The 115,343-nt window shown below is 31.8% G+C and carries 101 protein-coding genes, 1 tRNA gene, 12 pseudogenes and 2 riboswitches (1 of these 116 running past the window's edge); of the genes and pseudogenes, 41 read left to right on the top strand and 73 right to left on the bottom strand.

The annotated features are described in order from the left end of the window. Positions 1-1,517 carry the 3' portion of a BCCT family transporter gene (locus HMPREF2881_RS02440; RefSeq protein WP_002454696.1) on the top strand. 91 nt of this gene lie to the left of the window's left edge, so only the last 1,517 of its 1,608 coding nucleotides appear in the window; its start codon lies beyond the left edge, outside the window; the stop codon is at positions 1,515-1,517. A gap of 116 nt (positions 1,518-1,633) precedes the next feature. Here the strand turns inward: HMPREF2881_RS02440 and bioB are convergent, their stop codons facing one another. The 4 genes from bioB to HMPREF2881_RS02420 form a co-directional block, all read right to left on the bottom strand. Continuing rightward, entirely contained in the window at positions 1,634-2,599 is a 966-nt protein-coding gene (gene bioB / locus HMPREF2881_RS02435) for a biotin synthase BioB (RefSeq protein ID WP_002454695.1), read from the bottom strand. 249 nt (positions 2,600-2,848) lie between these two features. Beyond that, entirely contained in the window at positions 2,849-3,781 is a 933-nt protein-coding gene (gene arcC / locus HMPREF2881_RS02430) for a carbamate kinase (RefSeq protein WP_002454694.1), read from the bottom strand. A gap of 20 nt (positions 3,782-3,801) precedes the next feature. Beyond that, positions 3,802-4,800, bottom strand: coding sequence for an ornithine carbamoyltransferase (argF, locus tag HMPREF2881_RS02425; RefSeq protein WP_002454693.1), 999 nt, complete (start codon positions 4,798-4,800; stop codon positions 3,802-3,804). 178 nt (positions 4,801-4,978) lie between these two features. Beyond that, positions 4,979-5,980: a PTS sugar transporter subunit IIC gene (locus HMPREF2881_RS02420; protein ID WP_227945085.1), complete on the bottom strand. Its 1,002-nt coding sequence runs from the start codon at positions 5,978-5,980 to the stop codon at positions 4,979-4,981. Between HMPREF2881_RS02420 and HMPREF2881_RS12000 the strand changes: the two are divergent. Together HMPREF2881_RS12000 and HMPREF2881_RS02415 are read left to right on the top strand one after the other, a co-directional pair. Continuing rightward, positions 5,940-6,023 (top strand): annotated as a pseudogene (locus HMPREF2881_RS12000) (hypothetical protein); the annotation flags it as partial. The gene HMPREF2881_RS02420 and the pseudogene HMPREF2881_RS12000 overlap by 41 nt on opposite strands. Before the next feature lie 322 nt (positions 6,024-6,345). Then, positions 6,346-6,447, top strand: a riboswitch (TPP riboswitch). A gap of 60 nt (positions 6,448-6,507) precedes the next feature. After that, positions 6,508-7,419: an ABC transporter substrate-binding protein gene (locus HMPREF2881_RS02415; protein ID WP_002454691.1), complete on the top strand. Its 912-nt coding sequence runs from the start codon at positions 6,508-6,510 to the stop codon at positions 7,417-7,419. A gap of 227 nt (positions 7,420-7,646) precedes the next feature. Here the strand turns inward: HMPREF2881_RS02415 and HMPREF2881_RS02410 are convergent, their stop codons facing one another. Continuing rightward, the gene (locus tag HMPREF2881_RS02410; RefSeq protein WP_002449319.1) at positions 7,647-7,910 is read right to left on the bottom strand and encodes a hypothetical protein; all 264 of its coding nucleotides are present in this window, start codon (positions 7,908-7,910) and stop codon (positions 7,647-7,649) included. A gap of 380 nt (positions 7,911-8,290) precedes the next feature. Between HMPREF2881_RS02410 and HMPREF2881_RS02405 the strand changes: the two genes are divergently transcribed. Beyond that, the gene (locus HMPREF2881_RS02405) at positions 8,291-8,929 is read left to right on the top strand and encodes a DUF5079 family protein (protein ID WP_002454689.1); all 639 of its coding nucleotides are present in this window, start codon (positions 8,291-8,293) and stop codon (positions 8,927-8,929) included. A gap of 517 nt (positions 8,930-9,446) precedes the next feature. Here the strand turns inward: HMPREF2881_RS02405 and HMPREF2881_RS02400 are convergent. After that, entirely contained in the window at positions 9,447-9,719 is a 273-nt protein-coding gene (locus tag HMPREF2881_RS02400) for a hypothetical protein (RefSeq protein ID WP_002454688.1), read from the bottom strand. A 300-nt stretch (positions 9,720-10,019) separates the two neighbouring features. On the opposite strand from HMPREF2881_RS02400, the gene HMPREF2881_RS02395 reads away from it, so the two are divergent. Beyond that, the gene (locus HMPREF2881_RS02395; RefSeq protein WP_002454687.1) at positions 10,020-11,384 is read left to right on the top strand and encodes an FAD-dependent oxidoreductase; all 1,365 of its coding nucleotides are present in this window, start codon (positions 10,020-10,022) and stop codon (positions 11,382-11,384) included. Between the two features lie 1,316 nt (positions 11,385-12,700). On the opposite strand, the gene HMPREF2881_RS02390 is transcribed toward HMPREF2881_RS02395, so the two are convergent. Both HMPREF2881_RS02390 and HMPREF2881_RS02385 read right to left on the bottom strand, forming a co-directional pair. Then, positions 12,701-13,309 (bottom strand): NDxxF motif lipoprotein, encoded by a 609-nt coding sequence (locus HMPREF2881_RS02390; protein ID WP_002454685.1) that lies wholly within the window; start codon positions 13,307-13,309, stop codon positions 12,701-12,703. Between the two features lie 28 nt (positions 13,310-13,337). Next, entirely contained in the window at positions 13,338-13,556 is a 219-nt protein-coding gene (locus tag HMPREF2881_RS02385) for a hypothetical protein (protein WP_002454684.1), read from the bottom strand. A gap of 456 nt (positions 13,557-14,012) precedes the next feature. Here HMPREF2881_RS02385 and HMPREF2881_RS02380 point away from each other — a divergent pair, with 456 nt between their 5' ends. The 3 genes and pseudogenes from HMPREF2881_RS02380 to HMPREF2881_RS02370 all read left to right on the top strand — a co-directional run bounded on the left by HMPREF2881_RS02380 (position 14,013) and on the right by HMPREF2881_RS02370 (position 15,130). After that, positions 14,013-14,213, top strand: a complete 201-nt coding sequence (locus tag HMPREF2881_RS02380; protein ID WP_002454683.1) for a hypothetical protein — start codon at positions 14,013-14,015, stop codon at positions 14,211-14,213. Positions 14,214-14,221: 8 nt separating this feature from the next. Next, positions 14,222-14,485: a hypothetical protein gene (locus tag HMPREF2881_RS02375; RefSeq protein WP_002454682.1), complete on the top strand. Its 264-nt coding sequence runs from the start codon at positions 14,222-14,224 to the stop codon at positions 14,483-14,485. Positions 14,486-14,587: 102 nt separating this feature from the next. Continuing rightward, a pseudogene (locus HMPREF2881_RS02370) lies at positions 14,588-15,130 on the top strand (DsbA family protein). A 367-nt stretch (positions 15,131-15,497) separates the two neighbouring features. Here HMPREF2881_RS02370 and HMPREF2881_RS02365 read toward each other — a convergent pair. Together HMPREF2881_RS02365 and HMPREF2881_RS12155 are read right to left on the bottom strand one after the other, a co-directional pair. Continuing rightward, positions 15,498-15,689, bottom strand: coding sequence for a VraH family peptide resistance protein (locus HMPREF2881_RS02365; protein WP_002449597.1), 192 nt, complete (start codon positions 15,687-15,689; stop codon positions 15,498-15,500). Between the two features lie 588 nt (positions 15,690-16,277). Beyond that, positions 16,278-16,691 carry an NINE protein gene (locus HMPREF2881_RS12155; protein ID WP_002454680.1) on the bottom strand — a complete coding sequence of 138 codons (414 nt, stop codon included), beginning with the start codon at positions 16,689-16,691 and terminating at the stop codon, positions 16,278-16,280. Between the two features lie 627 nt (positions 16,692-17,318). Here HMPREF2881_RS12155 and HMPREF2881_RS02355 point away from each other — a divergent pair. Genes HMPREF2881_RS02355 through HMPREF2881_RS02345 form a run of 3 tightly spaced genes read left to right on the top strand, consistent with a single transcriptional unit; the run spans position 17,319 to position 18,722 of the window. Beyond that, on the top strand, positions 17,319-17,561 hold the full coding sequence (locus tag HMPREF2881_RS02355) for a PadR family transcriptional regulator (RefSeq protein WP_002454679.1): 243 nt from the start codon (positions 17,319-17,321) through the stop codon (positions 17,559-17,561). After that, positions 17,554-18,120 (top strand): HAAS signaling domain-containing protein, encoded by a 567-nt coding sequence (locus tag HMPREF2881_RS02350; RefSeq protein ID WP_002454678.1) that lies wholly within the window; start codon positions 17,554-17,556, stop codon positions 18,118-18,120. The genes HMPREF2881_RS02355 and HMPREF2881_RS02350 overlap by 8 nt, the downstream gene beginning before the upstream one ends. Continuing rightward, positions 18,120-18,722, top strand: a complete 603-nt coding sequence (locus HMPREF2881_RS02345; protein ID WP_002454677.1) for an NDxxF motif lipoprotein — start codon at positions 18,120-18,122, stop codon at positions 18,720-18,722. The genes HMPREF2881_RS02350 and HMPREF2881_RS02345 overlap by 1 nt, the downstream gene beginning before the upstream one ends. A gap of 164 nt (positions 18,723-18,886) precedes the next feature. Here the strand turns inward: HMPREF2881_RS02345 and HMPREF2881_RS02340 are convergent, their stop codons facing one another. Then, positions 18,887-19,495, bottom strand: a complete 609-nt coding sequence (locus HMPREF2881_RS02340; protein ID WP_002454676.1) for a recombinase family protein — start codon at positions 19,493-19,495, stop codon at positions 18,887-18,889. Between the two features lie 640 nt (positions 19,496-20,135). Here HMPREF2881_RS02340 and HMPREF2881_RS02335 point away from each other — a divergent pair. From HMPREF2881_RS02335 to HMPREF2881_RS02325, 3 genes are all read left to right on the top strand, one after another. Further along, positions 20,136-22,775 carry an MMPL family transporter gene (locus HMPREF2881_RS02335; protein ID WP_002449922.1) on the top strand — a complete coding sequence of 880 codons (2,640 nt, stop codon included), beginning with the start codon at positions 20,136-20,138 and terminating at the stop codon, positions 22,773-22,775. Between the two features lie 23 nt (positions 22,776-22,798). Beyond that, complete coding sequence (locus HMPREF2881_RS02330; protein ID WP_002454675.1) at positions 22,799-23,743, top strand: glycine betaine ABC transporter substrate-binding protein; 945 nt, start codon at positions 22,799-22,801, stop codon at positions 23,741-23,743. 348 nt (positions 23,744-24,091) lie between these two features. After that, entirely contained in the window at positions 24,092-24,661 is a 570-nt protein-coding gene (locus tag HMPREF2881_RS02325; protein ID WP_002488264.1) for a TetR/AcrR family transcriptional regulator, read from the top strand. A 278-nt stretch (positions 24,662-24,939) separates the two neighbouring features. On the opposite strand, the gene HMPREF2881_RS11620 is transcribed toward HMPREF2881_RS02325, so the two are convergent. Beyond that, a complete protein-coding gene (locus HMPREF2881_RS11620; protein WP_002497230.1) occupies positions 24,940-25,041 on the bottom strand; it encodes a type I toxin-antitoxin system Fst family toxin in 102 nt (33 codons plus the stop codon). 523 nt (positions 25,042-25,564) lie between these two features. Between HMPREF2881_RS11620 and HMPREF2881_RS02320 the strand changes: the two are divergent. Beyond that, a pseudogene (locus HMPREF2881_RS02320) lies at positions 25,565-25,714 on the top strand (alcohol dehydrogenase); the annotation flags it as partial. A gap of 57 nt (positions 25,715-25,771) precedes the next feature. Here the strand turns inward: HMPREF2881_RS02320 and HMPREF2881_RS02315 are convergent. Together HMPREF2881_RS02315 and HMPREF2881_RS02310 are read right to left on the bottom strand one after the other, a co-directional pair. Beyond that, positions 25,772-25,918, bottom strand: a pseudogene (locus tag HMPREF2881_RS02315) (winged helix-turn-helix transcriptional regulator); the annotation flags it as partial. A 68-nt stretch (positions 25,919-25,986) separates the two neighbouring features. Continuing rightward, positions 25,987-28,245, bottom strand: a complete 2,259-nt coding sequence (locus HMPREF2881_RS02310; protein ID WP_002454658.1) for an ATP-binding cassette domain-containing protein — start codon at positions 28,243-28,245, stop codon at positions 25,987-25,989. Positions 28,246-28,818: 573 nt separating this feature from the next. Here HMPREF2881_RS02310 and HMPREF2881_RS02305 point away from each other — a divergent pair. Further along, positions 28,819-29,427, top strand: a complete 609-nt coding sequence (locus tag HMPREF2881_RS02305) for a stage II sporulation protein M (RefSeq protein ID WP_002454657.1) — start codon at positions 28,819-28,821, stop codon at positions 29,425-29,427. A 654-nt stretch (positions 29,428-30,081) separates the two neighbouring features. Here HMPREF2881_RS02305 and HMPREF2881_RS11985 read toward each other — a convergent pair. After that, positions 30,082-30,263 (bottom strand): annotated as a pseudogene (locus tag HMPREF2881_RS11985) (hypothetical protein). Positions 30,264-30,521: 258 nt separating this feature from the next. Then, positions 30,522-30,710, bottom strand: a complete 189-nt coding sequence (locus HMPREF2881_RS11980) for a hypothetical protein (protein WP_002454655.1) — start codon at positions 30,708-30,710, stop codon at positions 30,522-30,524. 326 nt (positions 30,711-31,036) lie between these two features. On the opposite strand from HMPREF2881_RS11980, the gene HMPREF2881_RS11750 reads away from it, so the two are divergent. Next, positions 31,037-31,201: a hypothetical protein gene (locus HMPREF2881_RS11750; RefSeq protein ID WP_002449328.1), complete on the top strand. Its 165-nt coding sequence runs from the start codon at positions 31,037-31,039 to the stop codon at positions 31,199-31,201. Positions 31,202-31,249: 48 nt separating this feature from the next. On the opposite strand, the gene HMPREF2881_RS02295 is transcribed toward HMPREF2881_RS11750, so the two are convergent. Then, complete coding sequence (locus HMPREF2881_RS02295; protein WP_002454653.1) at positions 31,250-31,768, bottom strand: immunodominant staphylococcal antigen IsaB family protein; 519 nt, start codon at positions 31,766-31,768, stop codon at positions 31,250-31,252. Between the two features lie 754 nt (positions 31,769-32,522). On the opposite strand from HMPREF2881_RS02295, the gene HMPREF2881_RS11975 reads away from it, so the two are divergent. Further along, positions 32,523-32,657 (top strand): hypothetical protein, encoded by a 135-nt coding sequence (locus tag HMPREF2881_RS11975; protein WP_002488448.1) that lies wholly within the window; start codon positions 32,523-32,525, stop codon positions 32,655-32,657. Positions 32,658-32,728: 71 nt separating this feature from the next. Here HMPREF2881_RS11975 and rarD read toward each other — a convergent pair whose 3' ends face one another. The 10 genes and pseudogenes from rarD to lpdA form a co-directional block, all read right to left on the bottom strand. Further along, on the bottom strand, positions 32,729-33,634 hold the full coding sequence (gene rarD, locus HMPREF2881_RS02290; RefSeq protein ID WP_002454651.1) for an EamA family transporter RarD: 906 nt from the start codon (positions 33,632-33,634) through the stop codon (positions 32,729-32,731). A 152-nt stretch (positions 33,635-33,786) separates the two neighbouring features. Further along, entirely contained in the window at positions 33,787-35,529 is a 1,743-nt protein-coding gene (thiC, locus tag HMPREF2881_RS02285) for a phosphomethylpyrimidine synthase ThiC (RefSeq protein WP_002454650.1), read from the bottom strand. A gap of 203 nt (positions 35,530-35,732) precedes the next feature. Continuing rightward, a riboswitch (TPP riboswitch) is annotated at positions 35,733-35,837 on the bottom strand. Between the two features lie 188 nt (positions 35,838-36,025). Beyond that, positions 36,026-36,241 (bottom strand): zinc ribbon domain-containing protein, encoded by a 216-nt coding sequence (locus HMPREF2881_RS02280; RefSeq protein WP_002449335.1) that lies wholly within the window; start codon positions 36,239-36,241, stop codon positions 36,026-36,028. Between the two features lie 6 nt (positions 36,242-36,247). Next, positions 36,248-37,021: a hypothetical protein gene (locus HMPREF2881_RS02275; protein ID WP_002454649.1), complete on the bottom strand. Its 774-nt coding sequence runs from the start codon at positions 37,019-37,021 to the stop codon at positions 36,248-36,250. After that, positions 37,011-37,349, bottom strand: coding sequence for a PadR family transcriptional regulator (locus HMPREF2881_RS02270; protein WP_002449459.1), 339 nt, complete (start codon positions 37,347-37,349; stop codon positions 37,011-37,013). The genes HMPREF2881_RS02275 and HMPREF2881_RS02270 overlap by 11 nt, the downstream gene beginning before the upstream one ends. A gap of 153 nt (positions 37,350-37,502) precedes the next feature. Further along, positions 37,503-38,405: pseudogene (locus tag HMPREF2881_RS02265) on the bottom strand (dihydrolipoamide acetyltransferase family protein); the annotation flags it as partial. Between the two features lie 216 nt (positions 38,406-38,621). Then, positions 38,622-38,747, bottom strand: a pseudogene (locus tag HMPREF2881_RS12150) (biotin/lipoyl-containing protein); the annotation flags it as partial. 53 nt (positions 38,748-38,800) lie between these two features. Continuing rightward, complete coding sequence (locus HMPREF2881_RS02260; protein WP_002454647.1) at positions 38,801-39,841, bottom strand: alpha-ketoacid dehydrogenase subunit beta; 1,041 nt, start codon at positions 39,839-39,841, stop codon at positions 38,801-38,803. Between the two features lie 69 nt (positions 39,842-39,910). Then, positions 39,911-40,864 carry a thiamine pyrophosphate-dependent dehydrogenase E1 component subunit alpha gene (locus HMPREF2881_RS02255; protein WP_070653649.1) on the bottom strand — a complete coding sequence of 318 codons (954 nt, stop codon included), beginning with the start codon at positions 40,862-40,864 and terminating at the stop codon, positions 39,911-39,913. A 41-nt stretch (positions 40,865-40,905) separates the two neighbouring features. After that, a complete protein-coding gene (gene lpdA / locus HMPREF2881_RS02250) occupies positions 40,906-42,258 on the bottom strand; it encodes a dihydrolipoyl dehydrogenase (protein ID WP_002454645.1) in 1,353 nt (450 codons plus the stop codon). Positions 42,259-42,517: 259 nt separating this feature from the next. On the opposite strand from lpdA, the gene HMPREF2881_RS02245 reads away from it, so the two are divergent. Then, entirely contained in the window at positions 42,518-43,135 is a 618-nt protein-coding gene (locus tag HMPREF2881_RS02245; RefSeq protein ID WP_002454644.1) for a CadD family cadmium resistance transporter, read from the top strand. A 45-nt stretch (positions 43,136-43,180) separates the two neighbouring features. On the opposite strand, the gene HMPREF2881_RS02240 is transcribed toward HMPREF2881_RS02245, so the two are convergent. From HMPREF2881_RS02240 to HMPREF2881_RS02230, 3 genes are all read right to left on the bottom strand, one after another. Continuing rightward, positions 43,181-43,588 carry a carboxymuconolactone decarboxylase family protein gene (locus HMPREF2881_RS02240; protein WP_002454643.1) on the bottom strand — a complete coding sequence of 136 codons (408 nt, stop codon included), beginning with the start codon at positions 43,586-43,588 and terminating at the stop codon, positions 43,181-43,183. A gap of 16 nt (positions 43,589-43,604) precedes the next feature. Next, positions 43,605-44,801, bottom strand: a complete 1,197-nt coding sequence (locus HMPREF2881_RS02235) for a 3M3SH-releasing C-S lyase (RefSeq protein ID WP_002488459.1) — start codon at positions 44,799-44,801, stop codon at positions 43,605-43,607. Between the two features lie 177 nt (positions 44,802-44,978). After that, the gene (locus HMPREF2881_RS02230) at positions 44,979-45,491 is read right to left on the bottom strand and encodes a DUF308 domain-containing protein (protein ID WP_002449269.1); all 513 of its coding nucleotides are present in this window, start codon (positions 45,489-45,491) and stop codon (positions 44,979-44,981) included. Positions 45,492-45,725: 234 nt separating this feature from the next. On the opposite strand from HMPREF2881_RS02230, the gene HMPREF2881_RS02225 reads away from it, so the two are divergent. Both HMPREF2881_RS02225 and HMPREF2881_RS02220 read left to right on the top strand, forming a co-directional pair. Beyond that, complete coding sequence (locus tag HMPREF2881_RS02225) at positions 45,726-46,151, top strand: GNAT family N-acetyltransferase (RefSeq protein WP_002454640.1); 426 nt, start codon at positions 45,726-45,728, stop codon at positions 46,149-46,151. 83 nt (positions 46,152-46,234) lie between these two features. After that, entirely contained in the window at positions 46,235-46,921 is a 687-nt protein-coding gene (locus tag HMPREF2881_RS02220) for a type 1 glutamine amidotransferase domain-containing protein (RefSeq protein ID WP_002454639.1), read from the top strand. 70 nt (positions 46,922-46,991) lie between these two features. Here the strand turns inward: HMPREF2881_RS02220 and HMPREF2881_RS02215 are convergent, their stop codons facing one another. Continuing rightward, positions 46,992-47,813 (bottom strand): LysR family transcriptional regulator, encoded by an 822-nt coding sequence (locus HMPREF2881_RS02215; RefSeq protein ID WP_002454638.1) that lies wholly within the window; start codon positions 47,811-47,813, stop codon positions 46,992-46,994. A 113-nt stretch (positions 47,814-47,926) separates the two neighbouring features. Here HMPREF2881_RS02215 and HMPREF2881_RS02210 point away from each other — a divergent pair, with 113 nt between their 5' ends. Continuing rightward, positions 47,927-48,922, top strand: coding sequence for a YeiH family protein (locus tag HMPREF2881_RS02210; RefSeq protein WP_002454637.1), 996 nt, complete (start codon positions 47,927-47,929; stop codon positions 48,920-48,922). 75 nt (positions 48,923-48,997) lie between these two features. On the opposite strand, the gene HMPREF2881_RS02205 is transcribed toward HMPREF2881_RS02210, so the two are convergent. From HMPREF2881_RS02205 to HMPREF2881_RS02160, 10 genes and pseudogenes are all read right to left on the bottom strand, one after another. Further along, positions 48,998-49,855, bottom strand: a complete 858-nt coding sequence (locus HMPREF2881_RS02205) for an ABC transporter substrate-binding protein (protein ID WP_002454636.1) — start codon at positions 49,853-49,855, stop codon at positions 48,998-49,000. Between the two features lie 134 nt (positions 49,856-49,989). Continuing rightward, positions 49,990-51,333 carry a dihydrolipoyl dehydrogenase family protein gene (locus HMPREF2881_RS02200; RefSeq protein ID WP_002454635.1) on the bottom strand — a complete coding sequence of 448 codons (1,344 nt, stop codon included), beginning with the start codon at positions 51,331-51,333 and terminating at the stop codon, positions 49,990-49,992. A gap of 17 nt (positions 51,334-51,350) precedes the next feature. Next, positions 51,351-51,791: a MarR family winged helix-turn-helix transcriptional regulator gene (locus HMPREF2881_RS02195; protein WP_002454634.1), complete on the bottom strand. Its 441-nt coding sequence runs from the start codon at positions 51,789-51,791 to the stop codon at positions 51,351-51,353. A gap of 369 nt (positions 51,792-52,160) precedes the next feature. Next, positions 52,161-53,864, bottom strand: a complete 1,704-nt coding sequence (locus HMPREF2881_RS02190; protein WP_070653648.1) for an ABC-ATPase domain-containing protein — start codon at positions 53,862-53,864, stop codon at positions 52,161-52,163. A 100-nt stretch (positions 53,865-53,964) separates the two neighbouring features. Beyond that, positions 53,965-55,308, bottom strand: coding sequence for a glucose transporter GlcP (locus tag HMPREF2881_RS02185; RefSeq protein WP_002488477.1), 1,344 nt, complete (start codon positions 55,306-55,308; stop codon positions 53,965-53,967). Between the two features lie 152 nt (positions 55,309-55,460). Beyond that, positions 55,461-55,685, bottom strand: coding sequence for a hypothetical protein (locus tag HMPREF2881_RS02180; protein ID WP_002488495.1), 225 nt, complete (start codon positions 55,683-55,685; stop codon positions 55,461-55,463). 444 nt (positions 55,686-56,129) lie between these two features. Then, positions 56,130-56,909, bottom strand: a pseudogene (locus HMPREF2881_RS02175) ((S)-acetoin forming diacetyl reductase). A 301-nt stretch (positions 56,910-57,210) separates the two neighbouring features. Further along, on the bottom strand, positions 57,211-58,605 hold the full coding sequence (locus HMPREF2881_RS02170) for a YfcC family protein (protein ID WP_002454629.1): 1,395 nt from the start codon (positions 58,603-58,605) through the stop codon (positions 57,211-57,213). 304 nt (positions 58,606-58,909) lie between these two features. Next, positions 58,910-59,426: pseudogene (locus HMPREF2881_RS02165) on the bottom strand (ArsB/NhaD family transporter); the annotation flags it as partial. A 52-nt stretch (positions 59,427-59,478) separates the two neighbouring features. Then, positions 59,479-60,354, bottom strand: coding sequence for a hypothetical protein (locus HMPREF2881_RS02160; RefSeq protein ID WP_002454627.1), 876 nt, complete (start codon positions 60,352-60,354; stop codon positions 59,479-59,481). Positions 60,355-60,558: 204 nt separating this feature from the next. Here HMPREF2881_RS02160 and HMPREF2881_RS02155 point away from each other — a divergent pair, with 204 nt between their 5' ends. After that, positions 60,559-61,239: a M15 family metallopeptidase gene (locus tag HMPREF2881_RS02155; RefSeq protein WP_002454626.1), complete on the top strand. Its 681-nt coding sequence runs from the start codon at positions 60,559-60,561 to the stop codon at positions 61,237-61,239. Positions 61,240-61,289: 50 nt separating this feature from the next. On the opposite strand, the gene HMPREF2881_RS02150 is transcribed toward HMPREF2881_RS02155, so the two are convergent. The 4 genes from HMPREF2881_RS02150 to panB all read right to left on the bottom strand — a co-directional run bounded on the left by HMPREF2881_RS02150 (position 61,290) and on the right by panB (position 64,927). Then, a complete protein-coding gene (locus tag HMPREF2881_RS02150) occupies positions 61,290-62,741 on the bottom strand; it encodes a SulP family inorganic anion transporter (RefSeq protein ID WP_002454625.1) in 1,452 nt (483 codons plus the stop codon). 134 nt (positions 62,742-62,875) lie between these two features. Next, positions 62,876-63,259: an aspartate 1-decarboxylase gene (gene panD, locus HMPREF2881_RS02145; protein ID WP_002449536.1), complete on the bottom strand. Its 384-nt coding sequence runs from the start codon at positions 63,257-63,259 to the stop codon at positions 62,876-62,878. Positions 63,260-63,264: 5 nt separating this feature from the next. Further along, the gene (gene panC, locus HMPREF2881_RS02140; protein WP_002454624.1) at positions 63,265-64,116 is read right to left on the bottom strand and encodes a pantoate--beta-alanine ligase; all 852 of its coding nucleotides are present in this window, start codon (positions 64,114-64,116) and stop codon (positions 63,265-63,267) included. Continuing rightward, complete coding sequence (gene panB, locus HMPREF2881_RS02135; protein WP_002449348.1) at positions 64,100-64,927, bottom strand: 3-methyl-2-oxobutanoate hydroxymethyltransferase; 828 nt, start codon at positions 64,925-64,927, stop codon at positions 64,100-64,102. The genes panC and panB overlap by 17 nt, the downstream gene beginning before the upstream one ends. 82 nt (positions 64,928-65,009) lie before the next feature. Between panB and HMPREF2881_RS02130 the strand changes: the two genes are divergently transcribed. After that, positions 65,010-65,864, top strand: coding sequence for an oxidoreductase (locus tag HMPREF2881_RS02130; protein WP_002454623.1), 855 nt, complete (start codon positions 65,010-65,012; stop codon positions 65,862-65,864). Positions 65,865-65,982: 118 nt separating this feature from the next. Beyond that, a complete protein-coding gene (locus HMPREF2881_RS02125) occupies positions 65,983-66,858 on the top strand; it encodes a helix-turn-helix transcriptional regulator (RefSeq protein ID WP_002454622.1) in 876 nt (291 codons plus the stop codon). A gap of 26 nt (positions 66,859-66,884) precedes the next feature. Here HMPREF2881_RS02125 and HMPREF2881_RS02120 read toward each other — a convergent pair whose 3' ends face one another. Next, positions 66,885-67,808: a hypothetical protein gene (locus HMPREF2881_RS02120; protein WP_002454621.1), complete on the bottom strand. Its 924-nt coding sequence runs from the start codon at positions 67,806-67,808 to the stop codon at positions 66,885-66,887. A 121-nt stretch (positions 67,809-67,929) separates the two neighbouring features. Continuing rightward, positions 67,930-68,802 (bottom strand): trypsin-like serine peptidase, encoded by an 873-nt coding sequence (locus HMPREF2881_RS02115; protein ID WP_002449519.1) that lies wholly within the window; start codon positions 68,800-68,802, stop codon positions 67,930-67,932. 218 nt (positions 68,803-69,020) lie between these two features. Between HMPREF2881_RS02115 and HMPREF2881_RS02110 the strand changes: the two genes are divergently transcribed. The 3 genes from HMPREF2881_RS02110 to lip all read left to right on the top strand — a co-directional run bounded on the left by HMPREF2881_RS02110 (position 69,021) and on the right by lip (position 73,436). Next, positions 69,021-69,111, top strand: a tRNA-Lys gene (locus tag HMPREF2881_RS02110). A gap of 152 nt (positions 69,112-69,263) precedes the next feature. Further along, positions 69,264-70,775, top strand: coding sequence for an MFS transporter (locus HMPREF2881_RS02105; RefSeq protein ID WP_002488503.1), 1,512 nt, complete (start codon positions 69,264-69,266; stop codon positions 70,773-70,775). A gap of 393 nt (positions 70,776-71,168) precedes the next feature. Further along, positions 71,169-73,436 carry a YSIRK-targeted triacylglycerol lipase gene (gene lip, locus HMPREF2881_RS02100; RefSeq protein ID WP_002454619.1) on the top strand — a complete coding sequence of 756 codons (2,268 nt, stop codon included), beginning with the start codon at positions 71,169-71,171 and terminating at the stop codon, positions 73,434-73,436. A 216-nt stretch (positions 73,437-73,652) separates the two neighbouring features. On the opposite strand, the gene HMPREF2881_RS02095 is transcribed toward lip, so the two are convergent. From HMPREF2881_RS02095 to HMPREF2881_RS02080, 4 genes are all read right to left on the bottom strand, one after another. After that, entirely contained in the window at positions 73,653-73,946 is a 294-nt protein-coding gene (locus tag HMPREF2881_RS02095; RefSeq protein ID WP_002449192.1) for a hypothetical protein, read from the bottom strand. Between the two features lie 126 nt (positions 73,947-74,072). Beyond that, positions 74,073-74,606 carry a VOC family protein gene (locus HMPREF2881_RS02090; RefSeq protein WP_002454618.1) on the bottom strand — a complete coding sequence of 178 codons (534 nt, stop codon included), beginning with the start codon at positions 74,604-74,606 and terminating at the stop codon, positions 74,073-74,075. Positions 74,607-74,850: 244 nt separating this feature from the next. Beyond that, entirely contained in the window at positions 74,851-76,860 is a 2,010-nt protein-coding gene (locus HMPREF2881_RS02085; protein WP_002449504.1) for a catalase, read from the bottom strand. A 208-nt stretch (positions 76,861-77,068) separates the two neighbouring features. Then, positions 77,069-77,689 (bottom strand): nitroreductase family protein, encoded by a 621-nt coding sequence (locus HMPREF2881_RS02080; RefSeq protein ID WP_002449496.1) that lies wholly within the window; start codon positions 77,687-77,689, stop codon positions 77,069-77,071. 306 nt (positions 77,690-77,995) lie between these two features. Between HMPREF2881_RS02080 and HMPREF2881_RS02075 the strand changes: the two genes are divergently transcribed. Next, positions 77,996-79,372: an amino acid permease gene (locus tag HMPREF2881_RS02075; protein WP_002488489.1), complete on the top strand. Its 1,377-nt coding sequence runs from the start codon at positions 77,996-77,998 to the stop codon at positions 79,370-79,372. 78 nt (positions 79,373-79,450) lie between these two features. On the opposite strand, the gene HMPREF2881_RS02070 is transcribed toward HMPREF2881_RS02075, so the two are convergent. The 9 genes from HMPREF2881_RS02070 to HMPREF2881_RS02030 all read right to left on the bottom strand — a co-directional run bounded on the left by HMPREF2881_RS02070 (position 79,451) and on the right by HMPREF2881_RS02030 (position 91,140). Further along, a complete protein-coding gene (locus tag HMPREF2881_RS02070; protein WP_002488463.1) occupies positions 79,451-80,752 on the bottom strand; it encodes an NtaA/DmoA family FMN-dependent monooxygenase in 1,302 nt (433 codons plus the stop codon). Positions 80,753-80,847: 95 nt separating this feature from the next. Then, positions 80,848-81,882 carry a 5-methylcytosine-specific restriction endonuclease system specificity protein McrC gene (gene mcrC / locus HMPREF2881_RS02065; RefSeq protein WP_002454615.1) on the bottom strand — a complete coding sequence of 345 codons (1,035 nt, stop codon included), beginning with the start codon at positions 81,880-81,882 and terminating at the stop codon, positions 80,848-80,850. Then, positions 81,879-83,999: an AAA family ATPase gene (locus tag HMPREF2881_RS02060; protein ID WP_070653647.1), complete on the bottom strand. Its 2,121-nt coding sequence runs from the start codon at positions 83,997-83,999 to the stop codon at positions 81,879-81,881. The genes mcrC and HMPREF2881_RS02060 overlap by 4 nt, the downstream gene beginning before the upstream one ends. Before the next feature lie 137 nt (positions 84,000-84,136). Further along, complete coding sequence (gene brnQ, locus HMPREF2881_RS02055; protein ID WP_002454613.1) at positions 84,137-85,495, bottom strand: branched-chain amino acid transport system II carrier protein; 1,359 nt, start codon at positions 85,493-85,495, stop codon at positions 84,137-84,139. 215 nt (positions 85,496-85,710) lie between these two features. After that, positions 85,711-85,935 (bottom strand): hypothetical protein, encoded by a 225-nt coding sequence (locus HMPREF2881_RS02050; protein WP_002449204.1) that lies wholly within the window; start codon positions 85,933-85,935, stop codon positions 85,711-85,713. Positions 85,936-86,120: 185 nt separating this feature from the next. Further along, positions 86,121-87,113: a metal ABC transporter solute-binding protein, Zn/Mn family gene (locus HMPREF2881_RS02045; RefSeq protein ID WP_002454612.1), complete on the bottom strand. Its 993-nt coding sequence runs from the start codon at positions 87,111-87,113 to the stop codon at positions 86,121-86,123. Between the two features lie 306 nt (positions 87,114-87,419). Next, the gene (locus HMPREF2881_RS02040) at positions 87,420-88,487 is read right to left on the bottom strand and encodes an acyltransferase family protein (RefSeq protein ID WP_002449414.1); all 1,068 of its coding nucleotides are present in this window, start codon (positions 88,485-88,487) and stop codon (positions 87,420-87,422) included. Positions 88,488-88,807: 320 nt separating this feature from the next. Continuing rightward, positions 88,808-90,133: a zinc ribbon domain-containing protein gene (locus HMPREF2881_RS02035; RefSeq protein ID WP_002454611.1), complete on the bottom strand. Its 1,326-nt coding sequence runs from the start codon at positions 90,131-90,133 to the stop codon at positions 88,808-88,810. After that, positions 90,133-91,140 (bottom strand): zinc ribbon domain-containing protein, encoded by a 1,008-nt coding sequence (locus HMPREF2881_RS02030; protein ID WP_002449217.1) that lies wholly within the window; start codon positions 91,138-91,140, stop codon positions 90,133-90,135. Before HMPREF2881_RS02030 ends, HMPREF2881_RS02035 begins: the two co-directional genes overlap by 1 nt. A 255-nt stretch (positions 91,141-91,395) precedes the next feature. Between HMPREF2881_RS02030 and HMPREF2881_RS02025 the strand changes: the two genes are divergently transcribed. Together HMPREF2881_RS02025 and HMPREF2881_RS11405 are read left to right on the top strand one after the other, a co-directional pair. Then, positions 91,396-92,943, top strand: coding sequence for an SLC13 family permease (locus tag HMPREF2881_RS02025; RefSeq protein ID WP_002488466.1), 1,548 nt, complete (start codon positions 91,396-91,398; stop codon positions 92,941-92,943). A gap of 87 nt (positions 92,944-93,030) precedes the next feature. Beyond that, positions 93,031-93,377 (top strand): annotated as a pseudogene (locus tag HMPREF2881_RS11405) (arsenate reductase). A gap of 59 nt (positions 93,378-93,436) precedes the next feature. Here the strand turns inward: HMPREF2881_RS11405 and HMPREF2881_RS02015 are convergent. The 4 genes from HMPREF2881_RS02015 to HMPREF2881_RS02000 form a co-directional block, all read right to left on the bottom strand. Then, positions 93,437-93,637 carry a hypothetical protein gene (locus HMPREF2881_RS02015; RefSeq protein WP_002449526.1) on the bottom strand — a complete coding sequence of 67 codons (201 nt, stop codon included), beginning with the start codon at positions 93,635-93,637 and terminating at the stop codon, positions 93,437-93,439. 194 nt (positions 93,638-93,831) lie between these two features. Then, positions 93,832-94,710 (bottom strand): mechanosensitive ion channel family protein, encoded by an 879-nt coding sequence (locus HMPREF2881_RS02010; protein WP_002454608.1) that lies wholly within the window; start codon positions 94,708-94,710, stop codon positions 93,832-93,834. 180 nt (positions 94,711-94,890) lie between these two features. Beyond that, entirely contained in the window at positions 94,891-95,403 is a 513-nt protein-coding gene (locus tag HMPREF2881_RS02005) for a universal stress protein (RefSeq protein WP_002454607.1), read from the bottom strand. An 86-nt stretch (positions 95,404-95,489) separates the two neighbouring features. Further along, positions 95,490-95,954 carry a hypothetical protein gene (locus tag HMPREF2881_RS02000; RefSeq protein WP_002488450.1) on the bottom strand — a complete coding sequence of 155 codons (465 nt, stop codon included), beginning with the start codon at positions 95,952-95,954 and terminating at the stop codon, positions 95,490-95,492. 191 nt (positions 95,955-96,145) lie between these two features. On the opposite strand from HMPREF2881_RS02000, the gene HMPREF2881_RS01995 reads away from it, so the two are divergent. After that, positions 96,146-96,478: a hypothetical protein gene (locus tag HMPREF2881_RS01995; protein WP_002488480.1), complete on the top strand. Its 333-nt coding sequence runs from the start codon at positions 96,146-96,148 to the stop codon at positions 96,476-96,478. Positions 96,479-96,798: 320 nt separating this feature from the next. Here the strand turns inward: HMPREF2881_RS01995 and HMPREF2881_RS01990 are convergent, their stop codons facing one another. Next, on the bottom strand, positions 96,799-97,998 hold the full coding sequence (locus tag HMPREF2881_RS01990; protein WP_002488506.1) for a GTP-binding protein: 1,200 nt from the start codon (positions 97,996-97,998) through the stop codon (positions 96,799-96,801). Positions 97,999-98,288: 290 nt separating this feature from the next. Beyond that, complete coding sequence (locus HMPREF2881_RS01985; RefSeq protein ID WP_002454604.1) at positions 98,289-99,650, bottom strand: SLC45 family MFS transporter; 1,362 nt, start codon at positions 99,648-99,650, stop codon at positions 98,289-98,291. A gap of 417 nt (positions 99,651-100,067) precedes the next feature. On the opposite strand from HMPREF2881_RS01985, the gene HMPREF2881_RS01980 reads away from it, so the two are divergent. Then, on the top strand, positions 100,068-101,474 hold the full coding sequence (locus HMPREF2881_RS01980; RefSeq protein ID WP_002488490.1) for a glycosyltransferase family 2 protein: 1,407 nt from the start codon (positions 100,068-100,070) through the stop codon (positions 101,472-101,474). A gap of 303 nt (positions 101,475-101,777) precedes the next feature. Beyond that, the gene (locus HMPREF2881_RS01975; RefSeq protein WP_002488444.1) at positions 101,778-101,978 is read left to right on the top strand and encodes a cold-shock protein; all 201 of its coding nucleotides are present in this window, start codon (positions 101,778-101,780) and stop codon (positions 101,976-101,978) included. A 141-nt stretch (positions 101,979-102,119) separates the two neighbouring features. Here HMPREF2881_RS01975 and HMPREF2881_RS01970 read toward each other — a convergent pair whose 3' ends face one another. Beyond that, on the bottom strand, positions 102,120-102,611 hold the full coding sequence (locus HMPREF2881_RS01970; protein ID WP_002454602.1) for a TspO/MBR family protein: 492 nt from the start codon (positions 102,609-102,611) through the stop codon (positions 102,120-102,122). 260 nt (positions 102,612-102,871) lie between these two features. Further along, positions 102,872-103,513 carry an NAD(P)-dependent oxidoreductase gene (locus tag HMPREF2881_RS01965; protein WP_002488455.1) on the bottom strand — a complete coding sequence of 214 codons (642 nt, stop codon included), beginning with the start codon at positions 103,511-103,513 and terminating at the stop codon, positions 102,872-102,874. A gap of 283 nt (positions 103,514-103,796) precedes the next feature. Between HMPREF2881_RS01965 and HMPREF2881_RS01960 the strand changes: the two genes are divergently transcribed. From HMPREF2881_RS01960 to HMPREF2881_RS01945, 4 genes are all read left to right on the top strand, one after another. Beyond that, positions 103,797-104,840, top strand: coding sequence for an NAD(P)-dependent alcohol dehydrogenase (locus HMPREF2881_RS01960; RefSeq protein ID WP_002488507.1), 1,044 nt, complete (start codon positions 103,797-103,799; stop codon positions 104,838-104,840). Between the two features lie 320 nt (positions 104,841-105,160). Beyond that, a complete protein-coding gene (locus tag HMPREF2881_RS01955) occupies positions 105,161-105,700 on the top strand; it encodes a hypothetical protein (RefSeq protein ID WP_002488461.1) in 540 nt (179 codons plus the stop codon). A 696-nt stretch (positions 105,701-106,396) separates the two neighbouring features. Further along, the gene (locus HMPREF2881_RS01950; RefSeq protein WP_002449427.1) at positions 106,397-107,548 is read left to right on the top strand and encodes a zinc-dependent alcohol dehydrogenase; all 1,152 of its coding nucleotides are present in this window, start codon (positions 106,397-106,399) and stop codon (positions 107,546-107,548) included. A gap of 549 nt (positions 107,549-108,097) precedes the next feature. After that, positions 108,098-108,565 carry a DinB family protein gene (locus HMPREF2881_RS01945; RefSeq protein ID WP_002488454.1) on the top strand — a complete coding sequence of 156 codons (468 nt, stop codon included), beginning with the start codon at positions 108,098-108,100 and terminating at the stop codon, positions 108,563-108,565. A 261-nt stretch (positions 108,566-108,826) separates the two neighbouring features. On the opposite strand, the gene HMPREF2881_RS01940 is transcribed toward HMPREF2881_RS01945, so the two are convergent. The 4 genes and pseudogenes from HMPREF2881_RS01940 to cstR all read right to left on the bottom strand — a co-directional run bounded on the left by HMPREF2881_RS01940 (position 108,827) and on the right by cstR (position 110,784). Continuing rightward, positions 108,827-109,372 (bottom strand): YdhK family protein, encoded by a 546-nt coding sequence (locus HMPREF2881_RS01940; RefSeq protein WP_002488449.1) that lies wholly within the window; start codon positions 109,370-109,372, stop codon positions 108,827-108,829. Positions 109,373-109,389: 17 nt separating this feature from the next. Then, positions 109,390-109,599: pseudogene (locus tag HMPREF2881_RS11400) on the bottom strand (heavy metal translocating P-type ATPase); the annotation flags it as partial. A 169-nt stretch (positions 109,600-109,768) separates the two neighbouring features. Further along, positions 109,769-110,527, bottom strand: a complete 759-nt coding sequence (locus HMPREF2881_RS01935; RefSeq protein WP_002473148.1) for a sulfite exporter TauE/SafE family protein — start codon at positions 110,525-110,527, stop codon at positions 109,769-109,771. Next, a complete protein-coding gene (gene cstR / locus HMPREF2881_RS01930; protein WP_000456194.1) occupies positions 110,524-110,784 on the bottom strand; it encodes a persulfide-sensing transcriptional repressor CstR in 261 nt (86 codons plus the stop codon). Before cstR ends, HMPREF2881_RS01935 begins: the two co-directional genes overlap by 4 nt. Positions 110,785-110,922: 138 nt before the next feature. Between cstR and HMPREF2881_RS01925 the strand changes: the two genes are divergently transcribed. Beyond that, positions 110,923-111,990: a DsrE/DsrF/DrsH-like family protein gene (locus tag HMPREF2881_RS01925; protein ID WP_002454585.1), complete on the top strand. Its 1,068-nt coding sequence runs from the start codon at positions 110,923-110,925 to the stop codon at positions 111,988-111,990. 18 nt (positions 111,991-112,008) lie between these two features. Next, positions 112,009-113,337 (top strand): persulfide dioxygenase-sulfurtransferase CstB, encoded by a 1,329-nt coding sequence (gene cstB / locus HMPREF2881_RS01920; protein WP_002488497.1) that lies wholly within the window; start codon positions 112,009-112,011, stop codon positions 113,335-113,337. 265 nt (positions 113,338-113,602) lie between these two features. Here the strand turns inward: cstB and HMPREF2881_RS01915 are convergent, their stop codons facing one another. Continuing rightward, a complete protein-coding gene (locus HMPREF2881_RS01915) occupies positions 113,603-114,415 on the bottom strand; it encodes a Cof-type HAD-IIB family hydrolase (protein ID WP_002488469.1) in 813 nt (270 codons plus the stop codon). A 138-nt stretch (positions 114,416-114,553) separates the two neighbouring features. Here HMPREF2881_RS01915 and HMPREF2881_RS11395 point away from each other — a divergent pair. Beyond that, positions 114,554-115,256 (top strand): annotated as a pseudogene (locus HMPREF2881_RS11395) (IS3 family transposase); the annotation flags it as partial. Positions 115,257-115,343 lie beyond the last annotated feature (87 nt).

Genomic DNA, 115,343 nt, shown 5'->3' with positions numbered 1-115,343 from the left:
CTAAGACATTTGGTACACACGCTCAAACGATGTACGATTTTATTTCAAATACTTTTGGTTGGCTTTTCTTACTTATTATATTTATTTTAGATATTTTTCTAATTTCTTTAGCTACTTCTAGATATGGTCGGTTCAAATTAGGAGACGATAATGAAGAACCTGAATTTTCTTTCATGTCATGGATTGGCATGTTATTTTCTGCTGGCTTAGGTGTTGGTATTGTCTTTTGGGGAGTTGCAGAACCACTGACACACTATCTTCATTCTCCTTTCCCAGGAAAAGTGCCAGATCAATCACCAGAATCTGCACGTCTTGCTATGGGTTATACCTTTTTTCATTGGGGAATCTCACAATGGTCTATTTTTGCAATGGCTGGGCTTATCGTCGCATACTTTCAATTCCGTAAAAAACGAAATGGTTTAATTTCTACTGCTATGGAACCTGTCTTCGGTGAAGCCTATAAACGTCCTTTTCGAAATATCATTGATATCTTAGCAATTATTGCTACCGTAATGGGGATAGCAACATCAATTGGACTGGGTATTATGCAAATTAGTGGTGGGTTAAATCATGTCTTGCAGGTACCAAATAACAATATCACTAAAATTTCGATTACAGTATTAATGATGATTATTTTCATTGGATCTGGTATTACAGGTCTAGGACGAGGCGTAAAATGGCTGAGTAACCTTAATATTATATTAGGCGCTTTATTACTTGTTTTCATGCTTATCTTCGGGGATTTAAAATTTATCTTTGAATCTTACACACTTGCTATCGGAGACTACATAAGACACTTTGTCGAATATAGTTTACGTATTGATCCGTATACAAATAACAATGCTTGGATTCAACAATGGACTGTCTTCTATTGGGCATGGGTTATTTCTTGGTCACCATTTATTGGAGGTTTCGTTGCACGTGTATCACGCGGTCGCACCATTCGAGAATTTATTATGTGTGTGCTTATAGTACCTCCACTCATTTCATTCGTTTGGATTTGTGGCTTCGGTGGTATGGCTGTCAAATTTGCTATGGGTGGCGATAAAATTGCTAGTCTTGTAGATAAAGATTATACGGTTGCTTTATTTGAATTATTATCAAAATTTCCATTATCTGATATTACAAGCGGTCTTGCCATTTTGTTAATCTTTTTATTCATTGTCACAAGTGCTGACTCAACAACGCATATTGTTGCTGGAATGGCAACAGGAGGTAGTGAGAATCCAAAAATAAAACATAAAGTCATTTGGGGTTTATTAATTGGTGCGATTTCAGTCGCAATGACCATTGCAGGTGGACTCACAAGTCTACAAACAGCCTCTGTTGTAACTGGCTTACCATTTTCAATTATTTTACTTTTGATGACTATTTCAATTATGCGTGCCTTACGACGAGAACATACAAAACATTTCCAAATGTCATATGTTAAGGATGATAAAGATTACTCTATTCCACTCGAAAAACGCGAAAAGGATAGTAAAACTCTAAATAATGATCATTCGGAAAAATCATAAACATAAATTTATATGTATTTAATTGACTCATTACTATGTAGTATGAAACTCTAATAACAAAAATAAAAACGTTCTCCCTATTTTTTAGTGAGAACGTTTCTTTTATCTATATATCATTACCCATCTATTTCAAATCCCATATCTTCAATCATTTGGTAATCAAGTTCATTAGGCTGTCCGCCTGTCACTAAGTAATCGCCTACAAAGATAGAGTTAGCCGCTTGAAGTGCAGTTGCTTGAAGTGAACGTAAATTGACTTCACGACCACCCGCAATTCGAATTTCTTTTGTGGGATTAATCAGTCTAAACAGAGCTAAGATACGTAAACACTTTGTTGGAGATAATAAGTCTAACCCACCAAACTTGGTACCTTTAATCGGATGTAAGAAATTTACTGGAATACTGTCTGCATCAATCTCTTTCAACGCAAATGCCATATCGATAATATCTTCATCTGTTTCTCCCATTCCACAAATCACGCCAGAACAAGGTGAAATGTGATGTGCTTTCATCACTTCAACTGTATTCACACGGTCTTCATATGTATGTGTTGTCACAACTTCCTCGTGATAACGTTCACTTGTATTTAAATTATGATTATACCGATCGACACCAGCTTCTTTTAACTGTGTTGCTTGTTCATCATCAACCAAACCTAAACACGCACAAATTTTAAGTTGTGGATGAATAGCTTTAATATCTTCTACCGTATCACAAATATGATTTACTTCTTTATTCGAAGGACCACGTCCACTCATTACAATACAATACGTCCCAATTTTATGGTCTGTCGCGACTTGTGCCCCTGCTTTAATTTGTTCTTGATCTACCAAAGCATAACGCTGTTTTTCTTTCATTTTGACAGATTGCCCACAGTAACCACAATCTTCTGGACAAATGCCACTTTTCGCGTTGAGAATCATATTAAGTTTTACTTTTTTACCATAGTAATGCTTTCTTACTATATAGGCTTCATTTAATAATTCAAACGTATCAATCGTCTCGTCTTGAAATAGACTTAGACACTCTTCTTTAGTTAACGCTTCTCCATTCAATACACGTTCTGCTAGATTTAATGTCATGATGTTTGTCACTCCTATCTTTTAAAATACACTAATAAAACTCATAATTGTAAACTTTATATAATTATAAGTTTACATTATTCCTTGATTAAATCAAAGGATGTTTTAAAATGAAATGGTCTATGAATATAACCTCAGACAACCCGAAGTGTAACTTGTAACCATTAGATATTTGAATAACTCATAAAAAAACTTGAGCCTACATATGTAAAATACATATATTAGGCTCAAGCGATTTAATATAACTATTTATTTTGTAATACGTGTACCAATTTTACCTTCTAACGCATCATCTAAACCTGATAAAGAAGTAATCAACACACTACCTTTGGGATTCTTTTCAATAAATTGAAGAGCTGCTTCTACTTTTGGCAACATACTGCCTTTCGCAAATTGATTATCGGCAATATATCCTTTCATATCATCGACTGTGACGTCACCTAGTCCTTTTTGATTGTCTTTTCCGTAATTAATATAAACATAATCAACGGCTGTTAAAATAATTAATTGATCCGATTGTAAATGCGCTGCAAGTAATGCACTTGTCTTATCTTTATCAATGACTGCATCGACCCCTTGATAACGACCACTTTGTTCCTTAACAACTGGGATACCGCCACCACCAGCTGCAATCACAAGCGTGCCATGTTTAATGAGTGTTTCAATACTATCAAGTTCAACAATATTAATGGGTTGAGGAGAAGGCACAACGCGACGATATCCACGTCCTGCATCCTCCATAAATGCATATTCTTTTTCTTGTTTCATTTTATCTGCTTTTTCTTTTGTATAAAATAAGCCAATAGGTTTCGTTGGATGTTGAAACGCTGGATCATCGTTTGCTACTTCGACTTGTGTCACAAGTGTCACGACTTCTTTATTAATCCCTAGTGCATGTAATTCATTAAGTAAGCTTTCTTGCATCTGATAACCTATATACGCCTGACTCATTGCGCCACATTCAGGGAATGGGAAAGGCGGGCCTTGTTCATGTTCCGCTGCATAATTTAACCCTAAATTAATACTTCCCACTTGTGGTCCATTCCCATGACTAATGACCACTTCATATCCTTTGTTGATTAAACCGACTAATGATTGAGCTGTTCCTTTTACAAGCTCTAATTGTTCTTTCGGTGATTCTCCTAAAGCATTACCACCTAATGCGACCACGATTTTAGACATCCATAGGTCCCCCTTTTTCTCTATTCGCCTAAAGTTGCCACCATTACTGCTTTAATCGTATGTGCTCTGTTTTCGGCTTCTTGAAAGACAACAGAACGATCACTTTCGAAAACCTCATCTGTGACTTCCATTTCATTCAAACCATATTTTTCTTTAATTTGTTTACCAATTTCTGTTTCTGTATTATGGAAAGCAGGTAAACAGTGTTCAAAAATGGTATGTGGATTGCCTGTTTTTTCTATTAATTCTTTTGTTACACGATAAGGTTCTAATAATTTAATACGTTCTTCCCAAATATCATCGGGCTCACCCATCGACACCCACACATCTGTAGCAATCACATCCGATCCTTTCACCCCTTGGTCAATATTGTCAGTCACTAAAATAGTACCGCCATTTTTATCAGCCAATGACTGGCATGTTTCTAGTAACTCATCTTTAGGTCTTAACTCTTTCGGACACACAAGATGAAAAGTCATCCCCATAATCGCTGCGCCTTGCATCAATGCATTTGCCATATTATTACGTCCATCACCAATATATGTGAAATGAATGTCTTCATAAGGTTTTTTTAATACTTCTTTTGCAGTTAAAAAATCAGCAAGCACTTGTGTTGGATGATCTTCATTCGTTAAACCATTCCAAACCGGCACACCCGCATATTCTGCAATTTCTTCAATAGTACGTTGAGAAAATCCGCGATATTCGATACCGTCATACATACCACCTAAAACACGAGCCGTATCTTTAGCCGTTTCTTTCACTCCCATTTGTGTACCTGTCGGCCCAAGATACGTCACATGAGCACCTTGATCATAAGCGGCTGTTTCAAACGCACAACGTGTGCGTGTAGAATTTTTTTCGAAAATTAAAGCAATAGTTTTACCTTTAAGTTTTTGTTGTTCAATACCAGCATATTTTGCACGTTTTAAATCTTCAGAGAGATTAAGTAAGAATTCCATTTCTTTTTTTGAAAAGTCAAGTAATGTTAAAAAATTTCTATTTCTTAAATTTTGCATCTTGATCCACTCCTTTGTCAGAGATTTAACATTTAAAACCCAATACATATAATGTGTATTGATAGTACAATATGTGTAACTTTTTATTATATTATTACATAAAAAATATAAGATAGAAATTCAAAACATATAACAAAAAAACTTCTTTGCCATATTTTGACAAAGAAGTCACTCATATTTATGCTGTTTTAACTTTTCTTTTTGCTTCACGATCTATCATATCTTGTTTTGTAACAATTGGATATTTTTTGAATGCAAGAGAACCAAGGAAGCCTGCTAAACCACCTACAATGGCCATTACAACACCATAGATAATCACTTTCATTGGACTATTAAAGCCAAACATCACTAAGAATCCTGCAATTGGTGTTGCTGTCCCTGTTGCATCATTGATCATACCAGATAAAGCGATAATTAAACCTGCAGCAGCTCCTCCAAAGAAGTTTGTCACATACACTGGTATCGGATTAGCAGAGACAATATCAGCTTGAGATAACGGTTCAATACTTACTGAAATTGTTGATTTACGATCGCCTAATTTTAAACGATGGAAAAGCGTACCATTCATAAATGCCGAACTAAATGCAGCCATAGCACCAATGGCCATTGGCACGCCAGTTAAACCAAGTAATGCGGTTAAAGCCATTGAACTTAACGGTGCTGTACCTACAACGGTAATAATGCCTCCAAGAATAATCCCCATTATAATTGGATTTGTGTCCGTACTACTTTTAATAATGTCACCAATTTTTAGTAATGTATTATTCACTACTGGCGTTAAACCCGTCGCAATTAAACGTGCAAGTGGTGCAAGAAGAACGATTGAACCAATAAGATCTACACCATCTGGAACATATTTTTCTGTATATTTCATAAGATAACCTACAATATACCCAGCAAAGAACCCTGGAAGTAAGTCTAAACCACCACAAGCAGCTCCAATAACTAATGCATACACAGGTGAAACACCAATAGCTAAGGCCGTTAACCCAGCAGCAGCGACACCACCAAGACCTCCCGCAGCGTCACCTAGTTGTTCTAAAAATTTAATACCAAATACTTCTCCACCTACATATTTGTTAAAAGCTTCTACTAAAAATGTCGCAATAGCTGCGTTGGCTAAAGCTCCCATTGCACGCATACCACTAGGTGCTTTATATGTAAATAACGTAAAAATCACTAAGACTAAAACTAAAAACAACGTACCAATTAATAAATCCATAATCTACTGTCATCCCCTTATATTTAATTTAGATGTGAGGTATGGCTTCAAATCGAACAATATCTCACTACTTACTTTCTTCCTTAGTAGACAGTTTACTAAAAAACGAAATATATTTCACGGAATTTTTTAATTTTTTAAATTAAATTGAAAATTCCGTTTATTTTTTACTTAATTACTTCAAAATATATCTATCTTATACATTATGAAATGATCGACAAAATGATATAAATATACAAATGAAATAATCTGATAAAGTAAATGTAAACAAAATATCAGATTTAATTAACCTAGAATATATGTTATGTTAATGTATATAACAACATATTCACTAGGGGTGCGATTGATTGCTGAGAGAAAGTACTTACTTTCAACCCTTAAACCTGTTGGTTAGTACCATCGTAGGAAAGTGACTTACATATTACTTGACGTCTTTCAGTATTCACTTTTTTGCGTAGAAAATTGAGTTATTGGAGGATTTTTTTATGGAGAAATTAAGAGTTGGTTTAGAATGGTTTTTAAATCCTGATCACATGCCATTAATTTTAGGTATAGAAAAAGGATGGTTTAAGGAACAAAATTTAGAGATTGAGATGATTGAACCTGAAGAACATTTTGATGCTTTAGATGAAATCGAAAAAGGTACAATGGATATCGCAATTACAGAACCTATCCATTTAGTAGAAGATAAAGCATCCAACCAAAATGTTGTAGGCTTCGCAAGATTCTTACATACCAATGGCGGTATAATGTATAAAAAAGATAAAGGTATTAAAACACCAAAAGATTTAATTGGCAAACGTCTCCAGTACCCAGGAGCTCCAGGTCTTGGTGGTATTGCTATTGCAAAAACCATGATTGAAGCTGATGGCGCTCAATATACAGATGGTGATATTATACCAGTAAATAATAGTTTTTATCATACTGATGCATTGTTAAATGATAAAGCAGATGCAGCAACACTTATCTTTGAAAACTTTGAAATTTTAGAAGCAAAAAGTAAAGGATTAAATGTCGATTATTTCGCATTAAAAGATTACAATGTTCCTGACTTTTGCCAATTAATTTTTATCACTACCCCTGATAAGTTACACTCTGAAGAAGAAAAAATCAAAACATTTATTAAAGTTATACAAAAAGCAATTCAATATATTAAAACTAACCTTGAAGAAGCAATTAATATCTATTCTTCATATACGAATACAGACGTAAGTGAAGATTTAAACAAATCCACAATACAAGCCACAGCAAAATGTTTCACTAACGATTTATCAATGAGTTCTGACTTTTACAATGATTTACAATTATGGTTAAAAGAAACAGGTAAAATTAAAAAAACAATCGAACCTAAAGAATATTTCACAAATCAATTACTATTTAGTAGATATGCTAACTAAACTCAAGTTTATATTCAGAGTCTCTACAATTTTTAAATTGTAAGAGACTCTTTTACTTCTAAAATATTGCCATTCTCTTCAATATCTAAATATATTTCTTCATTTTTAGCATTGCCGCTACCTAGAACTGAACTACTTCATTTTTCCTTAATTGAGAAAGAACATGTAAGCTGTAGCACCAGTAACGCCACCAGATATGCCGTCAATAACAGCATCAGTAGCTGTACCTAAAGTACATTTATACCAATTTGTTTTGTCGTCTTACCATCTGATAGTGTTAAGATTTCATTATCATTTATTTTACCAGTAATATTACTATCGGTAATAGATAAATGTAGAACACTTTTATTTTTTTGAGTTAAGTTACTAATACCATCTTGTTTGTCAGCTGCATGAATTTGATCAGCATTAGATACTACTATTGGAGCTACAACAGACTCTGTTACAATAGATACACTTAACAATACTTTTGATAACATATATTGCTTCATACCTAAAATGCTCCTTTTTAATTATTCATAAATTCATATTATCAAAATGTTACATATATTAATTAAAAGATTCTCAAATGTATCAACATAGTTCTCAACTTCTATAGGAGCAAATATTGCTGGACCAATAGGAGCGGGATTAGATTTAGTAGTCGGTACAGGCATATTACTCTTGTCTGAATAGAAATTTTTCAGAGGTAAATCTGCTACTGATATTGTTAAGGATAAATCTAATGAAAAAGTGAGCGTTATAAGAAATTCTAATGTGTGGAAGAGTCTCAAAAATTTAATGTCTGATAACATAATTCTGATAGCATAATAATGTAAAACATTTTGGGACATCTATCAGTTCAATATTTTCATAAAGGTGGCTAAATAAATTGGAAGAATCATTAAATCGTTTAAGAAAACCAGCAATACAAGTAGTAAATATATTCTCATTATTGTTTATATTTTTCTCATATATACAATATCAATTTGATCTTACACTTGAAAGAACACCTAATTATCTAATCATTACTACAGGTTTTGCATTAGTTATTAATTTGCTTGGACTATTCCAATTTTTTGAAAAGAAAATTGATAATCCCATAAATAAAGCGAAGCGATATTTAATAGTAAATATATTAAGTCTCTATGTCTCGTATCTAACTTTTTATAATTTATATTTTTTTGTAGCCGCTGAACATCAATATTATTTGGATAAATATTGGTATATCGGTTTTATAACATTACTTGTTTGTACAACTATGCATATATTAAGTGTATTACTAATGAGATTCTCTCCCAAGTGGTTAAAATATGATAAAAGAATCGTCATTATCATTTTGAAGGCTATTGCTTCGTTGATATATATACAAAAAATTATAGAATATATAACAATTCCAAACATAGCCGATTCCAATTTTGTATTTTTAATATCAATATTGTATATTTTTGCCTGCAATTTTTTAGTAACTATTTATTATTTACTGTATGGTCGCGTGTACACAGAGACAAAAAAGACAAAAACCAAATAAAAAACAATAACAAGAAAGTAATAATGAAAATAGACGTATTGATAAGGTCTCATATAGCAAAATGGAATTTTCTATTCATCCATATTATTGGAAAGAGGCGATGAAAAAAATTCAAGCGTTTTTTATTTCAAATGATATTTATACAATGGTATAAATTTAACAAAAAAGAGCTTTCTCCATGAATTATTTTTTTAATTTTTTTAAAAAGTATAAATGAACATTGTATATCACTACTGCACTTATTAGCATAATTATTATATAAAGTATCGTACCTAAAATATCATGCTGTTTTATAAAACTTAATTTTTTTAACACTACGGCTACGATAAAGATTATTATACAGTTAAGTTAATTACATGAAAGGTTGTATTAATGGTTACTTTTTTATTGTTCTTCATTAAAAAAACTCCTATTTCTCAAATAAGTGATTAGAATAATAAAGTAAAATCGTTAGTTGTTATTTGATTAATCTTATTTGTATTAGCTATATTAAGAAGAATATTCTCATTTTGTATCTTTATTCTGTTAATAAAATAAACAACAAATGTCCTAAAATAACTAAGATAATAGTCATTAAAATAATACTGATTGTTGATATTATTTTTATTGTTCTTCTACTAAAGTCAGTATTAGTATAAATCGAAAAATAGAACATTACCAAGTATCCAACGAACATGCCATACATAGATAATAAAAAATTCCATTCAATATCCATGTATCCTCCACGCATTAAAGCATACGTTCCTATAATTATAAAAAATAAAATAAGTTGGTATATAAAAGTTATCATTTATCTATTAGCCCCCTACATTTATGTTAACTATAAACAGAGGATTAAACGTTGATTTGATACGTTTTCATTTATTTTCATTCTTTAGTATATTGTATATTTATGCCGTTAGTAAAATAAACAGCAAATATCCTAAAACGACCGCAATTATAACAATTTTATTAACACTGCCCATATTACCCTACTCTATTGAATAAAATGCCTTCTGAAGGGTAAATACAAATGTAAAGAAAATTAAATTAACTTTTAAAATAGATAAAAAAGAGCGTAAATACTCAACCAAAGGAGGACTTCACTATTATGAAATACGTAGTAGTCGGAACATCACATGCAGGCTATGCTGTAATCGAAACATTATTAATATCAGATCCAGAGGCGGAAATCGAAGTATTTGAAAGTGCCGAAGCACCTTCATTCTTATCTTGCGGTATTCAAAGTTATTTAGAAGATGTTGCACCATCATTACATTCCTTACATTATGCAGATGCAGAATCATTAAAAGAACAAGACGTGAACTTGCATCTTCAAACAACGGTAACGGATTTAAATACCCAAAATAAAACCGTGACTATTAGAAAAGATGGCCATACTTCAGAAGTCTCTTACGATAAATTATTCTTAAGTCCAGGTGCTGTACCAAACGAACTACCAATCAATGGCATCAATGATTACAATAATGTCTTATTTATGCGTGGTGAAGAATGGGCCGGCAAAATCAAAGAACGCATGCAACATGCGAAGAAAGCCATTGTAGTCGGTGGCGGTTATATCGGTATCGAAGCAGCCGAAGCCTTTACCAAAGCCGGCATCGATACAACACTTATGGATGACCACGATCGTATTATCAACACTTATTTAGATAAAGAATTTACAGATATTTTAGAGAAAAACATTGCCGAACACGGCTTAAAATTCAAAGGAAATGCGAGCGTTAAAGCCTTGAAAGCAGACGATAACAACAATGTTACAGCCGTAGTCACAGATGACGGCGAATACAAAGCAGATACAGTATTATTTGCTGTCGGCGTTAAACCTGCAACAGAATGGTTAGACGGCAAAGTTGAACTCGGCAAAAAAGGCATTATCAAAATCAGCGACCGCTTAGAAACATCAGAAAAAGACGTTTATGCAAGTGGCGACGCAACGCTTATTCCATTCGCGCCTATCAACGAAGACCGCTATATTGCACTTGCAACTAACTCTCGTCGTCAAGGTTACGTAGCAGCACGCAACATGGCAGGCAAAGACATGAAGATGCCACGCGTTTCAGGCACATCTGGTCTTTCTTTATTCGATTACAAATTCGGTCAAACAGGCGTACATGAAACAGAAAAAGACAGTTACGACGGCAACTTAGGAGCAAAATATATCGAAGTACCTGTGCGTCCTAAATTCCGTCAAGACGATACAACAGTTCACCTTAAAATCATGTTCGATGAAGATACACATCGCATTCTAGGCGGACAAATTATGAGTACGGAAGACTTAGTAGAATCTATCAATACACTATCGGTTGCAATCAATGCAGGCTGGACATTAGAAGAACTCGCATTAGTCGACTTCTTCTTCCAACCAGACTTTAACCGTCCATGGAACTACTTGAACATCCTAGCACAACGCGCATTAGGCGACGATGTCTTCCCTAAAGACAAACAACTCTTCTAAACCCTTACGGACAAAAAAGGTGTGTCTCTCCTCGAGAAGAGACGCACCTTTTTAATGAGCTTAATACCATTTTAAAGAGACTCCAACCCTTTGAAAGCATATAAAAGAATCGATAAATCTGCATACCCACTTATCGATTCTTACTTTATTTAGAGATACATTTCTTTAATGTAGCGAGTTTGATTAACCTTCTCTTCTTTTTCCAATTCTTCACGATTTGCTTGATTTCACTAGTAGCTTTTTTCATTTTTAAAATTTTAAATACCTTTATTTTGAAATTTAAGGGTTATTTTAAAGATTTAGAGGCAATTTTATATAAGCTTTTAAAACGCAAATATGAGTCAAATAAATGTATTTTAAGTACATCAACTAAAATTTGAGAAAAACCAGTGAATAATTTTTTAGACACTGTCCATTTATATACAAATTTAAAAGTTAGTATGAAAAGTGGTCAACCATACCGGCTGAGCGCTATCATTGCCACAGAAACAAAAAAGCATAAAAAAACGTAAAAAACCTATAATATCAAAGTTTAAGAATACTTTTTCATCTTTACTAGCCACTCATAGTTTCAAATCATCAAATTAATAAATAAAAATATAGCTGTTAATATTTATTAATTTGGTTTCATTATAAGCAATATTTTCAATAAATGTCTCAACAACAGGCTTAAAATATATATAACATACGAAATGACTTCCTATAATTCACTGATTATATCAAACAAATTAAAAGGCTTAAACATTGATTTAACAGCGTTTAAGTTTTTTTTCTTTACTACTGTTTATTCCTCCTTTATATACCATTGATCTGACACTTTATTATCTATTTTTATTAGTTAATATTATATAGATTTATTCTGTTAGTAAAATAAACATTAAATAGCCTAAATAACCAAGATAATAGCCATTAGAATAATACTAATGGTTGGTTTTTGATTCTTCTTTTTATTGAATATAGAACTTTTATAGACTGATAAAAAAAAAATTCATTTATGTAAATATTATTTTTTGTTAATTTAAATTTAGAGAAGGAGATGAGGAAAATAGATAAAAAGACTTTCAAAAACACTTTTAAAACAACATCAGTTGTAATTTTGATTTTATTGTATTCTTTATTTTCACTAAGCGACAAATATAGTATTATCTTACTTTGTTTATTAGCTATTATTTTAGGTACAATTATTCATTTTTTAGTAGAATTTATTGGTGACTATTTATATAAAAAATAAAAGGTGGACGCAAATTCGTTCTAAAACTTTATGATCACATTCGTGTATAAAATTTTAATCACTCAAAAATCAACTAAGTATTTTATTAGTTAAATGCTTTAGTTTTTATATTTTTATCTTTTAAAAATGTTTCTACTTCTTTTTGTTTTTTTCCATTTACGTCTTTTTTATATTGTTCATTAATTGAATTTATCTTATCAATATCTTTTATAGATAGATTATCTGAATTAGAATTTTTATTTACTTTTTGTATTTGTGTATTCAATTTGTTTAAGTACTGATTAGCAGTTGTTATATAATCTTTAGTTTTAAACACTCCATCTTTATATCCATTTGGTAAATTATTGTTTTGAATAAAGTTAGAAAAATTACTATCATTTTTATCATTCATTTCAGTTAATGAATTTAATTTTTTTAACTCATTTTTATTTAAGTTATCTTTATTACTTAAACTTTTAATATTTTCAATTAAAGCATGATTTGTATCTAAATATTTTGAAACACTCTTTTTAATTTCTTTTTTACTGATATTTTCATTAATTTTACTAGATGAAAATACTTGTTTAGGTATTGCTGGTAGTTCACTTTTATTAGAAGTTTGATTTTTTGATTTTTCTGTAGAGTTACCACAAGCAGTTAATGAAAAAAATAAAAGAGAAATCATTATTAACACAAAAAATTTCTTAATATTCATTTAACATTCTCCTTTTTTAAGCTTTTCTTTATTCTCCCCAATCTTTTTCAAGTTGTTTTAAAAATTCTTTTCGATTATATTCTAAATCTTGATCGTACTTTTCACTTTGAACTTCTCTCATATCTCTACTTTTATTTAACCAATTAGGGGTTTTCTCTCGACTTCTCCCATGTGGCTCCTTGCGGTTAGGTTTTCGTTTTTTCCTAACAGTATCGTCGCTAGACACAAATGTGTCTCGTTCACTCATTCATTCCCACCACGCTTTCTTCGAAAGTTATTACTTAACGTAACCTAAGCATATAAAACATGCAAAGGTGATTTAAGTAATATAGTGGTTTGGAGTACTGGCTTTGCTAGCCACCATTATAAAATTTTATAAATAAATAATAAAAAATGTAAATTAGATATTTAAATAGAATATGATTTTTTGTTAAGGTTTAAATATAAAAATATTAGGAGGCTAATCAAGAAGATTACAAAATCAATCAAAATATAGCCAATATCATTTATGATAATCTCGAAAGAAATGATAATGGTGAATTACAAATTATTGATAAAGAATATTTAAAGAATGAACTAAGCAATTCTAGTTTAGATGTTACAGTTAATGATGTTGAGAACTATGTGAATCAATATAATAAAACTATGCAAGGAAAAAATGGTAAAAAAGCGAAAGAAAATTTAGTAGCTTTTAAAAAAGAAGTTGAAAAACAACAAAAAAAATAGTACAAGTACGAGTAATAGAGATGCTTGCGATGCTATAACTGTAACTGGTTTTGCTCATACTACAGCTACATCAAGAGCAATGGCAGCATTAGGAGTCAGCGGACCTGTTGGCTGGGGATTTGCAGCAGGAATGGGAGCGTTATATACTGGAGAATCTATTGCTTGTAATCATGCGTAGGTGAAAAGATGAAAAAATTAATAGATAAATATTTTTTCACTATAAGTCAAGCAACTATCTTATTTATTTTTGCAATTCCAATGACAAACTTAGTGATTAAAAGTCTTTTACTTTATATTTTATTATTTATTATCTTAATTGGAAGTACATTTTTTATTGAACGTGATTTAAGTAAAAAATACTCACTACAGGAAAAAGCAAAAAAAATGTGCTTCACATTGTTACCTATTAATATAGTAGTTGTTCTTATATTCTTTATATTTATACTTTAATATTATAATGAATATATAAGATTAAACTATAGCACATCAAATATTTTAATATTTGATGTGCTATATATTTGTGGGAGAAAAAATACGAAAAAGAGTAACGTAATTTTAATAATATGTCTTGTTTTTATTTTAGTAGGATGCTCAGAAGAAAAAGAAAATAAAATAATTATTTATGTAGACTACAAGTGCCCTTATTGTAAAAAAGTAGAAACTAATATTGTGCCTAAATTACAAAAAGATTATCTTGATAAAGATAAGGTTGATTATAAATTTGTAAATATGACATTCTTAGGTAAAGATGCAATCAAAGGATTTAGAGCTGGTCATGCAGTTCAAAATATTGCCCCTAATCATTATTTAGAATTTCAAAAGTTAATTTTTTCAAAATAACCTAATCATGAAAATGAATGGTTAACTGAACAATTAATTGACCGACAAATTGATAAACTCAATATTAGTGATAAAAAAGCAAAAAAAATTAAAAAAGATTATAAAACTAAAAATAGTCAATCTTGGAAAGATGCTCAGAAAGATATAAAACTTTATAAAGATAAAAAAGTTAAAGAGGCGCCAACTGTTTATGTAAATGGTAAAAAATTGAAAGATCCTTATAGTTATACAGAATATAAAAAGTATTTGAAGTAATTAATTTAAAAAAGGTGATCATATTGATGAATTTTCAAAAAGCGATATTAAAGATATATTAGAAAAAATAGCTGAAATTGAAGAAACACTATATCAAAGAAATGAATAAGTTATACAAAGATACTACTCATAATCATAACTTATGTCTAAATAAACAACAAAAAGTAACAATAACAAACTTGATTTTAGTAAAATATAAATACCTTTAAATTTTTCAAATTATTCACACTAAAGCTAATACATAAGTGTCTATCCCTATTTAAAAAAACGTTATTTCTATATAGTATCAAGACAAGAAGAAACTCGTTTCAAAAAAAGCTTCAAAAAGCCCCCTTTTTCGAAAAAGGGGACCAAAAAAATTAATACTTTAAGATTGTTTTCTTTTTCTATTTTGAATCCAATATGCACTACCTAATAAACCAACAGGAATACCTGCTAACGGAGTTAAAATATTGCTGAGTATAAATGTAACAACAACTACAATACTTACGTTCTTAAAATTTAATTCTAAATTTTTAAGATCTTCCCAAGATTGTTTTAATACATTCTTTACAGACATAGTAAAACCTCCTTTACACTTACCTTAATTATAACACTTTAAAGTTTTAAAAATATATACAACTATAGTTCTAACAACCGTTTTTTTTTATTCCAATTGCTTTATTGACGTTGAGCCTCGGAACCCTTAACAACCCCAAAACTTGTCGAATGGTCGGCTTAATAGCTCATGCTATGCCGACATTCGTCGATTTTTACCTTAGTTTTAAGTAATCGGTGTTATAGCACAGATATAAAAATTAATACTATCTCAAAATGCAACTAAGATTTAAGCTACTAGTTTTTTTGCTAGTAGCTTTTTTTATTTTATATATCCAAAGGTGTACTTAAACACCTAAAAGGTATGTTCTAAAATCAAATTTACGTGTAATATAATCTAATATATCTATTTTTTATTTTAAGAGAATATTTAGACTACGCCGAAAACGAATGTGTTCATGTATCATCATTCCATAATTTTTTAATATGTTAGAATTTTTCTTCTTTTTTGATAACTTTTCACCTATAAGTAATAAAGTTGTTATTATTAATCTGCCTACTATTGCTGTTATCATTATTTATACCATCCTTTTTTAAATTTACCTTTATTTTAATTTATTTCTATATTATTTTCACTATCGCTCGGACGCATAAGTGTTAAAACACCTTCTACCATACCTATCACACCCGGTATTCCAGTCCAACAAAATAGTAAATAAAGAAGAGCATTTTTATTTTTCTTAACATAAAACTTATGAGCCCCGAAACCTCCTAGAAAAAATGCTAATGCAGAGTAAACATATTTATTAACTTGCATGATTTCCACTCCTTTAATTAATTGATTTAGAGAAACATTAAATAATTTAGTGATTTCTAAAATTGTTTTTAAGTCGGGATTACTTACTTGTCTTTCCCAATTAGAAATAGAATGTCTCGATACGCCTAACTTTTCAGCTAACTTTTCTTGAGACATGTTTTTACTTTTTCTTAACTTTTGTATTTGATGTCCAATTTTTGTTTCCAAATTATTTTTCTCCTTAAATTTAAGATATATTTAAACACAATTTTTTCTATAGATATTTATGAACATTAGTATTTTTTTTGCTGAAATATATGAACAATCGCATAATATCAAGGTTTTTCTATAATTATACACGTTTTAAAATACATTGTGATAATACATAGAATGTACCTTATCAAATCATATAAATGTAATCTTTAAACCAAAACCAATGTAACACATAACATATTTAGTTAAACTTCTTATTACTAGAGAATGATCTTTGTGTAATTTCAACCGTCTGCTATCTTCTCATTTGGTTATTTCTTTTCTGTTCTTGCTAGTATTTCTTCTTTTTCTTATGATTAACATTATTTCGCTTTTCAGTTTCGTTCGCATAGTACATAAGGAAGTCACTGGCATTTATAGCTGGTAAATTAATATGATTAGACTGTTTATTTTTGTGTTCAAGATGATTATGTATAAAAGTTTTATATAATGATATAATTTAACTTTGGATTATTTATTGTTTTAAAGATCGGAGTTGAAATCATTGAATATAAAAGAATACTCCCTAAAAATCAAAGGGAAATGTTTAATAAATAATTGTGATTTAAAATTCTATTCAGGGAAGATCAATATGGTTATTCATTGATTCAAATTATAACTAATAAAATTATTATATCTGAAGGTACGATCTATCCTTTATTGCGTAGGCTTGTTAAAGAAAATTATTTAGAAAGTTATTATAAGCCTTCCAAAGAAGGACCTTCACGAAAATATTATAGTATCACTGTAAAAGGTAACAAACGTTTACATGAATTAATAAAAGAGTGGGAATATTTCACCGAAGCTATAAACTCATTTATGAAAGAGAATGATATCCATGAATAAAGAACAATACCTTGAAATCCTTAAAAAAAGAATGAAAAATGTTGATAAAGATGAAAAAAAAGATATTTTAAATGAATATGAATCTCATTTTATTAGTGGCTATAAAGACAATAAAGATGATACTGAAATTATAAAAAAATTAGGAGACCCAGTAAAGATATCAAAAGAAATCAATGCTATGACTGCTATTAACAAAGTGGAAAAAGAAAAAAATATAAAAAATATATTCATAGCTGCTTTTTCTATTATGAGTCTTAGTATTTTTAATTTCATTTCAATAACTTTTAGCTTTTTCGTTCTTTTATTACTCTTACCATTGATATTAGCCTATGTTATTGCAGTTCCTATTATGATTGTATCTTCAATAATATTATTAGTAATTGGAGTCATAAATGGTTTTGACACAATTAGTATGCATGATATCTTTGAAGTAATCAAAGGAGTCATATTAGGTATTATATTAGGATTTATGGGTTATTTTGTTGCTAAATATTTCTTGAATTTTGTAGTTCTATACTTAAAATGGAATATGGCTATCCTTAAGAAGGAGAAGTTGTAATGAAAAAATTTTTTATTTTAGGATTATTGATTTTTTCACTTGTTTTGACAGGCTGTAATAATTTAGAAAGTAAAGAAGATAGTGAAACAGATAAAATAGTTCAAAAGCCAATACCTAATAAAATATTTGATAGAAAAATTATTAACTCTCGGATTTCAGAAAATGAACTTAAAAAATCGATAAAAATATATTTAGATAAAAATGAAGAGCTCTCAGAAGCTAGCGAATACTATGAGGACAAAGTTGATTCTGAAGAACCTCTAAATAAAAGTGAGATCAACAAATTGAAAAAAATAAATAATCTAATTAAACATAATGATGAAAATTTTCGTGAGTATATTCAAAACAACACCTTACCTAAAGATTATAATAAAGAAACTTTAAGAATAAGTGAGTATATATCAAATTCTAATAAATTTAATCAAAATTTGGATACAAAAATTGATCAAGCAATTAACAAAAGTATAGATCAAAAAAAAGTATCAACAAAAAACATTGACGAAATTAAAGATGATAGTAAAAAAGTAAATGGAAAGGAACAAGCTAAGATTGAAAAGTTTTTAAAAGACAAAAATATTAAAACTAAAGCATTCAAAAAATAAAAATCAAGCTACTAATTCTATAAAGAGTTAGTAGCTTGATTTTTATTTATATCTAAATAATACTAACTGTAATAGATATATTTATAATGTGAACTTAAAAAAGATTATGAACATTCGTTTTAAGACTCTGTGAGAAGCTCTCATTTGCATCGAAGTAAAGTTTATTAAACCAGATCATTATCATGTTTAATTCTATAAACAGTCTGCCTTGTTATATTTACTTCTTTCGCAATTTTACTAATTGCTTGCCCTTCTTTTAACATTTCCACAACTCGATGATAAATAATACGTTTTTGAGGATCTTTTGCATTAGGTGAGTATAGTAAAGGACGTCCTTTATATACACCTTTTTCTTTAGCTACTTTAATTCCTTGTGCTTGTCTACGTTTACTTTCATTTCGTTCTTGTTCTGAAACCATTGCTAATATTTGAATAATTAGATCTTTCATAAATTTATCTAATAATGGATTGCCAATGACTTCATTCATCATAGGTAAACTAGTAATCATCAATTGAACTTCTTTATCCTTTAAATAATTAACTGTGTTAATCACTTCATCATAATTACGACCTAAGCGATCAATCGATTCTACTACAAATCTATCGCCCATTCTCACAAAGTTAAGTGCTTCTTGAAATACGGGTCTATTTTCTACTGACTTTCCCGATTGTTTCTCTGTAAATATTTTCTCTACGCCAAATGTTTTCAAATTATCTAGCTGTCTCTCTAAATTCTGATCTACCGAAGATACTCTTGCATAACCTATAATCATTCATTTTCACTCCGTAATTAATATACACCCTAATCATACGTTTTAGTCACTATAAATTCAATAACTTATTTTGTATGATTAGGGTGTACCACAAGTAGACATATAGATAAATATTTTTTACTTTTTTGTGTCACTTTACTTGTTATATTAGAAATATTCACCTAATAAATGAGAAAAGGAGTACATTTAAAGAGTTTTGTTAGTATTAATTATTTTTCGTTTTTTAGTATAAATATTACATGATTTTTAACTTTGCAACAGAACCAAAAATTTATATTCCTGGCGTAATTTTTGTCTTAATAGACGCATTACTTCTCCTGTTTTATTTAATGAACTAACTACATCGTAAGTCTACGTACCAAATTATTTTCAGGTATACCATCATCACGAGGTTACCTGTTTTCTTATATATTCCCTTAATACACACTATTTTCACCAACATTTTTTCCAAAGTGTTGCATTTTCCAACGACTTAAAACTTTTAATGGTACCCGAACGTGGGTATAACTTGTTACATTATCAAATGTAACATTTTAAATATGCTTAATTTGAGGTATCGGTTTAATGTAATTGCTCACAAATCATCAACATACTACCCATACTTTAAGCGATATAAATTAATGAAATAGGGGGAAATGTCTTGGCAAAGCTATTATACAAACTAGGAAAATTTATAGCTAAGAACAAATGGCTAAGTGTTATAGGATGGCTTGTTATACTAGGTGTCATTATCACGCCATTAATGATAAACTCACCGAAGTTTGACAGTGACATCACTATGAACGGCCTTAAGTCATTAGACACAAACGATAAAATTAGTAAAGAATTTCATCAGGACAGTGAGAAAGCCTCGATGAAAATAGTCTTCCATTCTAATAAGAATGATGGACTCAATAATAAAGATACGAAGAAAGATATTGAAGATGCTTTAGACAATATCAGACAAAATGATGATTATATCCAAAATATCTCTAATCCATATGACAGTGGACAAGTTAACGATGAAGGCGATACCGCTATCGCTAACGTAAGTTATGTAGTTCCACAAACTGGATTAAAAGATTCTTCTAAACATATCATCGACAAAGAATTAAAAGATGTAACTGACAACCACAATGTGCAAATTGAAAAAGCTCAAGGTAGCTCTATGAATGCTGAAATTGGTGGTACATCAGAAATTGTCGGTATCGTCGTAGCATTCGTAATCTTACTTATTACCTTTGGTTCACTTATCGCAGCTGGTATGCCAATTATTAGTGCAATCATCGGTTTAGGTTCAAGTGTTGGTATCATCGCATTATTAACATATATCTTTGATATTCCAAACTTCACGCTTACACTAGCTGTAATGATAGGTTTAGCTGTTGGTATTGACTACTCACTCTTTATTCTATTTAGATTTAAAGAACTTAAGAAAAAAGGTGTCGATACTGTAGAAGCTATCGCAACAGCAGTGGGTACAGCAGGTAGTGCTGTAATATTCGCTGGTCTTACAGTTATGATTGCTGTTTGTGGTTTATCACTTGTAGGAATCGACTTCTTATCGGTTATGGGATTTGCTTCAGCGATTAGTGTGTTATTTGCAGTATTAGCAGCATTAACACTATTACCTGCCCTAATCAGTATCTTCCATAAAAGTATTAAAATTAAAGATAAACCATCTAAAAGTAAAGACCCTAAAGATCATCCTTGGGCAAAATTTATTGTTGGTAAGCCAGTTATCGCTGTTATTGTAAGTTTAATTATTTTAATTTTAGCTGCTATACCAGTCAGTGGCATGCGTTTAGGTATTCCAGATGATAGTTTAAAACCAACTGACTCATCAGAATACAAAGCTTATAAATTGATCTCAGATAATTTTGGCGAAGGTTATAACGGACAAATTGTCATGTTAGTAAATACAAAAGATGGTGGAAGTAAAAGCACTATCGAACGTGACTTAAATAATATGCGTAGTGATGTAGAAGACATTGATAATGTTGATACAGTTTCAAAAGCACAACTAACTGACAACAACAATTACGCATTATTCACAATCATTCCTGAAAAAGGACCGAACTCACAGTCAACAGAAAATCTAGTATATGATTTACGTGATTATCATAGCCAAGCGCAAGAAAAATATGACTATGACACTGAAATTTCAGGACAAAGTGTTATTAACATCGATATGTCAGAAAAACTAAACAACGCTATTCCAGTATTTGCAGGCGTTATCGTTGTATTAGCATTCGTCTTATTAATGATTGTGTTCCGTTCAATCTTAGTTCCATTAAAAGCAGTACTAGGCTTTATCCTTTCATTAATGGCTACATTAGGTTTCACAACATTAGTCATTCAACATGGCTTTATGGGTAGCTTATTTGGTATTGAAAACACAGGACCATTACTCGCATTCCTTCCAGTAGTCACAATTGGATTGTTATTCGGACTTGCCATCGACTACGAGCTCTTCTTAATGACACGTGTACATGAAGAATACAGTAAGACTGGCGACAATGATCATTCAATCCGTGTAGGTATCAAAGAAAGTGGACCTGTTATCGTAGCTGCTGCACTTATTATGTTCAGTGTATTCATCGCATTCGTCTTCCAAGATGACAGTGCAATTAAGTCAATGGGTATCGCATTAGGTTTCGGTGTGTTATTCGACGCATTCGTCGTACGTATGACATTAATTCCAGCATTGACGAAACTCTTTGGTAAAGCTTCATGGTACCTTCCTAAATGGTTAGGTGCAGTATTGCCAAACATTGACGTTGAAGGTAAAGCTTTAGAAGAAGATAATCATCACGACACATCTTCTGAAAAAGGTCATGTCAACGATAAAAATAATGAATACGCTAGACAAGACAAAGATAACTATGTTTATCAAAATGACAAACGTAACCACAATCGCAATTATAATGACGAAGATTATAACCGTTCTGTGCATTTAGATAATCATCATGACCAGCATCATCGCCAACATCATTATGATAATCAACGTGATGATATCGACTATGAATCACTTTATACTCAAGATGGCGACCATACTCATCATGATGAGCGTAATTATAATGATCGACACTATCAAGACAATTACGATAGAAACGATGATTATCATGATTCAAATTTCGATAAAACAACAAACTTATACAAAGAATTAACTGATAGCAATATTGATCAAGATGTATTATTCAAAGCATTAATGTTATACGCTCGTGAAAACAACAAAGGTGTTTACGATAGATATAACCGATCATCTCAACATCGTCATGATGACGAACTTAGAGACTAATATTAAAAAGGAGGAAACACGTTATGTTAAAACGACGTAGTTCGAAATTCTTAGGACTACTAGCCACACTAGCCTTAGCTATAGTGCTAAGTGCTTGTGGTAATAGTGGTAGCGGTAGTGGTTCATCAGACGATAGTCAAACATCACTTGGTAATAAAGAAATCGAAATACCTTATATCGCGAGTGATAATTCAACACCACGTTCACTAGTTATAGCAGAAGTATTGAAAAAAGCAGGTTATGATGTAACAACTACACCAGTAACAGCAAGTGGCCCGTTATATACTGCTGTATCAGAGAATTCTGATTCATTCCATGCATCAGGTATCTTCCCTACTACTGATAAAAGTTACTACGATAAGTTCAAAAGTAAATTAACAATTTATGATGATAAACATTTAATTGATAACGCAAAAGTAGGTTTAGCCGTACCTAAGTACGTGCAAGATGTCGACTCAATTAGTGACTTAAAAAACAGTGACTTCGGAAAATCTGTAGATTGGACAATTCAAGGCACAGACGCACGTAATGGCGTTATGCAAGAAACTAAAGATGAACTTGATAGTGACAACTTGGATAAATATAGCTTGAAAGAAAGTTCTGACCAAGACCAATTCAAGAAAATTCAATCTGCTTTTAAACAACAAGAACCTATCGTCTTCACATCAATGGAACCTAGTTGGTTCTCTAAAGAATTAGACGTTAAAATGTTGAAAGATCCTGACAACATTTATGGTAATAATAATCAACATATTGACTTAGTATTTAACAAAAACTTTAAAGAGGCACATCCAGCTGCATACACAATTGCAACACGTATGGCAGATGATTGGAGTAAATCTGACGAAGACAAATTAGCTAAAAAAATCTTTGTTGATAACAAAAATCCAGAACAAGTAGCTAAAGACTATGTGGATGATAATGATAATAAAGTAGATGAATGGTTAGAAGATATTGAGACTAACTAATTACAAAGTTAAGATAGACAAATAAAGAATATGCTCGTTTGGTGTAGCATATTTAAAACTCATAATGCAAATTTACAGTAGCAAACCAAGTTGAGAAGGCGCTTAAGACAAACTCTTCTCAATCGTAGCTATATTGCGAGGGAGTGAAACTAAACTCAGTTTCGCTCCTACTTTTTTATATCGCTCTTATAGTATTAAACGTTTCAAATAACTTATTTACTCTTTTTTTATAAACAAATTTAAACGTAGTATCAGTTGTTATGTTTGGAAAAATCAACTTTATTGTGATAAATTACTCTTATTACGTCAGGCTATCTGACTAGATTAAATAAATAGGAGAATCAGATAATGCCGTCAGCAAATCAAAAGCGTATGATTAAACATATTCATGAAACAGTGTTTATACTTTTACATGATTATCATTTTGATGAAATCACGGTTCAAAAAATATGTGATATTGCAGAAATCAACCGCAGTACGTTCTATAGATACTTCCAAGATAAATATGAATTACTCTACACTTTACCTGACTTTATTGCACAACAAATTATAGCTAAAGGTGACACATCAGCAGACATTACAACCTCTGAATCATTTGAAGACTTTATTTATTACATTTGTAATAATAAAAAGATTTTTAAGCATCTATTAGTTTCGTCTCGACAGGCAGATGTATTTAGAAGTTTAACGAATGTGGGTCGCGAAATGATGTTAAATAATTCAACTCGTAAGCGTGACCCCTTAGCGCAAAAGATTAGAGAAAGTAAACATCCTGAAATTGTAGCTGATTTTTACAGTAGTGGCGTAATAGAAGTACTACGACGTTGGGTAGAAAATGACTATAACTATACAGTTGAAGAAGTGTTTGTAACATTAAATAATGTGCTTGAAACGTCATTATATTATTATGATAAATAAAAGCAATCTCACATAAATTAAGAGTGAGATTGCTTTTTTGTCATTTGCGTTTTTTAACGTCTACTGTCTTGTAAACCATAAAAATACTATTAGCTATGATTAATAATGCTAGAATGACCATTGGCCAAATACCTATATTAATCATATTAAATATGGTTCTGTTGCATTCCTCTACTAACCAGTGTTATAATCTACTTAACAAAGTTATTAAGCATAATTCACCAAATCCCCTCACTATCGGAAGTAGTGAGGGGATTTTTAGGTGTGACTATAGTCGCCTATTTTTTCTTATCGTTGCGATTGCGTAGCCAATGCGCAAATAATGCGACGATACAACCACTCGCTGCTGTGGTCATGATGTGAACAAAGTTATCAAGCATAATTACACCTCCTCTCTACGTCTATATTGACGCCTGAGAGATAGGCGACTTTTATATTATATCATCTTTGAATATGTGATAATAGCTAACTTCCGATAAGTTAAATTATGTATTATTTTCTGTTTTTCTCTTTCCTTGTATTTTTTCAAATTCTTCTATATGGTTCAAAATCATTGTTGGAGTAATATTAATATATATACTTTCAAACTTTATTTTGGGGTAAATAATAGAAAAATTATTTACATTGATATTCTGAGATAGTGAGGCGTATAAGAAAATAAATTTGATGGTGAATGAATGGGGAATATCCTCCTTTTGTTATAGATACTATTTTTTAAAAAAGATGATTATATTTAATAAATTCACATGATTTATATGTAAATTATGTATATTTAACACAAAATAATAATTACTTAATTTACTCGTTTGAGTTTGTATTTTAATAACAGGAGCATATTGGCTAAAAGAGGATGATTGTATGAAATCAATTGCTTATCAAGGATATAAAAATATGGAAGTATGTGAAGTAAATGGTCCAATAGAAATTATCACTCATACTATGCCGTTAGAAGATGTAAAAGAAGCTTATAATATCTTTGATCAGAAAAAAGATAATACTATTAAAGTTATTTTAAAACCTCAATACCATATAGATAAGGACGCCTTACTTTGAATAACTCGTTCAAAGTTGAGGCGTCTTTTACATATATATTTAAATTTTAATCTTTTTCTATTTAGAAATTTCTTCCAGAAATTCATCCCCCCAATCACAAATTGCATAAACTACTTTATCGAGTGTTTTTCCTATGTTTGTTAACTTATACTCAACTTTTGGTGGAACTACTGGATAGACAATTCTTTCAATATTTCTATATTGAAAGAACCTATGATGAGAAAAGAGTTGAATGAATATAATAAATATAAACGCATCCAACTCTTCTATTTCTACTGATTGATATAGCGTTTCAAGTGTTTAGATGTCAATGTTTCTGAACTATCAATGAAGTTTTTAGGTGTTCCACTAAATTGGACCTTTCCGCCATCCAATCCAGGGCCTGGGCCGACATCGATGATCCAATCTGCTTCACACATAATCGATAAATTATGTTCAATCAAAATAACTGTATTGTTTTGATCAATTAAATCATCAAAACGCTCCATCAATATAGGGATATCCGATTCATGTAGGCCAGTGGTTGGCTCGTCAAAAATAAAAATACTATTCTTTATCTCTTCATCTAAATGTTGTGCTAGTTTCACGCGTTGAATCTCTCCACCAGACAAAGTGGATAAAGGTTGTCCAAGTGACATATAATTCAAACCTGTTTTACTTACAGATTGTAATTTTGACTTAATATCATTCTTTTTATCAAAGAAAATAATACCTTCGTCAACCGTCAAATCGAGAACATCGGCGATTGAATACCCATCTATGGTAGCATCTAATACTTCTTGTTTATAACGTTTACCATGACAAACTTCACATGTCTGTGAAAAATCACCCATAAAAGCAAGTTCCGTTTTAATATAGCCCTTTCCACCACAATTTGGACAGGCACCTTTTGAGTTATAACTAAACATAGCTTTATTTAAGCCTGTTTCTTTACTGAAAAAGCTTCTTACGCTATCAAAAACACCTAAATACGTTAACAGATTAGATCTATTAGATCCTTGAACTGCTTTTTGATCAATAAAGATGGTATGGTCATTATTTTCAAAACCTGCTTTAACAAGAGTACTCTTACCTGAACCAGCAACGCCTGTTAAGACTGTTAGTACGTGTTTAGGTATAGACGTTTTTACGTTATTTAAATTGTTTTGTGTCACAGGACCGATATTATAAAAATGGTTCGATTCACGAATATTCTCTTTTAAATTATGTTTGTTACGTAATGCGTTACCTGTCGAAGTATTTGAAGATAGTAATTCATTATATGTTCCTTCAAATGTGATTTCACCACCATTTTTTCCTGAACCTGGCCCCATATCTATGATATAGTCTCCTTCTTTAATAACATCGGGATCATGTTCAACAATTAACACAGTATTGCCTTTGTCTTTTAAAGATTTTAAAATTTCATTGATTTTAGCTATATCTTCCGGATGCAAGCCAACACTTGGTTCATCTATAATGTAAACCAAATCCGATAAAGAACTATTTAAATGACGTATTAATTTAAGACGTTGCGCTTCACCGCCTGATAATGTCGTCGTGACACGGTTAAGCGTTAAATAACTTAATCCAATATATTCTAGTGCTTCTAACTGCTTTTTGAGAGGATCAATAATATATTTAGCTGTTGGATCCTCTAATTTATTAAGAAACTCTAAATTTTCTTTAATTGTCATTTGTGTGAAATCAGAAATATTTTTACTCATAATTTTAGAACTTAATATTTTCGAGTTTAAACGTTGACCTTTACATGTGGGACATATTTTATTATTTACTACATTTTTAAGATGTTTGGCGTAGCGTTTCTTATTAAATTCTTTATCGCCTAAAAATATTCTACTGAATCTAGGTATTAGTCCTACATATTTAGCTGACTTTCTCCATTCTTTAGGAGGATTTTTTAACGTCATTGGCTCTTGATATAAAAATAATTCTAATTCATCTTTTGTATAGTCTTTCAATTTTTTATTATTATCAAATAAACCACTATCTCGATAGGCTTTACCACGCTCTTTATCTGGTCCAAAAGAAGGAAAGTCTATGGCACCTTCATTTAAAGACTTATCCCAATCTAGCAATTCATCTAAGTTAATGTCTTCAATATATCCTAATCCTTCACAAGTTTTACACATGCCCTTAGGACTATTGAAGGAATATGCATCTGAATAGCCAACAAACGGTTCGCCTATTCTAGACCACAGTAATCTAACGGAGGCATATATATCCGAAACTGTTCCTACCGTAGAGCGAGAATTCCCATTGAATCTTTTCTGATTAATTGTCATTGCTACAGGAAGATTTTTAATTTTTTTCACTTTCGGTCTGGGTTGTTGATTTAAATGAAATTGGATATAACTGGAATAACTTTCATTTAGTAGCTGTTCAGATTCCGCAGCAATAGTATTAAACACTAAAGATGATTTCCCTGAACCAGAACGTCCTGTAAATACGGTTACTAAGTGTTTTGGGATATTTACATCTATGTTTTTCAAGTTATTTTGTGAAGCACCTGTAATATTAATAAAATCCATTAAGTATCCTCCCTTTATAATCTTTACAACATTGATTATTGCATATTAATCAATGATTAACTACTCATTCAAAAGACGACAACTTTAAGTCTTTTATATTACAAATTATTCCACCAATTCAATCCGTCTTCACTAAGTAATTTTTTCACTTTCTTTAGGTCCATAGCTTCCAGAGGCATAATTAGGAAACTGTGGCTGTTCTTGTTTTCATACATTTACAATATCAACGAGTAATATAAAAATGTTTTCAAAATTCAATTACACTATATTTATATCAATAGCGTTAATATTTGTTAATACTGAAATTTTTGTCATCTACGAACATATTGATATAAATAGAATTATAAAATTTAAAATATGACTCATTTGTCAGTATTGTTTAAAAACAGGAGCTATGTAAAAATGAGTTATATCAAATATTAAAAGATAGATGTCAGTACTTTAAATGTTTATAGAACTTTTAAATAAAATACACTTCAATATATAGTACTTTCTATTATAAAGTTATTAATTATCTGGATAGGAAGAAACTCATGATACTCGTTTCAAAAAACAAAAAAGAAAGGGTTAATTATGCTAAATATTAAAGACCAAAATTATTTTAAAAGAGCATTAAATTTCTTTATACTATCAACAATTCTACTACTAATGACAATTCCAATCGCTTTATTTTTTCATCCTTCAGAAGAATTTATAAAACAATTAGGATCCAATTCACCTGAAAGCGTTAGTAAATCACAAGGTCTAAAAAAAGTTTGGGGGTTTATACAAAATAATGGCTTTCATGTACCAATACAAATGCTTTTGTTAGCTTTAATACCCATACCATTTTTATATACTTTAAACTTGATAGTATCGCTTATTATTCCTGGAATACTATTTGGTTTTTTCATACATTTTGACACTTACAAAGGTCTAACTAACTTAATCGCTTATATACCCCATTACACTTTAGAAATTATGAGTTTTTGTATATTTATTAGTGGTCTTTATATGCTAAATAAATCAATTATAAGAAAAATAACCAATCTATTCAGAAAAGAAAAAAAGCAAAACTACTCTTTCAAAACAAGTTTATTTAATTTATTAAAAGCATATTTATTCGTCTGTTTACCATTGGTTATATTGGCAGCATTTACTGAAACATATGTAGCTGATATGTTCTCAAATTTAATGAATTAACTACAATCAAAAAAATACAAAATCGCAAAAAGTGAGGTCATTTTATGTTTCTTGAAAAATTAAAATGCAGTCATTGTGAAAAAGAAATCGACAAAAACGAAAATATAACAATACACACAAATTCAAAAAATCTTAATGGCGTAACAAATCTAAAAAGTTGGGCTAAAATTCAAAAAGTTTTATGTGAAAAATGTTCAAAATAAAAAAGAACCCGCGTTTAGGCTCTTTTTTATTAGTACATCAAATACGCTTATTAGTATTTTCATGTCTTTGTTTAACTATTAAATAAACACCATTTATTAAACCCAAAATAGTCCAACCAACTGATAAGTAGACATTATCCAAACTATAAATTGGAGCCATAAAAATTAAAAAGAAAATATTCATAACAAACGAAATACGATGAAATGTACTGAGCTTATTAATATCAATTCTGTTATTTTGAATAATAAATCACCTCTTGATATTTATATTATTTCAAAATTTTTACTTTATTCCAATTGCTTTATTGACGTTGAATCTCCGAACCCATAACAAACCCAAAACTTGTCGAATGGTCGACTTAATAGGTCACGCTATGCCAACATTCGTTTGCAAGTTTAGTTAAGGGTTCTTCTCAACACAAAACAAATCTTCTTGTCATAAATGTGCATTTTATTTTTTACTTTTATTTCCTTTTAAAACATAAGTAAATAAAGTCATAAATATTGCAAAAAACAATGCAGAAATAAGACTTGGATATACATCAAAATCAAGGAGGGGTATCACTAAATCAAGTAGCAAATTTAAAATAAAAAAGAAACAAAGAAATATACGAAATATAAAACAAATTTCAAAATTAATCTTCCTTTTCCAACAAAACGTTATCACAAACATAATTTTAAATATCCCTTTCGCAGAGTATTTTGATTATGGTTTTTATTATTATGTGATTCTTGTGTCTGTTTCTTATCCTCTCGATTTTCATCAACTAATGTTTATCGACCATGCACTTAATAATATAGTACTAATTAATGCTATACTTAATACTTTTTCATCATTAAAATATCCCAACCTTCTAAGATACTTAACTTCTTAGATGATCTCTTTATTTATCATTTCCAATATTTACTTTTAGAATTATAAATTACAGACGCTATTCCAAAACTGGCTATAATAAAAATGAGTATGTATATGGAAAAGTTATCAGTCTGTATGTAAAATTTAAAAAGAAGAAACAATAAGAAAGCCACGATGAAATACACAGGAATAAATGCTTTTTTCCAAAAGATAGAATCTTTCATGAATATCCTCCTTTAATAATATTTTTTTATCCATATATTAAGGTTAACATTTTATATTAATCTATTTCTAAAACTATTTGTATCATTATATTTTATTCTCATATGTAAAAATTTAGAATATAAATAAGTGTCTTAGGTATGTTTAAATTATAGTTTTAACAAATTATATACGTAGCTTTCTAAATATACTTTTAAAATTTCAGCTATAATAAATAATCGTAATGCCTTTTATCATTATTGTAATTGCACGAAAATGATAGTTGATTGTTATTTTAAATCACGTTATGTTTGAAACAAAAATTCTAGATGTACAAGGAGATCATTACATGAAATTTATTAGTATTGTTTTAGGATTGCTAGTTATCATTTCATGGTTATTTGTTTTACGAGAATACCAACATGGACATGAGAAAACAGAAAAAGGAAAGTTAGTCATTATCATTGCTTGTATATTGACTTTCATTATGACATTAATCAATACACTCGATTAACAAAAAAACAGCACCTCACAATGAGGTGCTGCTCTTTTATATCTTCTATTATGACACAGTAACATGATCCACGTAGCCATCCGTAACATGGAATGTAATATGACCTTTACCTACTGTGTAACCGTATAATCCTTCTGTTTTATCTGCTTGTTTTTTAGACAATGGTTGTTGATATTGATAATGATCTCCGTAAACGTCTTTCACTTGTTCTAAGCTTACTTTTTTAGGTGCGACCTTAAAATCAATCATTGCTGCTGTGTTGCCTTTGACTTGATTAAATGTTTGGTCATACTTCGTTGTTGTTGATGTACCGTTTTGATACTGATCATTCACTTTAATTCCGTTAAATGTCACATTTCCAGCTTTTAACGCATTATAGAACGTATGATTTAATACGAATTCGCCACCTGATTTTGTATAACCTTGATAATGATAATGATAACCTTGTGACGTTTGTGTTTGTGCATGTGCTTCATTTGATACACCGTTATGCTCAGTTACATTAAACCCTAATACTGTTCCTAAAGTAATACCACCAACGACCATTGCTTTTGCAAATTTCTTCATTATGGATCACTCCTCTTATAGAATTATAATGAACTTCCACCTTTAATATATAATATTACACTCATACATTCAAAATTTTTATAAATTAAAATATAATTTTATTTAAACATAATTAATTGAAAGACTAATTAATTATATAATACTTATAATATTACTCTGCTTTTTTATTCTTTCATTATTTTTAATTTATATTTAATACATGTTAGCCTTAAATCATACATATTTTAATTGATAAGGAGATTACTAATGAAAACAATACGTTATTTCCTATATTTTTTTATCGTTTATTTTATAATCTTTTACTTAGCACAACGACTATTAAAATTAGATTTAGGTATTGTGCGTTGTTTCATTTCATCCGTCATTTTCGCTATAATGATGAGTTATTTTGCTTACTTTGCGAAGAAACTTAATAGATAATGCCTATGTTTATTTATCATACTTCTGCTTCATTCTATTAACGGTACTTCTTTCTATATCAGTAGTATTCCTATGAAATATTAAAAAGCATCATGACATGGTATCAATTGCTAGAAATGTAAATAATAAAAAATATGTAGCATGGATATATGCAGACTTCTTAGATGTAAAGGAGGTATTGTCTATAATAAAGATCATTGGTGTAGCTATGTATCTTGTTCACTCCACAATACCTTTATCAAAATTAACGATGGACATGTTTTTTTTTTATAAAAACGGGAATACTTTACTATACGCTTTAACTACGTAAAACTTAACAAATGGAGGTCATATTATGGCTGGATATAAATCACCAGGACGTAAAATTTCTGAATATATTGGCATTATTGCTATCGTAGCAGTATTTGCTGGCGTTTTTTATAAAAATTTTAAAAATGAAAACCAAACTGGTAACGGTTCTTTAGGCTAATTTAAATAATTTTTATAGATGATAAATAGAGCCACCCTTCACTCATTAAGTAGTGAGGGGTGGCTTGTTTTTTATTCTGGTCTAGGACTACGTTTCATTTTAATATATTGAGAGATACTATAAAGCGCAATACCAATCCAAATAAAGATAAATGTAATGAATTGGTGGATATCGAATTTCTCTTTAAATACGAAGATCCCTAGTAAAAAGATAATCGTTGGACTGACGTATTGAATAAATCCTGTCAGTGATAGTGGAATGCGACGAGCACCCGCTGAGAATAAAATAAGTGGTACAGCTGTCACCGCTCCAGAGAATAAGAGTAAAAATGTACTCATATTCAAACCGACTGATGATTGGTGTGCTTGCCATAAATAAATGATATAAATCAGTCCTGCTGGTGCTGTCACAATACATTCAATCGCAATCCCACTCATCGCTTCAACACGTACCAATTTTTTTAGTAAACCATAAATTCCAAATGAGAATGCCAACATTAAAGAAATAATTGGAAATTCTCCTATCTTCATTGTCATGTAAATGACGCCAATTGCGGCTGATACAATCGCTAACGTTTCAAATGTATTGAAACGCTCTTTTAAGAAAATAAATGCGAGTAAGACACTCACCAATGGATTAATGTAATAACCTAAACTGGTTTGTAGCACATGACCATTAGACACTGCCCAAATGAACGTGCCCCAGTTAATCGTAATCACATAACCTGCAATGATAATCGCAACCAGTTGAATCGGATGTGCTACGAGTTGATTGATATCATGTTTAAGCGCTTGTGATTTTTTTAATACAAAAATCATTAGAATCATAAAAACCATCGCAAGGATAATGCGATACGCTAAAATTTCAAATGCGCTAATACCGTAAATGAATCTCCAATAAATAGGTAGAATTCCCCATAATAAATGCGCCCCTAACGCAAATAAAATTCCTTTTTTAAATTCTGCATGATTATCCATGCTAAACCCTCCTAGCAATATTACCCTGGAAATATGTATAACACTATCGTATCAGTAGTTAGACGAAATGGGTATATCTAAGGAGTTTTTTCTATTTAAAAAGGTAGCGAGATATAATCGCTACCTTTCTTCATCATCTATCTATTTTCTAGTTAATGATAAATTTTATTGCCGCCTTCTCTAAATTCTTCGGCTTTCTTTTTCATGCCTTCAAGTTGTTCTTTGTAGGAATCGCGAATATCATGTGATAAGCGCATTGAACAGAATTTTGGTCCGCACATACTACAGAAATGTGCAATTTTCGCTGATTCTGCGGGTAACGTTTCATCGTGAAATTCTCTTGCTCGATCAGGATCTAACGCAAGGTTGAATTGATCAATCCAACGAAACTCAAACCGTGCTTTACTAATTGCATCGTCGCGTTCTGTTGCCCCTGGTAAGCCTTTAGATAAATCTGCTGCATGTGCTGCAATTTTATAAGTGACCACACCTTCACGTACATCATCTTTATTTGGTAAACCTAAATGTTCTTTAGGTGTCACGTAACATAACATTGCCGTACCATGGCTCGCAATTTGAGCAGCACCAATGGCAGACGTAATATGGTCATATGCTGGTGCGATGTCTGTTACAAGAGGTCCTAATGTATAAAATGGTGCTTCTTTACAATAGAAATCTGCTAAATCTTGGTTTTCTTTAATTTTATGCATTGGAATATGCCCTGGACCTTCAATCATAACTTGCACATTATATTTCCAAGCAATATCCGTTAACTCACCTAAAGTTTTCAACTCCGCAAATTGACTTTCATCGTTAGCGTCATAAATTGAACCAGGACGCAAACCATCTCCTAGAGAAATAGCAACATCATACTTACTTAAAATTTCACAAATCTCATCGAAGTGTGTATATAAAAAGCTTTCTTCGTGATGTGCAAGACACCATTGTGCAATAATTGAGCCACCACGAGAAACAATCCCAGTCAAACGATCAACAGTTAATGGAATATAATGAAGACGTAATCCTGCGTGAATAGTAAAATAATCGACCCCTTGTTCTGCTTGTTCAATTAACGTATCTCGATATGCTTCCCATGTTAAATCTTCTGCTACTCCATTTACTTTTTCCAATGCTTGATAGATTGGCACTGTTCCTACTGGTACTGGTGAGTTACGTAAGAGATACTCACGAGTGGTATGGATATTTTTTCCTGTAGATAAATCCATCATCGTATCTGCACCCCAATGTGTGGCCCAAACTAATTTTTCAATTTCTGCTTCAATAGATGAAGACACAATAGAGTTACCAATGTTCGCGTTGATTTTTACAGAGAAGTTTTTACCAATAATCATTGGTTCAGATTCAGGGTGATTGATATTATTAGGAATAATCGCGCGTCCTCTCGCAATTTCTTCCCTTACAAATTCTGGTTCCACTTGTTCCCTAATTGCTACAAATTTCATTTCTTTAGTGATAATCCCTTGTTTAGCGTAGTACATTTGCGTAACTGGGGTATCTTTACTGCCACGTCTTGGTTGATATTCAAATGGATGAGCTACATAATTTTTATGGCTTTCTCTTGAAAAACCATTATCAATCGATTGAATACGACGACCTTCATAATGTTCAACGTCTTCACGTGCTTCAATCCATGCATCGCGAACCTTTGGAAGTCCGTGATTGATATCAACCTCATAACTGTCATCATGATAAGGACCTGCTGTATCGTACACTACGACAGGTTCATTTTGAAAACTACGTTGTTCTAATTGGGTGTCAGAAAGTTCAATTTCTCGAAATGGTACAAAGATATCACTATCATTACCTTCGCCTTTTTTAAAAATACGTTTACTTGCTGGAAACGTTCTTTTAAAATTGATTTTTTCTTGTTTCATTAACATTGCCTCCTAAGTTAGGTTACTAGAAGGGTCTAAATATCACTGATTATATGATTCATAAAAAAAGCATTCAGCTTAATACTGAATGCATAAGAATAAGTGAATATATACGAAAATATATGTAAGTATCATAATGAAGAAAATGATTAATAGTTAAATTGACCTTTTCATCAAATTATGAAAACATCCATATGTCATTGTAAAGTGACTCACTGGCTTCCCTACGCTAGTATTAACTAGATCAGGTTCAAAGGGTTGGAACATGATGTTCCTTTCAGCAATATAAAGCACCCCTAGCAGAGATTATTAAATTATAGGTTACTTAACCTATACTTATACAATGACTTAAAATTCCAAGAATATCAAGTCAATATATTAAATATTTTTTATAACTTTTAGACATCCGAAAGTCTAACTTCACACAACCCGAAGTCTTACTTAAAGATTGAAAAAGCAGCAACCACAAGGGTTACTGCTGTTCTATTTTTTTGACTTATCCTCCAAAGAACAAATCAATAAAGTCTCTACTTCGGTTTCTATCTTGTTTATAAAATTCGGTATATCCACAATTTTTACAAGTTATCGTCTTAAAATTATTATGTTGTACATCTAAAAATTTAGACAATCCTGATCCTGTTGCTGATAACGTTCCTTCTTCTATTTCTGTATGACCACATTTTATACAACCTTGATTTTGATTTTCTGACATAATGAATCACTCCTTCACTTTATTTTTACGTTTTTTAAATGTAGAGATGAAAAACGCAATATTCAATATTAACAATAACGCAGTGGCTACGATCAGTGAAACAATAATAGATTGAGATTCTGAGCGACTGTACATTTTAACTACCCATCCAATTATATCTGGCAAACAAACAATAAATATCACTAAAGCGAACAAACGCTGTTTCAAAACAAAACATAAAATCATTACAATTAACAACAGAATCAGTCCTATGATCACACTTTTTGATTCAGTTAGTGTAATGATATAATAAATGGGATAGTGTTTTGTAAGGTACGTACTTAATAGGATGAAACCAAAAATAACTGCTCCCCATATAAAAGCATAAATATATATTCGTCGTTGCTCTCCATACTTTACGAGACCCTTTCTAATTAAGAAAAAAGGTAAAATCGTAGTTATACAAAAGATAAATAAAATATTAATAATAAAACCAATTGTTACATTAAGTTGTTCTGTAAAAAAGTTTGGGATAATAAAAATAGCTAGCATAAATGCTGAAAATAAAGCTAAGTATTTAAATAATCCCCTAGTTAAAATTATATATTCTGAGAACTGATCAGCATAATCTTTTACTGGAGTATTTAGAATATCACTAACATCATCATGATTCTTTTCGGCAAGTTCGAAATGATCTCTTAACTCTTCTATAATATCATTAACCTCATGTTCATCTTTACCTCTAAATAAGAGTTCAGCCTTTAACTTAAATAAGTAGTCTTCTTTTTCTTTACTTATCATCATTATCACTCCTGAATATATGGTTCATACCTTTATTGAGCGCTTGCCACTTTTCTTTAAATTGCTGTAATTCTTTGAGTCCACTTTCTGAAATGGTATAGTACTTACGATTAGGTCCACCATTATCCGATTTACGCATGGTTGTATGTACATAACCTTTTTTATCTAGTCTTAAGAGCACTGGATAAATACTGCCATCACTAATTTCAGGAAATTGATGTTCCTTTAATTTCTCAAGAATTTCATATCCATACGTTTCTCCTTTTGCAATAAGACCTAAAATTGCTCCATCTAAAAGTCCTTTCATTATTTGATTAGATATTGTCATGTGATCACCTTTTACTAACTATCTTATAATATAAGATAGTATAAAATAATAGCTCCGTCAACTAACTTATAATGTAAGATAGTTGAGTATAAATAAAGCCCCAGAAGTACTTTAGACTCCTGGGGGTCTTCATGATAAAAAGTTATTTATTATCTATAACATCAATAAATATGGATTTTCAATATATTTAGCAAGTACTTTTAAGAAATCAGCTGCGCCTGCGCCATCTAAGATTTGATGATCGAAAGTTAAACTTAATGGGATACGAGAGACTTGTTTTACCTGATCTCCTTCAAGCACAAGTTCTTTAGCTAGAGCACCGACACCTAAGATACCTGTTTCACCTAAATTTAAAATTGGTGTGAAGTATTCGATACCACTTGCACCCATATTCGTAATTGTAAATGTCGCGCCACTAAGTTGAACGTCACCTGTATTTCCTTCCCGTACTGCTTCAGCTGATGTTTTAATTTCTTTTGCTAAAGTGCCAATACTTTTAGTATCTGCATTGTCAATGACTGGCACCATAAGACCATCTTCAAGTGATGTCGCAATACCTAAATGTACATCATCGTATTCTGTTAATTCACCGTTTTCATAACGAGCATTCATTGCGCCATATTCTTTAAGTGCTAGGACTACTGCTTTAGCTAATAAAGCTGTGACTGTCAATTTTACATCTTGATCTGCATCTTTTAATTCTTCAGATAATCGAGCTTTAAAGTCTAATAAACGATCTGCATTGACTTTGCGATGTAATGTTAATTGAGCAGTATTATTAAGACTTTGTCGCATATTTTGAGCAATACGTTGACGCATTGGATTCAGACCTTCACCAATGCTAGACACATCGAAGTTTTGTGGCGTTGAAGATGCATTTTCGTTAGACGTATCCGCTTCACCTTCATAATCATAGCCTTCTGAGTCTACACGTTGAATATCTAATTTTGTAATACGATCATTTCCACCTGTACCTTTAATTCTTGTGATATCAAGGTCCTTATCTTTAGCCATATTACGTGCTAATGGAGAGATAAAGATACGTTCTCGTTGTTCAGGCTTCGCTTCTTTTTCTGTATCTTTTTTATCAGATTGTTCTTCATTTGAAGAAGCTTGTTGATTTTCAGAAGTTGTGTCGTTATCTTTATTCTCTTGGTTAGTTTCTTCAGAATCATCGTCATCGCTTCCTAAGTCTTCGCCTTCTTCTCCGATGATACCAAGCACTGCTTTTACTTTTGCATCTTCGCCTGCTTGTACTTTGATTTTTAGTAATGTTCCACTTGTAGGTGCTTCGACATCGTTTGTTAATTTTTCAGAGCTAATTGTGACAATGCTTTCGCCTTCTTCTACTGTATCGCCTTCTGATTTAAACCACTCTTCTACAGTACCTTCTTTCATTGTCATACCAAGCTTTGGCATAATAATATTTTCACTCATTGTGATACACCTCCCTACGCGTTAGCCTTTTTTAAGTCATCAACTAATTCAGATGCTACGTCTAATACTTTATCTGCATTTGGAATATATGCCGCTTCTAAGTTTGATGCAAATGGTACTGGTGTATCTGGTGCTGTTACTTTTTTGATTGGACCGTCTAAATAATCGAATCCAATATCACCGATGACAGAAGCGACGTCACCAGCAATGTTACATTGTGGACTTGATTCATCAATAACAATTAAGCGTCCTGTTTTTTTCACTGATTCTAACACTGTATCTTGATCCCATGGAGACACTGAACGTAAATCGATGACTTCTACTGAAACGTTATCTTCTTCAAGTCGGTCAGCTGTTTCTTCAGCCACTGCAACCATTTTACCAATTGCGACAATCGTTAAATCATCACCTTCTCGTGTAACATTAGCTTTACCAATCTCAATCGTATAAGGTTCTTCAGGGACATTACTTTTTTGACCAAGTAATGTTTTATCTTCTGAAAAGACAACTAAGTTATCGTCTTGAATCGCTGACATTAATAATCCTTTTGCATCATATGGATTTGATGGTACAACTACTTTAACACCTGGAATTGTTGCGAACATATTATATAGAGATTGAGAGTGTTGTGCTGCCGCACTTGCGCCAGCGCCATGAACGGTACGTACCACTAATGGAATTTTAGCTTTACCACCAAACATATATCTCATTTTTGCACCTTGGTTTAAAATTGGGTCTAAACCAAAGCCAATAAAATCGTTAAACATGAGTTCTGCGATTGGACGTAATCCGGTAGCTGCTGATCCTACAGCTGCACTTAATGTAATATGTTCAGAAATAGGTGTATCAATCACTCGTTTACGACTATATTTTTTAGCCAGTCCTTTTGTAACACCGAATACGCCACCAAATGTATCGTCGTCTTGAATATGTTCTACTTTTGCGCCACCTGAAACGTCTGTACCAATTAAGATGACATTTTCATCTTTCTCCATAGATTGATCAATCGCTTCATTAATCGCGCCCATAAATGTTAATTTACGTTCTTCACTCATCGTAAAAACCTCCTCGTCTGGTTAGGTTCGTTCTTATCTATTTCTTCGTTTTAGTGCTTTAAAGGTTTGTTATGCAAAAACATCTTTGTATAGTGAATCTTCATCTGGTAATTCACTTTCGTCCGCAAATTTCACAGCATCTTCTACGGCTTGTTCAGCTGTGTTTTCAATATCATCTGCTTCTTCTTCAGTTAACCAACCTTCTTCAATCGCTTGTTTTCTGAATTCTACAGTGGCATTTTTATCCGCATTACGATCATCTGGTGACTTAACTTTTTGTTCGTCACCTTCAAAGTGACCATATTTACGATACGTATCACATTCGATTAATGTAGGCCCTTCCCCTTTTTTAGCGCGGTCTACTGCTTCTTGTGTTGCTTTATAAACCTCTAAGACATCCATGCCATCTACACGTACGCCTGGCATATTATATGCAGAAGCACGTTCTGCAATCGTTTCAGATGCACTTGCATAGTCGTGTGTCGTACCTTCAGCGAATTGGTTATTCTCACAGACAAAGATAACTGGCAAGTTTAAAATTGAAGCGAAGTTTAAACCTTCATGGAATGTCCCTTCATTTGCAGCACCATCACCAAAGAAGCATACGGCGACATTGTCTTTACCTTGGTTAATAATTGAAATACTTGCACCAATCGCAAGACCAAAACCGCCACCTACGATACCATTGGCACCGAGCATCCCTTTGTCAATTTCGGCAACATGCATTGAGCCACCTTTACCATGACCTAAACCATCACGTTTACCCATGATTTCTGCCATCATACCGTTTAAATCGCAACCTTTTGCGATAGCATGTCCATGACCACGATGTGTACTTGTAATATAATCATCGTCAGTCAGTTGTGACATGACACCTGTGGCAACGGCTTCTTCACCGACATATAAATGTACAAATCCTGGGATTTGACCATCACTAAAAATTTTGTGTACCTTCTCTTCAAAAAATCGAATTTCATTCATTGTTTTATAAATCCAACGTGCTTGTTCTTTTTCCTTTTTCATTGTCAATTCCTCCTATCTTTCATAGGGCGTAAGTGTAATAACTACATGTGAATTGCAGAACCAAAGTATGCATCCGCACCTTCGCCAATCGCTTCTAATAATGCTGGATGTGGTTGAATTATTTCGGATAATTCATAGATGGTACCTTCTGACGCTTTTACTCCTAGGACTTCGCCAATTAAGTCTGTCGCATGAGGACCTACCATAAAGGCGCCAAGTATTTCTCCATATGTTTGATCAATAACTAATTTTATAATTCCTTCATTTTCCCCTTTAATGAGCGCCTTCGCATTACCTTGAAACGCTGATTGTATGACTTTCACATCATATCCCGCTTCTTTGGCTTGCTCTTCTGATAAGCCAATGGATGCCGCTTCAAGTCGTGTATAAATACAACGTGTAATGTTCTCTTGACGAACAAGTGGTGGGTGTTCTCCAGCAAGTATTTCTGCTACATGAATACCATGTGCACTTGCAGCATGTGCAAGTTGATAACCTTTGACTAAATCACCAATCGCATAGACATGTTTTTGACTTGTTTGATAATGGTCATCGACTTTAAAGAACTTTCCATCCATCTCTAAATTTAAATCTTTAGCCACTTGTGTATTCGGTTGTCTACCTGTCGCGACAAGTAACGTGTCGAAGCTGACGTCATCTTGACCATCAAGTACAATTTTAGTTTGATCTACTGTTTTAATTTTCGCCTTTGTAATAATGTTAATGTCTTGATTTTCTAAATGAGATTTTAATAACTCACGTGTATCATCAATTTCAGTAAGTAAAATATCATCTGCCACTTCAACAATGGTTACGTTCACGCCAAGATCAGCCATTGATGAAGCGAGTTCTGTTGCGATGACACCACCGCCAATCACTGCTAATTGTTTAGGTAGTTGTTTTAAATCGAAAAATGTATCTGTTGTTTCATAATCGACGTTATCTAATCCATCAATAGGTGGTACAAATGGTTTACTACCTGTCGCTAAAATAATATCTTTACCTTGATACGTTTCATTATTTACTTTTACGTTTAGGTCTTTTGAAATGCTTGCTTCTCCCTCAATATAAGCTACTTTGTTTTTCTTTAGTAACTGTTTAACGCCACCCGTAAGTGTTTGTACGACTTTCTTTTTACGTTGTACAAATTTAGGAAAATCGATATTTAATTCTTTCGTCGTCATTCCCCAGTCATTAGCAACTTGAATGCTATGTGCTTTTTCCCCGTGTTCTAATAATGTTTTAGATGGAATGCAACCCACATTTAAACAAGTGCCTCCAGCATTGAATTTTTCGATGACTGCCACCTTTTTACCCAATTGTGCGGCACGAATGGCTGATACATACCCTCCAGGTCCTGCACCAATCACAATCAAATCATATGATTCACTCATGAATGAACGCCTCCTTCCACAAGAGAAATTTTATCATTTTATTATAAAGAGATATTTGTAAGCGCTTTCTTATCTCTTTATATTTATTTTACATCTTATATTTTAAATTTTCAAATTATTTAGTATTTATTGTTTTTTATTTTTTCCATGCAAGTAGACATTAAAAATTTGGTGAAAATTTTAAAATAAAATCTATATAATTCTTATTTGAAATACGTTATACTTTATTCAATATCACTTTTAAAAGGACAGTTAAACTATGATTCAAACTATCATTACTGCTGCGATATTGTATATCGCAACTGCAGTCGACTTACTTGTTATTTTGCTTATTTTTTTCGCGCGAGCACAGACAAAAAAAGAATATAGAAATATTTATATCGGTCAATATGTAGGATCTGTGACATTGATTGTCGTAAGTTTATTCTTTGCCTTTGTCTTAAATTATGTACCTGAAAAATGGATCTTAGGATTACTTGGTCTTATTCCTATCTATTTAGGATTAAAAGTAGCTATTTTTGATGATTGTGAAGGAGAAAAAAGAGCGAAACAAGAACTAGACAAACACGGATTAACTAAACTAATTGGCACGGTGGCGTTAGTGACGATCGCGAGTTGCGGAGCAGATAACATTGGATTATTTGTCCCTTACTTTGTCACATTAAGCGTCTCTGAACTCATTGTGACACTAATCGTCTTTTTAGTTTTAATCTATGTCTTAGTGTTTACTGCACAGAAGCTTGCATCTATTCCTGAAATCGGAGAAACTGTAGAGAAGTTCAGTCGTTGGATCATGGCAGTGGTCTATATTGGACTTGGTTTATTTATTATTATCGAAAACCATACTTTGCAGACGATTTGGGGAATGTTATTTTAAATGAAAATTATTAAAGGACTCTAACCTAAGCTAGAGTCCTTTTATTTAAGGTTCTAATTTCATCATCGCACCAAATTGTTGTTGGGCATTTGTAAATGTGATGAATGTAATAAGTTCGATAATTTCTTTATCTGATAAATGAGACTTTAAGACCTCTGTGTACGTTGTAGGTATTTGATCTCCCAATTTGATATAGACTTCTGTAAATCCTATACATATTGCTGATTTTTCATCTGTTAGACTCCCGGTAGGCTTGCCTTTTGCTTTACAATATTGGCAACCATTTTTCTGAGCTAGCATACGGCGTATCTCTTCTTTGAGTTCTGCGTTTAACGCACTAGTATTTTCTAGTGTGTCACTCAATGCGGTCCAGGTCTTCATAATGTCCTCATGATGACCTAATAATTGTTGAAATGGTGTATGACTTATGTGTGAGGGTTCAATAATAGCCATGATATTTCTCCTCTATTTAGACTAAAGCCGCTTTTATTTTTTGTAGTCCCTTTTTCATTACTTCTCTAGGAACTGCAATATTAATTCTAATATGCCCCTCTGCGTTATGAACAAATTGCTCTGCGCCTTCAATGATAACACCAGCGTTTTTAATAAAGAATTTCGCCATTGATTCATCAATATCTTTTTCTTTAATATAATAGCTTAAATCTACCCAAGCTAAATACGTTGCCTCTGGAATTTTAAACTCTGCATGTGGTAGTTCTTTTTCTAGGAAATCTGCTAAATAGTTAAAGTTATCATCTAAATAATGATTCATTGCTTGTAACCAACCTTCGCCTTTTTCATAAGCAGCTTGAGTGGCAACCACACTTAAAGGATTTTCCGTACCAAAGTGATGTGTGTTCCAAGTTTTTAGAAGTGATTCATTTTGAATAATGATATTTGAAAACATTAAACCTGCAATGTTGAAGGCTTTACTTTGAGACATAGTTGTAATGATTTTGTCGTAATCCGGGACAGCTTTGGCAAATGGGATATGTGATTGACCTGAACGTTTGATATCACAATGGATTTCATCTGAAATGAGCCATACATCATTCTCTTTCATAATTTGACCTAATGTGGCTAACTCTTCTTCTGACCAGACACGTCCCGTTGGATTATGTGGATTCGCAAAAATGCATAATTTAATATTTTCTGTTTCTACTTTTTTACGTACATCATCAAAATCAATCTCATAATATCCATGATGATTGATTAGTGGAGAATATACTGTTGAAATATGATTTTTATCACATGCCATTTTAAATGGTCCATAACTCGGCGTAACAATTAATGCTTTATCATCCTTATCACAAATATAACCTACAAGTTCAATTAATCCAGCTACAATACCGTGAGAGAATACGAGGTGCTCTTGAGGGAAAGTGAAACCATAACGTTTCTTTGTCCAAGATACAAAAGCTTCATAATATTCAGAACCGAAGACGTTTGTGTAACCTAAAATTTTCTTATTTAAACGTTCACGAATCGCATTTAATACGACTTCTGGTGTACCAAAGTCCATATCTGCTACCCACATACGAATCAGTTCATCATTATCTTTTAAATCTGACGTATCTGCATCACTAAAAAGATAGCCTTTATAGCCTTCCACATTCATTGCATTTGTATAACGACGATCAATGATTTCATCAAAATTGTAATTCACAAGATTTCCTCCTAAACATGTTCATGTGTTTTATCAATTATCATTTTAATACTTACGCTATATTCTGTATATTAACTTTACTTTTCATTCAACGCAGTAGACACGCTTTTTAAGCGAAAAACTCCTCACTAATACAGTAGTGAAGAGTTTAAAATTTAATATGTTTGAATACGTATATTATGCTAGACCATCAATGACGTATGTCACACCTAGGACTGCGAATGTAAATGCGATTAAGGTTGAAACAAAAATCATACCCATCATTGGATTAAATAATAAGATAATCCCTAAAATAATCCCTAGGATATTTACGATAATTGATAAACCACGTAATTGATGTTGTTGTGATAGTGTAAACAGACCGATAACCGAACTGAAAATAAACCAAAACGCAAACATAAATACAAAGAATACTGAACTTGCTCCAACATTAAATACAACTAGAATGCCAAAGATTAAATCGATAATACCATTAATTAAAATTAATTTTGTATTTACACCTACGAGTTTTTTTGCCGTACGACGGAATAAAAGTTGAATGACACCGCCTATCATAATGAGTAAGCCAATCAGCCAAGTCAGTGTATAGAAGTTTTGAACTGGATTACTAAATATAACCACGGCAATAATCAGTAATAGCGTACCAATGATTAAACTTGACCAATTTAATTTTCCACTATCTTGGGCCATTATTATCTCTCCTTTTTTATATTTAAAATTATATTTAAAGATCACTACAAGTATAATTTATCTATCATTAGAACACAAAAAACCTCACTAATCTATTGACTAGTGAGGATACTTTTACGAATTCATAGAATTGGTAAATTGTATATTAGTATGTACCACCATTAAGATTTTCCAAACAACTTTTGCAAAATTTGTATATAATTGAATCAAAATAAATAATTGTGAGATGATCTTATGAATATAGAATTATATAGTGAATATAATGAAAAATATCTAAACGATATCTACCAAATTTATAATTCGGTTGGATGGGCTAATCATAATAAGAATAATATTAACGAAATTTTTAACAATAGTACTTTTGTGACACTTGCTTCTTACAATGATAAAATAATTGGTTTTGCAAGAGCACTCTCTGATGGTGTATTCAATGCTGCAATTTATGATTTAGTAGTAAAAAAAGAATTTCAATCTCAATATATTGGCATTCAAATACTTAACCATATTCTTACACAAATTGGTTCTCTATCCTGTGTTCATTTAATCTCTACTACAAATAATGTGAAGTTCTATGAAAAGGCAGGTTTTAGGAAATTAAAAACTGGAATGGTACTCTATCAAAGTGAATCATTAAAGATGGAGTATACTGAAAAAACATAAATATAAAAAATATACCTGGTATGTGTTATTCCTCTTTAAAAATGGGTAATTATGAATTACGTAAACAATTTAGGAGGTATACAATGAGTAAAGCATTAGTTGTAGTTACAAGCGTTTCAAAATATCCTGATATGAATCGTCCAACTGGATTATGGTTGGGTGAAGTCGTTCACTTTGCAGATGTATTATACAAAAATGGTTATGATATCGATTATATTAGTCCAGAAGGTGGCTATACAGCTATCGATCCTGCAAGTCTACAAGAAGATATGATGTCTGAATTAGATTGGAAATATTATCAAGATAAAGACTTCATGACACGTCTTGGTAGTACACTTACACCAGATGCCGTACGTGCTGAAGATTATGATATTATCTATTACGCAGGTGGTCACGGAACAATTTGGGACTTCAAAGATAATAAAGATTTACAGGAATTAACACGTAAAATTTATGAAAATAACGGTGCAGTTTCTTCTGTATGCCATGGTGCTATCGGCCTATTAAATGTCACAGATAGTGAAGGTAATTCTATTATTAATGGTAAAACTGTAACTGGTTTCTCTAATACTGAAGAAGAAGCAGTTGGCTTAGCAGATAAAGTTCCTTATTTAACAGAAGATGAACTTAAAAATCGTGGTGCACATTACGAAAAAGGTGACAACTGGAGTCAATTCGCTGTTATTGATGGTCACATTATCACAGGTCAAAATCCACAATCTGGTAAAGCTGTAGCTGAAAAATTCTTAGAATTAAAAAACAATAAATAAGACACCCCGCAGTGTTAATAAAAAAGTTGGACCTTTCAATCTTTAGAAAGATCCAGCTTTTTTACATACTCTACTTCATAATCATTTCAATGACAGCTCTAATATTTTTATCAATATATTTATCAACATGTTGAGCAAGGTAATAGTGACGTTTCACATTTAAAGTTGTTATCATTAATTTTTCATAATCCTCGGGATGAATTGCTGATTTTGAAATAATCGCAAACCCATTTCCAGCCTCTACCATTTGTTTGATAATCTTAATATTATTAATTTCTATCAAATATGGATTTAATTTTAACTCAGAAAGACCTACTTCCTGATAAAACCTTGTTCCAGACCCTTTTTCTCTAACGAAACATATATCCATTCTAGGTTGAACCGATTTTTTGTAAATATACACCATTTCGTCTTCTATTATTTTCTTACATTTTATTACATTGTCTTGAATTTCCTTTTCTACAATACCTATATCTACTCTGTTGTGTTTAATATCATTTATAACAGAATCTGAATTATTAACACGTAAATGAATATGTAACTTAGGGTATTGTTGCATAAGACTGGTAAGCTGTTCTGATAATAAATATTCACCATATGTATAACTGCTTCCAATTGTTAAGGTGCCTGAGATGATTTCAGATTCCGATGTTAAGTTTTGCCATAATTCTTGTTCAATACTTTCCCGCTGCAATGCGTATTGTAATAGCTTTTCGCCATCTCTAGTTAGTTTTAAATATGGAGATTTAAATTCAAATATTTTAACATTATATTTTAATTCTAAACGTTTAATATCACGACTCACAGAAGGCTGCGAAGTATATAAATTTTCTGCTGCTCTAGTAAAACTTTCTGTTTTGATTACTTCAATTAATACCTTATACGGATCCATGCATCATTCTCCTTTAAGTCTAATATAACATTTTTGATATATATACTATACTTATTATTTATTTAACGTTATAACAATAACGTGCTAAGATTTCATATCGAGGTGAAAGTACTATGAAATCAATCACGCAGCCTTCATTTATGAAAGGTATTATGTTTACATTTATGATCGCAATGATCAGTTATATATTAGCTAAATTTCCTATTTTACATACGATTGGGGCATTAGCTATTGCTATTATTTTTGCGATGCTATATCGCCAAGTGATGGGATATCCAGAACACATTCGTCCAGGTATTACGTTCGCATCGAAACGTTTATTAAAATTTGCGATTATCTTATATGGGTTAAAATTAAATATGGGAGATATTCTAGGTAAAGGCTGGAAATTACTACTTATTGATATTATCGTAATTATCTTTTCAATAAGTTTAACTTTAATTTTGAATCAAATTATTAAAGGAAATCAAGATATCTCTATACTACTTGGTATTGGTACAGGAGTATGTGGAGCTGCAGCTATTGCAGCTACAGCACCAATCTTAAAATCTAAAGAAAAAGACATTGCAATAAGTGTAGGTATTATTGCACTAGTTGGAACTATATTTGCACTTATTTATACAGCTATCGAGGCTATTTTTAACATACCTACTATAACTTATGGCGCTTGGGCAGGTGTGAGTTTGCATGAAATCGCTCATGTCGTCTTAGCAGCAGATATTGGCGGGCCAGAGGCAATGACATTTGCTTTACTTGGAAAATTAGGCCGTGTGTTTTTACTTATTCCATTAAGCATTGGCTTAATTTTGTATATGCGTTATAAGTCACACTCAAGCCAAGTACAACAAAAAATCGATATTCCTTACTTTCTCATTGGATTTATCATAATGGCTTTTATCAATACATGTGTTCCTATTCCTTCATTACTTATGAATATTATAAATGTTATTACAACGGTATGTATGTTAATGGCGATGGTTGCTCTAGGATTGAATATCGTTTTAAAAGAAGTTATTTCAAAGGCACTTAAACCTTTCATAGTGATATGTATAACTTCAATTTGTCTGTCTGGTGTGACTCTCTTAGTTACTTCTATAATATTTAAATAAGTCAACATGTTATATGTTTATATTTAAAATAAAAGCGTGCATTTCACTATTTTGAAATGCACGCTTTTTCAATTATTATTCTTCAATATTTGTTAAGTCTTCTAAGATTAATTCTGATGCGATTAAGCCTCTGTATTTCGCCCAACGTTCACGGTTTACATCGTGTACACGTTGATTACGAACCGCTTCAATATTTAACCAATCTTCAGTTTCTTTTAATTTTTCATAATCTGTTTTGTTATCTTCATCTACCATAATCAATATACGTTCTGGATTGAAGCTTGCAAATCGGTCTGTATCTACTTTTAAGTAATCTGCGCCCATATATTCAGGTAGATGGTTTTCCATATCTTTAGGGACAGAACCATTAAAACCAACTTTTTGCAAGAATTGTCCAACATATGAATGTGATGCATGAACATATAAGCCATCATGTGTTGGTACAGCAGCAATAGTTGATAAGTCTTTATCAAGTTTAATATCTTTGCTTAAGTCTTCAACTTTTTCATTGTGTTGAACAACAAGTTCACGGCCTTTATCTTCTTTAGATACGAGTTCTGCAATTTGTTTAAATGTTTCAATACTTTGGTCGTAGTTAGCATCAAAACTTTCTAATAATACTGTTGGTGCTGCCGCATTTAATTTTTCAAATATTGATTCATGTCTTGTCTTATCTGCTAGAATTAATTGTGGTTCTGCTTTTTTAATCAATTCTGCATCAGGCTCTAAACGTGAACCAACAGACGTATAGTTACCTACTAAGTGTTTAATAGAATTTTCTAAGTTATTTTTATCTTTGTCATCAGCAATACCTGTGACATTCAATTCTAATTTAGCTAATGCTTCTACAAAAGAATATTCTAACGCAACGACTGATTCTAATTCATCTGGTATTTCTACGTTAACACCATTCGATTCAAATTCTTTACCCATAATATAAATCCCTCCAAATGAGATGACGTTTCATTTTTCGTACAATATAGTTATTTACGTTTTAGAGAAATTTAAACATTTCATTCTTTTATAAAAAAAACGATTAGCCACATGGACTAACCGTTTTTAAATTCTTATAACATGTTCATTTTTAATAAATCAATCACACCACTTGAAGCACCTGGGAATGCAAAGATAAGTTGATTTAAATCTTCCGCTGTCATACGTTGATTAATGATAAATACAAGTAAGTTTACTAAATCATTGGCAGCATCTGCATAGATTTCAGCACCTACTAAGTGTTTATGTTCATCTAGTACAATATACATTTCAGCTTCTGTTTCATTCTTATATTCGAATACCATTTGTTTACCGAATGGCACATGTTTTACTGTATATTGATCATTTTCTTTTGCGTCTTCTACAGTTACACCAATTTGTGATAAACGTGGAAGCGAATAAAGTACCGAAGGAATAGCTGGATATTTAATTTCATCTTGTACCATACCTAAAATATGTGCAGCAATGTAGTTTGATTCAAACGTCGCAGTTGGCGTTAATTTAGGAATCGTTTTATCTAAAACGTCACCGCTTGCGTAAATATTTTTAACATTTGTTCTTAAGTACTCATCTACTTCAATACCTTTTTTACTATAATTGATACCGACATTTTCTAACCCAATACCTTCAACATTTGGAACTCTTCCTGTTGCATCAAGTACATATTCTGTATTGATTGATAATCCAGATTCAGTTGTTAGTGTAAACGCGTCTCCTTCTTTTTTAACTGCAGCTGTATTTTCATTTAGATAGAATTTAACGCCTTCATCTTCTAATTTTTTAACTAATTTATCTACATGATTACGGTTAAATCCTGGTAAAATCTCATCTGTATGATGAACCACATGAACGTCAGCGCCAGTTTTAATCATGATAGATGCAAATTCGATACTGATAATTCCGCCACCAATGAATGTGATACTTTTTGGTGTGTCTTCCATCGATAAGAAGTCACGGCTATCATGTGTATATTCTTTACCTTCGATAGGTAATTTATTGCTATGTTGACCTGTCGCAACGACGATATTTTCAGTTTCAATCGATTCACCATTTACTTCAACTGTATGTTCATTTTTAATTACACCTGTACCATCATATACATCAATACCTTGTTGTTCAAATAATGATTTTAACTGACCAGCCATTGGATCAATCACTTTATGTTTATAATCCATTAAGTTTGACCAATTTACTTTAAGATTTTGTGATTCAACAATACCAGGATAGTGTGTTGCTTCTTCTAACACTTCAAATGGATTTTCAAGTAAGATTTTAGCATTACAGCCCCAGTTTGTGCATGTTCCCGCAATACGCTCTTTTTCGATAATTGCTACTTCTTTACCTGCATGTTTTAATGTTAAAGCTGCGTGCCAAGCTGCATGTCCACTACCAATAAATGTAACATCGTATGTTTTCATTTAACTCATCCTCTTCTTTATTTTTTATTGAGTTGTTTCAAACCATGTTCTAGTTGTTCTAATACGTCTTTTGCTTGGTTATATTTCGTTTTATCAAAATTTGAAGGTAAACATTCGGCTACCGCTTCAAAAACTGCTTCTTGTTGTTGATGTGCTTTTTCAGTAAGTGTCACCATCAGTTGACGTTTATCAGTTTCAGAACGTTCTCTTATGACCCATCCTGATTGTTCTAATCTTTTTAAAAGTGGTGTCAACGTATTACTTGATAAATCAAGTTGTCTACCAATCTCATGTAATGTTCGATTATCTTCTTCCCATAAAGCCAGTAAAACTAAATATTGAGAATACGTTAATCCAAATGGCCTTAATTGTTGTTCATAAAATTGTGCAAATAAGCGGCTCACATTATATGCCGAAAAACATAATTGATTCGCTAATGTCATTTCATCCTTTTTCAACACAGCACCTCTTTTCTATCGTTCGCGATTGATTTTAGTATAAACAATCTCGCGCGATTAATCAAATGATAAATATCCAAATATTTCTAAAATATTGAAGGTGAGAGATAGAATTTATTTTAAATTTGTTGTTTCACTCCCTAATACTTTTGCTATTTTAATTAGAAAAGACTCACTTTCCTTTAATAAAAAGAAAAGTGAGTCTATGATTTACATATGTCCAATCGATAAATATTTATTTTTTTAATCTTCTTTTTGTGGTTTTCCGTATTCTTCCGTTATTAATTCAGATGCTTCACTATTAAGCAGACTTTTAATTTTTCAAAAGTAAGACTACCCGCCTACTAAAAAAGAGAATATATACTCTTTTTACTTCACTTTCAATCCTCTATATCGATTTAAGGTACCGATAAACTCTTGTTTACGAGGTAAGGCAAGATGTCCTGGATGTCCATTAAAATGAGAGAGCGCTTCTAACCCTTCATGCTCAATTAAACGATACATCTCATTTGTGGCTTGAATTATGGAATTCTGATTATTGATGCCATGACGTCTAAAGTAATCTAACATTACCGTAATAGCGTTTGTCTGACTATCATCCACAAGTTGTTCTAATCCTATTAGGTTAATAGGCTCATGACCATACATAATAGAATGTAACCCTTTTGATTTGAAACGATCCTCTTTTCCTTTTTTAGAGAAAGAATCCGTTAACGGTATGCGGTGAGATAGCACTCCAAATGATTGATTACCATCAATTTCTCGCTTATAGCCGTCAGTATTCGCAATTTCTTTTGCTTCCTCTGTTACATCTTTTAAATGATATTCATCCATCATTAATACTTGGTCAGCAACATCAAAATAATCTCCTGAACCGCCCACAATAAGAATAGTAGAAACACTATAATCTTCATATAATGATTTTACTTTATTAGAAAATGGAGTGATTGGCTCTTTTTCAGGAGCAATTAGTTGTTGCATACGACCATCACGAATCATAAAATTGGTAGCTGATGTATCTTCATCGACTAATAATAATGAACTTTCTGTTTCTAAAGCTTCGATTACATTTGTGGCTTGAGATGTACTACCACTTGCGTTTTCTGTAGAAAAGTGTGTCGTATCCTTCTTTCCTGGCAGATTATCAATAAATGGACTAATATCGACATTCTCAACGTTTCGACCATCCTCAGCACGTATTTTCATCGCATCATGTTGAGTCACCACAAATTCTCGACCGTCATGTTGAATGTGATCATATACACTACGCTCAAGCGCTTCTAATAGTGTCGATTTACCATGGTAACCTCCACCGACAATAAGTGTAATCCCTTGTGGAATAGCCATCCCTGTGACTGCCCGACCACTTGGAAGGTTGAATGTATGTTCAAATTTCTTAGGACTTGTGAATTGAATAGCACCTTTCATTGGAGCGTCCGACACACCACTTTTTCTTGGCAAGATTGAACCATTTGCCACAAATGCGACTAAATGTTCTGTTTCAAGTTGTTGTCTAATATAGGTCTGGTCTAGTTTTAATGCGACTTGTTCGTTCAATGCTTGTTGATTTAAATTTTCGTATTGTATCGCTTTTTCTACCATTCGAGGAATGCCTTGTATTATCGTATGTGATGCTGCTTTTCCTAGAATCATACGTCCTGCTGCTGGTAGCCCAACTTCAATACGTATTTCAATCTCTTTATCATTAATCACTACAGATGTACGTTCGAGTATTTCTTGTCCTGGATGATCGATAAAGATCTTCCCATTTTTACCCGAACCTTTCACCGTACGATTGAAATGTTTTAACTGGGTATCCACTGTTCGAGTTAAAAAGTCTGAAGTCGCTATACGTTTATCTTTAGTGTCTAATAATTCATTAGGAATTTCAGTCTCATGTTTCCCAATAATGACACGCATTTTTGAAGGTGGCGCAAAAGGATCGACTTGGACATGATCTATAGCTAGACGGAATTGATCAAATTGATATATCCCTTTCATTCGTTTATAAGCGCCATATTTTTGTCCGTCTAAAGATTTAAGTAATCGTTCTAAATCTTTTGACTGTTTCATCTTAATTCCTCCGTTCATAGCATTACTTTTTTATGTTTACCCTTTTTTTAAAAAATAAAAAATCACTACTCCAAATCATTGAAGTAGCGATATACATACGTTATTCAGATTTAACACCTGTACGTAATCGTAACTCATGTTCAATTTCAGCTAAACTGCGACCCCGTGTTTCTGGAAGATACTTAATCACAAAGAACATCGCTAGTACGCCAATAGCAGCAAAAATTAAGAATACCCATTCTGTATCTAAATTATGATTTAAAATTGGGAATAATTGTGCAACGATTAACGTACCAAAGTTTAATACTAATGCCGCAATACCTGTTGCTGCTCCTCTTGCACGTGTTGGGAATAATTCAGGTAACATGACCCATAAAACTGGACCCCATGAAATTCCAAAGAACACGATAAATAATGATAAACAAATAATAATGACCCAGGCTGATGATTGAATACCGATTGACCAAATAAGCATCGCCATAATAACCAATGAAGCAATCATTCCGATGTTTCCTATAACGAGGAGTTTTTTACGATCGACACGGTCAACAATAAATAATGCCAAAATCGTTACTAATACGTTTACCACACCAATACCGACTGTACCGATAATTGAAGCAGAGCCACCTAGACCTGCTTTAGTAAAAATCGTTGGGGCATAGAAAATAACTGCGTTGATTCCGATAAATTGTTGAAAAATCGCAAAGATACACCCAATAATAAGCGTCGGACGTAACCAAGGTGATTTGATTACTGAGAATGTTGATTCTGATTGAGAAGCTATTTCTTTCATTTCTTTAATTTCAGCATCAATTGCATCTGGATTATATGTGATTTTCATTACGTCACGCGCTGCTTTTTCACTTCTATTTTCAAGAAGCCAACGTGGACTTTCAGGCATAAATGCTACACCAATTAATAAAATTAATGAAGGAACCACGGCTAAACCTAACATCCAGCGCCAAGCACCCATATCTGCAAAGGCATAGTTCACTAAGTATGCAGCTAAAATACCAATTGTAATCATTAATTGGTTAAGTGAACCTAAAGATCCACGTAGTTCTGTAGGGGCCATTTCAGTAAGATATACAGGTACCGTTGACATTGAACCACCTACGGCAAGTCCAACAATGGCACGACCAATAACAAGCATGACAATATTTGTTGAAAATGCTAAAACAAGTGATCCAACAATAAATACCAATGCGATAAATAGTACTAAGCGACGACGACCAATTCTATCTGATAAAGGTCCACTGCCACCTGCACCTACAATCGCTCCGAAAAGCATTGATGACACAACTAACCCTTCTATCGCACCATTATGTAAAGGAATATCCTTAGGAATATAAAGTAATGCGCCGGAAATAATACCGTTATCATAACCGTAAAGCAAACCTCCTAAAGCACCCAAAATAAAAATCAAATATTTATTTACTTTCATATAATATCCTTCCTTTTTCAAACTAGTAAATATTATACGTATTAATTGAAAGCGTTTCAATGTTTTTTTAATTTAATTTAAAAAAGCAATCTTCACATTATAGCTGTAAAGATTGCCGTTCATATTAATATGATATAAAATCGTTTTCTTTTCTAAGCAAGTAATAATGGACTTGAAAAAATAAGAAAGAAAATAATTGTTAAAAATAACGTGATACTATTAAATACTTGGCTGCCACTCATTAGACCTACAACACTTGAAACCACTGACAATAGCATGACAAAAAAGCCAGGTAAATACCAAAACATATCTGTAAATGTAATCGAAACTGCAAGTAGAAATGATAATATACATAAGATACCAGAAACTATATTCATATTGCTTAATCTCATTGATGTCTTCCTTTCTGTAAGATATTAATCATATTATATACTATATTTACATTTAAATTTACTATATATCATTATTTTTTTAAATATAAAATATCCTATCTAAATAAGAGTATTTTTAATTTTGATTGAATCTCTAAATATTTTTATTAAAACAAAGTTAAGGAGTATGATGTATAATATGCATAAACAATCAAAATTAAAACGTTCATTGTCTTTTAATTATTTTTTACTAAATACTCATTTTTAATGAGTTATACAATTTAGATGGATCCATTTATTATTGATATATTATGAACATCAATAAGGTTAAATATTTCATCATATACAGATATGTCTTCTAAAAGAATATAAAAATGCACCCCAAAAGTTAGATTTTAAGTCCAACTTTTGGGGTGCATATCAGTTTTAAAAAATAATAATTTGTTTAAATTAATGGAGTCTCATACCGCCATCAACAATAATAGTTTGACCAGTAATATAATCAGAATCTCTGCTAGCTAAGAAACCAACCACATTAGCTACATCTTCTGGTTTAGATAAACGTTTTAATGTGATTTGATCAGTGAATTGTTTCCAACCCCATTCTTCTGGTTGATTATTTTCTTTGGCTAATTTTTTAGCAATACCTTCCATCATAGGTGTTTCAACGATACCTGGTGCAAATGCATTTACTGTAATATCTTTGTCAGCTAAATCACGCGCAGCAACTTGAGTTAATCCACGAACTGCGAATTTAGTACTACTGTATAACGATAATCCCGCATTACCTTCAACACCTGCTTGAGATGTTGCGTTTATAATTTTACCGCCATGACCTAATTTTTCAAATTGTTCTAAAGCCGCTTGAATGCCTCAGAATACGCCTCCAACATTTACTCCGATAACTTGATTAAATTGTTCAGGTGTTACTGTATGGATAGGCGTTGTTGATCCTAAACCAGCATTATTTACGACTACATTTAACTCTCCAAAATGTTCTACAACTTTACGTGTCACATCGAAAACATTTTCACGGTCAGATACGTCAGCTCTAAATGCGACTGCTTCTTGATCTTCTTTTGAAAGTGCTTCAGCAGCTTTTTTTGCGCCTTCTTCATTAAAATCGACAATAGCAACGTTAAAACCGTCATTAAATAAACGTTCTGCTATTTTGAAACCAATACCTTGTGCTGCACCTGTAACAAGTGCTACTTTTTTAGAAGTGCCCATTTACTACACCTCTTAAAGTAATATAACTTTCAATTATTATGTTAGCACTTTGTATGTAAAATACCATGAAAAGTTTGTGAACTTTTGAACAAAGTTTTAACTTTACTCCTTTCTGCCATAAATAGTAGCACTGAAGAACAATTTATATATTTTATTTACTAAGGCTATAAACGATCTTTAATGATTAAAACAAGTATCCTAAAGGGAGACATTATTTAATACCTTTACTTTTATATCTTTTTAAGACGCCCTTCTCACTACCTTCAGACAAACGTTAGTCTACCTTAGGTGTATATTTTCCTTAATAACCTATAACTAAAGCAATAGACATAGCAACGCTACATATCATTATCCATATTAATATAGGTTTCCATACAAACTTTACCCATTCCGTATAAGAAATTTTACCTACAGCTAGGGCTCCCATTAAAATTGCTGATGTAGGAAATAGAATATTACTGATTGCATCACCATATTGGAAGGCAAGCACTGTCAATTGTCGATTAATGTGAAGTAAATCTGAAATAGGCACCATCAATGGCATAGTCGTTAAAGCTTGACCTGATCCTGATGGGATAAAAAAGTTAAGCATAAATTGCAATATGAACATTGCGATAATGACTAAAGATGAGGGTACATCTGTTAGTAACGTCGTCATTCCATGAACAATAGTATCAATAATTTTTCCATTCTCTAATAAAACGATAATTCCTTTTGCAAATCCAACAATCATCGCGCCAAATAGAATATTTTGCATTCCTTCAACTAAGGCATCAAATGTTCCATTGAAACCAAGCCCACCTATAAATCCAGCTAAAATACCTGCAAGTAAAAAATTGGCACTCATTTCATTAAAGCCCCATCCGAATTTAAAAATACCAAAAACATTAAATATTATTGTGGCCATAATAATGATTAAACTACCTGCTTGTTTTTTACTAAAGTGTTGATATTCAATATCTTGTTGAATAAGTCCTTCTTCTTGTTCTAAATGATATACAATACTCTTCGTCTTATCTTGTTTGACTTTATTTGCATAGACCATGACAGTTGTAATAGCAGTTGCTAGTATAAGGAGATATATGATGGTACGAAGCCCCCAACCAGAGAACATCGGAAGTTCCGCAACAGTTTGAGCAACCCCTACTGTAAATGGATTTAACATTCCTCCACTAAACCCACTCGCGGCCCCTAAAATCACCATAGCTGCTCCTGTCAATGCATCATATCCTAATGTTCGTGCAATAATAATACCAATTGGAACAAAAATAATCGTTTCTTCTGCCAAACCAATCGTAAAACCTAAAATTGAAAAAGCCGTCATAGTTAAAGGAATCATTAAAAAATTCGCTCTTCCTAATGTTCTCATAGCTTTATTGACGCCATTTTCAAATGCACCTGTTTTATGCACAATCCCAAATGCACCACCTACTAAAAATACATAAAATACAATTTCGCCTCCACTTATAAGTCCTTCTGGAATTGCTCTAAAAATATTTAAAAAATTAATGTGTTCTGACGAAATAGTGTGATATGTACCTGACACCACTAATGTTTGTCCATTTTTCTTTTCTCTAACATATTCTCCTGCTGGAATAATATATGTCATAAGCCAAGCAACTAGAATAATAAACATTAATATTGCATAAGTATGTGGCGTCTTTAATTTAAATTTCCCTTCTTTCTTTTGTTCCATAGTATCCCATCCTTTTTTATATGAACTTTGAATATAAAATATATTTATTATCATACCTTATTTATAAGTAAATGATAAGATTACAATTTTTATAACAATTTATTAAATGACATCACTTACTGTTATTTCAAAGAAGACTATGCAATATTTACTATTAAACATGACATACTTCATGATATCCCTACGAATATCATGCTAGATATTGATTATCAATGCCTTATTCAGAAAAAGTTATCGCGGTGATATTATATTTTATCATCACTTAAATGATTAAAAACCAGAAATCAAAAGATTTTTGGCTTTTTTATAAGAGCTGTAATGTAATATATAATACTAATAAAGTCATAAATAAAACTGGAACCATTATGACAATACCTGTTTTTAAAATAAATGCCCCACGATATTTTAATTGCCTTTTGTGATAAGACATAAAGCCATAATAGTGTTGCTAAAGAACCAATAGGTGTAATCTTAGGGCACAAACCTGATTCAATCATATTAGCATAAATCATATCTTCTTTAAGTATATGCGCTGCTTGTGATTGACGAATAACAATCGCATCAATGAGCACGGTCGGTAAATTATTCATCATATAAGATAATATAGCCGAGATGAAACCTACAACCATGATACTTGTACACAGTCCATGATTGGATATTGCTGAAAATATCTGTCCTAACATACTTGTAATACCAACGTTCTTCAATTCAAAGACCACTAAATACATACCAATTGAAAAAATCACAATATTTCATGGTGCTCCTTTAATCACTTTTCTAACTGATACAGCGTTTGATTGTACTGCTAAAATAAGAAAAACGTTATGACAAGATTTAATTTAATCCTCTCACAACGTTTTATTAAACGATGATTTATTTTTCTTCTTTTACAATGTTACCTTTTTCATCTAACTTTTGAATCTTTCCATGTTTTGTTCTATAAGTGCCTAGAATTTCACCTTTTTTATTACGATAGTTCACAATCCAGTTACCATTATGATCTGTCATTTTGACATCATCCCATAAATAACCTGATTTTTTTAATTCTACTTCATCAAAATCAGAAATTAATTGATACACTTCGTTACGATAACGTGTATTGACACTACCAGATTTTTCTAAATCATTTGAAGCTAACGGATTCCCTTTATCATTAGCACTATCAGGTAACGCGTTTGAAATATGCATTTTACTTATAAGTTCTGGTAAAGCTTTATTATCTTTATTATGTTTATATACTTCTTCTAAACTAGCTTCTTTTCCTTTATCAAGTAAATCGTTATAATCCAATGTACCTTTTTGCATACGTCCTACATAAACTGTATCTTTATTAACTCCAATTAGCGCTTGATAGGTACTTTTATCTGGATAAACCGTAAAGAACTGCATATGTTTTGGTGCATGTTTTACTGGTTGTTTCATTTTAACTAATGTAAAATCAACTAATTTATAATTATGTTTGCCCGTAGGTAATCTATATTCATAAATTCCAGTTAGAATTTCATTTTTAGTCAATGTATATTGATCGACACCATCAATACAGAATGCTAATGCTAATCGTTCTTTCGTGGATAATTTAGACGTATTGGTCGATGACGTTTCATCTTTTTTATCTGATTCGTTCTTTTTAGCTTTTTGAACGTTATTTTGATTTGATTTTGATTTATGATCTTCTTTTGAAGATTCATGCGTACTACAAGCAGCTAATAACATCATCATGATACTACCCAAAAATAAAATTTTTTTCATCTATTGGCCCCTCATACATTCTTCTCATTTTATTAATATACTATACATTATTTATACATTATTTGAAGGGGAAGATAAATATAAATTTTGTTAAAATACCACTTTTTCATAAAAGTTGTGTCTTATATAATTAAAAAACTATGTTACACTGTGTACAATGTTTCATTATTGTTTATAGCAATTAAAATTTAAAGGAGTTTAAGCATGAAAAAATTCTCTGCAATCTTAATAACAAGCGCTTTATTACTTTCAGCTTGCTCACATAGTAATGATAATAATGGTAAAAATGAAAATAATACTAAACAAACATCTCAACCTAATAAAAGTGATGACAAGCAACAAAGACATACAAAAGTCATTAAAAACGGTCGTACGTATGTCGATGGTGTCTTAATTGTAAACAAAGATATCGGTCTTCCTTCAAATTATAATCCTGGTGAAGATCCAAAAGCCCAACAAGCTTTACAACAATTATTTAGTGCTGCACAAAAAGATGGCATTCAATTATACAAAATGAGTGGTTACAGAAGTTATCCTACTCAAGTACAACTATACAATCGCTACGTTGCACGTGATGGTAAAAAAGCTGCAGATAAGTATAGCGCACGTCCTGGCTACTCAGAACATCAAACAGGTCTTACATTTGACATCGGTGGCGTTAATTCAGATAAAAACTTATATGCAAGTTTCGGAAAAACAAAAGAAGGTCAATGGATTGCGAAAAACGCACATAAATACGGCTTTATTGTGAGATATCCTAAAGGAAAAGAAAAAATTACTGGTTATCAATACGAACCATGGCATTTACGTTATTTAGGAAAAGATACTGCAACCAAAGTATATCAATCTGGTAAAACATTAGAAGAATATGTAGGATTAAAATAATAAATTGCAAAAAAAGAAGAGTCCAGGATTTATGTCCCGGACTCTTCTTTTTAAATAAGTTGGTTTTCTTTTAATTGACTTAACTCGGAAACCACTTTCCGACTATCTTTATTTAAATTTTTAACATATACTTCATTATGCTTATCTTCAAGTTTACGCACGATTGTTTCAATAGCATCTACAGCCGAGTCATCCCAAATATGCGCGTCACTAAAATCTAATTGAATTGTTTCACGTTGAACATTAAAGTCGATTTGGGTCATCATAGTATCAATTGACACAAAAAAGATGGGTCCTTTAAAAACAATAAAATATTGATTATTTTCTTTTCTTGTCTCTACTTTAATATTCGAGATTTTAGTCGCAAAGAACAATGCGCTAAATACAATTCCTATAACAACACCCAGTGCTAAATTGTGTGTAAATAATACAATAATCACTGTTAAAATCATTACAAACACATCTGTTTTGGGTGCATGTTTAATATATTTAAATGAACCCCAATCAATAGTTCCTACAGAAACCATAACCATAATACCTGCTAACACTGGCATAGGTATTTGTATCACTATATGACCAAGCACCATAATCATGAAAATTAAAAATAATCCCGCTGTTAAAGTTGATAAGCGACTATTCGCACCTGATCTTACGTTAATCCCTGACTGCCCTATCATGGCACAACCGCCCATTCCACCAAATAAAGCTGTAATTATATTGGCAATACCTTGTCCACGAGCCTCTCTATTTTTGTTACTATAGGTATTTGTATAATCGTCTACAATCTTAGCTGTTAACAGAGATTCAACGAGTCCCACTATCGCCATAGATAACGAATAAGGGAAGATAATTTTTAATGTTTCTAGATTAAAAGGTACGTGAGGAATAGTAAAGTGTGGTAAAGCTTGTTTAATGGTACCTAAGTCGCCTACTGTATGAATATTAGCACCCATGGTTAGATAAAGTATAGTTAAAACGACAATCGCAATAAGTGGCGCTGGGACTATAGTAAAGAATTTAGGTAAGATAAATACAATTAATAATGTAATCGTGACATAGATATAAGTATCAATAGAAATACCAAAAATATGTTCAACTTGAGATAAAAAAATCATAATACCTAATGCATTCACAAATCCAATCATTACTGAGCGTGGAATAAATTTTAACAATCGTCCTACTTTTAAAATACCAAGTAATAACTGAATCAATCCCATTAAAATGGTTGCTGCAAATAAATATTGCACCCCATAATCCTTGACTAGCGGTGTTACAACCAGTGCAACTGCTGCTGTCGCACCTGAAATCATAGCAGGCCGTCCGCCAACAATCGCTGTAACGGTAGCAATAATGAAAGCAGCATATAATCCTACCATAGGATCTACACCGGCAATAATTGAAAACGCGATAGCTTCTGGAATTAGTGCTAAAGCAACAACAATACCTGCCATTATATTTTTACCAGGATTTTTTAACCATTCGTCTTTTAATGTTTCTGTCATAATCAACGCTCCTTTTTTAACATAGCGCCTATTATAACAGGAATGACAATCTATTTTTAGGGTTTAAGAAAATTTATATAAAAAGCGTGCTAGTCTTTCCAAAATAATCTCTTTAAGACTGCACGCTCACTTAATTACTTAATTATTGTATTTTCTTTTTCATGAATCATTTGAATTATTTCATTATTTTCGTTCATAATCGCGACTTTAGGTGCATGATCGATTAATTCACGTTCGTCCAACTGTACATAAGTCATAATAATAACTATATCATCGACTTCTACTAAGCGAGAGGCAGCACCGTTTAGACAAATTTTCCCACTGCCACGTTCGCCTGCAATCACATATGTTTCAAAACGTGCCCCATTATTATTATTGACGATAGCAACCTTTTCATTTGGAAGAATATCAACCGCATCTAAAATATCGGCATCGATCGTAATACTTCCTACATAATTTAAATTGGATTCTGTGACACGTGCTCTATGAATTTTACTATTCATCATTGTTCTAATCATTTTCTTTATTTACTCCCTAAAATAATATTATCTATTAAACGTGCTTTAGAAAATTTGACAGCTAAAGCAATAAAAATTTGACCATTTATTTCATTAACAACTTCAAGTTCAGGATAACTATAAATTGCGACTTCATCGATATGACCACTTGTATGTTCTTGTAAGTATGTTTTTATTGCACCAACGAGCATATGACTTCGACGTTCACCTTCTTCATACATGTCTTTGGCTAATGTTAAACTTTTACTTAAATGAACCGCTTCTTTACGTTCTTCATCAGTCAAATACACATTACGAGAACTACGCGCAAGTCCATCGTCTTCACGTACTATATCGACGCCGACAATTTCAATAGGATGATTAAAATCTTTTACCATTTTCTCAATAATTGCTAATTGTTGTGCATCTTTTTTACCAAAATAAGCTTTATTAGGAGTTACGATATTAAATAATTTATTCACTACTGTAACGACACCATCAAAATGTCCAGGACGTTGTGGGCCTTCTAAGACTTCCCCTAGACGTCCCACCTTTAATGTAACGCCTAATTCATCTGGATACATCTCTTCAACGGAAGGATGGAATACATAATCGACATGAATAACTTTAACTAAAGAAACGTCCTTATCAATTTGGCGAGGATATGCATCATAATCTTCATTAGGTCCAAATTGTAATGGATTTACAAATACACTAATGATTGTCACATCGTTTTCTTCAACTGAACGTCGCATCATACTTAAATGTCCTTCATGAAGCGCACCCATTGTTGGAATGAAACCTATTGATTGACCAGACGCTTTTATGTGTTGTGCGATCGCTTGCATCTCTTTTACAGTATTAATTACTTGTGTCATTTTTATTAACCTCATCTAATACTTTTTTCTTATACGTATGTGCTTCTGCAGGAAATGCTCCCGCTTTCACTTCTTTATCATATTGCTTCATACCATCAATACCTACAGATAAATCTGCAAACTGTTTTACGAATTTAGCATAGCGTTCTACACCATAATTCAACATATCGTGATACACCAATACTTGTCCGTCTGTATCTTTGCCTGCTCCAATACCAATAACTGGAATGTCTAATTGTTTACTAATTAATCCAGCTAAGTCACTTGGAATAGCTTCTAATACTAAAGCCACTGCACCCGCTTCTTGAACGGCATGTGCATCGCGAATAAGTTGTTCTGCTGCGTCTTTTGTACCACCTTGTAACTTGTAACCCATAACACCGACACTTTGTGGCATTAAACCAAGATGTGCAACAATTGGAATACCAATTTGTGTCGATTTTTTAATGAAGTCAGTTAAATGGGCACCTTCTGCTTTTAATGCATTCGCATTGGTTTGTTGATATAACGTTATCGCATGATTTAAATCATGTTCCGCACTTACGCCTACCGCTCCGATAGGTAAGTCTACAACGATAAATGTATCATCGGCGCCTCGACGAACAGCTTTACCATGATGAATCATATCATCTAAAGTAACTTGAGTGGTTGTATCATAACCTAAAACTGTCATTCCTAGCGAATCACCAACCAGAATCATATCAATATTGGCTTGTTGCGCTTGTTTTGCACTGGGATAATCGTATGCTGTAACCATTGAAATTTTTGTACCATTTTGCTTCATTTCCATAAGTTTTGACAAATTTTTCATTATTTTATCGATCTCCTATAACATTATCTCAATAACATCACGTATAATTATATGTAATATTTTAAAGAAAGGAAAGTTATAAATGCGTATTGCGATTATTGGACCAGGCGCTGTAGGTACAACGATTGCCTACGAATTACAACAAGTATTACCTCATATTACATTACTTGGAAGAACAAATAAGTCCATTCACTTTCAACCTGCAAATCAACATGTCATGGTTAAAGACATTAAGTCTATGGCTGACCCCTTCGATGTGATTATCGTGGCAGTCAAAACGCATCAACTTGAATCTTTAGTTCCAGACTTAAACCGTCTTACTCATGATGAGACAACTATTATCTTAGCTCAAAATGGATATGGTTTACGTTCAACTTTACCATTTAAATATGTCTACCAAGCTGTGGTCTATATTAGTGGGCAGAAAAAAGACGATGAAGTGATCCATTTCAGAGATTACCGTTTGCATATTCAGCATGATCGTCGGACTGAACAACTTAAACGCTATTTAGAGCATACTAAAATAGAACTTATATTAGAAGATCACATAGAAACAACGATTTGGTATAAATTACTTGTCAATCTTGGTATTAATTCGATGACTGCATTAGGTGGCAATACTGCACAAATTTTAAAAATTTCGGAAGTCTATCAATTATGCACGCGCTTATTAGAAGAAGGGAAACAAGTCGCTATGGCAGAAGGTATTACATTGCCTAACACGATTGTTGCAGATATTATGCATATCTATGCTGGTTATCCAGATCATATGGGGACAAGTATGTATTATGATGTTATGAATCATCAGCCCCTTGAAGTAGAAGCAATTCAAGGTTTTATTTATCGTAAGGCTAGAACACATCATCTTTCTACCCCATCGTTAGATACAGTTTACGCATTATTACGGTCTCACCATTCTTTATCCATTCAATATTAATGTTAAAATCAATGTTTAACTATTAATATTTTGTCAAATTATATAGTAACAAACTCTATTACAAGCTATATAATTATTTTTAAAAACTTTTTCACTTTAATAAAAGGGAGATATATCTTTGGATAAAGCAACACGTATACTTAATATGTTGACATTATTATTAAATGGTCATGTTGTCACTCAAGAAGACTTAGATCGGTTTACAAATGTCAGCAAAAAATCTATTCAACGTGATATTAATACAATTAATACATTTTTTTATGAAAGTCATTTTTGGAGAAGCAATCATACTAAAATCGTCTATAATTATCAATTAGGCGGTTATGAACTCACACATGATACTACGAACAAACAAAGTCTTGGTGTACTAAGTTTACTCATTAAGTTACAAAGTCTCACACCTATTCTTCATTACGATATTTACAAATTTTTCTTAAATGCGCTGTCGTCTGTCAGAATAGAAGATAAACATATTTTGATGACGATGTTACATCAATTCAAAGTACGTGATGATTTACTTCCTGGAAAACTATTAATGGATCTTCAAAAAGCCATCGTCAATAAACATAGAGTGCGTATTGAAGTAGATCATAACAAAATAACTATTAAACCATTATCTATTTTGTATATGCATTATGATTATTGGTTTACTTACGAATTTCAACATAAAATACATACTGTTTCTTTGAAATCGATATCATCCTTACACGTTCTAGATACAAAATTTTCTAAAGACTTCGCGAATAATGCAGTATTATTTGAAATGAGTACAACCATTTGGAATCAATTTAAACAACAATTTTCAATTAAAGAGATTGTTTCCCGTAATGAAGACACCATTTTGGCATGGGTAAATTGCACGCGATTTGATGCTTATTATATTGCTTATCAACTTGCCCCTCTAGCAAAAATTATTGCTCCAGAATCATATATCGATAGTTTTATTGAGCGTTTAGATGAAATTAAACGTACTTACACAGAAAACAACAGCTGACCATTAAAATCAGCTGTTGCTTTTTATTAATCAATTGGATCTCCATGTTCATCATATTTTGTTACTACACCGTCAGAAGTAACGATATATGAGCCAACTAAATCTCCATTTTTATCTAAAATTGAGAAGCCCCAATCTCCGTTTTCATCTTGTTCTGGTTCTTTATATGTGTACGTATCAGTATCTAATTGATGACCTTCATAATCTTCTACCTTATCAATGACATTTGCACGTGTTACTTTTTCAGTAGATGAAGATGATTCACTAGTTGTATTGTTTGAATCAGTATATGTTTTTCCATTAGTAAAAACGATTTGATTCACAATCTCCTTATAATTAGAATTCTCACCGTATTTCTCAAGTAAGGTATGGAGATCTAATTCATGACCTGTTTGTGAATTTACAAATTGACTGTATGTGCCTGGACTTTGGGTTGCGATAATTGTAACCCTATCGCCTCCTACTCCAATAAGCGTAGAAAATGAGCCTTTAGCAGGCTGAGTAGCATAGAATTTCATATTACTTGGTGCACCCTCTACTCCATTGTCTAATGCTTCTAATTGATACGTATCTATACTTTTTTGTTCGCCGCCACCGTTATAATTCGCAAAATATGAATGATTTCTTAATTCATTTGCAGTAATAGCATAGTCTGACACTGAAGGATCATTTAAAGCCAACGCTACTTTTTCAGCTTGAGATAAGTTGTCGATATTACTATTTGTTTTATTCTCTCGTTGATTGCTATCATTTGAACTTTTATTACTATCTTGTTGGGTATTATTTTTATGATTATCTGAAGTGTTTTTATTTGATGGTTGGTTACTTTGTGATGTAGTATGTTCTGATTTTTCACTAGAATTATTGAGCCCAATCATATCTCCTAAATCACAACCTGCAAGTAAAGTTGTCGCCGTTATTGCGCCGATAGCTAAGTAATGTTTCTTCATTTATTTCGCTCCTTTTAAAATAAAAAATATATATTCAACTGACAATATTAAACAGACTCTGTATGTCGTTATGAAAAAGTACACACTTCATTATCTAAAGCATGTACTTTTTTTATATCAATTACTTAATATGTTGACGTACGAAACGACCAGCATATCCTTTAAATGATTCGCCACCAGACATTTCTTGTTTAGCATAAGCATCCGTTGAACCACCCATTAAGTTATATCCATATGTTCTTAAGCCATACATTTTTGTAAATGTACTATTTAACATTGGTGAGCCTGAAGCGCCTGATCTAAAAATATCTTTCGTTTGAATCTCGGTACCATTTGTTGAAAATTGAGTTACACGAAGTTTATTAAAATAGGCTTTTGTGTTGTCGTTATATTGCCATGGATATCCTAATGAATAAAGTGGCGAATTGAATTTCAATTGTTTAATCTCTGAATCCGTTGCAATTTTAACTGGTTTCACATATTTAGACATATTTTGTTTTGTGTGAACCACTGCAATATCATATTGTGGTACTTTAATCACTTCTGTTGCTTGGAAAACATATGGCATACGACTTCCATCACGATTCATTTGAAATTTAATATATTTCGGAGCCGCTGCACGACCATATTGATCATCGATCACGTGTGCATTTGTTACAAATGTATGAGCCCCAATCACTGTTCCTGTTCCCATAGAATCTTGTTTTCTTACAGATGCATCGCGAGAGCCTTTTTTCCAGCCATTTAAATTAGATACACGACCAATCGCCTTTAAATTATTTTGCGAGGCATTTGGATAGCGTTGAATTGAAATACTGCTGTTACTAATTTTTTTCGCTTTTAAATAGGCTTGATATGAGCCTCTTTGTATACCGTCATAATAATAGTTGGTTTCTACAGCTTTAGCCTCTTGATGTTGGGCGGAATATCCGAGTACACTGGCACCAATAATGACACTCGCTACTAATGATTTACCAAATTTAGATTTTAACATTAATTTGTCCCCTGCTTTCTTCCATTTAGAAATGAATTTGTTTTATGTTTAAAATAAAATATGTACATCAATATTATAAAACAAACAAAGGACAGTATGCGTCTTTTTTATAAAACAATTTATTTTTAACTTTAATTTACATTTATAAAGTATTTACATAGAAAATATTTTTCTTTACAAACTTCAAAATATATAGTATAGTATTAAAGTAAAATCATGGAGGGATACTCAAGCCTGGCTTAAGAGGCTAACCATTTTATGGTTAGTAGGAGCTTTTAGCTCGCGTTGGTTCAAATCCTTCTCCCTCCGCTATCTAAGAAACCTAAGATTAAATTCTTAGGTTTCTTTTTATTTTATATTTTATATATAAGACACTCTTATTTATTTTTCCCATTTACAGGAGTATAATAGTTAAGTTGCGAAATGACGATACACCATATTCATATATCGGAGTGAAAAAAATGGACTTTTGGTCATCTAAAAAAGGAAAAATGCTAGAAATATCAATACTTGGCATACTAACTATCTTCGGCATTGGTTCACAATATTTTTCAAATTTGGCTTATAGTTTAAATCAAGGTATTTTACAAACATCATTTAGTATAGGTTCTCAATATCTCATTATACCTTCTGTGATTGCTAACTTTGCCTTTGCACTTGGCGTGCCACTTGGACATACATTGACACACAAATTCGGGTTTAGACGTAATTTTTTATTCTTTGTAACTCTATTTTTAATCGGCTCGATTATCGGGCTTTTTTCTTTCGACCTAATTATTTTATCTATTGCTAAAGGTTTACAAAGTTTAAGTACCGGCGTCTTATTCTTCACACTTTTACCAAAACTCTTTCTCAACTTCCCTAGACAATACCGCAATGTATTCTTATTAATGGTTATTGTAGGTTTATTTGGCGCAAATGCATTGGGAGGTCTATCAGGTAGTCTATCTTTAGAATTAGATCGTTGGCATTGGATCTTTATTATTAATATTATTTCAGCTATCTTATGTCTTATTTTAGGTTCAATATTCTTAACAAAAGAAAAATATCAACATTCTGAACCTATTCATATTAGTCGTCCTATGATTATTTCATTAGTTCTTAGTACGATTGCTCTTACGCTACCGATGGGGATGCTTACACAAAAAGGGTACGGGTCTCTCTGGGTCTGGCCTATCCTAATTATAGCAATTTTATTCATTGTAAATTTTGTAGTTTTTAATCACGAAGCAAAACATCCATTTGTTCACTTTAAAACGTTATTAACAAAGAAACCATTTGTTGGTGCAACAATGGCTATATCTTCACATTTAGCCTTATTATGTGGTATTGCAGGAATTAATGTGTATATAATTAGAATCTTAAAATTACCTTTCACTATATCTTTACATTTTTATTTATTCTTTTTCATAGGTGTCATTGTGACAGGATTTATTAAAATGTTTATCTATAGTGCAGTGGGAGCTGGTGTTTTAGGCACATTAGGCTCATCAGCATTACTTTATGTCAGTGTTCATTGGATGATTTTACATGATATTGTAAATATTCATTTACTTTATATTCAAGGTTTCCTACTTGGTTTTGGTGCAAGTATGACACTTGTAAGTGGTGCTATGGCAACATTATTAGATGGCGATTTACTTCAAGCTGGTCAGCGTTCTCAAACGATGCACACAATACGTAACTACGCGGCAGCATTTCTTGTTCCAGTGATTGCCTATCTGATTAAATATAATATTCAAAAAGGAACACAATCTGTTTATACAGAAAATATTACAAACACTTCAATTTATATTAAGCGTATAAAAGATATTGCTATTGATGCTGATCATAAAGTATTTCTACTAATGATTATTTTCAATTCGATTATGTTAGTATCATCGATTATCCAAATGTCTCTTGGAAAAGGGAGACGTATTACACCACCTCGTTCCCCTAAAAACCCCGAGTTACATTTGAATATACACAAGTAATGATTTTTAAAGAACAGTTTACTTTATTAGGGTTTCGCTCCTTAGTTTACGATGTTATTACACATTTCAAGTTCATATATCCTTAAAATGTACATTTACTCTATGTAATTGTGACAGATTATTGACAACGCTTTCATATAGCGTTACTATCTATTTACATTCAATAGACAACGTTGATGGTTGAATCTCGTATGTAGCTCTGTTCTACATACGACAATTTTTCGCCATATTTGTAAACGCTTTCTAAATTGTCTGTTAAGAAAGGATGGTTACTTTGGAAAATATTAAAGCGATATTTAGTAAACTTTTCGGATTTATTCCACGTTCAATAATTAATATTTTTATTTAATCTATATATTTTATAACAAAAAACAATTAATAGAGGTGCTATTTATGAAAAAAAGTGAAAACAGATACAGTATTCGTAAATTCAGTGTGGGTGCATCATCCATTTTAGTAGCGACATTGCTATTTATGGGAGGCGGTGCTGCACAGGCAGCAGAAACACATCAGGAAGTGGGAAATCCTGAATCAGCTGTAGCACAATCTATTGGGGATCATAAAAAACAATCTGATAATCAAGAAACACAACAAGACAATGTTCAATCTGACGAACAAGCTACTTCTACATCTCAATCAGTAACTAATGAAAATGAAGCACAACGCTTACATAATGAAAACAAAGCTTCAACTCAAGTTAAAGATAGCACTGATCAATTAAATACTAATGAAAGAACAACTGACAACATTGTAACTCATCAATCTACAAAACATTCAGTAGCTGAAACTGAAGAAGCATCAACTACAAAAACATCTTCTGATGACCCTGAATCAGTTTCAACTAAAGAGGAGCAACCTTCTCTTGAAACACAAGAATCGACTAAAAACACAATTCAAAAAGACACACTAGCCTCAGATAAAAAAGATAACACAACTGAAACATCAACTACTAAAAATCAAGCTCACTCTTCAGAAAACGTGACAAATGAAAGTCCGACAGAAGAGAAAACAACAACTCAAACAACGACTGCTGAAACCAACACATCATCTACAAAAGACAATACTTCAAAAACAACTGACAGTCATTCAACAAAAACATCTCAGTCAACACCTCTAACAGAGAGTAAAGAATTAACACCATCAAAAACTCAACAAGATTCAAATGTAAATCAGGATGCAATAAAAAATAATGACGTAGAGGCACCATCTACTGGAAAAACAAACGATACTGTAGACACAACTGAAACAAAACAAACAGTGACAGCTAAACAACCCACAGATCCTGCTGCACCTACAGTGAATACTTTAAACACTAAAGATGAAGCGATCTCAATTGACGGTACAACAAATGAAACTGTTGGACATAAAGATGCTAAAGATCAAAAAAATTCACAGGCTGGTTTAGAGACATTAGCTAATAATGCAGTAGCAACAACAAATAATACATCTCAACAGCAAGGTACGACAGAAACAAAAGATCAAACCAATAAAGTTGCTAAACATGGTCAATACAAAAACCAAGATCCAATCATTCTTGTTCATGGTTTTAATGGATTTACTGATGATATCAATCCTAATGTTTTATCACATTATTGGGGCGGCGATAAATTAAACATTCGTCAAGATTTAGAACAAAATGGTTATAACGCTTATGAAGCAAGTATCAGTGCATTTGGTAGTAACTATGACCGTGCCGTTGAACTTTATTACTATATTAAAGGTGGTACTGTAGATTATGGTGCTGCACATGCAGAAAGATATGGACATGAACGCTATGGTAAAACATACGAAGGCGTTTATAAAGATTGGCAACCTGGTCAAAAAGTGCATCTAGTTGGTCATAGTATGGGAGGACAAACTGTTCGTCAATTAGAAGAATTATTAAGAAATGGTAGTCAAGAAGAAATTGAATACCAAAAAACACATGGTGGTGACATTTCTCCTTTACTACAAGGTGGACACGATAATATGGTTTCTTCAATTACAACATTAGGCACACCGCATAATGGTACCCACGCTGCAGATGAATTAGGAAATGAAGCACTTGTTCGTCAAGTGGTTTTTGATTTAGGTAAACGATTAGGTAATAAAAATTCACGTGTAGACTTCGGTTTGTCTCAATGGGGTCTAAAACAACAACCTGGTGAAAGCTACATCTCTTACCTTTTACGCGTTAAAAACTCTAAATTATGGCAATCTAAAGATAATGGTTTTTATGATTTAACACGTGATGGCGCGACAGATCTTAACCGCAAAACATCACTTAATCCAAATATCGTTTATAAAACGTATACAGCTGAGGCAACGCATCCGACTTTAATAGGAAAACAAAAAGCAGACTATAATATGTTCTTACCATTCACAGTGACAGGAAATGTGATTGGTAAAGCTACTGAAAAAGAATGGAGAGAAAATGATGGTCTTGTATCTGTGATTTCATCTCAACATCCTTTCAATCAAGCTTATACAGAAGCAACTGATACAAATCAAAAAGGTATTTGGCAAGTAACACCTACTAAACACGACTGGGATCATGTCGATTTTGTAGGTCAAGACAGTACAGATACAAAACGTTCAAGAGAAGAACTACAACAGTTTTGGTATGATTTAGCAGATGATTTAGTTCAAACAGAAGCGCTAACGTCAACTAACGAAGCTTAATATAATTTTTTACGGAAAGGTGGTTGTCTAATGTCTGGTGATGTCTTTCAATTACTTGGTTCTTTCTTCAGAATAGTTAAAGCATTATTTTTCTAATTTCATATAAATAAAAGCACCTCCGAATGAGATGAAGACATTTTCACTCGTTAGGAAGTGCTTTTTATTATGTAAGATTTGGAAGAACATGATGTCATAAAGTGCTGTAATTTTTTCAGTCTAGTTAGATGAACGTACATCTACATTATTATCGTTTGACGAGAATGCTTCTTCATTTGCTGAAAGTGTGATCTTTTTAGAATGGTTAGAAGCTTTGACTTCATGACGTAATGCACTATTCAATCCTAATAAATTATTTGCTTGAGTTTCTTCACTATTGTAGCTTTCTAATCCATTCACAATTTCAGTCGCTAAATATTCACATGCATCTTGATTGTCAACTTCGACTTTTTCATTGATTATTGATTCAATTACTTCAATTAAGTCACATTTTTGAATTTGAATATCAATCATTTGTTCTACTCCCTTAAACTGTCATTAAACCCTTTGCTAGGCTTTCTAGTTTATTACCCTGTTTCTAGAAAAAGTACACAAAATCGTCACTGTCGAAAAACGTAATGCCTGACTGATTCCATTTTATTACTCATCATTGCTTTTAGGAATAAATACCTTCACTTCACTATCTTTTGGATAATAAAAGCCATTAGGTACAGTTTGAAGTTCGATTAAGCTTCCCCATGGCGCTCGAATATAAACAGTTTTATTATTCTCTGTATCCTCATATTTTGTATTAGAATGTGGTTCAGATAATGGCTTGCCTCCTGCCTGTTTCACACGCTCTAATACATGTTCAAATGCGTCACTTTCAATATAAAAAGAAATATGTGTAAAACCTATATCTTGTAGTGATTGTGGTTCTTGTTGTTGCGCGTGTTGGAATTCAAACATTTCAATATTAGGACCACAACCAAACACCATCATGCGTTTATGAATAATTGAAGCTCCTTTTTCTAAGCCTAAGATATGCTCGACATATTCGCCACCTCTTGGCTCATCTTTTTTAGTTTGACTATCATATGCAATTTTTCCATCTAGTCCCTGTTTAAAAAAAGCAGTGGCTTCTTCAATACTAGGAACCGTAAGACCAATATGATTAATACCTCGATTCATCATATCTCCTCCTTAATCAAAAGGTGCAAGACAGCATTCATTTTGAATTTGTCGTTCACCTCGGTAACGTATCTCCAACTTGCGTTGGACGTAGACTTTCTTATTGAAAGTCTGTATGTTGGACGCCGAGACTACAATTGAAAAGAATTTGGAACAAATGCATGTTCAATTCAATCATCGACTGCCAATATATTAAAAAAGCCTAAGACAACACATTATGTCTCAGGCTTTTTCAAAAAATCATTCATTATTTTCTATCGAAATATCTGTAACGTTTGAATGCGTCAAGGATAGCTTGTGGTTCGCTAGATACTACAACACCAGGCGCATCTAAATCAATACGATTACTTTGTAATACATTTTTCGCTTCTTCAGTGATTACAACAGGTTTTTTATGATTATAGCTCATTTCAACAAAGTCAATCGCAGTCGGTAACATTTCTTTACCGTCTGAAAGAACGATTACACTATCAAATACTGTTGAACTTGCTGTGCTATAAGTTTCAGTAATACCAATTTCGTCATCATTAAGGTTTTTAGCTGTTTGTCCAACAAATGCATAGTTTAAGTCGTTGTTAACAAATACTTCTGCATATGATTTTAATGTTTCAGCGCTAATATCACCATTTACAAGCACTGCTACAGAGTGTCCTTTTAGTGGGATATCAAATTTTTCTAATGTTAATTGGCTATCTTTAGCATCTGATTGCACTTCTTCGTTTTCTGCCGGAACTTCTACACCTACATTATTTGCTACGTATTCAGCTAATTTACGATCAACTTTATTAATTTGATTAACAGCATTTTGTTTTACTTCTGTTGATTTACATTTACCAATTTCAAATGAAAATGCATCAGCTAAATGTTGTTGTTCTGCTTCAGTTAAGCTGTTTTTATATAATTTAGCTTGAGTATAGTAATCTTTGAAACTATCACTACGTTGACGTACTTTATAACCTTCTACTTTTTCATGATAATGCTCGAAACCACCTTGTTCTTTAGGTGTCGTATGAGGGTCATTATTGTTCAAGCCATTTTTATGGTAGGCTGTTTGACCTTGATGAATATATGATTGATGCATTGCATCGCGTTGATTATTATGAACGTCTGCAACTGGGCGGTTAATAGGAATTTGGTTAAAGTTTGGTCCGCCAAGACGAGAAATTTGTGTATCTGTGTAAGAGAATAAACGACCTTGTAATAATGGGTCATTAGAGAAATCAATACCTGGAACAATATGTGCAGGGTGGAACGCAACTTGTTCAGTTTCTGCAAAGACGTTATCTACATTACGGTTCAACGTCATTTTACCAACAATTTTCACAGGTACTTGATCTTCTGGCCATAATTTAGTTGGATCTAAAATATCAAAATCAAAGTCAAATTCTTGTTCAGGTTTGATAATTTGTAAGCCTAATTCCCATTCAGGATAGTCGCCTTTATCAATTGATTCATATAAATCTTTACGATGGAAATCAATGTCTTTACCATGTAAGATTTGTGCTTCATCCCATACTAAGCTTTCTAAACCTTGTTTAGGTTTCCAGTGGAATTTAACAAAGTAAGATTGACCTTCTTTATTTACAAGTCTAAATGTGTGTACACCAAAACCTTCTTGTTGACGGAAGTTTTTAGGAATCCCTCTATCACTCATTGCCCAGAATACTGCGTGCATAGATTCAGGGTTTTGACCAATGAAATCCCAGAATGTATCGTGCGCTGAACCACCTTGTGGCATTTCATTATGTGGCTCTGGTTTTAATGCATGTACGAAGTCAGGGAATTTAATTGCATCTTGAATAAAGAATACAGGTGCGTTGTTACCTACTAAATCGAAGTTACCTTCATCAGTATAGAATTTAGTAGCAAAACCACGAATGTCACGTACTGTATCTGGAGATCCTTTAGAACCTTGTACAGTAGAGAAACGCACAAATACAGGTGTTGTTTTTTCAGGGTGTGTTAAGAAGTCAGCACTTGTATATTCACTTAAATCTTCATACACTTGGAATTCACCATGTGCACCGAATCCACGTGCGTGTACCACACGTTCAGGAATACGTTCATGGTCAAAGTGCATCATTTTTTCACGGAAGTGGAAGTCTTCTAGTAAAGTCGGACCTCTATCCCCTACTGTCAGTGAATTTTCATCTTCACTTACTTTCATACCACTATTTGTAGTCATTGCTGTACCATCATTATTTTTTCTTAGAGCATCTAATTGTTGTTGTTTTTTGTTTTCATTTGATTGATCCATACTTATCTCTCCTAGATATAGATTGGTATCGTAAATACATTGTTATGTACATTGTTTCCTTATTACGGGATACAGTTAGTTATTCCCATTTATAAAAGAATTAATCATTTTAAAGAAAAAATATATTCCCATAAATTTTTATTTAAAGAACTTTCTTTTATAATCGTTTATGAAAATATATTTTTTGATATTTTATATTAAACTTTAATTATTGGTAATCTACTACCTTATCAACTGGCATTCTATATGATGTATGAGGTTCTTTTTCTTTCTTACCAATCGCAACGATTAACACTGGAACGTAACGTTCTAAATCATATCCGAATGCTTCGCCAATTTTGTCATGCTCAAAACCACCGATAGGGTTCGTATCATAGCCATATTGTTTTGCAACTAACATTAATTGCATCGCAGCTAAACTACTATCCACTTTTACGATGTCACTCATAACTTCACGTGAACTATTTTTGTAAGTATCCATTACAAAAGGTAACATTTGGTCTTTTACTTCTTGAGGCATATGTCCTTCCTCAACCGCTTTGTTATAGATAAACTCGCCTTCCTCATAACATTGTAAATCACCGAAAATAACAATCATCGCTGATGATGTATCATTTTGTGACGTATTAAAACGAATTAATGGACGTAATTTTGCTTTCGCTTCATCACTTTCTACAACAACAAAACGCCACGGCTGCATATTCACTGATGAAGGTGCTTTTGTTGCCTTTCTAATGATTTCATTCATTTCTTCATGTGGAATTTTATAATTTGGATCAAATCCTTTCACAGATTTTCTACTTTCCAATATTTCGTTAAAATCGTTCATTCATTTCCCTACTTTCATATTTTAATTACGTAACCTAGATTATTAAATAAATTGAAAATAAATAGAAGTAATTTGCTTATAGATTTAAAAAAACACTCAATTTAATACATTATTAATTATAGTTAATAATGTATTAACATTTATCTATTAGACTATTATTTGATTAACAATAACTAAATAGGGTATCCTTAACCTTAACAAATAAATAATTTGAAATTTAGAAAAATTATTTATGTTATAACAAAGGGTATTGGATTCAGTCATAAAGTTTCAGTCATAAGGTTACTCATGAAAGGGAAGAAAATTATGGCAGAAGATAAACTGCAAAGAGAGTTGAGTAATAGACATATTCAACTTATCGCTATTGGTGGCGCAATTGGTACAGGACTGTTCCTTGGATCAGGTGAATCTGTACATTTAGCCGGACCGTCTATTTTATTGACTTATGTTATTGTCGGTTTTGTATTATTTATGTTTATGAGAGCAATGGGTGAAATATTGTTATCAAACTTAGGATTTAAATCATTTGGCGATATCGCCCATCATTATATTGGACCAATTGCTGGATTTATGGTCGGATGGACGTATTGGTTAACTTGGATTATCTCAGGTATGGCTGAGGTAACTGCAGTAGCGAAATATGTAGGGTATTGGTATCCTACAGTACCAAACTGGCTAACAGCTGCATTTACTATCTTAGTATTAGTCGCTTTGAACTTATTCAGTGCAAAGCTATTTGGAGAGTTAGAATTCTGGCTGTCAATTATTAAAGTGATAACAATTGTAGCCTTAATCATTGTTGGTATTGTGATGATTGTGCTTGGAATGAAAACATCATATGGACAAGCAAGCGTAACGAACCTTTGGTCTAGAGGTGGATTTTTCCCGAATGGTATTCAAGGTTTCTTGATGGCATTTCAAATGGCTATCTTTTCATTTATTGGTATTGAGTTAATTGGAATTACAGCTGGGGAAACTAAGAACCCACACAAAACGATTCCTCAAGCAATTAACAATGTACCTGCGCGTATTTTAATTTTCTATATTGGCTCATTAGCAGTGATCATGTCTGTAGTACCTTGGGATAAACTAAACCCAGCAGACAGTCCTTACGTAAAATTATTCGGCCTGATTGGTATTCCATTTGCTGCCGGTATTATTAACTTTGTCGTTTTAACAGCAGCTGCTTCATCATGTAATAGTGGTATTTTCGCAAATAGTCGTACAATGTACGGTTTAGCAGGTCGTAAACAAGGCCCACCATTCTTGCATAAAACAAATAAACATGGTGTACCTCACTATGCTATTTTAGTTACATGCGGCTTATTAAGTATTTCAGTTATTTTAAATGCAGTATTTAAAGATGCAACAAAAGTGTTCGTTCAAATTACGATATTTTCAACAGTATTGAATATTTTAATTTGGACACTTATCATGATTGCCTATCTAAATTATGTCAAACGTAATCCTGAATTACACAAAGATAGTAAGTTCAAAATGCCTGGCGGAAAATATATGGCATTTGCGATTCTAGCTTTCTTCGCATTTATCTTTATTATCTTATTAATTAACAGTTCAACTAGAATTGGAGTATTATTTATACCCGTATGGGCAATTATTCTTTGGATTATGTATCAAAAATATAAAAAAGAATCAGACAAAGCGAAAGTTAAAATGGAATAATATAAAGAACATTTTAGACTTCCCCCTAATGGAGGAAGTCTTTTTTCATGATATCTATTAAATAAAAGAGAAGCTTAATTATAGTTTCTCTGTATTTATATTTAAATGGTCTTTTAACATATGACTTTCATATTCTTTTCTAAACACGCCACGCGCTTGAAGAACTGGAATGACTAAATCAATAAATTTTTCAAATGCGTTTGGATATGTTGGTGACATTAACATAAAACCATCACACGCTTCTTTTTCAAACCATTCAATCATTTCATCCGCTACTTGTTCCGGTGTCCCCACTATCGTTTTATGCCCTACCCAAGTACCAAATCGATCTAATACATCGCGTAAGGTAAGGTGTTCGGTCATAACAGCACGCTGTACAGCTTCATAAACAGATTTTATAACTTTTTTCTCTAATGCATCATAAGGTGGCAATGATGGCACAACTTCATCTAGTGTCCATTCACTTATATCTAGACCAATGGCTTTAGATAATTGTTTCTTGCGTTTTTCAAGTGGGATCATATCATCTAATTGTTGTTTAAGTTTATAAGCGTCCTTCTCATTCTCATCAACATAAACGGTGAGACCTGGTAATACAAGAGGTGGTTGACGATTTGCTTCCATGGCACGTTGATGAATGTCTTGTCTGAACTGTTGGCCATCTTGTAAATTCCATGCAATTGAAAAAATAGCATCCACGTGTCGTACTGCTAAATCACGACCTGGAATAGAAGTTCCTGCTTGAAATAAACGTGGTCGACCATATTTTGGTGTTGGAATGTTAATAGCTCCGGCAACTTGAAAATACTTTCCTTGATAATGAAGTGGATGAATATACTGATGATTTAAGCCAATTCCTGAGTTTTTGTGATTAACGATAGCCTCTACAGTAAATGATTCCCATAATTTTTTCATTACATTAATAAATTCATCTGCTCGTTCATAACGTTTTTCAAGATGTGGTAAAGCTTGCATCGAGTAGTTTTGTGCTTCTAAATCAAATTGAGATGTTACAATATTTGCCCCAATACGCCCATGAGATATTTGATGTAAACTTGAAAGCATACGTGCTGCAAGATAAGGTTCATAAAAAGAAGAAGAAATGGTACCTATCAAACCAATTGAATGTGTTTCACGTGAAATGGCAGCAAGCGCCGTTAGTGGTTCAAAATAATAAGAAATATGTCCCGTTTCTTCTCCAGATATATATTGACCATCACCTAAGAAGAATGCATCCAGTTTACCTTTTTCGGCTAATTTCGCTAACTTAATTTGAAAATCAATATCTCCAACTTCTTCAACATATGAATGTGGTAGTCTCCAAGAGGCAGGATGTAGACCTGTACTATAAGCTAAAACAGATAAATGCATGTGTTTCATTGTCATTAACCCCTTTGTTATAAGTCAAAATTGTCATTTTAATTTGCATATATCGTATATGAATTGTTGAAATTTTACAATATCTACTAACTATTTTATATCTTAAAATAATTATATACAATATCATCTAGTTGTTTAGCAATATGAATAAAATCTTGATTTAAATCCAATGTTTTGACACTAATCGTATTGCCACTCATCTGAAACGTATTATCAGGTACAAGTTGTTCATCCGTTTTCGCATACAATAACATCCCCGCAACATTTATCTGTTTCGATTTTAAGTGAAATGCTTCATTTTTTACATACGCAAATATTTGATATAAATTTCCAGAATGAATCGTTCTTGTATCAAAATACTGTTGTAACGTCGACGTATAATACTTTGTATCAATAATTAAGCATTTTTTCCCATAAGTGAGCATGACATCACTTCTCATTGTCGGTAACATGTGACGATAATCATCATCAATGGCCCATGGAATATGAGACGCGGTGACTTTTAACTGTGGAAATTCCTTTTTATAATAAGCCCTAACAAACCGTTCATATAAACGCGCCATCTGTTGTTCATCTTCGAACATCATCGTTTCTCTTGAACCGCTTCTTTCTGACTGAATTCGTCCTTGCGTAACAAGGTAACAAATAGCCATTAACATACGATATGTTTCGTGATGACGATCAAATCGTAACTGCCAATCAATATGTCGATAATCTAATATATCTACTTGTTCAAAATATATCAGCAGTCGTTTTAACGCTTTTTTACGTGTGCGCGAAATATCTAATTTTAGAACATTAAGCATTGTTGTTTTTAAAATTTGATTCATATACGTATTAATTGAAAATTCATCATACGTGCAATTTAACTGTTTATGCATCATTGTTCCTTGTTGTATGGATGCTGTGACATTAATCTTTCCTCGTATCACATTAAGCGAGTCATTGTGTTCTAAATAGTCATGTTGAAGACCATATTTTAATTGACTCGATACGCCTTTAATCAGGAGCGCACTATATAAATCTGCCACATTATTAAATGATTCTGTTGCTATATGTTGATAGCCTTTCTTATTCAAAACTGTAAACGCGTAAGACAACATATAATAAATATTATGAATGTTAATCATTGAATCGCTTCCCTTAAACGTACCTTCCAACTATCCACTTTTGAAGGGTCGTCAAACCAATATTCTTTTAATAATGGTATCATTTCGAATTCAATAATATTTGATAATTCAGACTCTGTGACATCAACCATATTACTGAAATAACTATGGCCAATAACGAACCCCTCACCTAACATATCATCATCTCGAATGTCGACATTCAGTGCTTGAATTGTATCAATTAATGCATCAAATTGTGGATTTTTTAAATTTTCTTGATAATGTTTAAATTGTATGGTTTCAAAGGCAGGATTCATATCAAAAAATGCAAATCGACGTCGTAGTGCATAATCAAGCATGGCTAAGCTTCGATCTGCTGTATTCATCATACCAATAATATAAACATTATCTGGAACACAGAATTTCTCATCTGCATAGAGTAATTCTATTTCCATTCCCCTCTTATCATTTTCAATTAACATAAACAACTCACCAAATATCTTACTTAAATTGCCACGATTAATTTCATCGATAATAAAGAAATGGTCTTTCTCATTATCTTCTTCTGCTTGCTTACAAAAATTGTAAAACGCACCGGTACGCAATTCAAAGCCAGTTTCAGTAGGACGATAACCCATCACAAAATCTTCATATGAATAGCTTTGATGGAATTGTACAAGTTTCACACGTTCTTTATCTTTAACACCTATCATTGAATAAGCCAATCGTTTCGCTGCATACGTTTTACCTACGCCTGGTGGCCCTTGTAAGATGACATTCTTTTTTCTTCTAATTAATTGCACAAGCGTGTCATAGTCTTCTTCATTCATAAATACATCGTCTAAGAATTGTTCTGCTGTATAAATGGGATAAGTCGTTTGTGTAGCAACCACTCCATCAGAATGTTCAACTGAAAATAACTCATTAAATTTCCGAATTGTTTCACTATATGGCGTAATTTTAGTGAGCGTCTTATTTAATGTTTTGATTGGAATCTTCCAGTTTCCTTTCTCCTTCCAAACAAGGTGAATAATATTTTTATCATTTTTATATTGATGATTGGATGAAACAACGCCCCATCCTACAATATCAGTCTGTCCTTTTTTCACATAAACAATATCCCCACGTTTCATTTCTTTACTAAATTCCCATATGGCATTAACCGTATGAATATAATGATGCTGATTATGGTTCAATTGTTGTAATTTTTGATTAATCTCTTCTTTAGATGCATATTTCGAGAAATCTTCTAACTCGTTATATCCAATAGACATTTCTCCATTCTCAATAAAAGAAGCAAAATCAACATCTTGTGGTTTTGGAGAATAAATCCAATAATTCACGACTTCTAAATCCTTATCTGCATCGATATCTTTTACTTTTGAACTTTGCTTGACTTCCTTTGATTTGCGCCATGCTTCATAACTTAAATCAATAAAATCATTCAAATAGTTATCCTCTTTTAAAAATAATTTTAATTTTTCAATAATCATTAAATACGTGGTCGCAGTTAATGATTGTTTTAAGTTAACCTCAAAATTGATATACTTTGTATTGATTTCGCTTTCTTCAAAAATATACCAAATCGCTCGAGAATCTAAATTGGCAAATGTGTCAGAATCAATCCAAAATAATCCACTGGTTAACTTACCCATACCGATTCCAGGCTGAGCCATCACTTGATTAAATTTTCTCTTAAAGTTATTTTCATTATCTTCACTTTTATCTGCTGAATACAATAAAGCAATTTCAAACAACGACCATAAATTTTCAATATCTTGTGCTTCACGATCATTCTTAAAATTATAAAATGTAGCACGTAAATTCATCACTGTCGGAATACCATCAAAATTTTGTGGTATATCTGCTTTCACATCAAATAGTTTGGCCATTTCTTCTATAATTTTAATTCTATTTTTTTTAGTCATAGAACTCTTATTAAATAATCCAAACACAGTAAATGGATCCATATCTATCATTTCATTATTAATTTCTAATTTAGGCATATTGATTTGAGTGTTAATATAAAGTTCTTGTATTTTCTCAATCAATTGATCACGACAATTTTGATATTCTAACAATTTATGAGCTAAGGCTTTATAAAAGATTGCCCATGTTTTATCTATTTTATAGTCCATCTTTATTTCTCCTCAAAATTATTATTATCTTCATTTTAATGCATTTTATAAATATATTTATACCTTTAAATATATAAAAAAATAAGCTATAAGATCGTATGATTTCAACTTCTTATAGCTTATAGTAAATGGCTTAATTATGCTTGAACTTCGTGTTTGTTGCCACGAACTTTATAGACAATAAGTCCGATAATAAATCCAATTAATGCTGGGACAATCCATCCCATACCAATATCAAAGAATGGTAAATAATTCTCAGCAAAACCGATTAATGATTGTGCGAAGTTCGTTTTCACAAAAGGTTCTGGACTCGCTTTAATACCATCAAAAAATGCAGCAATCACTGTAAATAATGTAGTAAATCGATACACAATTGACGAATTATTAAATAAATGACTTACTAAGGTTAGTAAAATCAGTGTAATGGCTAATGGATAAATAAACATTAATACGGGTAATGAGTACATAATAATTTTTGTTAATCCGACATTCGCAAATATAAACGCCAATACACTAACCATAGTGGCTAATACAATGTAGTTCGTTTTAGGAAATAGTTCTGTAAATGTTTCTGAAAAAGCTGTAATTAAACCAATTGCCGTTTTTAAACACGCCACAATAATAATAAGTGATAAAACAATAATTCCGAAATCACCTAAATAATGTTGGGCAATTTGTGCAAGGGCAATGCCCCCATTTTCACTTACTTTAAATTCTCCAAGACTCATTGTTCCCATTACTGCAAGAAGTGTATAGATGACACCCATGCCAATAATGCTAATGGCCCCCGATTTCACTGTTTCTTTAGCAATATCATTAGGATTTGTAATACCTAATTTTTTAATAGTCGTTACAATAATTATTCCAAATGCTAGTGATGCCAGTGCATCCAATGTATTATACCCATCGATAAAACCTTTTAATAATACACTCTTATTGTAGTCAGGACTTATTGGTGCATGACTTATACTGCCCATTGGGTGAATCAATGCAAGTACGACCACGATACCTAATAAAATCAAAAAGACTGGATTTAAGAACTTGCCAATATAGTCTAAGATTTTAGAGGGTTTACGTGCAAAAAACCAAGCTACGATAAAGAACAACATACTAAAGACAGGTAAAATCCATTTTCCACTGCTTGGAGAAACAAATGGTGAAAAAGCAATTTCATATGATGTTGTTGCAAGTCTTGGTAAAGCAAAGAAGGGTCCAATAACAAGATAAAGACCAATCGTAAATATGTATGCATAAATTTTACTTACGCGTGAAGAAATTGCAAATACACCATTCGTCTTAGAAATACCAATCGCAATAATTCCTAAAAATGGTAAACCGATTGCTGTAATTAAAAATCCTAAATTCGCAAGTAATACGTTTGCGCCTGCCATTTGCCCTAGATGAAGTGGAAAAATTAAGTTTCCTGCTCCAAAGAACAAACCAAAAAGCATCGACCCAATAAAGAGATTCTCTTTAAATGTAAGTTTCTGTTTCATTGTCTTTCCTCGTTTCCCTCTTAAAGTCATAATAGATATTATACATTTTTTTAAAATCAATTTCTTTAGAATTTTTAAAAAAGTTAGATAATAATATATAAAAAAACTTCTCTTTGCATGATTACATTCATTTTTTTATGCAAAAAGAAGTTTTAAGTGTAACCTTATACTCATCGATATTTATCCTTAATTATATAATTTTTAGTTATACAGACTTAGCTAATATATGTATCTGCATGTTCAAGGCGATATGTTTCACCTTTTGCTTTAGCTTCTTCATAAGCTTCATATGTTGTATGTTTAACATCTTCAACTTTGTAATTTACCGTTTTCGCAAATTTCCTTACATCTTCTTCATTTTTGGCCAATACAAATACCGTTAAAATATTGTCATCTACAATGTCTTTATGGTGTTGGTAACGTAGTCTATAAATATTCATGACGCTGTCTCCTTCCAATCTATTAGTGATAAACCCTTACTTCATAAAAATAATAAATAATGCCCTACATATTATTTAAATTTAATATACCACTTTTTTTTGAAAAAGGAAGCCTATAAAAAAAAAGTAAGATAGAATTTACTTGATCTTCATATCTTACTTCTTTACTTTAATATACTTTAATTTTAAGATTCATTTTTTAAAGCTTTTTCAATAGCTTTAATATTTTTCTTCATAAATGATTGATACGTATTACTGTCATTATCTTGTTGTTTAGTATGAGAACCCATATTATAAAATGAAATTGTTTTTGCATGTGTTTCTTTTCTAACCGTGTCTGCAACTTTATTCGACACATTTTCTTCAGCTAGGATATAGTTTACCTTATCCTCTTTAATTTGTTTTACAATAGTTGTAAGATCTTTTTGACTTGATTCTTCAGCATTCATATTTTCGATTCCTTCTTGCTTAAAACCATAGCGATCAGCTAAATAACCAATAGAATCATGTGAAATATATACTGTTTTACCTTCTTGACCTTTAACAGCACGTTTCATATCTTTATCTAAATCCTTCAAATCACTAACTAATTTTTTATAATTCTTTTCATAGTCATCTTTATGTTTAGCATCTTTTTTAACTAACTCATCCTTTATATCTTTCGCAAATTGTTGACTTAATACAGGATCTAACCAAACATGAGGATCATATTTACCATGATGATGCTCATGTTCTTCGTGCTCGCCATGTTCTTCGTGTTCACCGTGTTCATGTTCATCCTCTTCGCCTTTTAACAAATCGGCTTTATTTAAAGATGATTCTAATGATAATGTTTTATTTTTATCATTCATCGCATTTGCAATTTTTTTAGCGACTGGGTCTAGATTATCCCCTGTATATACAAATAAATCTGATTTACCAATATCGACCATTTGTTTTTGACTCGGCTCATATGTATGTGGATCCATTTCATTCGGATAGACTGATTCAACATGAACGTATTTACCACCAATTTGTTGAGCAAAAGATTTCAGTGGATATACTGTCGTTTTTACCTCAAGCTTTTCATTGTTCTCTGATTTTTTATCTTTATCACTACCACTATTGGATGTTCCACAAGCTACAAGTGACAACGTTAAAATACTGATGAAGACTAACATTAAACTTTTCTTAATCATTTTCTTCTCTCCTAAATCGTAATTATTACGTTTTAATAATCGCATTTCATATCGAAATTGTCAATAACCAAAATAAAAAGAGTGTAAGATAGAATTCATTTTCCCACTCCAGCAACGTATCCAACTTGTGTTGAACGTAGACCTTTTCCCGAATGGATCTCGGAACTAGTATCAAAAAAAATTTGATTTAAACGTATTTTCAATTCAGTCAACGACTACCAACATATTAAAAAAGCCCAAGACAACTAATTATGTCTCAGGCTTCAATAGTCTAAATTTATTTAATTATTTATAAAATTTTTATTATTAATCGACCAAGTTATTTTTATAGCTTTTATAAAAAGTATCATATTTCATTCTTCCAATACCACCCACGATATATTTACCATACTTCCACTGATTTACTATATATGCTATACAAATAGAAAAAACTATCGTTAAGGTAAATGTGAATATAATATTCATAATTGGATGATGATGTAGTGTACCTAATCTATGCACAAAAAAGTAGTGTACTAAGTAAATTGAGAATGAATAATTACTAATAAAAATAAAAAACTTAGGAACATATTTAGTATAAGATAAAATTAAAAAGAATAATAAAATAATCATAGTAACATAAATTGGTGTATCGACTCGTTTTGAATCTACTAGTGTTAAAAATCCTGACAGATAATTAAATATTACTATTAATGTAGCAATGACTGTTCCACTAATAATATGAGTAGTATACTTTCTTATGTTTCGCATCAATTCTTCATAATAGTATCCCATATAAAAACCTAAGAAGAAGTAACTTAACCATCCAATGAAAATCATCCATCCTTCTCTATGCCATAACCAATTCACATAAATTGTATCAGGTGGTGTTATAAATGTTCTCATTGCCCAAAATAATGTCGTTATAATTAATGAAAAGATAATAATTTTAAAAGGATTAAATTTCACTAAGTATTTAGCAAAAAGAATATGTAAAGCATAAAACTGAAAGATAATCACAATAAAGTAAGTTAATGTACCACCATGAAACATCATAAATTCTACTGATTTTAAATAGTCCATAAAATTATCCGGGTGACCATAAACATAAGCTAATCCAAAATTAATCAATATATATGGTATACCTAAAGTTAATAACTTTTGTTTTACAAAACCCTCTTTTACCTGCGTTTTATATTGCTTAGCTAACAAAAACTCAGAAATAAACACAAACATCGGCGTAGCATACAATATTAATAATTGAAACAGTCTCAGTATATAACCATTGTTTGGCATGTCAAATTTGTAGAATGTAGTTGTAATACTATGTATCATTACTACACTTAAACACGCAATAGCTCTCATCCAAAAGATGATAGAGGTATAAACCTTCATGTCTATCTCATTCCTTTATATTTAATTTTAGTTTGAAAAAACAAAATAATACATTTTTTATTTGTTTCCTAATAATTAAATTTGTTTTATTCAAACATATATTATTATACTAATTTTTTGAATTGACGCTATTAATTTTTTAAATTTAATTCCTATTTAACTATTCAAAAATTGTTAGACAATAAAGTGGAATAACTAAGAGAATTCTATTGATGATATTCAAATTTTTAACTAATCGTTAATTATTTTTAATAATAAAAAGCACTAATCTAGTAATATAGCCCTTTAGTATATTACTGGTTTAGTGCTTTATTTATATTTTAATACCCTGAACCTACTTCATCGCCATGTTCATCATATTCTGTGACATAACCATCATCTTTATCTACAGTATATGAACCAGCTAAATCACCATCTTTATCTGTAAATGAGAAGCCCCATTTACCATCATCTGTAATTTCAGGTTCTTTATACGTATACGTATCTGTGTCTAATGTATGACCTTCATAAGATTCTACTTTATCAATGACATTTGCTCTTGTTACTTCTTCTGAGTCATCACTACTATCATCAGCTGAATCTGATTCTAATTTTTGATCAACATAGTTATCAATTGCATCATCATCAAATCTAACAGTAACATCTGTTACATCCTCATCATCACTTGAACTTGTTACATTGACTGAATCAGATTTAAATGTTTTTCCTTCATATGTTCCTTCCGCATAAACGATTACTTTTTCATTCGGATCATATGGTCCATACGTTTCTGAAGAAGAAGCTTCGCCAATTTCTTTATTATTTGCATAGACTTTAACATTATCTAGCATATAATCTCCTTCAGTGTAAACATTAAAACGTATTTGTTTAAACGACTCAGTAGCTGTTGCACCATTTTGACTCATATCAATCACTAATGCACCATTAAATTTCTGATCATCCATTTCTTTAGTTGCTTTTAAATTATAATTTCCAATCGGAAACGTCCCTAAACTCTTACTATCTCCCTCATCCACAGAAATATGTTTTTTATTACCATTTAAATCATAGGTAATTGTACCACTTTCATTTGGATACATACTGATAGAACGTTGAGGAATATTAAAGTTATAATTATCAAAAAATACAAACTTTTTACCATCTTTGGAGATATTCAAAATATTATTACCATTAGCATCTACCGATAAATTTTTGTAATGCTTATCTTTAACATCTTTTGCAGTTTGTTCGACATGATTTGCTACATTATTTAAATCATCTTCTTCTTTAATATAATCTAAATATGCTCTTGCTTCTTCTTTATTTAAATTCTCATCACCAGACGTCACTTCTTTAGAAAGCGCTTTTTCATCATCTTTTTTTATCGCATGTGCAATATTAGATGCTTGCTTTTCTGGAGAAAATTGACTTTTTAATATTGAGAACGCAATAATCAATGCTATGAATAAAAGTGCAATAATTCCAATAATCATCCACATCTTTTTATTACTTTTTTGTGTATGATTTGAATGTACATGTTGCGTTTTATTCTTTTGATTATCATGATTTGATTTTTGATCTTTTGTTGCTTTAACAGGCGCTCCACAATTAGTACATACTTTTACACCTTCACGTAAAGGTTGACCACAGTTACTACAATACTTCATTAGTAAGAATAACCTCCCCCGTTAAAAAAGTCGTTATCTAAAAAATCACCAATATTTTGCGTAAACTGATTAATAATTTGATGTAAGAACGATTCCCCAAAAATACTAATAAATAAGAAGATGATAATAATATAAATCATCACACCATAAAAACTTGAAAAACGTACATCACTATTTACGCTATATTTTGCAATCATATAAATACCAGAAATTACAAAAAGTAATATAGATAAAACAAATACACTTGTACTAAATACATATGAATTGGCTGTCAATAAAACGAAAGAAATCAATAATAATGCTACTGACACGCTATTAATTAAAACATAATCAGATAATACTTTTCTAAACGAAATAGATTGTCTGACTACTAAACGTGTTATTGCAAAAGTAGCACCTACAATAACTGCTAAAAATAAAATCATACCAATAATCATCGACATTATAATACTGCCCTTTCCTCCAATAATGTCGGCAGCATCACTTGGTATCGTCATTGCTAGCAAAATAGCTACTACAAGAAATCCCGCAATTAATAATGATAATAATAATTTAAAACTAAATGCATGCTTGCTTTTAATGACTTCATCTGGTGCTACAAAAGCACTTTTGAAAAAGCCTTTACTTTCTTGTGTCACTTCTTTTGCATGATTGCTAAACTGATCAAATTGTTGCTGATTGTTTTGTGTATGTTGTTGATTCGATGATGATTGATATTGATTATTTTGATATGTAGATGTTTGATGTATCTGAGGATGTTGCTGTGTACGTGCATCTTGTGTTGTTTCATTTTGTAGGTGTTGATTTTCTTTTGAGGTTGTTTGCTGTGCTACGCTTTGTTCATTCCTAGAAGTCCTATGAGAAGGTTCACTGTCTTGAGATTGCGCTTGAGAAATTTCTTTTTCTGCATTATTTACGGCTTGAGCATGTCTTTCAAGTTTCTGACCACACTCTCCACAAAATGCATCATTAGGTTCCACTGAGTTCCCACAATTTGGACATTTCATTATTTTCACTCCAATATATTAAATTTTAAAATCTAAAAAAAGTATAGCATTTTAATTATATTGCTTTCCATAAAATTTTATTTTTTTATGTATTAACATCTTAAAATCATTATTTAAATAGTAAGTTCTATAATTAAAAATAAGAAGATTAAAAATATAATTTCGAAAATTATATGTATTTTACAATATTTATACATAATTAAAGCGCTTTCTTGTTAGAATAATAATGTAACTATTTTAAGGGAGATGATGATAATGACAAAGGGGAATCTCATCACTGATCAATCTAAAAAAGAGAAATCAAATAAAGGATATAAACCATTATGGATTGTGATTAGTTTTATCGTATTAGTAATTATTTTATTATTACCTACTTCAAGTAGCTTACCGGTCATGGCTAAAGCAGCACTTGCCATTCTTGCTTTTGCCGTAATCATGTGGGTTACTGAAGCAGTATCTTATCCAGTTTCAGCGACTTTAATTTTAGGACTTATTATATTATTACTTGGCTTTAGTCCTGTTCAACATCTCTCAGAACAACTTGGTCATCCTAAAAGTGGAAATGCCATTCTGAAGGGAAGCGAATTATTAGGCACAAACAATGCTCTGAGTCTCGCATTTAGTGGTTTTTCTACTTCTGCAGTCGCACTTGTGACCGCCGCTTTATTCTTAGCAGTTGCCATGCAAGAAACTAATCTTCATAAACGACTAGCACTTTATGTTCTTTCTATTGTAGGAAATAAAACAAAAAATATTGTTGTCGGTGCAATTTTAGTATCAATTGTATTAGCCTTTTTTGTACCTTCTGCTACGGCTCGTGCCGGTGCTGTTGTACCCATTTTACTTGGAATGATTGCAGCCTTTAAAGTGAGTAAAGATAGTAAACTAGCATCACTCTTAATTATTACATCTGTACAAGCGGTATCGATTTGGAATATCGGTATTAAAACTGCCGCTGCGCAAAATATCGTCGCTATAAATTTCATTAATCAAAACTTAGGTTATAATGTGTCTTGGGGTGAATGGTTTTTATACGCTGCACCATGGTCTATACTGATGTCCATTGCTTTATATTTCATTATGATGAAAGTGATGCCACCTGAACGAGATGCCATCGAAGGTGGTAAAGAATTGATTAAACATGACTTAAACGAACTAGGTCCAGTGAGTGCTAGAGAATGGCGACTCATTGTCATTTCTATCTTATTACTGATCTTTTGGTCTACCGAGAAAGTGCTTCACCCTATCGATTCAGCAAGTGTTACGCTAATCGCATTAGGTATGATGCTAATGCCTAAAATCGGTGTGATTACTTGGAAAGGCGTTGAAAAGAAAATTCCATGGGGGACAATTATCGTCTTTGGTGTAGGCATCTCACTTGGTAACGTCTTACTTAAAACAGGCGCTGCCCAATGGCTCAGTGATAAAACATTTGGGTTAATGGGACTAAAAGAGTTACCAATTATCGCAACGATTGCACTCATTACATTATTCAATATTTTAATTCATTTAGGTTTTGCGAGTGCAACAAGCTTATCCTCTGCACTGATACCCGTATTTATTTCATTAACATCAACATTAGGGTTAGGCGAGCATTCTATCGGCTTTGTTTTAATACAACAATTTGTGATTAGCTTTGGATTCTTATTACCAGTGAGTGCACCACAAAATATGTTAGCCTACGGTACAGATACATTTACGGTTAAAGATTTCTTAAAATCAGGTATTCCTCTCACTATTATAGGTTATATTCTTGTGATTTTATTTAGCTTAACGTATTGGAAATGGTTAGGTTTAGTGTAAAATGAGTCAGATTCATTTTATAGATAGAGAGGTTTATCATGACCAAAAAAACCATTTATTTGTACAGGGAATTCTTGTCGTAGCCAAATGGTTGAGGGTTTTGGAAAAGCAATTTTAGGTGATGAATGGAATGTATATTCCGTAGGCCTTGAAACACATGATGTTAATCCTAAAGACATTAAAGCAATGAAAGAAGTGGTATCGACATTTCAAATCATACCTCGGATTTAATTAATGATACTATTTTAAAACAATCAAACTTAATAGTAACATATTATGCAGTCATGCTGATGCGCATTGTCCTACTATGCCATCAGGTGTTAAAAAAGAACATTGGGGCTTCGATGATCCCAGCCGGAAAAGATGGGTCAGAATTCCAACGTGTTCGAGATGACATTAAAAATGCGATTGAACAATTTAAGTATAGAACATAATAAAACAGCAGTTACTACGTATTTGACGTAGTAACTGCTGTTTATTGATATAGCCATGCTTACCAAAAGTCACTTGTTACAATATTTTTTCTCTCAATGTCTAAATTTGGAATGTCCCTCTCATTCGCAACCGCATCTTTATAATTTAAATTAAGTGCCTCAATGGCTTTATCAAACGTCACATTATCTTTACACATGTACTCCCATACATTTTTATTGATGTACGCATTACCATCATAATAAAAGTCTTTCACCCACATTACTTATCATCCCTTTCTATTTATTACAGTTTGATATTACACCTAAAGTGTAATATAGGCAAACCTTAAATAATTAGAAATCATTAATTATTTATCAGTTTATATGATGATAATTAAATAAATTTTTAGTCATAAAAAGTTATTATAAAAAACTTATGAAAAAAATTTAAAAGCCTATTATTATAAACATTTGTTTATTTTTCTTCATCTTCTAATTTCACAAGTGTTGGTTTAGGCGTATGAATGCCTACATCGTTAAAGTAACTTATGATTTCTTTTCTTAATAAACGTTGGCCTGGAAAATGCATGCCTGGTTTAACATGAGCTAATAATTTAATTACCATTTCATTACCATCAATACTATCTAAACCGAGTAAATCAGGTGCAGCAACGAACATATCATATTTATCTTTTAATGTTGGTAAGAATGCTTTTAATTCTTTTTCAATAACGTCATAATCTTCATTTGGAGAAATCGGAATTGCAATAAGAGGCGATACATCTGTCTTAGAATAATTTACAATTTCACTAATTGTCCCATTAGGTAAGGTATACACTTCTCCAGTATCAGATTGAATACGTGTAGATCGTAAACCTATTGTTTGTACTGTCCCTTCTGCAATCGTTACACCTGACGAATTAATTTGAACATAATCGCTGACGTCGAATTGTCCTTCAAAAATAACGAAAAAGCCGGTAATGATATCTTTTACAACAGTCTGGGCACCAAAACCAACTGCTAAACCAACAACACCAGCCCCAGCTAAAATAGCTGAGACGCTAATTCCAAAACGAGAGAGAATCGATGTAAGAACAATAAACCAAACAACATAACTAATTAAGTTTTGAACAAGTGTTGAAAGTGTCTCACTTCTTTTAATTTTATAGCGTGTCTTCTTCTTCTCATTGACTTTAAAAAATTTCGTTACTACTTTTCTAGAAATTGCAATAACAATCATACCTAATAAGATATAAGCAACAATAATTAAAATATTGGCTAGTAAATTTTGATAAAATTCTATCTTCGTTAATGGTTCAACAAATTTAATAAACAGTTGTTTCATTTGATTCATGTTGATATGATTCTCCTTTTATACTTATATTTTTAAATGATTGTGCGCCATTATTTAGAACACGACACTTAAATAAAAATGATACCATATTTTATCTAAAATCATCACTTGATTTATACTCCGCATAAAAAACTTCATCCTCACTATTTCGTGAGAATGAAGTCATATATTAAATCATTATTATTTATGTTCTGAACTTTCAAAATATCGTCTTCTAAATTCTGGAGTTGCTACTTTTGATTCAAAGTCTTCTGGAATTTCTTCAGTACGTACGACTAATACATCACATGGCGCATGACGTACAATCGCTTCTGATACCGAACCAATCATAAAACGTTCGACTGCATTTAATCCTGAAGCACCACACATAATTAAATCAACATTCAATTCATTTGCTAAATTTTTAGGAATGAGTAATTTCGGTGGGCCAAGTTCAAGTCGTGTTTCTACATTTGTCACGCCTTCTTTAACAGCGAGTTCTTTATAGCCTTCAAGTAATTTCTCAGAATACTCTTTAGACGGATCGAATTGAGATGCGTACACTTCATAAGCGGTATATGTTCTCGTATCAATCACATGCACAATTGTGAGCTTTGCATCATTACGTTTTGCTACATCAACGGCTTTATTAAAGGCCCATTCTGCTTCATCTGATCCATCAACTGCAATTAAAATGTTTTTGTATGCTAACATTTTAATCTCCCCCTTTATCTGTTCTCACCTTTATTTTAGCACTGTTTCAAAAAAATGAGTATTAATATGTAAAACGCTTTCAAAAACTATATATTACGTTCTTCTTTATCAATTTGATGTTGTAAGTAGGATAAAATAGCGCTATAACATCCTAATGATATCGTTAAAATAAATGGTAATAGTTTGATTGATACTTCTCGGGCATGTTTAGAACTCGTTAATGTTAAATGATCAGTTAAATCTTGCATATCTATATGACTAAAGCAGGTATAAGTAATAATGACAAAAAAGGTTAGCGTCGCTATTAATTTCATTTTATTTACAAAGTCACTACTAAACTGAATCAATGAAAAAGCTAAAATAAGAATAATAATATTGAATATAACACTAAAAATAATCCACAACATAATAAATGTCGGCTGATTTAATTTCCCCATGTTTAAAATATTTCCTTCTACCATTAGAGGTATTAAGAAACTAAATAAAATTGAAATGCTAAATGTAATGATCACTGTTAGTAATGCCCCTAACAGTTTTAAAAAATCCCGCATCATATCCACCTTTTAAAAGTTAATATATTAATATTGTACAATTTAATACATTTATATGCTATATTCATCAAAATATTTAATTAACTATTTTCAACATCAATCTTATACTAACTTACAGTGTTGTAATTTTAGAATGTCTTACTTACTATTTATTTTATTATATGTTTTTATAGAATTGAGGTGATCATGATATGCCAAATGAAAACTATAGAGAAAATGATATTTTAGGAGGTATTAGCTATTTAAGTGTCTTCTTTGCACCAGTATTATTTCCACTTATTGTATGGATCGTCGCACAACCACCAGCTTCGACCCATGCTAGAAATGCGTTATTCAATCACATCATGAGTTGGGTTATGGTGGTATTAGGATTAGTAACCCTATCTATTTCCCCGGCTTTTGTAAATAGTGAACACAGTATCGGCTGGATTATTGCAATCCTCATCGCAGTTATTTTCTTTATATGGGCACTTGTGCTATTTTTAAAAAATATCATTAGAGGTATTCAATTAATGATGCCATAAAAAAAAGAGGAAGTGACGATAATTTCGTCGTTTCCTCTTTAATTTTATTAATCTCTTGTTGTATAAAACTAAAAAATGACCAATCAAATATTTTAAATTTTATCGTTTTCAGTATAAAAGGCAATACTATAATGTTGTTTGTGAGAATTATATATATACTTTTATTCCATTATGATTATTTACTGTAATTATAATAAGGTTTGGTCGTTTTAGTATTAGATTGCGCTTGCAATACTATATTACGAAAAGTAGTATGATGTTTATATGAAAATTGTAATCAATATTTTTATCATCATAACTTGTTTAATATCCATTATTTCTTAAGGTTTTCTTATTTTCCAACGATAAGGATCTTCAAGTTGATGCCAATCAGAATTCATTTCGCTACTATTCACCAGGCATTCATCGAGTTCTTTTTCTATTTTTTCTTGATCTAAGTCGGTACCAATAATGACAAATTGTGTATTTCTATCCCCATATTCAATATCCCAACTTTCCGCTACGTCACGACGTTGAGCAAGTATCTCTTCCCGTTTTTCTTTAGACATTGATGCAACCCAATATGTAACTGGGCTGATATTACATGACGATCCTGCTTGTGACAGTAAACACGCAACTTCGTTATATTGCGCAAGCCATACAATCCCTTTTGAACGAACAATGTTTTGAGGCATTTGTTCTAACCAATCATTGAAACGTTTCGCGTGAAACGGTAATCGTCTTGAATAGACAAACGAATTCATACCATATTCTTCAGTTTCTGGTGTATGCGTCTCATGGCCGCCTTCTGTTAGTTCCTTAATCCATCCTGCAGAATTGCTAGCTTTTTCAAAATCAAATCGGCCTGTATCTAAGACATCATTAATATCTACTTGAGACTGCGTTGTTTTAATTATTTTTGCATCTGGTTGTAATGTTCTAAGTATATGTTCTAACTTATCTAGCGCTTCATTTGTAACTAAATCTGTTTTATTCAATACAAGTACATCACAGAATTCAACTTGGTCTATTAATAAATCCGCAATCGAACGTTCATCTGTCACATCCGCACCTTGATTACGATCCACAAGTAAATCTTCTGAATGAATATCATTAACAAATCGATTCGCATCAACGACCGTAACCATCGTATCTAAACGACAAATCGAAGTGAGATCTACTCCCATCGCTTCATCGATATATGAGAACGTTTGTGCTACAGGTACTGGTTCAGAAATACCTGTAGATTCAATAACGATATAATCAATATTGCCTTTATGTACAAGTCGTTCAACTTCTTTTAATAAATCGTCCCGTAACGTGCAACAAATACATCCATTAGATAGTTCAACTAATTTTTCATCTGTTCTAGACAGTCCACCACCATCAGCAACTAAATCTTTATCAATATTAACCTCACTCATATCATTCACAATAACTGCAATACGACGGCCTTCTCGATGATTTAAAATATGATTTAGTAACGTTGTCTTCCCTGAACCTAAATAACCACTTAATACAGTTACAGGTATCTTACTCATTTATATTCTCTCCTTTTAAATCGTAATTATTACGATTTAAATTGTACAGAGATTTTTAATAATGTCAATATTAATTAAATGAATGATGTTCTATAGCGAGTGATTTACCGCGTAATCATTAGTATGTCTTCACTTATACTTCAAGGTTTGATATTCCTTAAATGTATTAAATTTTTAATGACATCATGATATTGTTTATGAAACATTGCTGATAGTTTTTATAAAAAAAGAGCGAAAAATTATTTTTCGCTCTTACAAATTATAAATAAATTTTTTTATTTTTTAATATTTCATTCAAATTTTGCGTTAATAAATTTAACTGAGATTGCACCCAGAAGCATCATGATTCCTGCAAACAATAACATGGCAGGCATTGAACTTCCTAATAGTGGGAAAAGTGCAAAGCTTACTACAGAAGCGACAATTTGTGGTAAACAAATACTTGTATTAAATAAGCCTAGATAAGCACCTGAATTTTCTCCGTCAATGGCTTCGGTTAATAGTGTAAAAGGTTGGGTATTCATCGTTAAGTTATTAATACCAATGAATATAAATGAAATAATGAGTAACCATTGGTTATGAATAAAGAACATTGAAATAAGACCTAATCCACCAAAAATTAATCCAAAACTATACCAGAATTTTCTTTGAGAAGGTTTAGATTTTGCAATGACAAAACCAAAAATAACTGAACTTAAAAATTGTATACAGTATAACACACCATACCAGTTCCCTGCTGCTTGATATCCTGCTGAAGAAGGGTCTGTCGCATTCCATACATTTTTTGCTATTGCACCTGTTGAATACGTCCAGAGATACATTAATGCAAACCAGTTAAAAAATTGAACTACACTAATTTGCCAAAATTGTTTAGGCGCAGTTTTTAACAGTTGCCATAAATTTAATTTCTCATTCCTATTGTCATCTGAAATGCCGTGATAATAGTTATATGTTTTAGGTTCATATTCTTTAACGGAAAGAACCGTCCAAATAGAAGCAATGAGTAATACCGCTGCTGCAATATAATAAGCTATTTTTACTGTCATCGGTACTTCCCCTTTAGGCGCTACATTACTCATTCCCATCATTGTTAGTAAAAATGGTAATAGTGTAGCAATAATACCACCTAAATTTGAGAAGATTTGTTGCCATGACCAGGCCATATCTCTTTGTTTTTCGTTTACCATATCTCCAATAATCATTTTATAGGGCTGCATACACGCATTTGAAGTCAAATCCATAAGTAACGTCATGATTGCACCAAATGACAAAGCCATAAGTGATGCATATCCAAATCCAAACGAACCTGCGTTAGGTAGTAGGACTAATACGATCGCTCCAATGGGACCAGCAATTAAAAGATACGGCATCCGACGTCCAAATCTAGTCCAAGTTCTATCAGAATAGTATCCAATAAGTGGTTGTACAATCATTCCTGCTAATGGCGGCAAAATAAAAAACCAACCTAAATTATTAGGGTCGGCGCCGAGCGTTTGAAATATTCTTCCCATCATTGCTGATTGAAGTGCAAATGCCATGTTTACTCCGAAGAAACCAAATGTAATAGAAAAAATAACTGCTTTTTTTAAATAGGGTAGTGTAATACCTTGTTCTTCAGTATTTTTAGTATGTATTTGATCTGTATCTTTCATTTCTATCTCTCCTATTTATTACTTGATATAGTCATTTAATTCAATAATTAAATAGCTATATCAAATAACAATTTGTTGGAATCGTTTTCAACTATAATTATAACATTTTTGAGTTTCTTTGGAAACGCTCGCATCCCCTATAAATAAATCAGAGTTCATTTTATTTTCTAATCTCATATATATCATAATTACCTAATTTAGGTATTTTTATAGATAATTAAAGATTATTGTGATGATAATAGATATATTAATACTTAAAAACAAAATATATAACATAATCTATAATTAGATTATTACAATAAATAACGATAGAAAAAATTGATTATATTAAATATAATTAGATTATTATTTGTATTTTAACTACTTTTTAAAATACATTAGATTATCAAAAAGATTACTAATTAAAGGAGTATAAAAATGAAGGTTATAAAGAGTAAAGAAATCAATCATAGGCCTAAAGTAAGTGTATTAATTAGTACGTATAACAAAGAAAGATTTATTAATAAAACATTAGATAGTGTCTTAAAACAATCGATGGATATGAGAGATTTTGAATTAATCGTGGTGGATGACTGTTCTACTGACCAAACCGTTGATATTGTTTCTAAAAAAATAGACAGTTTTTCTAATTACAAATTTATTCAATTAGATCAAAATTCGGGTACACCTGCGAAACCACGAAATTTATCTATTGATTTAAGTAAGGGAAAGTACATCATGTTTATAGACGGTGATGATTGGTTACCTGAAGATGCTCTAGAAAAGTTATATACACTTTTAAAAACAAACAAGACAGACTATGCTACAGGATTAACAAAATATGTGCATAGTGATCGCATAGCTAGAAGTGGCGTTGCTCTATCTAAAATTGCATATAATAAAGTAGATTTAAAACACTTTAGAAAATCATTTTATCATTTAGCACCTGCTGGTCGTATGATTAAAGCTAGCGTCATTAAAAAGAATCATATTCAATTTCCAGAAATGATTTTTGGAGAAGATTTACAATTTTTCGCAGAAGTCTTTTTCAATACTAAACGTATTAGTACAACACAAGATGTGGTTTATTGTGCTAACCGTTACGACGATAATATTTCTTTAGTAAAATCAGAAAAATCAACACATATTAATCGTATGAAATGGCAAGGTGAAGCCTATCGTCACTTAATGAGTAAGTATAAAAATAATAAATTAATGCCTAATTTACTATATCGTATTATTAATAAAGATGTTTTAGAAGCTAAATTCTATAAAAAAAGCTTTATTAAAAACATAAATGAGTTACTTCCTATTTTTCAAAATATCATTCATATGGTAGATGAACATTTCGATGCTTTAGACTATGCAGATGATGATTTAAACCGACAAGCCATCAAACTAATACGTGAGGGGAATAAAGAAGACATTATCAGTTTTGTTAAATTCTATCTTAAAAAAGATGATAAGCCGCTTCATGAGAAAAACGATATATATTACTATTCGTTTAAAGGAACACATTACAAAAAAAGAATGCATCCTACATTACTAAAAATCTCTCAAGAGAATGATAAGGTGTTCTTAAAAATACTTTCTAAAAACTCTGAGTTAAAGTATCTAGAAGTAAAACATCGAAAAAATCCAACTCAATTCATCGTATTAGATATTAAGAAACATCGTTTTAAATCTGGAGAATATACTGTTCAATTTACAACAAAGAATTTACCTAATGGAAAATTAGCCCTTACAGTTTTAGATAAAGATTTAAATGGCTCAGTTATCAAATCAGGCATGCGTTTTGATTTTTATGAAACTGTTGGTGGCAATTTAGGATATATTAAAAAGTAATTAAAATCTTAGATGTTTCGCCACCTTAGCATTCATTTTACATATATTTATTCGATATATGTAAAATAACGATCTTAATAAATTATAAATCTTAGTCTTGTTATCTATGTATTTTTATAATTCCAAAAGAAATTATGCTAAATTTCAAAATAATGCTGTACTTATTCATTCAAAAGGTGTATAGTTGGTTTCACGTAATAAAAGCTCGTATTTTGGATTGTAGTATATTTTTATAGAATATTCTCTTTTAATTTATGAATTTGTTACAAATATGATGTGCAAAAGCACTTGGAGGTATTCTATATGAATAACGGTACAGTTAAATGGTTTAACGCAGAAAAAGGGTTTGGATTTATCGAAAGAGAAGACGGTGACGATGTGTTTGTTCACTTCTCAGGTATCGCTACTGATGGATATAAAACTTTAGAAGAAGGTCAAAAAGTAGAGTTTGACATCACTGAAGGTCAACGTGGCGAACAAGCAACAAATGTTGTCCTTGTTTAAACATAAATTTTAGCACAAGCATGTATGTATACGTGCTTGTGCTTTTTTTACATAATTTATAAAAGAATAATACTTAAAATTAATCTCCTACTGTCACTTAATATATCCTACTATATATTCTGTCATACATATCACTCAGTGTTAATCCCTAGTATAACCTGGTTTATCTTCATTTAAGATTAAATTACCTCCATTTAAATAACTTGCGTAACTTAACCAAATGACATAAGGTAACATTAATAAACCAGCATACTTATTAGATGCATAAAAACGATGTGCAGTAATATTTCCAGCTGCAAGTAATACATAACTTTCAATTAAAGATGTCTTTCTCAGTTTTAAATTGAAATAAAGTATCGTCCACGCATAATTCAATCCTAATTGTGCATAATGAGCACGTGTTATAGACTGTTTCTCTCTTTTATGAGCTGCATGCGCATATGATAATTGATAAGCTACTCCCATTGAGGTATAAAGTAGTGGCCATACAATTGGAAATACTTTAGCTGGAGGTGAAAAAGGTGGTTTTTCATAATGTTTATAATCATTTTGAGCTTTAGCTGTTAATCTCCCAATAACCATTCCACCTGCTAAAGGTAATACAATTCTTGTAACTTTTTTAATATTAATCATAATTCTCTCCTTTAAAGTCTTCCTATATTTAATACCCTACTTTTATATAATTAATGAGTTATGAATCTATTATTAAAAAACAAAATAATGTAGTCTCACGCTAAAATATCCTCCTAAATACCATCATGTAGATACATAGGAGGACATTCTTTAAACAGTTCATTTATTGTTTTTATGGCTATCATTATATTTTGGCTAATTACTTTTAATTTAGATTGGCCTTTTTAATTATTTCTCCTAAAGGGCATCTAGAGTCACTATTATTCTTCTTCACCAACAACTGTGAAACGTTCATTAATATGCGCTTTATTTTCAGCTTCATCTACTATAGCAATAGCAAAATCTGCATAACTGATATAACTATTACCTTTACTATTAAATAATAATTGATCTTTTCCTAACGTATAGGTGCCTGTACGTTTACCTTCAAAGTCAAATTCCGCTGATGGACTAATAAAGGTCCAAGTAATTCCTTCAGCATGTTGTAAGTCTTGTAAATTACGACTTGATCCTTTAGCTGTTGGTTTCACTATTTCCGGGAAATCTGGTGTATCCATAACACGTATGGTATGCGCATCATCTGCGAATAGACTACCAGCACCCCCTACAATAATGGCTCTTGTATCTACATCTTTTAATATGTTAATCAATACGCGTCCCACTTCAACGTGCACTTCTTCTTCACCCAATGGCGCGCCAAATGCATTGACTACCACGTCTAAATCTTTAATATCATCTGAAGTTAAATCAAACACGTCTTTTTCAATCACTTTAACATCTTTATCATCATCTAATTTAGCAGCATTTCTTACAATCGCAGTTACTTCATGTCCACGTTGTTGTGCTTCATCTAATACTTTAGTTCCTAATTTACCTGTTGCTCCAATAATACCAATGTTCATCGTTTGTTCCTCCACTTCTATATTTATCAGAGCTGTCTCTTGGATGTCCCTCAACATGTTATCAATATAATTACATTTTTATTAAAAGTCTATTTATCTGTTTTTATTTTCCTTTCTAATATGAAGTCATTGAAACATGCCTCACAACGATTAGTTTAAAATCACCTTGTGCTATACACACTGAGTTCAATGTGTTGACTTAATTAATCTAAGTCTCTATTGTCAATATGAAGAATCATACAAACGCGTATATTCTATCTTATATGTATAAGGGGAAATGACTATGATGAATGTAAAAGCAAGAGCTGTAAATGGCCCAGATTCTGAATTTTTCGCTACTGAAATTCAACGTCGTGATTTAGATAAACATGATGTATTAATAGAGATTAAATATGCAGGTATCTGTCACTCTGATATCCATACTGCTCGAGAAGAATGGGGCCCTGTCGATTATCCACTCGTACCAGGTCATGAAATTGCAGGTATTGTTAAAGAGGTCGGTCCTGACGTCACTAAATATAAAGTTGGCGACCGTGTAGGTGTTGGATGTATGGTGGATTCTTGTGGTGAATGTGAAAACTGTAAAAATGACGAAGAACAATACTGTTTAAATGGAAATGTAGGTACTTATGCAAGTACTGACAAATATGGTGAGAAAACACAAGGCGGTTACTCAACACATATTGTTGTCCAAGAAGATTTCGTATTACGTATTCCTGACAATATCAGTTTAGAGGTTGCTGCTCCTTTACTATGTGCGGGCATTACAACTTACTCACCTTTAAATCATTGGAAAGCCTATGAAGGTAAAAAGAATGTAGCAATCATTGGTATGGGCGGCCTTGGACATATGGCAGTTCAAATTGCACATGCAATGGGCGCTAACGTGACTGTATTATCACGTACGTTAAATAAAAAAGAAGATGGTTTAAAATTTGGTGCTTCAGCTTATTATGCAACTAGTGACGAATCAACATTTAAAGAACTTGCTGGTTCATTTGACTTAATTATTAATACTGTAAGTGCAAAATTAGACATAGATGACTATCTTAAATTATTAGCCTTAGATGGTACACTCGTTAATGTTGGTGCCCCAGCTGAGCCTGTATCCTTACAAGTATTTAATTTAATTGGTCATCGTCGTTCATTTGCTGGATCTGCTATCGGTGGTATTAAAGAAACTCAAGACATGTTAGATTTCTGTTCTGAACATCATATCGCCCCACAAATTGAATTAATTACAGCAGATGATATTGATGATGCTTACGAAAGAGTGTTGGCATCTAAAGTTAAATATCGTTTTGTTATTGATATCAGTACAATGTAATCATAAAAATGCCCATGAGATGTGGGCATTTTTTATTACTTAACTATTATATTAAGTTTCTGTTAGTCTTTCTCTCACTATTTAAGATAAACAGTTCATCAGTTATAGATTCCAACTATACTTTTTACAATATTTAATATTGATTGTTATCGTTTTTTTACATTTAATATATATAATAGTCTTAATACTAAATAATTATATCTTGTTAAATAATTTATAATTAAATCATAATGTTTTATTATATGTATTAAGTGATATATATATACAAATGAAGAAAATGTTCAATAAAGAAAATTAAATAAATAAAGGAGTTTGTCTAGATGAATGAATTAACACAATATTTAAAAGAAGTCGCCAAGCAATTAGAGATACAAAATGCATATAGTGAATTAAATAGAGCAAGTCAAAACAATGAAAATCAAGCTACAGATAAATTTAATGACACTTTAAAAGCAATTGAAGATAAATATGCTTATGATTCATCACGTCACGTTATACCAAATAGAGCCTCATTAAAAACATTAAATAGAGTAAAAGCAATCGAAGATAAATACGCTAAAGCGATGAAAACGTTAGAAAGACTTAGAAAATCTAGATTATCAAGAAATAATAAGGATTCAACTCAAATAGAAAACTTAATAAAACAATCAGAAAATGGTTTTAATGATTATCACACACGTGATGATCAATATAATTTTGCAACAAGTGTAGCTCAAGAGTTAGAAAAATTAAAAAATGAATATATTATCTCACCTAAAGAGGCTAAAAATATATTTGGCAAATATGTATTCCATACTAATGAATTTCATTTAAGTGACCATGAACTATATAAAATCAAATTTGCGTATGGTCTTGATTAGGTATTTCATTTCTCATAGTCTAACTAGGCAGATCGTGTAAAAACCATGTACACGTTTATATAAACGTTATACTCATTTTTTTTATTAATATATTTGAACATAGACAAATAAAAAGAATAGTCACATAATGGCCTTAGGGGAAAGACTATGTATGAATTGGGAGTTCAATTATATATTATGTATCTACGGGGATTATACGGATGGTATAATCTCTTTTTTTATCTTCTTCAATAGTATTGCTCATCATCATGTAAATTTCTAAAGCAAAACTTCTCTATTAAAGTGACTTACTCCAATACTTTAACTTTGTCTGAATAATATCAATCTTTCCTCCCTTTTCATGTATCAATCATTACCACCTCATTTGTATCTGGTTAGTGTACTCAATATAACTCCAAATAATCTAAACCAAAATTGTCTAATGATTAATGATTAATGATATTTTTTTCCACATTGTCTCGTCTAACATCGTCTAGTTGTGATAAATACGTCTTCACGTTTAAGTCTTATTGTTACAAGACCTTCCTCTACTTTTTCTTCATTTCCATAAATGAATGCAGCTTCGATGCGTCTATATCTTTTCTACTAAAGTAGCTTCTAATTCGGACATATCCGTATCATCTAAACATAATATATGACTCTTCAGCGTTTATAATGTGTTACAAGGGGTAGATTGACAGGAGGAGGGCGATATTAATGAAAGCAGTTACTTATCAAGGTCATAAAAATATGGAAGTTCGTGAAGTGAACGATCCAACGATAGAAGAATCCACAGATGCAATTATTAAAATAACCGCTTCAGGTATATGTGGTTCTGATTTACATCTTTATCATCAAGGCGATTTATTTATGGATCCTGGTTTTGTTATTGGACATGAGCCAATGGGAATTGTAGAAGAAGTAGGAAAAGACGTTAAGACTTTAAAAAAAGGTGATAGAGTGGTTATACCTTTTAACATCGGTTGTGGTGACTGCTTCTATTGTAATAACCATATGGAATCTCAATGCGACAACTCTAATCCATCCCCTGCAAATTGGAAAATGGACAATGGTGGACTTTTCGGTTTTGGTGCCATGCACGGGAACCATTGGGGAGGACAAGCAGAGTATTTAAGAGTTCCATTTGCTGACTTCTCTTCTTTCAAAGTTCCAGATAGTGATTTGAAAGACGAACAAGTATTATTTTTATCTGATGTTGTCCCAACAGCTTATTGGAGTGTAGAACATGCGGGCGTAAAATCTGGTGATACTGTTATTGTTCTAGGTTGTGGTCCAATCGGTTTAATGGCACAAAAATTTGCTAAATTAAAAGGTGCTGAACGTGTGATTGCCATTGATAATGTGGAACATAGATTAAACCATGCGAAAAAATTCAATGGTGCTGAAGTGTATAATTTTTCTAAAGAAGATAATATTGGAAAATTACTTCGTGAAAATACACGTGGCGGTGCAGATGTTGTGATAGATTGTGTGGGAATGGATGGACAAGTCGCTCAAGATGATTTAGAGATTAGTTCAAACTCAGCACAACGCGGTAATATTAGTCCAATTATTACAGCAGCAGAATCAGTAAGAAAATTTGGTACCATTCAATTAACTGGTATTTATGCTACACCTGCAGATAATTTTCCAATAGATTTAATTTTTAATAGAGATGTTCAAGTAAAAAGTGGTCAAGCGCCAGTGATTCATCAAATGCCAAAATTATATGAAATGATTAAAAATGAAGTGTTTGATCCAACAGAAATTATAACGCATACCATGCCTTTAGAAGAAGCAAAACAAGCTTATGATATTTTCGATCAGAAAAAAGATAACAATATTAAAGTCATTTTAAAACCACAATAATGACTATATAAATAAAAAATATATACGTAACTTCTTGAACAAATAGATAAAAAAGCCTGAGACATCATTAAGTGTCTTGGGCATTTTTAATATGTTAACAGTCGATGACTGAGTTGAAAATGCACTTATGCTAAGCTTTTTTCAATCCTAATTCTTCTTGATAAACTTGGTGAAATGAGACGATGATTTCAAAATACATTCTGTCCCACTCTTTTTTTCCATTATTTTGATGCTATGATTAAGAAATTTCTTCATTGTAAGAATAGAATTCGAAAAAACAAAACAAGCTAAGGATGACTAGCTTAAGTTATCTTCTAAGAAATTGAATAGATAATTTTGTCAGTCTCTCTGTTATAAATATTTATTATTGTAGTTTTAATAACATTTTTTCAGTAATATAGCTTCGATACTTGTCTAGTCTTCATCTTCTTTACATCCATTCATTCTATACAGTAAATAAAACGGGTACTTCTAATCATAGTGTTTGTGAGTAATTTTTAACGGGTAGATTTTTAGTACTACACTTTTTAAATATAGGAGGAAACGTAAATGAATGATAAGACAGTTTATGATGTAATTGATATAGGTGTAAATCATTTACTATCTGTGTATGATAATTGGAATGTTGAACGCGTATTAGATAAAGAAAATGATGTTTTTCCAAATACGTTACATTGGCAATTTGGACATGTTTTAACGATTTTCGATTCTGCTTTATCAATAGGTAGTCAAAATACCGTAGATATCGCTAAATATACTAAACTATTTGGTTACGGATCTAGCCCTGCTAACTGGGAAGGACAAGATGTTCCATCAATCGAAACGATTAAAGAAAACTTAAAAACACTTCCTGAACGTGCGCGCAAACTAACGGATGAACAATTATCACAAGAACTTAACGAACCCGTTGCTGGTTGCCAAACACTCAATGAATTATTAGTACTAAATGCCTTCCATGTTCCATTACATGCTGGCAAAATTGAAGAAATGACTCGCGTGCTTAAACACGACGAATAATTTAAAGGTCATCATTTATAGTTTACGAGAAGATATTTGCGTATTATGATTGCGAATAGTATGTTGTGAAAAATTAAGACTAGTATCATTTAACTACCTTGTTTGGCGTAGAAAAATGCAATGTACTGATAAAATATTAATATAAAACGCTTAACAGACGATATTCTTCACGTCTATTAAGCGTTTTTTGATAAATGTTATTCTTCTAAGACTTCTTTTTAATTTTTATATCTATTTATTTCTCAATTTAGAACTAGATTTTTAGCGTGCTTTCAGTTCATTTCCTGTCATCCATTTATGATTTTTAATGATTTTACCATTATCTTTGGATTTGTAATCAACTACGTAAACAGTCGTCTTTTTCACGTTATCTATATTGGCTGTAGCACCTTTCATGCCAGACATATGATTTGCTTCTAATTTAACAGTATCGCCCTTACTAAATCCATCTTTAGGTGCATCTTTAATCTCTTCGTTTACGACCCATTTATGATTGTTTACTTTTTCATTTCCATTTGTGGGTTTATAACTTACAACATAGGCATATGTTTTATACGCACCTTTTACAGTAGCTTCTGCGCCTTTCATCCCTGGCATATGCCCTGCTGTAATCGTTACTTTATCTCCCACTTTAAATTCACCCTCATTAGTCGATGTCATATCTTCTGGAACTTTACTTTCATCATTATGCTTCATATGGCTCTCACTTTTTTGGTCATTAGTGTCTTTATCTTTTTCATCATTATTGGAGCAAGCTGATAATATTAGTAATGACCCTAATATCATAAAAAATAATTTTTTAATCATAATAAAACTCCTATCTTTTATTTTAATTTTAATGTAAAAGCATTAATCGCTACTATAACTGTACTTAAAGACATTAATATTGCTCCTACAGCTGGTGATAATATTAACCCGATAAAAGCTAATGCGCCAGCTGCTAAAGGTACAGCAACAATATTATAACCTGCACCCCACCATAAGTTTTGCACCATTTTTCTCATAGTATTATTTGAAAGAGTCAAGAAATGAATTCATAATAAACTCATTTACTGGCTATTTTTCTAGTATTTATATTCAGTCTTTTCAAACTATATTAATCATTTTTTGATTCTTAAATTCTACGCCACAATAGCTGCATTTTATTAAATATACTATATATTCAATCAAGTTCAAAATGAATGTTGTCCCACTCCCATGTTTTTAAAATATCAACTTAATAATTGCAACGACGATTAAAATACATATTATCGTTTTTTGAATATAGTCAGGTATTTTCTGGCCCATTTTCATACCTAGAGGCGTAAATAGTATACTACCTAAAATTAACGGTATTGCACTATTGATAGGAATATACCCCTGTAATAATTTAATCATAAATGCTCCAATAGAAGAAATGAATGCAATTACAATACTATTTGTAACTACCATGTTCATTGGTAATTTAAATATAACAAGTAGTACTGGAATAATAATAAATGCGCCACCAGCTCCTACAATACCAGATACCAAACCGATGATACCACCTATTGTAATTAAAAGTAGACGATTAAACTTAATATGACTAGTAGATGGTGTAACTTTTATAAACATTAGAATAAGAGCTAGTAATGCAATAATAATATAAACCGTATTAACAAACTGAACATTTATTAAATTCGCTAAGATTGCACCTAGCATACTACCTATTACCATTCCACTTCCCATATTAAGTATAAGCGTTCTAGAAAAATTTTTATTTTTATATGCGTTTAAAGATCCACTCAATGTACTAAAAAACACCTGACTTGAAGTTAATCCTGAAGCAATATAAGCACTATAAGTAGGTAAACCAAATAATGGTGGTAATAATAAGAGAGCTGGGTAAATAACAATGGCTCCCCCTATACCGACTAATCCAGAAATAAATCCTCCTAAGATACCAATAACTAACATTACTATAATGGTGGTTATACTTATCATTTACTTTTTATCAATAATTCAACTGCTTCATTAATTAGTGCCTGAGAATCTTCACTATTTTCTTCAGACATTTTGACGCATTCTACTAAGTTTTCACTAATGATAATACCCATTAAACGTTGAATAGAACTTTTAGAAGCACTTAATTGACTAATGACGTCTTTACAATTTTTTTCTTCCTCCATCATTTTAATGACTCCATTAAGCTGTCCTTGTATGCGATGAATACGATTAATCATCTTTTTATTATATTCCAATATATTTCACTCCACATTAATTTTTAATAATTACATCATATTGATTAAATTTTAGTTTGTCAAATACCTATGGGGGTATTTGACAAACTATCTAATCCGTTATAATATACCCCCATAGGTATTTAAAAGGAGGCAATTATGTCACAATATAAAACGAAACACATTAATGATTTCACTAAAAAAGAATTACAAGAATTGGGTTCTAAGGGTCAATTAATTGACGTTCGACAGCCTGAAGAATTTGAATTAGGACACATTAAAAATGCTTTATTACATTCAGTTGAAAATATAGAGACTTTTAAACAAAACAAAAATAAAACTTACTATATCTATTGTAAAAGTGGTAATAGAAGTAGAAAAGCAAGTCAATTTCTTGCACAACGCGGATACGATGTGGTGAATTTAGACGGAGGTTATATCGCATACGAAGAACAACATCATAATGATAATTTATCTAAAGTAAAAGAAGATAGAGAAATTAAAGATAATCGTAAGACATTCAATTATAGTAATCTACAGTGTCCAGGACCTATTGTTAATATTAGTAAAGAAATCAAAAACATCGCTATTGGTGATCAAATAGAAGTTATTGTGACTGATCACGGATTTTTAAATGATATTAAAAGTTGGGTCAAACAAACTGGACATACGCTTGTTAGACTCAACGATTTTGGTAATGAAATTCGCGCTATTATTCAAAAAGAAGAAAATAAAAATATAGAAGTGACACACACGAAAAGTGGAACAACAATTGTTTTATTTAGCGGCGAGCTAGATAAAGCAGTTGCAGCAATGATTATTGCTAATGGTGCTAAAGCTGCAGGTAGAGATGTAACCATCTTTTGCACATTTTGGGGCTTAAATGCACTTAAAAAAATTCAAAGTCAACGCATTAAGAAAAAAGGTATTGCAAAACTTTTTGACTTCATGCTTCCAAATTCACCAATTAACATGCCTATTTCTAAAATGAATATGTTTGGTTTAGGCAATCTAATGATGCGTTATGTCATGAAAAAGAAAAATGTCGATACTTTACCTTCTCTTATTGATCAAGCAGTTGAGCAAGGTGTTAAACTTATCGCTTGTACAATGAGTATGGATGTGATGGGCATTACAAAAGAAGAATTACGCGATGATGTAGAATACGGTGGCGTAGGTGCATATATTGGATATACAGAACAAGCTAATCACAATTTATTTATATAATTAGAAAGGAATGATATTATGTTTTTTAAACAATTTTATGATAAACATTTATCTCAAGCATCTTATTTAATCGGTTGTCAAAAAACTGGAGAAGCCATGATTATTGATCCTATTCGTGACTTATCTTCATATATTCGAGTTGCTGATGAAGAAGGTTTAACCATTACTCATGCAGCTGAAACACATATACATGCAGATTTTGCTTCAGGAATTAGAGATGTTGCTATAAAGTTAAATGCTAATATTTATGTATCGGGTGAAAGTGATGACACATTAGGTTATAAAAATATGCCTAACCACACTCATTTTGTTCAACATAATGACGATATTTATGTAGGAAATATAAAATTAAAAGTGCTTCATACACCTGGTCACACGCCAGAAAGTATAAGTTTTTTACTTACTGACGAAGGTGCTGGAGCACAAGTTCCAATGGGACTATTCAGTGGTGATTTTATTTTTGTAGGAGATATCGGTAGACCTGATTTACTAGAAAAAGCGGTTAAAGTAGAAGGATCATCTGAAATAGGCGCTAAACAAATGTTTAAATCGATTGAAAGTATTAAAGACTTGCCAGACTACATTCAAATTTGGCCTGGTCATGGCGCTGGTAGTCCTTGTGGTAAATCTTTAGGTGCTATTCCAACATCTACGCTTGGCTATGAAAAACAAACGAACTGGGCTTTTTCTGAAAATAACGAAGCTACCTTTATCGATAAACTCATTTCTGACCAACCTGCACCACCACATCATTTTGCACAAATGAAAAAAATCAATCAACTCGGTATGGATTTATACCAGCCTTATACAGTTTATCCAGCTACAAGTACAAACAGATTAACTTTTGATCTCCGCAGTAAGGAGGCTTATCATGGTGGACATATTGAAGGTACAATCAATATTCCATATGATAAAAATTTCATCAATCAAATTGGCTGGTATCTAAACTATAATCAAGAAATTAACTTGATTGGAGACTATCAGCTTGTTTCAAAAGCAACGCACACCTTGCAACTCATTGGATACGATGATGTTGCTGGATATCAATTACCTCAATCTAAAGTTCAAACACGTTCCATTCATAGTGAAGATATTACAGGTAACGAATCACATATATTGGATGTACGTAATGATAATGAATGGAATAATGGCCACTTATCTCAAGCGGTTCATGTACCACACGGTAAACTTTTAGACACAGATTTACCTTTCAGTAAAAATGATGTTATTTATGTACACTGTCAATCTGGCATTAGAAGTTCGATAGCTATTGGTATTTTAGAACATAAAGGTTATCACAACATTATTAATGTAAATGAAGGTTACAAAGATATACACCTTTCTTAATATTTATACTAATGAAGAAGGACTATAAGTAGTTAGATATAGCTTATAGTCCCTTTTTATATTATTGGATACATATCTATTTAAAAATCATTTATGTATCCTCGCTTTATATCATTTAATAAATATTTTACATAGTGCATACCTTTTTTGTTTATTGATGTGTTCAAAAAACATAACAGCAATTCTTATAAACCTCATATGTTCTGATACGTTCAAAATCCCTTTATGATGCGGTTTATCGTATAAAAGTTAATTACATATTGACTCACACACTACAATTATCGTCATTTATAAGTAATGTATTTAATGTTTCTATTACGCCATCTCTATCATTATTAATTGAAATTAAATTTGCTTTACTTTTAAGTTCTGGATAAGCGTTGTCCATAGCAACTTTGTATCGTGCATTCTCAAATAAAGGAATATCATTTAAACCATCACCAAATACAATCGTTTGTTCACTACTTATATTTAATAAGTTTTGTAAAAAACGAATCGTTTTTCCTTTATCAACGTCTTTATGTGTGATATCTATCCAATGCTCTTCTGCAGCTACGATATAGAGATTATCCTCATATTTACTTAAACCTTTAACATGTTCGAAACACTCACCTTGTGAATCAAAAATAGTAACCTTTAAAATATCCTGATTAATCATATTTAAATTTTCTACAAAAGTTACTTTCTCATATGAACCTAAAACCATGTTTCGTTCTTTTTCGGAAATACGCTTCTCAGCATAAGCCATACCATCTGTGCAAACAATAATTACTAAATTATCATCAATAGCTTTAATTGTCTCAATCACTTCAAATCCAAGTTGATTGCTAAATGTTTTAGTATAGATATTCATTCCATTAATTTTAATTCGTGAAGCACTGTCTCCAATAATAAATAAATCTTTCGCTAAATCTCCAACAATCGCATCTACACGTTCACTTTGTTTTCCTGTGCAAAAAGCTAAACGAATACCTCTATTCTTCAATTTAATCAATAATTGTTGAAACTTTTCACGATTGAAACTACCTTGTGAATTTAAAAACGTACCATCCATATCTGTTACGATTAATTCAAACATAACATCCCTCATTTATATTTTTTACTTTATATAGAAAAACACCTTATTAAATTTGGACTGACCCCAATTAGTGGGAATTATATAAAAACATTTTCGTTGAATTCATATTAAAATGAATCATGCGGAGGTGTTTTTTCTATGAAAAGAGTTTCTTATTCAGTAGAAACAAAGTATAAAGCTGTTGAAATGAAAGCAGCAGGATTTTCAACAAAAGAAATTATGAAAGAATTAAATATTAGAAATAGAACACAAGTGAAAACTTGGTGGCAATGGTATCAAAATGGGGAAAGTTATAGATTTTCACAACACGTTGGTAAACAATATACCTACGGTAAAGGATTAGAAGAGCTGTCAGAAGTAGAACAATTAAAATTAGAAAATAAGAGAAAAGATATAGAATTGGATATTTTAAAAAAGTACAAGGCATTGGAAAAGAAGTGGTACCAACAGTAGTCATAGATTTAGTGGATCAATTAAAAGGAAACTATTCAATCAAATTGATACTAGAAGTATTAAACATACCTAAATCAACATATTACCGATGGAAAAACAAAACCTATAAAAATGATGCTGTAACACAAAAAGTCATTGAATTATGTGAAGCTAACCACTATACCTACGGTTATCGTAAGATTACAGCACTGATTAATCAATGTTATACATCACCAATTAATCATAAAAGAGTACAGAGAATTATGTAGAAGCATCATTTGAACTGCCGAGTTAGACCTAAAAAACGACAAGGATAGGTAAACCGTATTATAAAACAGACAATTTATTACAAAGACAATTTAAAGCGAGTTGTCCCATGGAAGTATTATCAACCGATATTACTTATTTAGGTTCTGTTGCAAAGTTGAACTTATAGTATAATTTTAATAAAAAGGAGTCTTTTGTATGAACTATTTCAGATATAAACAATTTAACA

The sequence above is a fragment of the Staphylococcus sp. HMSC057A08 genome, from assembly GCF_001812925.1.
Classification (GTDB): domain Bacteria; phylum Bacillota; class Bacilli; order Staphylococcales; family Staphylococcaceae; genus Staphylococcus; species Staphylococcus hominis.
Note: the sequence above shows the minus strand (reverse complement) of the source record. Positions and strands in the feature narration are given on the sequence as shown.

Coding starts and splice junctions, on each gene's coding strand:
- bioB (WP_002454695.1), bottom strand. CDS start 2,599: ATGACATTAAATCTAGCAGAACGTGTATTGAATGGAGAAGCGTTAACT.
- arcC (WP_002454694.1), bottom strand. CDS start 3,781: ATGTCTAAAATCGTGGTCGCATTAGGTGGTAATGCTTTAGGAGAATCA.
- argF (WP_002454693.1), bottom strand. CDS start 4,800: ATGCAAAATTTAAGAAATAGAAATTTTTTAACATTACTTGACTTTTCA.
- HMPREF2881_RS02415 (WP_002454691.1), top strand. CDS start 6,508: ATGGAGAAATTAAGAGTTGGTTTAGAATGGTTTTTAAATCCTGATCAC.
- HMPREF2881_RS02410 (WP_002449319.1), bottom strand. CDS start 7,910: ATGAAGCAATATATGTTATCAAAAGTATTGTTAAGTGTATCTATTGTA.
- HMPREF2881_RS02400 (WP_002454688.1), bottom strand. CDS start 9,719: ATGATAACTTTTATATACCAACTTATTTTATTTTTTATAATTATAGGA.
- HMPREF2881_RS02395 (WP_002454687.1), top strand. CDS start 10,020: ATGAAATACGTAGTAGTCGGAACATCACATGCAGGCTATGCTGTAATC.
- HMPREF2881_RS02390 (WP_002454685.1), bottom strand. CDS start 13,309: ATGAATATTAAGAAATTTTTTGTGTTAATAATGATTTCTCTTTTATTT.
- HMPREF2881_RS02385 (WP_002454684.1), bottom strand. CDS start 13,556: ATGAGTGAACGAGACACATTTGTGTCTAGCGACGATACTGTTAGGAAA.
- HMPREF2881_RS02375 (WP_002454682.1), top strand. CDS start 14,222: ATGAAAAAATTAATAGATAAATATTTTTTCACTATAAGTCAAGCAACT.
- HMPREF2881_RS02365 (WP_002449597.1), bottom strand. CDS start 15,689: ATGTCTGTAAAGAATGTATTAAAACAATCTTGGGAAGATCTTAAAAAT.
- HMPREF2881_RS02350 (WP_002454678.1), top strand. CDS start 17,554: ATGAATAAAGAACAATACCTTGAAATCCTTAAAAAAAGAATGAAAAAT.
- HMPREF2881_RS02345 (WP_002454677.1), top strand. CDS start 18,120: ATGAAAAAATTTTTTATTTTAGGATTATTGATTTTTTCACTTGTTTTG.
- HMPREF2881_RS02340 (WP_002454676.1), bottom strand. CDS start 19,495: ATGATTATAGGTTATGCAAGAGTATCTTCGGTAGATCAGAATTTAGAG.
- HMPREF2881_RS02330 (WP_002454675.1), top strand. CDS start 22,799: ATGTTAAAACGACGTAGTTCGAAATTCTTAGGACTACTAGCCACACTA.
- HMPREF2881_RS02325 (WP_002488264.1), top strand. CDS start 24,092: ATGCCGTCAGCAAATCAAAAGCGTATGATTAAACATATTCATGAAACA.
- HMPREF2881_RS11620 (WP_002497230.1), bottom strand. CDS start 25,041: ATGCTTGATAACTTTGTTCACATCATGACCACAGCAGCGAGTGGTTGT.
- HMPREF2881_RS02310 (WP_002454658.1), bottom strand. CDS start 28,245: ATGGATTTTATTAATATTACAGGTGCTTCACAAAATAACTTGAAAAAC.
- HMPREF2881_RS02305 (WP_002454657.1), top strand. CDS start 28,819: ATGCTAAATATTAAAGACCAAAATTATTTTAAAAGAGCATTAAATTTC.
- HMPREF2881_RS11980 (WP_002454655.1), bottom strand. CDS start 30,710: ATGAAAGATTCTATCTTTTGGAAAAAAGCATTTATTCCTGTGTATTTC.
- HMPREF2881_RS11750 (WP_002449328.1), top strand. CDS start 31,037: ATGAAATTTATTAGTATTGTTTTAGGATTGCTAGTTATCATTTCATGG.
- HMPREF2881_RS02295 (WP_002454653.1), bottom strand. CDS start 31,768: ATGAAGAAATTTGCAAAAGCAATGGTCGTTGGTGGTATTACTTTAGGA.
- HMPREF2881_RS11975 (WP_002488448.1), top strand. CDS start 32,523: ATGGCTGGATATAAATCACCAGGACGTAAAATTTCTGAATATATTGGC.
- rarD (WP_002454651.1), bottom strand. CDS start 33,634: ATGGATAATCATGCAGAATTTAAAAAAGGAATTTTATTTGCGTTAGGG.
- thiC (WP_002454650.1), bottom strand. CDS start 35,529: ATGAAACAAGAAAAAATCAATTTTAAAAGAACGTTTCCAGCAAGTAAA.
- HMPREF2881_RS02280 (WP_002449335.1), bottom strand. CDS start 36,241: ATGTCAGAAAATCAAAATCAAGGTTGTATAAAATGTGGTCATACAGAA.
- HMPREF2881_RS02275 (WP_002454649.1), bottom strand. CDS start 37,021: ATGATAAGTAAAGAAAAAGAAGACTACTTATTTAAGTTAAAGGCTGAA.
- HMPREF2881_RS02270 (WP_002449459.1), bottom strand. CDS start 37,349: ATGACAATATCTAATCAAATAATGAAAGGACTTTTAGATGGAGCAATT.
- HMPREF2881_RS02260 (WP_002454647.1), bottom strand. CDS start 39,841: ATGAGTGAAGAACGTAAATTAACATTTATGGGCGCGATTAATGAAGCG.
- HMPREF2881_RS02255 (WP_070653649.1), bottom strand. CDS start 40,864: ATGAAAAAGGAAAAAGAACAAGCACGTTGGATTTATAAAACAATGAAT.
- lpdA (WP_002454645.1), bottom strand. CDS start 42,258: ATGAGTGAATCATATGATTTGATTGTGATTGGTGCAGGACCTGGAGGG.
- HMPREF2881_RS02245 (WP_002454644.1), top strand. CDS start 42,518: ATGATTCAAACTATCATTACTGCTGCGATATTGTATATCGCAACTGCA.
- HMPREF2881_RS02240 (WP_002454643.1), bottom strand. CDS start 43,588: ATGGCTATTATTGAACCCTCACACATAAGTCATACACCATTTCAACAA.
- HMPREF2881_RS02230 (WP_002449269.1), bottom strand. CDS start 45,491: ATGGCCCAAGATAGTGGAAAATTAAATTGGTCAAGTTTAATCATTGGT.
- HMPREF2881_RS02225 (WP_002454640.1), top strand. CDS start 45,726: ATGAATATAGAATTATATAGTGAATATAATGAAAAATATCTAAACGAT.
- HMPREF2881_RS02220 (WP_002454639.1), top strand. CDS start 46,235: ATGAGTAAAGCATTAGTTGTAGTTACAAGCGTTTCAAAATATCCTGAT.
- HMPREF2881_RS02215 (WP_002454638.1), bottom strand. CDS start 47,813: ATGGATCCGTATAAGGTATTAATTGAAGTAATCAAAACAGAAAGTTTT.
- HMPREF2881_RS02210 (WP_002454637.1), top strand. CDS start 47,927: ATGAAATCAATCACGCAGCCTTCATTTATGAAAGGTATTATGTTTACA.
- HMPREF2881_RS02205 (WP_002454636.1), bottom strand. CDS start 49,855: ATGGGTAAAGAATTTGAATCGAATGGTGTTAACGTAGAAATACCAGAT.
- HMPREF2881_RS02200 (WP_002454635.1), bottom strand. CDS start 51,333: ATGAAAACATACGATGTTACATTTATTGGTAGTGGACATGCAGCTTGG.
- HMPREF2881_RS02190 (WP_070653648.1), bottom strand. CDS start 53,864: ATGAAACAGTCAAAAGATTTAGAACGATTACTTAAATCTTTAGACGGA.
- HMPREF2881_RS02185 (WP_002488477.1), bottom strand. CDS start 55,308: ATGAAAGTAAATAAATATTTGATTTTTATTTTGGGTGCTTTAGGAGGT.
- HMPREF2881_RS02180 (WP_002488495.1), bottom strand. CDS start 55,685: ATGAATATAGTTTCTGGTATCTTATGTATATTATCATTTCTACTTGCA.
- HMPREF2881_RS02170 (WP_002454629.1), bottom strand. CDS start 58,605: ATGGAACAAAAGAAAGAAGGGAAATTTAAATTAAAGACGCCACATACT.
- HMPREF2881_RS02160 (WP_002454627.1), bottom strand. CDS start 60,354: ATGAAAAAAATTTTATTTTTGGGTAGTATCATGATGATGTTATTAGCT.
- HMPREF2881_RS02155 (WP_002454626.1), top strand. CDS start 60,559: ATGAAAAAATTCTCTGCAATCTTAATAACAAGCGCTTTATTACTTTCA.
- HMPREF2881_RS02150 (WP_002454625.1), bottom strand. CDS start 62,741: ATGACAGAAACATTAAAAGACGAATGGTTAAAAAATCCTGGTAAAAAT.
- panD (WP_002449536.1), bottom strand. CDS start 63,259: ATGATTAGAACAATGATGAATAGTAAAATTCATAGAGCACGTGTCACA.
- panC (WP_002454624.1), bottom strand. CDS start 64,116: ATGACACAAGTAATTAATACTGTAAAAGAGATGCAAGCGATCGCACAA.
- panB (WP_002449348.1), bottom strand. CDS start 64,927: ATGAAAAATTTGTCAAAACTTATGGAAATGAAGCAAAATGGTACAAAA.
- HMPREF2881_RS02130 (WP_002454623.1), top strand. CDS start 65,010: ATGCGTATTGCGATTATTGGACCAGGCGCTGTAGGTACAACGATTGCC.
- HMPREF2881_RS02120 (WP_002454621.1), bottom strand. CDS start 67,808: ATGAAGAAACATTACTTAGCTATCGGCGCAATAACGGCGACAACTTTA.
- HMPREF2881_RS02115 (WP_002449519.1), bottom strand. CDS start 68,802: ATGTTAAAATCTAAATTTGGTAAATCATTAGTAGCGAGTGTCATTATT.
- HMPREF2881_RS02105 (WP_002488503.1), top strand. CDS start 69,264: ATGGACTTTTGGTCATCTAAAAAAGGAAAAATGCTAGAAATATCAATA.
- lip (WP_002454619.1), top strand. CDS start 71,169: ATGAAAAAAAGTGAAAACAGATACAGTATTCGTAAATTCAGTGTGGGT.
- HMPREF2881_RS02095 (WP_002449192.1), bottom strand. CDS start 73,946: ATGATTGATATTCAAATTCAAAAATGTGACTTAATTGAAGTAATTGAA.
- HMPREF2881_RS02090 (WP_002454618.1), bottom strand. CDS start 74,606: ATGATGAATCGAGGTATTAATCATATTGGTCTTACGGTTCCTAGTATT.
- HMPREF2881_RS02085 (WP_002449504.1), bottom strand. CDS start 76,860: ATGGATCAATCAAATGAAAACAAAAAACAACAACAATTAGATGCTCTA.
- HMPREF2881_RS02080 (WP_002449496.1), bottom strand. CDS start 77,689: ATGAACGATTTTAACGAAATATTGGAAAGTAGAAAATCTGTGAAAGGA.
- HMPREF2881_RS02075 (WP_002488489.1), top strand. CDS start 77,996: ATGGCAGAAGATAAACTGCAAAGAGAGTTGAGTAATAGACATATTCAA.
- HMPREF2881_RS02070 (WP_002488463.1), bottom strand. CDS start 80,752: ATGAAACACATGCATTTATCTGTTTTAGCTTATAGTACAGGTCTACAT.
- mcrC (WP_002454615.1), bottom strand. CDS start 81,882: ATGATTAACATTCATAATATTTATTATATGTTGTCTTACGCGTTTACA.
- HMPREF2881_RS02060 (WP_070653647.1), bottom strand. CDS start 83,999: ATGGACTATAAAATAGATAAAACATGGGCAATCTTTTATAAAGCCTTA.
- brnQ (WP_002454613.1), bottom strand. CDS start 85,495: ATGAAACAGAAACTTACATTTAAAGAGAATCTCTTTATTGGGTCGATG.
- HMPREF2881_RS02050 (WP_002449204.1), bottom strand. CDS start 85,935: ATGAATATTTATAGACTACGTTACCAACACCATAAAGACATTGTAGAT.
- HMPREF2881_RS02045 (WP_002454612.1), bottom strand. CDS start 87,113: ATGATTAAGAAAAGTTTAATGTTAGTCTTCATCAGTATTTTAACGTTG.
- HMPREF2881_RS02040 (WP_002449414.1), bottom strand. CDS start 88,487: ATGAAGGTTTATACCTCTATCATCTTTTGGATGAGAGCTATTGCGTGT.
- HMPREF2881_RS02035 (WP_002454611.1), bottom strand. CDS start 90,133: ATGAAGTATTGTAGTAACTGTGGTCAACCTTTACGTGAAGGTGTAAAA.
- HMPREF2881_RS02030 (WP_002449217.1), bottom strand. CDS start 91,140: ATGAAATGTCCAAATTGTGGGAACTCAGTGGAACCTAATGATGCATTT.
- HMPREF2881_RS02025 (WP_002488466.1), top strand. CDS start 91,396: ATGACAAAGGGGAATCTCATCACTGATCAATCTAAAAAAGAGAAATCA.
- HMPREF2881_RS02015 (WP_002449526.1), bottom strand. CDS start 93,637: ATGTGGGTGAAAGACTTTTATTATGATGGTAATGCGTACATCAATAAA.
- HMPREF2881_RS02010 (WP_002454608.1), bottom strand. CDS start 94,710: ATGAATCAAATGAAACAACTGTTTATTAAATTTGTTGAACCATTAACG.
- HMPREF2881_RS02005 (WP_002454607.1), bottom strand. CDS start 95,403: ATGTTAGCATACAAAAACATTTTAATTGCAGTTGATGGATCAGATGAA.
- HMPREF2881_RS02000 (WP_002488450.1), bottom strand. CDS start 95,954: ATGCGGGATTTTTTAAAACTGTTAGGGGCATTACTAACAGTGATCATT.
- HMPREF2881_RS01995 (WP_002488480.1), top strand. CDS start 96,146: ATGCCAAATGAAAACTATAGAGAAAATGATATTTTAGGAGGTATTAGC.
- HMPREF2881_RS01990 (WP_002488506.1), bottom strand. CDS start 97,998: ATGAGTAAGATACCTGTAACTGTATTAAGTGGTTATTTAGGTTCAGGG.
- HMPREF2881_RS01985 (WP_002454604.1), bottom strand. CDS start 99,650: ATGAAAGATACAGATCAAATACATACTAAAAATACTGAAGAACAAGGT.
- HMPREF2881_RS01980 (WP_002488490.1), top strand. CDS start 100,068: ATGAAGGTTATAAAGAGTAAAGAAATCAATCATAGGCCTAAAGTAAGT.
- HMPREF2881_RS01975 (WP_002488444.1), top strand. CDS start 101,778: ATGAATAACGGTACAGTTAAATGGTTTAACGCAGAAAAAGGGTTTGGA.
- HMPREF2881_RS01970 (WP_002454602.1), bottom strand. CDS start 102,611: ATGATTAATATTAAAAAAGTTACAAGAATTGTATTACCTTTAGCAGGT.
- HMPREF2881_RS01965 (WP_002488455.1), bottom strand. CDS start 103,513: ATGAACATTGGTATTATTGGAGCAACAGGTAAATTAGGAACTAAAGTA.
- HMPREF2881_RS01960 (WP_002488507.1), top strand. CDS start 103,797: ATGATGAATGTAAAAGCAAGAGCTGTAAATGGCCCAGATTCTGAATTT.
- HMPREF2881_RS01955 (WP_002488461.1), top strand. CDS start 105,161: ATGAATGAATTAACACAATATTTAAAAGAAGTCGCCAAGCAATTAGAG.
- HMPREF2881_RS01950 (WP_002449427.1), top strand. CDS start 106,397: ATGAAAGCAGTTACTTATCAAGGTCATAAAAATATGGAAGTTCGTGAA.
- HMPREF2881_RS01945 (WP_002488454.1), top strand. CDS start 108,098: ATGAATGATAAGACAGTTTATGATGTAATTGATATAGGTGTAAATCAT.
- HMPREF2881_RS01940 (WP_002488449.1), bottom strand. CDS start 109,372: ATGATTAAAAAATTATTTTTTATGATATTAGGGTCATTACTAATATTA.
- HMPREF2881_RS01935 (WP_002473148.1), bottom strand. CDS start 110,527: ATGATAAGTATAACCACCATTATAGTAATGTTAGTTATTGGTATCTTA.
- HMPREF2881_RS01925 (WP_002454585.1), top strand. CDS start 110,923: ATGTCACAATATAAAACGAAACACATTAATGATTTCACTAAAAAAGAA.
- cstB (WP_002488497.1), top strand. CDS start 112,009: ATGTTTTTTAAACAATTTTATGATAAACATTTATCTCAAGCATCTTAT.
- HMPREF2881_RS01915 (WP_002488469.1), bottom strand. CDS start 114,415: ATGTTTGAATTAATCGTAACAGATATGGATGGTACGTTTTTAAATTCA.